The 91,872-nt window shown below is 59.8% G+C and carries 73 protein-coding genes, 1 tRNA gene and 1 riboswitch (1 of these 75 cut by a window edge); of the genes, 24 read left to right on the top strand and 50 right to left on the bottom strand.

The window, feature by feature from the left end:
- Positions 1–240: 240 nt before the first annotated feature.
- The 3 genes from AC1RQB_RS07320 to AC1RQB_RS07310 all read left to right on the top strand — a co-directional run bounded on the left by AC1RQB_RS07320 (position 241) and on the right by AC1RQB_RS07310 (position 3,237).
- Positions 241–327 (top strand) — tRNA-Leu (locus AC1RQB_RS07320).
- Between the two features lie 334 nt (positions 328–661).
- On the top strand, positions 662–1,672 hold the full coding sequence (locus AC1RQB_RS07315; protein WP_063341740.1) for an iron ABC transporter substrate-binding protein: 1,011 nt from the start codon (positions 662–664) through the stop codon (positions 1,670–1,672).
- Positions 1,672–3,237 (top strand): ABC transporter permease, encoded by a 1,566-nt coding sequence (locus tag AC1RQB_RS07310; protein ID WP_063341741.1) that lies wholly within the window; start codon positions 1,672–1,674, stop codon positions 3,235–3,237. Before AC1RQB_RS07315 ends, AC1RQB_RS07310 begins: the two co-directional genes overlap by 1 nt.
- A gap of 123 nt (positions 3,238–3,360) precedes the next feature.
- On the opposite strand, the gene AC1RQB_RS07305 is transcribed toward AC1RQB_RS07310, so the two are convergent.
- The 12 genes from AC1RQB_RS07305 to AC1RQB_RS07250 form a co-directional block, all read right to left on the bottom strand.
- Positions 3,361–5,295 (bottom strand): methyl-accepting chemotaxis protein, encoded by a 1,935-nt coding sequence (locus AC1RQB_RS07305; protein ID WP_008068880.1) that lies wholly within the window; start codon positions 5,293–5,295, stop codon positions 3,361–3,363.
- Between the two features lie 149 nt (positions 5,296–5,444).
- A complete protein-coding gene (locus tag AC1RQB_RS07300) occupies positions 5,445–6,737 on the bottom strand; it encodes an adenylosuccinate synthase (protein ID WP_008068879.1) in 1,293 nt (430 codons plus the stop codon).
- Positions 6,738–6,791: 54 nt separating this feature from the next.
- Positions 6,792–7,979 carry an ATP phosphoribosyltransferase regulatory subunit gene (locus AC1RQB_RS07295; protein WP_008068877.1) on the bottom strand — a complete coding sequence of 396 codons (1,188 nt, stop codon included), beginning with the start codon at positions 7,977–7,979 and terminating at the stop codon, positions 6,792–6,794.
- 317 nt (positions 7,980–8,296) lie between these two features.
- Complete coding sequence (hflC, locus tag AC1RQB_RS07290) at positions 8,297–9,166, bottom strand: protease modulator HflC (protein WP_008068875.1); 870 nt, start codon at positions 9,164–9,166, stop codon at positions 8,297–8,299.
- A complete protein-coding gene (hflK, locus tag AC1RQB_RS07285) occupies positions 9,166–10,338 on the bottom strand; it encodes an FtsH protease activity modulator HflK (protein WP_007902662.1) in 1,173 nt (390 codons plus the stop codon). Before hflK ends, hflC begins: the two co-directional genes overlap by 1 nt.
- 96 nt (positions 10,339–10,434) lie before the next feature.
- Positions 10,435–11,736 carry a ribosome rescue GTPase HflX gene (gene hflX, locus AC1RQB_RS07280; RefSeq protein WP_063341742.1) on the bottom strand — a complete coding sequence of 434 codons (1,302 nt, stop codon included), beginning with the start codon at positions 11,734–11,736 and terminating at the stop codon, positions 10,435–10,437.
- 12 nt (positions 11,737–11,748) lie between these two features.
- Positions 11,749–12,009, bottom strand: coding sequence for an RNA chaperone Hfq (gene hfq, locus AC1RQB_RS07275; protein ID WP_007902656.1), 261 nt, complete (start codon positions 12,007–12,009; stop codon positions 11,749–11,751).
- 94 nt (positions 12,010–12,103) lie between these two features.
- Positions 12,104–13,075 carry a tRNA (adenosine(37)-N6)-dimethylallyltransferase MiaA gene (miaA, locus tag AC1RQB_RS07270; RefSeq protein ID WP_063341743.1) on the bottom strand — a complete coding sequence of 324 codons (972 nt, stop codon included), beginning with the start codon at positions 13,073–13,075 and terminating at the stop codon, positions 12,104–12,106.
- Complete coding sequence (mutL, locus tag AC1RQB_RS07265; RefSeq protein WP_177319481.1) at positions 13,075–14,973, bottom strand: DNA mismatch repair endonuclease MutL; 1,899 nt, start codon at positions 14,971–14,973, stop codon at positions 13,075–13,077. The genes miaA and mutL overlap by 1 nt, the downstream gene beginning before the upstream one ends.
- Positions 14,974–14,981: 8 nt before the next feature.
- Positions 14,982–16,412 carry an N-acetylmuramoyl-L-alanine amidase gene (locus AC1RQB_RS07260; protein WP_063341744.1) on the bottom strand — a complete coding sequence of 477 codons (1,431 nt, stop codon included), beginning with the start codon at positions 16,410–16,412 and terminating at the stop codon, positions 14,982–14,984.
- Positions 16,413–16,883: a tRNA (adenosine(37)-N6)-threonylcarbamoyltransferase complex ATPase subunit type 1 TsaE gene (tsaE, locus tag AC1RQB_RS07255; RefSeq protein ID WP_007902643.1), complete on the bottom strand. Its 471-nt coding sequence runs from the start codon at positions 16,881–16,883 to the stop codon at positions 16,413–16,415. It lies immediately after the preceding gene.
- A complete protein-coding gene (locus tag AC1RQB_RS07250; protein WP_063341745.1) occupies positions 16,871–18,370 on the bottom strand; it encodes a bifunctional ADP-dependent NAD(P)H-hydrate dehydratase/NAD(P)H-hydrate epimerase in 1,500 nt (499 codons plus the stop codon). Before AC1RQB_RS07250 ends, tsaE begins: the two co-directional genes overlap by 13 nt.
- 63 nt (positions 18,371–18,433) lie before the next feature.
- On the opposite strand from AC1RQB_RS07250, the gene queG reads away from it, so the two are divergent.
- Positions 18,434–19,498, top strand: a complete 1,065-nt coding sequence (gene queG / locus AC1RQB_RS07245; protein WP_063341746.1) for a tRNA epoxyqueuosine(34) reductase QueG — start codon at positions 18,434–18,436, stop codon at positions 19,496–19,498.
- A gap of 101 nt (positions 19,499–19,599) precedes the next feature.
- Here the strand turns inward: queG and AC1RQB_RS07240 are convergent, their stop codons facing one another.
- The gene (locus AC1RQB_RS07240; protein ID WP_007902638.1) at positions 19,600–20,211 is read right to left on the bottom strand and encodes a trimeric intracellular cation channel family protein; all 612 of its coding nucleotides are present in this window, start codon (positions 20,209–20,211) and stop codon (positions 19,600–19,602) included.
- Positions 20,212–20,393: 182 nt separating this feature from the next.
- Positions 20,394–20,936, bottom strand: a complete 543-nt coding sequence (gene orn / locus AC1RQB_RS07235) for an oligoribonuclease (RefSeq protein WP_008068863.1) — start codon at positions 20,934–20,936, stop codon at positions 20,394–20,396.
- 107 nt (positions 20,937–21,043) lie between these two features.
- Here orn and rsgA point away from each other — a divergent pair, with 107 nt between their 5' ends.
- The 4 genes from rsgA to AC1RQB_RS07215 all read left to right on the top strand — a co-directional run bounded on the left by rsgA (position 21,044) and on the right by AC1RQB_RS07215 (position 24,143).
- Complete coding sequence (gene rsgA / locus AC1RQB_RS07230) at positions 21,044–22,075, top strand: small ribosomal subunit biogenesis GTPase RsgA (protein ID WP_008068855.1); 1,032 nt, start codon at positions 21,044–21,046, stop codon at positions 22,073–22,075.
- Positions 22,076–22,287: 212 nt separating this feature from the next.
- Positions 22,288–22,695, top strand: a complete 408-nt coding sequence (locus AC1RQB_RS07225; protein WP_008068853.1) for a TIR domain-containing protein — start codon at positions 22,288–22,290, stop codon at positions 22,693–22,695.
- Positions 22,696–22,698: 3 nt separating this feature from the next.
- Positions 22,699–23,658 (top strand): caspase family protein, encoded by a 960-nt coding sequence (locus tag AC1RQB_RS07220; protein WP_063341747.1) that lies wholly within the window; start codon positions 22,699–22,701, stop codon positions 23,656–23,658.
- Complete coding sequence (locus AC1RQB_RS07215) at positions 23,658–24,143, top strand: toll/interleukin-1 receptor domain-containing protein (protein WP_007902631.1); 486 nt, start codon at positions 23,658–23,660, stop codon at positions 24,141–24,143. Before AC1RQB_RS07220 ends, AC1RQB_RS07215 begins: the two co-directional genes overlap by 1 nt.
- Positions 24,144–24,443: 300 nt before the next feature.
- Here AC1RQB_RS07215 and AC1RQB_RS07210 read toward each other — a convergent pair whose 3' ends face one another.
- The 5 genes from AC1RQB_RS07210 to motA form a co-directional block, all read right to left on the bottom strand.
- Positions 24,444–25,205, bottom strand: a complete 762-nt coding sequence (locus AC1RQB_RS07210) for a hypothetical protein (RefSeq protein ID WP_063341748.1) — start codon at positions 25,203–25,205, stop codon at positions 24,444–24,446.
- A complete protein-coding gene (locus tag AC1RQB_RS07205) occupies positions 25,199–26,347 on the bottom strand; it encodes a hypothetical protein (protein ID WP_063343902.1) in 1,149 nt (382 codons plus the stop codon). Before AC1RQB_RS07205 ends, AC1RQB_RS07210 begins: the two co-directional genes overlap by 7 nt.
- Before the next feature lie 267 nt (positions 26,348–26,614).
- On the bottom strand, positions 26,615–26,884 hold the full coding sequence (locus tag AC1RQB_RS07200) for a hypothetical protein (RefSeq protein WP_063341749.1): 270 nt from the start codon (positions 26,882–26,884) through the stop codon (positions 26,615–26,617).
- A 254-nt stretch (positions 26,885–27,138) separates the two neighbouring features.
- Entirely contained in the window at positions 27,139–28,167 is a 1,029-nt protein-coding gene (gene motB, locus AC1RQB_RS07195; protein ID WP_063341750.1) for a flagellar motor protein MotB, read from the bottom strand.
- Positions 28,168–28,170: 3 nt separating this feature from the next.
- Positions 28,171–29,022, bottom strand: a complete 852-nt coding sequence (gene motA / locus AC1RQB_RS07190; RefSeq protein ID WP_008009851.1) for a flagellar motor stator protein MotA — start codon at positions 29,020–29,022, stop codon at positions 28,171–28,173.
- A gap of 155 nt (positions 29,023–29,177) precedes the next feature.
- Between motA and AC1RQB_RS07185 the strand changes: the two genes are divergently transcribed.
- The 4 genes from AC1RQB_RS07185 to AC1RQB_RS07170 all read left to right on the top strand — a co-directional run bounded on the left by AC1RQB_RS07185 (position 29,178) and on the right by AC1RQB_RS07170 (position 34,649).
- Positions 29,178–30,710 (top strand): HDOD domain-containing protein, encoded by a 1,533-nt coding sequence (locus AC1RQB_RS07185; RefSeq protein WP_063341751.1) that lies wholly within the window; start codon positions 29,178–29,180, stop codon positions 30,708–30,710.
- A 304-nt stretch (positions 30,711–31,014) separates the two neighbouring features.
- Positions 31,015–31,830 carry a rhodanese-like domain-containing protein gene (locus tag AC1RQB_RS07180; protein WP_063341752.1) on the top strand — a complete coding sequence of 272 codons (816 nt, stop codon included), beginning with the start codon at positions 31,015–31,017 and terminating at the stop codon, positions 31,828–31,830.
- An 18-nt stretch (positions 31,831–31,848) separates the two neighbouring features.
- Positions 31,849–32,709: an archaetidylserine decarboxylase gene (gene asd / locus AC1RQB_RS07175; RefSeq protein ID WP_008074674.1), complete on the top strand. Its 861-nt coding sequence runs from the start codon at positions 31,849–31,851 to the stop codon at positions 32,707–32,709.
- Between the two features lie 149 nt (positions 32,710–32,858).
- The gene (locus tag AC1RQB_RS07170) at positions 32,859–34,649 is read left to right on the top strand and encodes a cyclic-di-GMP receptor FimW-related protein (RefSeq protein ID WP_063341753.1); all 1,791 of its coding nucleotides are present in this window, start codon (positions 32,859–32,861) and stop codon (positions 34,647–34,649) included.
- A gap of 129 nt (positions 34,650–34,778) precedes the next feature.
- Here AC1RQB_RS07170 and serB read toward each other — a convergent pair whose 3' ends face one another.
- The gene (gene serB / locus AC1RQB_RS07165; RefSeq protein ID WP_007939616.1) at positions 34,779–35,993 is read right to left on the bottom strand and encodes a phosphoserine phosphatase SerB; all 1,215 of its coding nucleotides are present in this window, start codon (positions 35,991–35,993) and stop codon (positions 34,779–34,781) included.
- A 135-nt stretch (positions 35,994–36,128) separates the two neighbouring features.
- Between serB and AC1RQB_RS07160 the strand changes: the two genes are divergently transcribed.
- Positions 36,129–37,655, top strand: a complete 1,527-nt coding sequence (locus AC1RQB_RS07160) for an AhpA/YtjB family protein (RefSeq protein WP_063341754.1) — start codon at positions 36,129–36,131, stop codon at positions 37,653–37,655.
- 249 nt (positions 37,656–37,904) lie between these two features.
- Here AC1RQB_RS07160 and AC1RQB_RS07155 read toward each other — a convergent pair whose 3' ends face one another.
- The 9 genes from AC1RQB_RS07155 to AC1RQB_RS07115 form a co-directional block, all read right to left on the bottom strand.
- Positions 37,905–38,618, bottom strand: coding sequence for a PqiC family protein (locus AC1RQB_RS07155; RefSeq protein WP_063341755.1), 714 nt, complete (start codon positions 38,616–38,618; stop codon positions 37,905–37,907).
- A gap of 176 nt (positions 38,619–38,794) precedes the next feature.
- Positions 38,795–41,062 (bottom strand): DNA topoisomerase IV subunit A, encoded by a 2,268-nt coding sequence (gene parC, locus AC1RQB_RS07150; protein ID WP_008074670.1) that lies wholly within the window; start codon positions 41,060–41,062, stop codon positions 38,795–38,797.
- Positions 41,063–41,072: 10 nt separating this feature from the next.
- The gene (locus tag AC1RQB_RS07145) at positions 41,073–41,594 is read right to left on the bottom strand and encodes a retropepsin-like aspartic protease family protein (RefSeq protein ID WP_008074669.1); all 522 of its coding nucleotides are present in this window, start codon (positions 41,592–41,594) and stop codon (positions 41,073–41,075) included.
- Positions 41,591–42,580 (bottom strand): esterase-like activity of phytase family protein, encoded by a 990-nt coding sequence (locus AC1RQB_RS07140; protein WP_063341756.1) that lies wholly within the window; start codon positions 42,578–42,580, stop codon positions 41,591–41,593. The genes AC1RQB_RS07145 and AC1RQB_RS07140 overlap by 4 nt, the downstream gene beginning before the upstream one ends.
- Positions 42,580–44,484 (bottom strand): DNA topoisomerase IV subunit B, encoded by a 1,905-nt coding sequence (gene parE / locus AC1RQB_RS07135; protein ID WP_008074667.1) that lies wholly within the window; start codon positions 44,482–44,484, stop codon positions 42,580–42,582. Before parE ends, AC1RQB_RS07140 begins: the two co-directional genes overlap by 1 nt.
- A gap of 52 nt (positions 44,485–44,536) precedes the next feature.
- Positions 44,537–45,145 carry a YqiA/YcfP family alpha/beta fold hydrolase gene (locus AC1RQB_RS07130; RefSeq protein WP_063341757.1) on the bottom strand — a complete coding sequence of 203 codons (609 nt, stop codon included), beginning with the start codon at positions 45,143–45,145 and terminating at the stop codon, positions 44,537–44,539.
- 85 nt (positions 45,146–45,230) lie between these two features.
- Positions 45,231–46,046 carry a 3',5'-cyclic-AMP phosphodiesterase gene (gene cpdA / locus AC1RQB_RS07125; protein WP_063341758.1) on the bottom strand — a complete coding sequence of 272 codons (816 nt, stop codon included), beginning with the start codon at positions 46,044–46,046 and terminating at the stop codon, positions 45,231–45,233.
- Between the two features lie 111 nt (positions 46,047–46,157).
- Entirely contained in the window at positions 46,158–46,610 is a 453-nt protein-coding gene (locus AC1RQB_RS07120) for a DUF1249 domain-containing protein (RefSeq protein ID WP_007902592.1), read from the bottom strand.
- On the bottom strand, positions 46,601–47,218 hold the full coding sequence (locus AC1RQB_RS07115) for an NUDIX domain-containing protein (protein ID WP_063341759.1): 618 nt from the start codon (positions 47,216–47,218) through the stop codon (positions 46,601–46,603). Before AC1RQB_RS07115 ends, AC1RQB_RS07120 begins: the two co-directional genes overlap by 10 nt.
- 228 nt (positions 47,219–47,446) lie before the next feature.
- Between AC1RQB_RS07115 and AC1RQB_RS07110 the strand changes: the two genes are divergently transcribed.
- A complete protein-coding gene (locus AC1RQB_RS07110) occupies positions 47,447–48,193 on the top strand; it encodes an RsiV family protein (RefSeq protein WP_008074663.1) in 747 nt (248 codons plus the stop codon).
- On the opposite strand, the gene cytX is transcribed toward AC1RQB_RS07110, so the two are convergent.
- On the bottom strand, positions 48,162–49,454 hold the full coding sequence (gene cytX / locus AC1RQB_RS07105) for a putative hydroxymethylpyrimidine transporter CytX (protein ID WP_063341760.1): 1,293 nt from the start codon (positions 49,452–49,454) through the stop codon (positions 48,162–48,164). The two genes, AC1RQB_RS07110 and cytX, sit on opposite strands and share 32 nt — an antisense overlap.
- Positions 49,455–49,599: 145 nt before the next feature.
- Positions 49,600–51,489, bottom strand: a complete 1,890-nt coding sequence (gene thiC / locus AC1RQB_RS07100) for a phosphomethylpyrimidine synthase ThiC (protein WP_008074661.1) — start codon at positions 51,487–51,489, stop codon at positions 49,600–49,602.
- 165 nt (positions 51,490–51,654) lie between these two features.
- Positions 51,655–51,760: riboswitch (TPP riboswitch) on the bottom strand.
- Between the two features lie 193 nt (positions 51,761–51,953).
- Here thiC and AC1RQB_RS07095 point away from each other — a divergent pair.
- Entirely contained in the window at positions 51,954–53,393 is a 1,440-nt protein-coding gene (locus tag AC1RQB_RS07095; RefSeq protein WP_063341761.1) for a TolC family outer membrane protein, read from the top strand.
- Between the two features lie 160 nt (positions 53,394–53,553).
- Here the strand turns inward: AC1RQB_RS07095 and waaA are convergent, their stop codons facing one another.
- Both waaA and AC1RQB_RS07085 read right to left on the bottom strand, forming a co-directional pair.
- On the bottom strand, positions 53,554–54,834 hold the full coding sequence (gene waaA / locus AC1RQB_RS07090) for a lipid IV(A) 3-deoxy-D-manno-octulosonic acid transferase (protein WP_063341762.1): 1,281 nt from the start codon (positions 54,832–54,834) through the stop codon (positions 53,554–53,556).
- A gap of 22 nt (positions 54,835–54,856) precedes the next feature.
- Positions 54,857–55,747 (bottom strand): LysR family transcriptional regulator, encoded by an 891-nt coding sequence (locus tag AC1RQB_RS07085; RefSeq protein ID WP_063341763.1) that lies wholly within the window; start codon positions 55,745–55,747, stop codon positions 54,857–54,859.
- Between the two features lie 103 nt (positions 55,748–55,850).
- On the opposite strand from AC1RQB_RS07085, the gene AC1RQB_RS07080 reads away from it, so the two are divergent.
- The 4 genes from AC1RQB_RS07080 to AC1RQB_RS07065 all read left to right on the top strand — a co-directional run bounded on the left by AC1RQB_RS07080 (position 55,851) and on the right by AC1RQB_RS07065 (position 59,439).
- Positions 55,851–56,183: a DMT family transporter gene (locus tag AC1RQB_RS07080; RefSeq protein ID WP_007902582.1), complete on the top strand. Its 333-nt coding sequence runs from the start codon at positions 55,851–55,853 to the stop codon at positions 56,181–56,183.
- Between the two features lie 198 nt (positions 56,184–56,381).
- Complete coding sequence (locus tag AC1RQB_RS07075) at positions 56,382–57,557, top strand: NAD(P)/FAD-dependent oxidoreductase (RefSeq protein WP_008074657.1); 1,176 nt, start codon at positions 56,382–56,384, stop codon at positions 57,555–57,557.
- Positions 57,554–58,369 (top strand): aldo/keto reductase, encoded by an 816-nt coding sequence (locus AC1RQB_RS07070; protein ID WP_063341764.1) that lies wholly within the window; start codon positions 57,554–57,556, stop codon positions 58,367–58,369. Before AC1RQB_RS07075 ends, AC1RQB_RS07070 begins: the two co-directional genes overlap by 4 nt.
- Before the next feature lie 101 nt (positions 58,370–58,470).
- Positions 58,471–59,439: a hypothetical protein gene (locus AC1RQB_RS07065; protein ID WP_063341765.1), complete on the top strand. Its 969-nt coding sequence runs from the start codon at positions 58,471–58,473 to the stop codon at positions 59,437–59,439.
- A gap of 121 nt (positions 59,440–59,560) precedes the next feature.
- Here AC1RQB_RS07065 and hldE read toward each other — a convergent pair whose 3' ends face one another.
- The 6 genes from hldE to AC1RQB_RS07035 all read right to left on the bottom strand — a co-directional run bounded on the left by hldE (position 59,561) and on the right by AC1RQB_RS07035 (position 67,613).
- Entirely contained in the window at positions 59,561–60,982 is a 1,422-nt protein-coding gene (gene hldE, locus AC1RQB_RS07060) for a bifunctional D-glycero-beta-D-manno-heptose-7-phosphate kinase/D-glycero-beta-D-manno-heptose 1-phosphate adenylyltransferase HldE (RefSeq protein WP_052965997.1), read from the bottom strand.
- Between the two features lie 76 nt (positions 60,983–61,058).
- Complete coding sequence (locus tag AC1RQB_RS07055) at positions 61,059–62,480, bottom strand: PIG-L deacetylase family protein (protein ID WP_207267434.1); 1,422 nt, start codon at positions 62,478–62,480, stop codon at positions 61,059–61,061.
- Between the two features lie 16 nt (positions 62,481–62,496).
- On the bottom strand, positions 62,497–63,393 hold the full coding sequence (locus tag AC1RQB_RS07050; RefSeq protein WP_063343903.1) for a GNAT family N-acetyltransferase: 897 nt from the start codon (positions 63,391–63,393) through the stop codon (positions 62,497–62,499).
- A complete protein-coding gene (msbA, locus tag AC1RQB_RS07045; protein WP_063341766.1) occupies positions 63,393–65,183 on the bottom strand; it encodes a lipid A export permease/ATP-binding protein MsbA in 1,791 nt (596 codons plus the stop codon). Before msbA ends, AC1RQB_RS07050 begins: the two co-directional genes overlap by 1 nt.
- 100 nt (positions 65,184–65,283) lie before the next feature.
- Positions 65,284–66,495: an O-antigen ligase family protein gene (locus AC1RQB_RS07040; RefSeq protein WP_063341767.1), complete on the bottom strand. Its 1,212-nt coding sequence runs from the start codon at positions 66,493–66,495 to the stop codon at positions 65,284–65,286.
- A 5-nt stretch (positions 66,496–66,500) separates the two neighbouring features.
- On the bottom strand, positions 66,501–67,613 hold the full coding sequence (locus AC1RQB_RS07035) for a capsular polysaccharide export protein, LipB/KpsS family (RefSeq protein ID WP_063341768.1): 1,113 nt from the start codon (positions 67,611–67,613) through the stop codon (positions 66,501–66,503).
- 282 nt (positions 67,614–67,895) lie between these two features.
- On the opposite strand from AC1RQB_RS07035, the gene AC1RQB_RS07030 reads away from it, so the two are divergent.
- Positions 67,896–68,528 carry a BUD32 family EKC/KEOPS complex subunit gene (locus AC1RQB_RS07030; RefSeq protein ID WP_063341769.1) on the top strand — a complete coding sequence of 211 codons (633 nt, stop codon included), beginning with the start codon at positions 67,896–67,898 and terminating at the stop codon, positions 68,526–68,528.
- Between the two features lie 18 nt (positions 68,529–68,546).
- Here AC1RQB_RS07030 and AC1RQB_RS07025 read toward each other — a convergent pair whose 3' ends face one another.
- The 11 genes from AC1RQB_RS07025 to glnE all read right to left on the bottom strand — a co-directional run bounded on the left by AC1RQB_RS07025 (position 68,547) and on the right by glnE (position 83,108).
- A complete protein-coding gene (locus AC1RQB_RS07025; protein WP_219734687.1) occupies positions 68,547–69,764 on the bottom strand; it encodes a CDP-glycerol glycerophosphotransferase family protein in 1,218 nt (405 codons plus the stop codon).
- A gap of 65 nt (positions 69,765–69,829) precedes the next feature.
- Entirely contained in the window at positions 69,830–70,741 is a 912-nt protein-coding gene (locus AC1RQB_RS07020) for a glycosyltransferase family 2 protein (protein WP_008074637.1), read from the bottom strand.
- The gene (locus AC1RQB_RS07015; RefSeq protein WP_063341770.1) at positions 70,728–72,482 is read right to left on the bottom strand and encodes a carbamoyltransferase family protein; all 1,755 of its coding nucleotides are present in this window, start codon (positions 72,480–72,482) and stop codon (positions 70,728–70,730) included. The genes AC1RQB_RS07020 and AC1RQB_RS07015 overlap by 14 nt, the downstream gene beginning before the upstream one ends.
- Positions 72,483–72,893: 411 nt before the next feature.
- Entirely contained in the window at positions 72,894–74,345 is a 1,452-nt protein-coding gene (locus AC1RQB_RS07010) for a lipopolysaccharide kinase InaA family protein (protein ID WP_063341771.1), read from the bottom strand.
- Positions 74,345–75,097, bottom strand: coding sequence for a lipopolysaccharide kinase InaA family protein (locus tag AC1RQB_RS07005; protein ID WP_063341772.1), 753 nt, complete (start codon positions 75,095–75,097; stop codon positions 74,345–74,347). Before AC1RQB_RS07005 ends, AC1RQB_RS07010 begins: the two co-directional genes overlap by 1 nt.
- A complete protein-coding gene (locus tag AC1RQB_RS07000; protein ID WP_063341773.1) occupies positions 75,094–75,828 on the bottom strand; it encodes a lipopolysaccharide kinase InaA family protein in 735 nt (244 codons plus the stop codon). The genes AC1RQB_RS07005 and AC1RQB_RS07000 overlap by 4 nt, the downstream gene beginning before the upstream one ends.
- Entirely contained in the window at positions 75,828–76,634 is an 807-nt protein-coding gene (gene rfaP / locus AC1RQB_RS06995) for a lipopolysaccharide core heptose(I) kinase RfaP (RefSeq protein ID WP_063341774.1), read from the bottom strand. The genes AC1RQB_RS07000 and rfaP overlap by 1 nt, the downstream gene beginning before the upstream one ends.
- The gene (locus tag AC1RQB_RS06990; protein ID WP_063341775.1) at positions 76,634–77,755 is read right to left on the bottom strand and encodes a glycosyltransferase family 4 protein; all 1,122 of its coding nucleotides are present in this window, start codon (positions 77,753–77,755) and stop codon (positions 76,634–76,636) included. Before AC1RQB_RS06990 ends, rfaP begins: the two co-directional genes overlap by 1 nt.
- Positions 77,755–78,816: a lipopolysaccharide heptosyltransferase I gene (gene waaC / locus AC1RQB_RS06985; protein ID WP_008074629.1), complete on the bottom strand. Its 1,062-nt coding sequence runs from the start codon at positions 78,814–78,816 to the stop codon at positions 77,755–77,757. The genes AC1RQB_RS06990 and waaC overlap by 1 nt, the downstream gene beginning before the upstream one ends.
- 1 nt (position 78,817) lies before the next feature.
- Entirely contained in the window at positions 78,818–79,852 is a 1,035-nt protein-coding gene (gene waaF / locus AC1RQB_RS06980) for a lipopolysaccharide heptosyltransferase II (RefSeq protein ID WP_063341776.1), read from the bottom strand.
- 316 nt (positions 79,853–80,168) lie between these two features.
- Positions 80,169–83,108 carry a bifunctional [glutamate--ammonia ligase]-adenylyl-L-tyrosine phosphorylase/[glutamate--ammonia-ligase] adenylyltransferase gene (glnE, locus tag AC1RQB_RS06975; RefSeq protein ID WP_063341777.1) on the bottom strand — a complete coding sequence of 980 codons (2,940 nt, stop codon included), beginning with the start codon at positions 83,106–83,108 and terminating at the stop codon, positions 80,169–80,171.
- 384 nt (positions 83,109–83,492) lie between these two features.
- Here glnE and aceE point away from each other — a divergent pair, with 384 nt between their 5' ends.
- The 4 genes from aceE to AC1RQB_RS06955 form a co-directional block, all read left to right on the top strand.
- Positions 83,493–86,138 (top strand): pyruvate dehydrogenase (acetyl-transferring), homodimeric type, encoded by a 2,646-nt coding sequence (gene aceE, locus AC1RQB_RS06970; protein WP_008074616.1) that lies wholly within the window; start codon positions 83,493–83,495, stop codon positions 86,136–86,138.
- Positions 86,139–86,149: 11 nt separating this feature from the next.
- Entirely contained in the window at positions 86,150–88,117 is a 1,968-nt protein-coding gene (gene aceF, locus AC1RQB_RS06965) for a dihydrolipoyllysine-residue acetyltransferase (RefSeq protein ID WP_063341778.1), read from the top strand.
- Between the two features lie 283 nt (positions 88,118–88,400).
- A complete protein-coding gene (locus tag AC1RQB_RS06960; RefSeq protein ID WP_063341779.1) occupies positions 88,401–89,795 on the top strand; it encodes an alkaline phosphatase D family protein in 1,395 nt (464 codons plus the stop codon).
- Between the two features lie 236 nt (positions 89,796–90,031).
- Positions 90,032–91,872, top strand: partial view of a sensor domain-containing phosphodiesterase gene (locus AC1RQB_RS06955; RefSeq protein ID WP_063341780.1) — the 5' portion only. It continues 853 nt past the right edge of the window; the window shows 1,841 of its 2,694 coding nt (coding positions 1–1,841); it begins with the start codon at positions 90,032–90,034; its stop codon lies off the right edge, out of view.

The following is a 91,872-nucleotide window of genomic DNA, read 5'->3' as shown; positions in this document are numbered from 1 at the left end:
AAATTGGTAGACACGCCAGCTTCAGGTGCTGGTGACCGCAAGGTCGTGGAAGTTCGAGTCTTCTTCTGGGCACCAATTTCGAGCTTGAGATTAGATCAATTTCAAGGCTCACACAAAAACCCGCGAAAGCGGGTTTTTGCATTTCAGGCTTCCGGTTTATTAAAATTAAATCAGGGGTTTACAGATCAAAATGCTCTCCGTATAGTGCGCCACATCAACAGCGGCAACGCTTGCGATTATGCCCAGATGGTGAAATTGGTAGACACGCCAGCTTCAGGTGCTGGTGACCGCAAGGTCGTGGAAGTTCGAGTCTTCTTCTGGGCACCAATTCAAATTCAAGGTCACGATCTTGAATTTCACAGAAACCCGCGAAAGCGGGTTTTTGCGTTTCTGGCTTTCGAAAACCCCAAGCCAATACTTCCCTGTGGCGAGGGAGCTTGCTCCCGCTGGAGTGCGAAGCGCTCCTCATCATTCCAACAGTTACACCGCACTCTCAGGGTTTACGACTGCTTCGCAGCCGAGCGGGAGCAAGCTCCCTCGCCACAAAACTCGCCCCCGCCCTTCTAGCAAACACTCCTCAGACCCGCAAGACGCACATGAGAAACAATATCGTTTATCATTGTTACAAGTTTTTGCAATGCGACAGTGAGGAACCCTGCGAATGATGTTTCGAAATACCCTGCGCCGCGGCCTGACCATCACCCTGCTCGGCCTGACACTCGCCACTCCCCTCACCCAAGCCGCCGATCCGGTTTCCCTGACACTCTATAACGGCCAACACAAGGAAGTCGGCGATGCCGTCGCCAAAGCCTTCGAAGCCAAGACCGGGATTCACGTCAATGTGCGCAAGGGCAGCAGTAACCAGCTCGCCAGCCAGATCGTCGAAGAAGGCGATCGATCCCCCGCCGACGTGATCTACACCGAAGAATCCCCACCATTGAACAAACTCGGCGAACAAGGCCTGCTGGCTCAGACCGACGCCGCCACCCTCGCCGTTCTGCCAAAGGACTACGTCGCCGGCAACGGCACCTGGATCGGTATCACTGCGCGAGTCCGCGTGGTTGCGTTCAACCCCAAGTTGATCGATGAAAAAGACCTGCCCAAGTCGGTAATGGAGTTCTCCGATCCGAAATGGCAAGGCAAAGTCGGCTTCGTGCCCACCAGCGGCGCATTCCAGGAACAGGCGGTGGCGATCATTAAAGTCCACGGCATGGACGCCGCCGAAGAATGGCTCACCGGCCTGCGTGCATTCGGCAAGACCTACAGCAACAACATGGTCGCGCTGAAGGCTGTGGAAAACGGCGAAGTCGCCACCGTACTGGTGAACAATTACTACTGGTTCGCCTTGCAGCGTGAAAAAGGCCAGCTCGATTCGAAACTGCATTACTTTACCGGCGGCGACGTCGGCGGGTTGATCACTGTTTCCAGCGCCGCCGTACTGAAATCCAGCAAACATCCAGAAGAAGCCCAGCAATTCCTCGCCTACATGGCCAGCGAAGAAGGTCAGCGCGTGATCACCCAGACCACCGCCGAATACCCGCTGCACAAAGGCATGGAATCGGATCGCGGCCTCAAGCCGTTCAGCGAACTGCAAGCACCGAACGTCACGCCCGCCGATCTCGGCAACGCCGAAGAAGCCCTGGACCTGGAACGTGACGTTGGCCTGAACTGATGAGCGCATCGTTATCTGCCCCCGCCTTGCGTGGGGGCTACGTGCCACGGCGCAAGCGGCCGTCGATCTGGTTGTTGCTGCCGGTTTTGCTGCTGGTGGTGCTCAGCCTGTTGCCACTGGCTTATGTTGGCCTCAAGACCTGGCAAGCAGGCTTGGCCGAGGCGCTGCATCTGTTGTGGCGACCTTACGTGCTTGGCCTGCTGCGTAATACGCTGGCGCTGATGGTGGGCGTCACGCTGGCCTGCGGCGTGATTGGCTTGTCGCTCGCCTGGTTGCTGGAACGCAGCACTCTGCCAGGTCGACGGCTATGGGGCGTGATCCTGTGCCTGCCGTTCGCGGTGCCGGCATTTGTCAGCAGCTTCACCTGGGTCTCCCTGAGCGCTCACTTCGAAGGGCTAGGCGGCGCGATTCTGGTGATGACCCTGTCCAAATACCCGCTGATTTTTCTGCCAGTGGCGGCAACCCTGCGCAATCTCGATCCGTCCCTGGAGGAGTCCGCACGAACCCTGGGGCAGAATCGCTGGGGCGTGTTCTTTAAAATCACCCTGCCTTTGCTCTGGCCGTCACTGCTGGCCGGTTCGCTGCTGATTGCGCTGCACATGCTGGTGGAGTTCGGCGCGCTGTCGATCATCGGGCTGCAGACTTTCACGACAGCGATCTACCAACAGTTCGAACTGGAATTCAGCAACGCTAACGCAGCGATGCTCTCGGCGGTGCTGTTGGCGCTGTGTCTGGTGCTGCTATGGCTGGAGTTGCGAGTGCGCGGCAAAGGCCGACATGTGCGCACCGGCCAGGGCGCGGCGAGGCAGGCGCAACAGGTTCGCCTGGGGCCATGGACGACTGTCGGACAGCTTTACTGCCTGCTGCTGGCGATCATCGGCAGCGGCATTCCGCTGGGGATGCTGGCGTACTGGCTGATGGTGGGTTCGTCGGCGGCGTTCCCGGTCGCCGCGATCAGCGAGGCGTTGTTGTCGTCTCTGGCGCTGTCTCTCGGTGGTGCGGCGCTGTGCCTGGTGCTGGCGGTACCGGTGGGATTGTTGGTGGTGCGCCATAAAGGCCGACTGGCAATCTGGGCCGAGCGCCTGCCGTATCTGCTGCATGCGCTGCCGGGATTGGTGATTGCGCTGACTCTGGTGTATTTCGCCCTGCATTATGTGCCGGTGCTGTACCAGACCTCAGCGCTGTTGCTGATTGCTTATGCGCTGTTGTTTCTGCCGCTGGCGCAGGCACCGATTCGTACGGCGCTGAACAAGGCAGCACCGCAACTGGAAGAGGCCGCACGCACGCTGGGAGCGTCGTCCTTCAGCGCGTTTTGTCGAGTGACGCTGCCGATCATCTTCCCCGCCTTGGGGGCAGCCTTTGCACTGGTGTTTCTGGATGCGATGAAGGAGCTGACGGCAACGCTGCTCCTGAGTCCCACCGGGCTCAATACGCTGGCGACGGAAGTCTGGGCGCATACCGCGAATGTGGAGTTTGCGGCGGCGGCGCCTTATGCGGCGTTGTTGATTGTGGTGTCTGGGTTGCCGGTTTATCTCCTAACGACTCGGATGTATTTGAGCCGCTGAGATCGCTATCGCGGGCAAGCCCGCTCCCACAGTGTCTTCTGTTACGCACAAAATTGTGAGTTCACAGAAGTACCTGTGGGAGCGGGCTTGCCCGCGATGGCGTCCGCACAAACAATACAAAACTTATGCCCTGAACTGCCCCAGGCTCGCCTTCAATTGCGCCGCCAAACCATCCAGCACCTTGCCACTGGCCGTGGTTTCCACCACCGCCTGAGCAGCCTTTTCAGCTTGAGCATGAATGGTCTCAACCCGCCCACGCACGGCCTGCGCACCTTGCGCCTGATGCGCCGCAGCCTGTGTCGCCAGACCGATCGCCGCATGCACCTGCTCGACCGACACCTGCACCGACTGCTGCAACCGCGCACTGTCGCGCAACACCAGCAAACCTTCGCTGGCCTGACGTCCGGCCTGTCCGATTGCCGCAACAGCCTCTCGCGCGCCCTGCTGCAACGCAACGATGTGGGCCTGAATGTCGCCGGTTGAGCTCTGAGTCTTGCTCGCCAGTGCCCGCACCTCATCCGCCACCACGGCAAACCCGCGACCGGTCTCACCGGCACGCGCCGCCTCAATGGCCGCGTTCAACGCCAGCAAGTTGGTTTGTTCGGCGATCCCGTGAATCACCGTCAGCACCACTTCAATCTGCTCACTCTGCTGCGCCAGGCGCTCGATGACTTTCGCACCGGTGTCGACTTGTCCGGCCAATGCCTCAATGAGACTGCCAACTTTCGCCGAGGTCCGAGTGTTTTCATCCGTGGCCTGACGAATGCCCACCACCTGCTGCAAAGCGGCCTGCATGGCGTGACTTTCAGACTGGGCTTCATCAGCCATTTGCGACAACGCGCGCAAGCTTTCGGCCACTTCATCGCGCTGCATGCCCGCCGCGGCGTCGGCGCCGGCATTGCGCAGGGTCATGGCGCCGATTTCCACGCCGGTCCGCTGGGCCACATCGCCTGCCTCTCGCACGATCGGCTGCAACTTATCCACAAAGCGATTGACCGCCGAGGCCATGTCGCCAATCTCATCCTGGCTGTTGATCTGCACACGCTTGGTCAGATCGCCCTCACCCGCCGCCAGGTCATCCATGGCAGCGATCAGCAGCTTCAAGCGATTGACCACTCGACGACCCAGCACCACCGCCAGCAACAGCAGCACACCAAAACCTACCAGCGCCAGGCCCATGCCGATGCGCCAGCGTAAAGTCCCCGCAGCTTCCTGCACGGCAGTGGTGGTATTGGCTTTCATTTCAGTGGCGGTAGACTGCGCCGATTGCAGACGCCCGCGCATCGCCGCTGCGCTGTCAGCCGCCGCGCCTTTGAGGCTGTCACCCACCAGTTGATCACTGCTGGCGATCAGCGCCGAGAATCGCTTGTCCAGCGCCGCCACATCGGTTTCCACGGAGGCGGTCGAGACGCCCATCAACACCTTGCCGATCTCCACCCCATTGGGATTGATCGAGGCTTCAAGGTAGTAGACCGACGGATCGTTCTTCGCCGCATCCAGCACCTTGTCCAGCGCCCGCTCGCCCTGGCCTTTTTCCAGAAGCGCCTTGTTGATCGGGTTCTCCCGGTTGAGGTAGCGCGTCAGGTGCTGGCCCGTGGCGTCGTCGTAGACCACGAACAACACATTGGGATTGCGCTGGGCACGGCGAGCGAATTCGGAAAGGGTGGGGATGTCGCTGTCCCACATGGCGCGGGGTGCGACCGAGGCCAGAAGCTGCGCCATGTCGTTGGCCGAATCCTTCAGGTCCTTCTCCAGTGTCGCACGCAGTTGCGCCTGCTCGTCCTTCAGACGCGAAGACAGCCCGGCCGTCAGGCGCTGACGGGTACTGGTGGACAGGCTATCCAGGCTCGACGTGACTTCACGCCCTGCCTGCTCAAGCTCACCAGAGAGCTTTTGGCTATCGGCGTCCAACCGCATACCCAAATCAGCTTCCAGCGCAGTCACTGTGCTCCGGGTCAGAGCGACAGCTACCAGCACCTGCACCAAAAGGGCGATACCCAGGGTAACGAACACGGGCCGCAAGAGACGGCTTTGTAACAGTGAGAGAACGGCCGACACTGAAAATCCCTCTGCTTTGACGCCATCAAATTGATAGCACGTCAGAAACGATGCTTTTTCAATGTTCACAGCAAAGGTCATGCCGTTCGACAGGCATAAACGACAAAGGCCCCAATTAAGGGGCCTTTGTGTTTTACATCAACGACTTATTAAGCGAACGGGTGACGCAGAACGATGGTTTCGTTGCGGTCCGGGCCCGTCGAAATAATGTCGATCGGAGCACCGACCAACTCTTCGACGCGTTTGATGTAGTTGCGTGCAGCCTGAGGCAGCTCTTCCAGGGTCTTGGCACCGACGGTGGATTCGGTCCAGCCTGGCATTTGCTCGTACACCGGCTCCAGGCCAATGTAGCTGTCGGCGTCAGTCGGTGCATCGATCACTGCACCGTCCTGGTTCTTGTAGCCCACGCAGATGTTGATGGTTTCCAGACCGTCCAGCACGTCCAGCTTGGTCAGGCACAGGCCCGAAATGCTGTTGACGTCGATGGCGCGACGCAGGATGACGGCGTCGAACCAGCCGCAACGACGGGCACGGCCGGTAGTAGCGCCGAACTCATGGCCACGCTTGGCCAGGAAAGCACCGACGTCGTCAAACAGTTCAGTCGGGAACGGACCCGAACCCACACGAGTGGTGTAAGCCTTGGTGATGCCGAGGATGTAATCCAGGTACATCGGGCCAAAACCCGAACCGGTGGCGATGCCGCCCGCGGTGGTGTTGGAGCTGGTGACGTACGGGTAAGTACCGTGGTCGATGTCCAGCAGGGAGCCTTGGGCGCCTTCGAACATGATGTCTTTGCCCGCGCGACGCAGCTCGTGCAGTTCAGCGGTGACGTCGACCATCATCGGCTTGAGCAGCTCGGCGTATTCCATGCACTCGTCGAGTGTTTTCTGGAAGTCGATTGCTGGCTCTTTGTAGTAATTGACCAGTACAAAGTTGTGGTAATCCAGCAACTCGCCCAGCTTGGCGGCGAAACGCTCGCGGTGGAACAGGTCACCGATACGCAGACCGCGACGGGCAACCTTGTCTTCGTAAGCCGGACCGATGCCGCGACCGGTAGTACCGATCTTCAGCTCGCCACGGGCCTTTTCACGGGCCTGGTCCAGCGCTACGTGGTAGGACAGGATCAGCGGGCAGGACGGGCTGATACGCAGGCGCTCACGCACCGGTACGCCTTTCTCTTCCAGCTTGATGATTTCCCGCAGCAGGGCGTCGGGTGCAACCACCACGCCGTTACCGATCAGGCACTGCACGCCTTCGCGCAGCACGCCCGACGGGATCAGGTGCAAGACGGTTTTTTCGCCGTCGATCACCAGGGTGTGGCCAGCGTTGTGACCACCTTGGTAGCGCACTACGGCGGCAGCATGTTCGGTCAGCAGATCAACGATCTTGCCTTTGCCCTCATCACCCCATTGGGTGCCCAGGACTACGACATTCTTACCCATAACACTTGTCCTCATTCGCGCAAACTTGGTGCCGGCGGCGGCCGGCAGGAAAACTCAAGAAGCCAGCGGCAATACTTGCCAAAGCCCGTTCTGCTGAATCAATTGCCGGTCGCAGTCCGCTTCACGGGCGGCGGCCAAAAGTTGCCCAGGCAATGCCTGAACGACACGCTGACCCTCACTGCGCAACTGGCAAACCTGCTGCCAGAGTGCTGCATCCGTACTGTCAGGCATCCAGATACCGCCAGACGGTAGCTCGATTTCAGCACGCCCCAGGGTCACCAGGGTTTTCAAATCGGTAGAGAAACCAGTTGCCGGACGGGCACGACCGAAGTCGGCACCAATGTCGTCGTAACGACCGCCCTGAGCAATGGACTGGCCAACCCCCGGTACGAACACGGCGAACACTACACCGGTGTGGTAGTGGTAGCCGCGCAACTCGCCCAGGTCGAAATACAGCGGTAATTCCGGGAAACGCGTGGACAGACGCTCGGCAATTGCCAGCAAATCGTCCAGGGCCGCCAGCACGGGTGCCGGCGCATTGGCCAGACGCTCACGCGCGGCGCTCAACACTTCACGACCGCCACACAGGTCGACCAGCGCTCGCAGCATGCCCGACAGATCCGCAGGCAGGCCTTCGGTCAAGGTAATGACCTCGTCGATGGCTTTACGTTGCAACGCATCGAACAACTGTTGCTCGACTTCACCGGACAAACCGGCGGCACGGGCCAGACCGCGATAGATGCCGACATGGCCGAGGTCCATGTGCACATCCGGTACATCGGCCAGTTGCAGCATGGCCAGCATCAGGCTGATGACTTCCACGTCACTGCTCGGGCTGGCATCGCCGTACAACTCGGCGCCCAGTTGAATCGGGCTGCGCGAGGACGACAAGGCACGCGGCTGAGCATGCAGCACGCTACCGGCATAACACAGACGGCTCGGCCCTTCGCGACGCAGGGTATGCGCATCGATGCGCGCCACTTGCGGCGTGATGTCGGCACGGAAACCCATCTGCCGGCCCGACTGCGGGTCGATGACCTTGAAGGTACGCAGATCGAGGTCTGAGCCCGCACCAGTCAGCAGGGATTCCAGGTACTCGATATGGGGAGTCACGACAAACTCGTAACCCCAGCTCTGGAACAGATCCAACACCTGGCGACGCGCTATTTCGATGCGCGCAGCTTCTGGTGGCAGTACTTCTTCGATGCCATCTGGCAGCAGCCAGCGGTCTACCGTTGCCATTACGCCATTCCCCTATGATCCGGGCGACAAGCCTTTGGGCGAGCCTTGAGTGAAGCAGAAAATGATCGGCCCATGCGCACAAACCGCGCGCATGGACAACGGGGCGAAAAGCCTTAAACCGGCTTCGCCAACCACTTTCCTCGAAAAACCTGTCGAGTCATTCAACTCGGGTGCCTGCATAAAAACAGCAATCAAACGTGCAGACGCAAAAAAGCCGGGAATTTCCCGGCTGCCGCATCATACACACGTTTTCCCAAAGGATCACCCCGCCCGAGGTTTTAGCCGCCAGGCGGGGGATGATTCAGGTCAACGCCGTATCAAGGCTTGGCTTTTTCCAGGTAACGGAAGAAGTCGCTGCCCGGGTCCAGGACCATGACGTCGGATTTGTTCGCGAAGCTTTCACGGTAGGCACGCAGGCTACGGTAGAACGCGTAGAACTCCTGATCCTGACCGTAGGCCTTGGAGTAGATCGCAGCAGCCTGGGCATCACCGTCACCGCGAACCTCTTCAGATTCACGATAGGCTTCAGCCAGCAGCACACGGCGTTGACGGTCGGCGTCGGCACGGATGCCTTCAGCCAGCTCGTTACCCTTGGCGCGGTGCTCGCGAGCTTCACGCTCACGCTCGGTGCTCATACGTTCGAACACGCTGCGGTTCACTTCCTTCGGCAGGTCGATGGTTTTGACCCGGACATCGACAACTTCGATGCCCAGCTCTTTTTCCGCCATCTTGTTCAGCGAGTTGGTGATGTCAGCCATCAGCGCATCACGCTCACCGGACACTACTTCGTGCAGGGTGCGCTTACCGAACTGGTCACGCAGGCCCGATTCCAGACGACGGGAAAGACGCTCGTCGGCAATCTGCTTGAGGCCGGAAGTCGCGGTGTAGAAGCGCTCGGCATCTTTCACGCGCCACTTGGCGTAGGCATCGACCATCACGGCTTTCTTTTCCAGCGTCAGGAAGCGTTGTGTCGGTGCATCCAGTGTCATCAGGCGCGCGTCGAATTTGCGCACCTTGTTCACGTAAGGCACTTTCACATGCAGGCCCGGCTGAACATCGGCCTGGACCACGCGACCGAACTGCAGCAACACCGCACGCTCGGTCTGAGCCACGATGTAGAAGCAGTTCCAGGCAACGATCGCCACGACGACGCCGATAATAAGGGCGATCAGCGATTTATTGCTCATCAGCGACTCTCCCTGGTACGTGCTTGCTGTTGCTGCAGATCAGCTGCCGCACGCGCATTCACTTCATTGCTGCTGGCTGCCGCACCGGTCACCGGAGCGCCGGGGCTGCGACCACTGTCGATCATCTTGTCCAGCGGCAAGTAGAGCAGATTGTTCTGGCCATCCTTGTTGCCGGTCACGAGAACCTTGCTGGTGTTACTGAAGATTTCCTGCATGGTGTCCAGATACAGACGCTGGCGGGTGACTTCAGGGGCCTTGCGATACTCGGCCACCAGCTTGGTGAAGCGATCGGCCTCACCCTTGGCGCGGGAGACGGTCTCGTCGCGGTAACCGTTGGCATCCTCGAGGATGCGCTGGGCCTGACCACGGGCTTCCGGCACGACACCGTTGGCGTAGGTTTCAGCCTGGTTTCGCGAACGCTGCTCGTCTTCACGGGCGCGGATCACGTCATCGAAGGCTTCCTGGACTTCACGCGGTGCAGCTGCGCTCTGTACGTTGACCTGGGTGACGGTGATACCGGTGCGGTAGGTATCGAGGAAGCGTTGCAGACGCTCCTTGATTTCGCTGGCCATCAGCTCACGACCTTCGGTCAGCACCTGATCCATGGCGGTAGAACCCACCACGTGACGCAAGGCACTGTCGGTTGCATGTTGCAGGCTGATTTCCGGCTGATCGACGTTCAGCACGAAGTCTTGCAGGTTGCTGATCTTGTACTGCACGGTCAGCGGCACTTCGACGATGTTTTCGTCTTCAGTCAGCATTTGACCCTGCTTGGTATAGGCACGCTCACGCGTGACGTTTTCCATGTACTTGCGATCGATCGGCGGGAAATAGATGTTCAGGCCCGGGCCGACGGTTTCATAGTATTTGCCGAAGCGCAGCACTACGGCTTGCTCCTGCTCGTCGACCACGTAAACAGCGCTGTACAGCCACACAGCCGCCAGCACGACCAGGCCGATACCGAGCAGGCCGCCGAAGCCGCCACTCTTGCCCGGGCGACCGCCCTCGTCACCGCGTTTTTTACCACCACCGAACAACCCGTTCAGGCTTTCCTGCAGCTTTCGGAAGGCCTCGTCGAGATCCGGTGGTCCCTTGCGGTCGCCGTTATTGCGGCGCTTGCCACCCCAAGGATCCTGATTATTCGAGTTGCCACCCGGCTCATTCCAAGCCATAGCGCTCTCCATCTGATAAAGCAAAGACGCACCCACGGCGCGCCGACCAATGCTACAGAATGCCTGTCACCGCGGCACAACCGCTTTCTCAGGCTTTTATTGCAAAGTGTGTTGCTCGATGAATTCCATCGGTTGCAGACCTTCGCGGCTCACGAGTCGATTCAGTTCGATCCGTGGCAAGCGAACGGCCAGCAAGCTGATGCCTTCTTCGTCGTGTTCTTCTTTTTGCACCGCACCCAGTTCGAAAAACTGCGCACGCAGTCGAGCAAAACGTTGCGGCAAGCGCAAGGTGCCAACAAACAAATCACTGCCTAACAGTTCGGCCACGGCCTGCTTGAGCAGGTCAAGACCGGTACCATCCTTGGCCGATAACCAGACCCGCTGCGGTTTGCCATCGGCATCGCGCTGGATCTGCGGCTCGACACCCTCGAGCAAATCGAGTTTGTTGTATACCTCAAGGATCGGCAAGTCTTGTGCCCCGATCTCCCCGAGCACCACCATGACCTGTTCAATCTGGGCCATACGCTCAGGCTCATGCGCATCGATCACATGCAGCAGCAGGTCGGAGTTGCTCGACTCTTCGAGCGTAGCCCGAAATGCCTCGACCAGTTTGTGCGGCAGGTGGCGAATGAAGCCTACGGTGTCGGCCAGCACGATCGGCCCGAGGTCGTCGAGTTCGAGTCGGCGCAAGGTCGGGTCGAGGGTAGCGAATAACTGGTCGGCGGCGAAGACGTCGGAATCGGTGACCGAGTTGAACAGCGTCGATTTGCCGGCGTTGGTGTAACCCACCAGTGAAACCGTCGGAATGTCAGCACGTTTGCGCCCGCGACGAGATTGCTCGCGTTGGCTGCGGACCTTTTCCAGGCGCCCCTTGATCTGCCGCAGGCGAATCCGCAACAGGCGCCGGTCGGTTTCCAGCTGGGTTTCACCCGGGCCGCGCAGACCGATACCGCCCTTCTGCCGCTCAAGGTGAGTCCAGCCACGAACCAGCCGCGTACTCATGTGTTCAAGCTGAGCCAGTTCAACCTGGAGCTTGCCTTCATGGGTGCGGGCGCGTTGGGCGAAGATATCGAGAATCAAACCCGTGCGGTCAATCACGCGGCACTCGAAAATACGTTCGAGGTTACGTTCCTGACTGGGCGTGAGGATGTGATTGAAAATCACCAGATCGACCTGTTCGGCGCTGACCAGATCGCGTAACTCTTCGACCTTGCCGCTGCTGATCAGGGTTTTGGCGGTTGGCCGATGACGCGGCACGTTAAAAAACGCGACGGTCTCGGCGCCAGCCGAAATTGCCAACTCCTGAAACTCCTGCGGATCTTCGCGCGCCTCAGGGTCCTGACCATCCAAGTGAACGAGAATTGCCCGTTCACCACCACCGTGGCGCTCAAAGAACAAAGGAGACTCCTATCAGGCGTTACCTGGCTCAGCGTCACCTGCTTCGGATTCGGTTGCGCTAGGCAGACGAATTGGACGAACCGGCACCACTGTAGAGATAGCGTGTTTGTAAACCATTTGGCTAACGGTGTTTTTCAGCAGGATTACGAACTGGTCGAAAGACTCGATCGTGCCTTGCAGTTTGATCCCGTTGACCAGGTAGATGGAAACCCCCACTTTCTCTTTACGTAAAGTATTCAAGTAAGGGTCTTGTAGCGAATGCCCTTTTGACATGTGCCGCACTCCTTTAAGGATTCAATATAAAAAATAGGTAAACAGATGGCTTGGGGCCGTCACACCCCCAAGGATAGACGGCAATTGCAAGGACTCAGCTCAATATGGAGATGGTCCCAAGGTATTTCAAGGCGCGCGGCAGATTGTCGCAATCGAGGCTGTCCAACCAGTGTAAATCAGCCCAACTGCGTAGCCAGGTGAACTGGCGCTTTGCCAATTGGCGCGTGGCAATGATTCCACGCTCCTGCATCTCGGCTTGCGTCAGCTTGCCATCCAGGTAATCCCAGACTTGTCGATAACCTACAGCACGTATAGACGGCATCCCCGAATGCAGGTCACCTCTATCTCGCAGGGCTACGACCTCGTCGATGAATCCCTGTTCCAACATATTTGTGAATCTTTGTTTAATACGCTCGTGCAGTACCTGGCGATTTGCCGGGGCGATAGCCAAGTTCGCGACAGTATAGGGCAATTGTTGCAGTCCCGAAGCGGCTGCTTCAGTACTTTGCGCAGATTGTCGCAAGCGTAGCTCAGTCATGCTTTGACCACTGACGCGATAAACTTCCAGCGCGCGACTGAGGCGCTGCGGATCGTTCGGATGAATTCGCGCGGCCGATTGCGGATCGATGACCGCCAATTGATCGTGCAGGGCTTGCCAGCCAAGGCGTGCAGCCTCTTCTTCGATTTGCGCGCGCACCTGCGGATCGGCCGCCGGCATGTCGGCCAGACCTTCGAGCAAAGCCTTGTAGTAGAGCATTGTGCCGCCTACCAGCAGCGGAATTTTGCCCCGAGCGGTGATCTCTGCCATGGCCTCAAGCGCATCACGACGAAAATCCGCAGCGGAATAACTCTCGGCCGGGTCGAGAATATCGATCAACCGATGCGGAAATTCGGCCAACAACTCTTTGGAAGGCTTGGCGGTGCCAATGTCCATGCCACGGTAAACCAGCGCCGAATCGACGCTGATCAGCTCGCAGGGCAAAACTTTGGTGAGTTCGATGGCCAGGTCGGTCTTGCCGGCAGCCGTCGGCCCCATCAGGAAAATCGCAGGAGGGAACTGGCTCATCAACGACCGCGCAAAAACAGTTTGTCCAGATCGTCCAGGCCCAATTGGGTCCAGGTCGGTCGGCCATGGTTGCATTGACCGCTGCGTTCGGTGTTTTCCATGTCCCGCAGCAGACCGTTCATTTCCGGCAAGGCCAGACGCCGATTCGCGCGAATTGCGCCGTGGCAGGCCATGGTGCCGAGCAGTTCGTTCAGGTGTGCCTGAATCCGGTCGCTGGTGCCGTATTCCATCAAATCCGCCAGAACGTCGCTGACCAATCGATTGGCTTCAGCCTGTTTCAGCAACGCGGGGATTTGCCGGATCGCCAGCGACTCCGGGCCAAGACGCTGCAACTCAAAGCCCAACCGCTGGAACCACGCGACGTGTTCTTCGGCGCAATCGGCTTCGCGCTGACTGACCGCCAGGGACTCCGGCACCAACAGCGGCTGACCACTCAGGCCTTCGCTGGCCATGGCGATTTTCAGGCGTTCGTACATGATCCGCTCGTGGGCGGCGTGCATGTCCACCAGCACCAGGCCTTGGGCGTTTTCCGAAAGAATATAGATGCCCTTGAGCTGCGCCAACGCATAACCCAGCGGTGGAATGTCGTCCTGCCCGGCTGGCAGCGCGACCGCGTTGGCTTCGGGCAGTGGCGCGAAGAACTCACGGTAGGCCGCTTGAGCTTCGGCGACGGGCACGCCGGATTGAGGCCGCGGCGTGTATTGATACTGATAACCGGCGCCAGCGCCCGAGCCAGCCGGCGTGTTGAACGACGGTTGGGCCTGAGGCTGTTCCAGCAGCGCATTGGCCGCCAGACGCATTTCGCCCTGCGGACCGAACTCACCGGCGTCGAGCCCGGTGGGCCGAACAATGGCGGTCGCGACAGGTGCGGCCAGATGATCCTCCGGCCGCACATCGCCGAGGGCGCGGTGCAAAGTGCCATAGAGGAAATCGTGAACCATGCGCCCGTCACGGAAGCGTACTTCGTGCTTGGTCGGGTGCACGTTGACGTCGACGCCCGCCGGATCGACTTCGAAAAACAGCACGAACGTCGGGTGCCGACCGTTGAACAGCACGTCGCGATAAGCCTGGCGCACCGCGTGGGCCACCAGTTTGTCGCGCACGGCACGGCCGTTCACAAAGAAATACTGCAAGTCCGCCTGGCTGCGGTTAAAGGTCGGCAACCCGACCCAACCCCACAAATGCAGGCCATTGCGCTCGATTTCGATCGGCAGCGCCTGCTCCAGGAAACCCGCCCCGCAGATCGCCGCCACACGCCGGGCGCGGGCCGCGTCATCGTGGGCTTCGTGCAGGCTGAGGATGGTTTTGCCGTTGTGGCGCAGGTGGAACGCCACGTCGAACCGCGCCAGCGCCAGACGCTTGATCACTTCTTGCAGGTGATCGAATTCGGTTTTTTCGGTCTTGAGAAACTTGCGGCGCGCCGGCGTATTGAAGAACAAATCACGCACTTCCACCGAAGTGCCCACCGGATGGGCGGCCGGCTGCACCCGCGGCGCCATGTCCCGGCCTTCGGTTTCCACTTGCCAGGCCTGATCGGCATCGCGAGTGCGGGACGTCAGGGTCAGACGCGCCACGGAGCTGATGGACGCCAGCGCCTCACCACGAAACCCCAGGCTCATCACCTGTTCAAGGTCTTCCAGGTTACGAATCTTGCTGGTGGCGTGACGGGCCAAGGCCAAGGGCAGGTCATCGGCAGAAATGCCGCTGCCATCGTCGCGCACCCGCAGCAACTTGACGCCGCCCTGCTCCACATCGACGTCAATGCGTTTGGCACCGGAGTCGAGGCTGTTTTCCAGCAACTCCTTGATCACCGAGGCCGGGCGCTCAACCACTTCACCGGCGGCAATCTGGTTCGCCAGCCGCGGGCTGAGCAGTTCGATGCGCGCAGCGTTGGTCAGCACCTGGTTCATTCTTTGGCCGCCAGTTCAGTGCCAGGGATGGTCAGAGTCTGACCAATCTTCAGCTCGTCACTTTTCAAGTTGTTTGCGTTACGCAAGGTGGCCGGGGACACCTGATAACGCACGGCGATCATCGCCAGGGTTTCGCCAGGATTCACGCGATGGTCACGTGGGCCCTGGGCGATTTTGCCGGAATCGCGCAGCCAGGCAATGTAGGTACCCGGCGGTGGATTCTGCTGAAAGAATTGCCGCACGCCGCTGCTGATAGAACGCGCCAGCGCCTGCTGGTGGTTCGCTGCGGCAAGCTTGGAAGCTTCATTGGCGTTGGAGATAAACCCGGTTTCCACCAGAATCGACGGGATGTCCGGCGACTTCAGCACCATGAACCCGGCTTGCTCTACCCGCTGTTTGTGCAGCGGCGTGACGCGGCCGATGTTGCTCAAGACTTTCTGGCCAACGTTGAGGCTGGACGTCAGGGAAGCGGTCATCGACAAATCGAGCAGCACGCCGGCCAGCATGCGGTCCTTGTCGTCGAGGCTGACGTTGCCGGCACCGCCGATCAAGTCGGAACGGTTTTCGCTGTCGGCCAGCCAACGGGCAGTCTCCGACGTCGCACCACGGTCAGACAAGGCGAACACCGAGGCACCAAACGCAGCAGCCGAAGGTGCGGCGTCAGCGTGGATCGAAACGAACAGGTCAGCCCCCTTCTTACGAGCGATTTCGGTACGACCGCGCAACGGAATGAAGTAGTCGCCGGTGCGAGTCAGTTCGGCGCGGAAGCCTTTCATGCCATTGACCTGACGCTGCAGTTCACGGGCGATGGCCAGTACCACGTCTTTTTCCCGCTGACCGCGAGAGCCCGAGGCGCCCGGGTCTTCACCACCGTGGCCGGCATCGATCACCACAATGATGTCGCGCTTGCCGGCTGGGGCGGGCGGCAATTTGATCGAAGGCTCGGAGGGTGCGACAGGGACCGCAGGCAACGTCGCCACGGACGGCGTTGGCGCAGGCGGTGGCGCGGCATCGGCCGCATTGTCGAACAGGTCGACGACCAGGCGATTGCCATATTGGGCGTTTGGCGCCAGGGTGAAGCTTTTTGGCGTGACGGCTTTTTTCAGGTCGATGACCACCCGCAGGTCGGTCGGCGTGCGCTGAGCCGAGCGCATCGCGGTAATCGGGGTGTTCGAGGTATTAACGTTCAGTGGTGCGCCGAGAGTTGCACCATTAATGTCGATCACCAGCCGATCCGGGGAGGTCAGGGTAAAAACGCTGTGCTGGACAGCCCCTGTCAGGTCAAACACCAGCCGCGTGTTGTCCGGCGCCCGCCACAGGCGAACACTGTTGACCTTCGTCTCGGCCACAGCGTCGACGGTCACCGCCAGAAACAACAATCCTACGGCAGCAACCAACGCGCGAAAGCGCATACCTAACCCCATCATTTATTTGGATTCCAATGCCAAAGCGGCACACCACGACTCGCCACGCGAGCCTTGTGGCGAAATTTTCAGCGAACGCCCGCTGTCTTGCGGGCTAATGGTAATGGTCAGGTCGGGCTTTGGCAAAAAGCCTGCACCGTTACGGGGCCATTCGATCAGGCACAACGCGTCGTCTTCGAAATAGTCGCGGATGCCGAGGTACTCCAGCTCCTCTGGATCGACCAATCGATACAGGTCGAAATGGAAGGCGCGGACCTCCCCGATCTCGTAGGGCTCGACCAGGGTGAAGGTCGGACTTTTTACCGCCCCCGTATGCCCCAGGCCACGAATGATGCCCCGGGACAGCGTGGTTTTCCCGGCGCCCAGATCTCCCTCGAGAAAAATCAGACCGTGCCCTTCAGTGGTTTGTGCAATGCGCGCACCAAACGCGGTCATCGCCTCTTCATCAGCCAGGTACAGGGTTACTTCAGACACGGTGCTTGCTCCTCCAACAACTGACGAATGGCTGGAATCAGATCACTGGCCGCCAGCCCGCGGCCGAATTTACCTTGTTGCTCGCCGGCATTGGCGTGCAACCAGACCGCCAGGCATGCCGCGTCGTACGCATCCATACCCTGAGCGAGCAAGGCGCCGACCAGCCCGGCCAGCACATCGCCCAAACCGGCAGATGCCATGGCCGGATGGCCTTGATGACACAACGCCAGGCGCCCGTCGGGGCTGGCGACCAGGCTGCCGGCGCCTTTGAGCACCACTACCGCTGTATATTTTTTGCTCAATGCATGGGCAGCGGCCGGGCGGTCGGCCTGAACTTCGGCCGTCGACAGCCCCAGCAATCGCGCCGCCTCGCCAGGGTGCGGCGTGATAACACAATGGGCGGGCAAGCTCACGCCACCTTCGGCCAACAGGTTCAACGCATCGGCGTCCCAGACTTGCGGCAACGGCGCATTGGCCGCGGCCGACAGCAGACTGCGCCCCCAAGCGGCCTGCCCCAGCCCTGGGCCGACGACCAGCACCGTGACCTTCTCAAGCAGCCCCATCAATTGATTGGCCGACGAAGTGCCTAGCACCATAGCTTCTGGCAAACGTGCCAAGGCGGCTGGAACATGTTCGTTGCGGGTGGCCACAGACACCATGCCGGCGCCGCTGCGCAAAGCACTTTGTGCACCGAGCAGGATGGCTCCACCAAAACCGCGATCACCGCCGATCAGCAATACGTGGCCAAATTTGCCTTTGTGGGCAGTTGGAGCGCGACCGGTCAGACGCGGCACGTTATCGGCCGTCAGGCGACGAGCGCTGACCGTGGCCCCGATAAACGTCTCGGGGGCGGCTAACAGATCATTGAAGACCAAATCGCCAACCACATCCGCAGCGTCACCGGTGAACAGGCCCAGCTTCAAGCCAATGAACGTCACCGTGAGGTCCGCTCGAACCGCAATGCCGAGCTGGCGCCCCGTATCGGCGCACAGCCCCGAGGGGATATCCACCGCCGCAACCGGTAGCCCACTGGCGTTGATCGCGGCGATGACGCTGGCGTATGGCTCGCGCACTTCACCGGTCAGGCCGGTGCCGAGCAAGGCATCCAGCACAATGCCACGCAATTCTGAATGCGCATTCCAGTCTTGAATGGCGACGCCTTCGGTTACTGCCTCGGCATGGGCCGACGCGGCATCGCCCTGCAAACGCCCGGGATCCCCGGCGGCCAGCACCCGCACGTGCCAACCGGCACGTCGGGCCAGCACGGCCACCAGGTAACCGTCGCCGGCATTATTGCCGTGGCCGGCCACCACGCTCAATTCATGCGCCGTGGGCCAATGACGGACCAGCGCGCGCCAGGTCGCCCGCGCCGCACGTTGCATCAATTCGAAGCCCGGTGTACCGGCCGCAATCAGGCTCGCATCGAGCCCTCGGACTTGCGCGGCGCTATACAGCGCGTCGGGTAATTCATCTTTAGTGTGCGGCATGCGTCTTCAGGCTCCGATGTCTGGCAGAATTATACGCACCTCAGCTCCGGTTTCTCTCGTCTCATGCCCGCTATTACCACAGACCTGCCCGCCCTCGCCCAATCCATCAAGGACTGGGGCCGCGAGCTGGGCTTTCAGCAAGTCGGCATCAGCGGCCTCGACCTGGCCGAGCATGAGCAGCACCTGGAGCGCTGGCTCGAAGCCGGCTACCACGGCGAAATGGAGTATATGGGCGCCCACGGCAGCAAACGTTCGCATCCGGAAGAACTGGTGCCGGGCACCTTGCGAGTCGTTTCCCTGCGCATGGACTACCTGCCGGGCGACACCGAAATGGCCAAACGCCTGGCCCAACCGGAAAAAGCCTACGTGTCGCGTTATGCCTTGGGCCGCGATTACCACAAATTAATCCGTAAACGCGTGCAACAACTGGCGGAAAAAATTCAGGCGGTAATCGGCCCGTTCGGCTACCGCGCCTTTGTCGACAGCGCCCCGGTACTGGAAAAAGCCATCGCAGAACAGGCTGGCCTTGGCTGGATCGGCAAAAACACCCTGGTCTTGAATCGCAAGGCCGGCAGCTACTTCTTCCTCAGCGAACTGTTCGTCGACCTGCCGCTGCCGGTCGACCCGCCTCACGCCACCGAACACTGCGGTCGCTGCACCGCCTGTCTGGACATCTGCCCGACCAACGCCTTTGTCGGCCCGTATGTACTGGACGCCCGACGCTGCATTTCGTACCTGACCATCGAACTGAAAAGTGCGATCCCCGAAGATTTGCGGCCACTGATCGGTAACCGGGTGTTCGGTTGCGATGACTGCCAGATCGTCTGCCCGTGGAACCGCTTCGCCCGACCTTCCGGCGAAAGCGATTTCAAACCCCGGCATAACCTGGACAACGCCGAACTGGCCGAACTGTTCATGTGGGACGAAGAGAAGTTCCTCAGCAGCACCGAAGGCTCACCGCTCAGACGCGCGGGTTACGAGCGCTGGTTGCGCAATCTGGCGGTCGGCCTGGGTAATGCGCCGTCAAGCATTCCGGTGCTGGAAGCGCTCAAGGCTCGCCGGGACTATCCGTCGGAACTGGTGCGCGAACACGTCGAATGGGCCTTGAAACAACACGGACTCCTGTAGCAGCTGCCGAAGGCTGCGTTCGGCTGCGCAGCAGTCGTCATTCCGCAAAGCGAGTCCTGCGGCCTCGAACGCAGCCTTCGGCAGCTGCTACAGAGACCGTGTCAAGCTTCGTCGTTGTAAACGAACTTCGGCATTTCCCAGTGGAAGCGGATCGCCAGCAAGCGCAGCAGGAAGCCGCCGAACAGGGTGATCAGGATCGACTGTTCGCCGGGTAATTGCAGGTAGATGCAGAGCAGGTAGCACCACGCCGCGGCAAACGAGACGCTGGCGTAGAGCTCGCGGCGGAATATCAGTGGGATGTCGTTGCAGAAGATGTCCCGCAGGATGCCGCCGAACACCCCTGTGATCACGCCGCTGACCGAGGCCACTAGCATGCCGTGGCCCATTTCCAGGGCAGTCATGCAGCCGATCAGGGTGAACGCCACCAGGCCCACCGCGTCGAGCACCAGAAACAGCGAACGCAAATGACGCATCCAGCGGGCGATGAAGATCGTCAACATCGCCGCGACGGAGGTCAGCACCAGGTATTCCGGGTGTTTGACCCAAGTCAGCGGGTAGTGGCCGAGCAGCACGTCGCGTACCGAACCGCCGCCCAACGCCGTGACGCACGCGATCAACACCACACCAAACCAGTCCATGCCGCGACGGCCCGCCGACAGGGCGCCCGTCATGGCTTCGGCAGTGATGGCGATCAGATAGAGCATCAGCAACATGGTGGCGGTCCTGGCAGAAAGGCGCGCAGTCTAGCCATTTAGGGCCGGCACCAAAAGGGGGCACTCATTCAAATAGACCGCGTCGCCTTCTTCGCGGGCAAGCCTCGCTCCTACAGGTACAACGCAGGCCCCGTAGGAGCGAGGCTTGCCCGCGAAGGCGTCAGAACAGACACACCACCCAATCAGAACTTGATGAAATTCTTGCGGTAGTGCTGCAGCTCGGCGATCGATTCGCGGATGTCGTCCAGGGCCAGGTGGGTGCTGCCCTTCTTGAAGCTGTCGCGTACGTCCGGTGCCCAGCGCGCGGCCAGCTCTTTGAGGGTCGACACGTCAAGGTTGCGGTAATGGAAGTAGCTTTCCAGCGACTTCATGTGGGTATAAAGGAAGCGACGGTCCTGGCAAATGCTGTTGCCACAGATCGGCGACTTGCCCTTCGGCACCCATTTTTCCAGGAAAGCGATGGTCTCGGCTTCGGCTTCGGCCATGCTGATGCGGCTGTCGCGAACCCGTTGGGTCAGCCCGGAGCCGCCGTGCTGACGGGTATTCCACTCATCCATGCCGGCGAGGATCTCGTCGCTGTGATGAATGGCGATCACCGGACCTTCGGCCAAGGTGTTCAAATTACTGTCGGTGACGATGGTGGCCATCTCGATGATGACGTCGGTATCAGGGTTCAGACCGGTCATTTCCAGGTCGATCCAGATCAGGTTCAGCGGGTTTTGCATGAGTCGGCTCCTCGGCGTAGGTGCGCAGTTTAGCCTAGGGAGGCCACCGGGCGTGCTAAACTCGCGGCCGTTTTACCTAATCGCTGCATTCTCGATACGGAACACCCATGGCCAAACGCCAACTCAATCGTCGTCAAAACTGGCGCATCGAAAAGATTCAGGGCGAGCGCGCTGCCCGCGCCGCCAAACGCGAGTCCTCGGCTGTCGAGGCACTTGAAGGCGGCGACCTGGGTCCGGAACAGACGGGCCTGGTGATCGCGCACTTCGGTGTGCAGGTCGAAGTCGAGGCCCTCGATGGCGAATTGGCCGGCCAGGTGTTCCGCTGCCATTTGCGCGCCAACCTGCCAGCGCTGGTGACCGGCGATCAGGTGGTATGGCGTGCCGGCAACCAGGGCATCGGCGTGATCGTGGCGCAACTGCCGCGCAAAACCGAGCTCTGCCGTCCCGACAGCCGTGGCCAGCTCAAGCCGGTGGCGGCCAACGTCGACTTGATCGTGATCGTCTTCGCGCCGCTGCCCGAGCCTCACGCCAACCTGATCGACCGTTATCTGGTCGCTGCGGAACACGCCGGTATTCGGCCGTTACTGCTGCTGAACAAATTCGACCTGATCGACGAGCAGAACGCCCCGGCGCTGAATGCCTTGCTGGCGGTTTACCGCACGCTGGGTTACCCGGTGCTGGAAGTGTCGGCCCACCACGGCAATGGCATGGAACAGTTGCAAAAGCAGCTGGACGGGCACATCAGCGTATTCGTCGGCCAATCCGGCGTCGGCAAGTCGTCGCTGGTCAACAGCCTGCTGCCGGAAGTCGACACCCGCGTCGGCCCACTGTCCGAGCTGTCGGGCCAAGGCACCCACACCACCACCACCGCGCGGTTGTTCCACTTCCCCGGTGGCGGTGAGTTGATCGACTCCCCGGGTATTCGGGAATTCGGCCTGGGTCACGTCAGCCGTGCCGACGTCGAAGCCGGTTTCATCGAGTTCAACGACCTGATCGGCACCTGCCGCTTCCGCGATTGCAAGCACGACCGCGAACCGGGTTGCGCCCTGCTCAAGGCCCTGGAAGAGGGTCGCGTGCAGCAGCAACGGATGAACAGCTACCGCTCGATCATCGCCAGCTTGCCCGAAACCAGCTACTAAACAGACGCGCCCGCTGCCTCGACACTGACGGGGCGGCGCGCCGCTTGTAGCATCCTACAAATATCCTCACCCTTTAAACGTCAGAAACTTCTGTAAGGCTTCTGCGCGCCTGTTTGTAGGCAAATTCTCTTTATCAGCGCAGGTCTTGTTGCGACCACACAAGTGCATACATTCGAGCCCTCTTCGCATTTTGGCGATACCGAGGGATACCCATGCAAACCTATCATCTGTTCATCAGCCATTCGTGGAACTACCCCCACGCCCATGACAACCTCGTGCGGTTGCTCAACGCCAAACCCGGCTTCACGTTCAAGAATTTTTCGGTGCCACCGGACAACCCGATCATCGGCGCGCAAACAGACAAACAACTTGAAGAAGCCATCGAAAACAAGATTCGGCTCTGCTCGGCAGTGCTGATCATGGCGGGGATGTATTCGACCTACAGCAAGTGGATCAACAAGGAAATCGAGATCGCCAGGCGAATGGGCAAGGTCATCATTGCGATAAAGCCGTTTGGCGCCGAACGGATTTCCACGGTGGTACGCCGGGCGGCGCACGCGGAGTGTGCGTGGAACACCAACAGCATCATCGATGCCATTCGCACTCACGCGGCGGGCTGAACCATGCGCAAGGGATTGTTCATCGGCATTAATAACTACAGCCATGTTTCGCAATTGAGTGGTTGCAACAACGATGCGATGGCCATGGCTTCGGTGCTGAAAACCGACGCCAATGGCGATCCGAATTTCAAGAACCTGGTCCTGACCTCCGCCGAAGATTACCTGAGCCGTGAAAAGCTCGAAGGGCATATCCAGGAATTGTTTTCAGGCGATTGCAGCGTTGCACTGCTGTACTTCGCCGGTCACGGCAACTTCGACGTCGATACGGACGAAGGCATGCTGATCCCCCAGGACTACAAATCCGCCAAGGATGGAATTCGCATCAGCGACATCCTGAACTGGGCGACCAAAGCGGTAAAAATCAAAAACAAAGTGATTATTCTCGACTGCTGCCAGGCGGGCTCGGCGGGCGAAGTGCGGGCGCTACGCAGCGAAAGCAGCATGGTGTGCGAAGGCATGACCATCCTCACCGCGTGCAAAAAGGCAGAGCCGGCTATGGAAGGCGTCAACCACGGCGTTTTCACGGGACTGCTACTGCAAGCACTGCACGGCGGCGCCGCGAACATATTGGGGAAAATCACCCCCGGCAGCCTCTATTCATTCGTCGACAACGCTCTCGACGCGTGGGAACAGCGCCCCGTGTTCAAGACCAATGTGTCGCAGTTCATTTCATTGCGAGAAGTCTCGCCGCTAATACCCAAAGAGATCCTGCGCAAACTGCCTGATTGGTTCGAAGAGGCGGAGTCAATGTTTGCCCTCGATCCGAGCTACGAACCTACCGAAGCCACGTTCGACCCGGAACACGGCGAAGTCTTCGCCCAACTGCAAAAGTGCAATCGCCACAGCCTGATCGAACCGGTGGACGCCGAGCACATGTACTACGCCGCCATCCACTCCACCGGATGCCGTCTTACCGCCCTCGGCGCCTATTACCGCGAACTCGCGATCAAGGGACATTTCTGATGCCTGTGTTTATCAGTTACCGCCATACCGATCGGTCCCACGCCATCGCCATCAGCACCCGTCTGATTCGGGCCAACATCAAGACCTACTTCGACGTGCTGGATCCGGAATCACAGACCACTGACGACATCACCGGGGTCATCACCCGCAACATCACCGAGTGCACGCATCTGCTGGCGATAGTCTCGGACAAGACCGCGCTGTCGTGGTGGGTGCCGTTCGAAATCGGTGAAGCGACCATCAGCAACCGGCGGATATGCTCATTCAAGACCGGACCGGCGGAACTGCCGCTGTATCTCGATAAATGGCCAAAGCTCAGCACCGACAAGGATCTGGAGTTTTTCATTGATGCCTATCGTGAAGAAGTGGCGACCAAGCGCTCAATGACGCTGGGTTCGATCAATGAATCCCTTTACCGCACCTACAGAGGCAACGCCGAGTTGTTCCACGACCAACTCAAGAGCCGCATCCGACGCGGTTTCTGACAGGCGCAAAAAAGCCGCGATGATTGCAATGCTGTTCACCTAAGCGAGACTCTTCAGTCAAGCCTACCTTTGTGGCGAGCGAACTTGCTCCGGGCGGCGTCCCGACGCAGGGCTGCGTAGCAGCCCCAAAATCCGATAACCATCGCCGAATTTTGTGAGTGCTCCGCATTCAAGCGGGAGCAAGCTCCCTCGCCACAGGTTTCTCACTGACTAAAGCCCCTCTTAAGTGCCCTTTTAACGGCCAGGAAACAGGATTTACGCACGCTATCAGTACTAGTGATACCGTGCGAAAAAAATGAATCAACTGAGGCTGAAGGCTTCTTGAATGGTCTTGATCAAGCGGTCTCCATCCACCCTTTTGTAACCTTGAGGGTTTGACGCAAGCTCAGCGGGCACCTGGCTGAGAAACAACGTCAAATCGAGAGCCATTCGCTCAGGAAGCTTGACCATTCCTTCCGTAAGACCGACAGACAGTAAGATCACATCCCTGAAGTGCTTGTTGATATCACGACTGTCCACTCGTACGCCGCTCTCGACCTGTGCCTTCTTGTTAAGCCAAGCATGGGCCTTGAGCGGAACGAGCCTGTCAGCCCCGATGTGACTGATTTCCTGAGTGTGATCGACGCCGGCCAGGAGAAAGTTGTAATACTCATCATCAAGGATGATCGCAGAAAGGCTTGCGGCTTGCTCTTCTACGGGGACTTTGGTCATTCGTGCCGCTTCTTCGTGCTCCAGGCCATCTGGAACCCGAGAAAAAAGCTCGATCTGAACTGGAAAGGATTTGTCCTGAGGATCCTGGAAGCGATAGAAAACAGGGGAGTCCCCTCCGCTGTCGCCATTTTGGCGAATGGCGTATCCGCCGTCCTTGATGAACTTCCAGAACTGCCCTACGAACTCACGATTGAGGGCCTCAACGACCAGCACGACATCCAGATCCTTGGTGGCTCGAAATGGCTCATCCAGAAGCTCCATGGTAATGGATGCTGCCACCCCGCCAATCAGAACGTAGCTACCTTGGTAGTCTTTGAAATACTCTCTAAACCGGTCGATACCCACTACCATTTCACGTTCTCCATCATTTCATCCAAACACATTTGCACTCGGTCATCATGCTCATCCTTGAGACTCAGGTAGAGAGAAAAGGGGTCTACAGCCCCAGTAGCTGTGTTGCTATACAGAGGGTCATAGCTCCAAAACTGGATGCAACACGCTGCATGGTTTTGCGGCACCTCATAATAGGGAGATGTGGTTTCGAATTTCGATTTGGCCGTCTTTGAGGTTGAGCCCCAAAAGCCGATCTCTACCCCATATGCCGTATTCACTTTTTGATGGGGATCAGACTGAGCTAGCCCTCGAATGTTATCGAACTGCGCAGTCGTCATTGCAAAGCAAGGCACTTTTGGACTGGCGAGAAGGCTCATTTCTGCCAGGGCCGCCTCCCCCGCCAGCAGCATTGGGGTGTCAAACGCCTCAGGAATTGCATTTAACCAAAGCGTTTTTTTGACCGGCGTACGCATATAGTTTTTCGCCATTTCCCAAGTCGCCCTGGGAGACAAGTGAAAAAAGATCGCGGCTTCACTCATTTCCTTTCCAGGCCGAACGATGTCCAAGTCGGTCAGCTCTTTAATGGCTCTGGTGACGGTCATTTTCGCGTAGGTAAAGGATTTTTCGAAAGTGGAGCGAGTGATCAGTAGCTGGTGCTGCCATCCTTTAATCAAGAATTGAATAAGCATGGATTGGGTGGCGGGACTCAGAACCTGAGGTTTTTCCAGACGCTGCCTGTAGTACTCACGCAAATCCATTCCAAACGCAGGAAGGTAAAGCTGGTTTCCTGGCACGATGAATTGGACGCCTTTCTCGACCAGTCGCTTTCTGTCATAGCTCGGAAGCGTGTCTGTGACGAAGATCATGAGGTCGCCGGTTTCGGGCGACTTCTTCGCCAGCAGGTTGTTGATTGCCTGCATATGCTTGGCGACATCTGCAACGCTAGCTTCCCGCTGCGGACGTTCCTTGAGGATGAGGCACTCGGCGCCCAAGATTTGCGTGACGAAAAACTCGTATCGATCACGCAGCGCATACGGAAGGATTTTGATGTGTTCCCACGGTTTTAAGCGCAGCTTTAGGCCAAGCACGCTCTCTACATAGACCTTGAGCTCGATCAGGTCACGCCTCTCATGGAGGTCGTCGCTGGTAAAATCAACCATGGTCATTCTTCCGCATCACGATTTCATCACGATATCAGAGGGTCTGATAGCGTGCAAAATTCTTGATATTCCTCCGTGAATTTTGATGCAGAGTCTCTGCGAAGCAAGATAAAAGGTAATGGCCGGGGAGCGAGTGACAGTCGCGGCAGGGATGTAGTTATCTACAACCCCTACCGCGATCAGATTTTTTGGGCCCCTACACCGCCCGGAGCAATCACTCGCCACAAATTAGTGAACTGCATTGCACGACGATCGCCGCTTCTGGTTTCAGCGTGCAGCTTTTTCCAGCTTCCAGCCCAGCGCATCCAAGGCGTCACAGCCGTCCTGAATCAACACGTGTGCAGCATTGGCGAAATGCTCCAGGTCGTGACCTTCGGCGTCCTTGATGCACAGGCAGGTAATGCTGTTGAGCAAATTGCGCGCGGCTTTGATTCGGTGAGTGGCGGTTTCGAGGAGATCCGAGACTTTAGCTTCGGTGTCGATGTACAGAGTAGGGCCGACGCTGAAATTGCCTTGCAGAGGATGATACTTAGCCATTGGTCTAACTCCGGTCACTTGGGTGAAATTCCATCCTTGTTTCGACCGGCTAAGATCGATCGCCGATTCGTCGGCGACGGGCAAACTATAGGCGAGCAACCTAGGGAAGTAAAACCCGGCCAATACGCCTCAGAACGGTCCTACGCCAATCTCGGAAGAAAGCCATTTTCTTTATTTTTGCTGCTGGCAGCGTCAGTCCCGTGCCCGGTGAATAGAGACAAAAAAGCCGCGATCATTCGCGGCTTTTTCATGGGTCACTGCTTAGGCGACTCACCCGGTTTCGGCACCGGATCATCAAACAGATTCAACCGCTCACGAAGCTCATGTGCCGGCAACGGCTCCTTATCCGCCGGCAATGCGTTCGGATCGGCTGTCGGCGCGGGCACTTCGCCGGGGCCGCCCTGCCCTTGCGTCGGCACTGGCGCAGGTTCGGCACCTTGCGAACCTTCGATGGCACGCTGGGCTTTCTTGGTCAGCACGATGATATCGATGCGGCGGTTGACCGGGTTGAACGGGTTTTCCCGGTCGAACAGCGCCGACGAGGCATAACCCACGACTCGCGCTACTTGAGCGTCCGGATAGCTGCCGGCGATCAATGCACGGCGAGCCGCGTTCGCACGGTTGGCCGAGAGTTCCCAGTTGCCGAAGTCGCCGGTGCCCGAGTACGGCTTGGCATCGGTGTGGCCGCTGATGCTGATCTTGTTCGGCACCGCTTTGATGGTGTCGGCCATGGCCAGCAGAATGTCTTCGAAATACGGCTTCAGACGCGCACTGCCGGAGTCGAACATCGGGCGGTTTTCCGCGTCCACAATCTGGATACGCAAACCGTCCTGGGTGATCTCGAAGAGGATCTGATCCTTGAACTTCTGCAGTTGCGGGTTTTCTTCGACCTTGTTCTGCAACTCTTGCAGCAGCAATTCCAGGCGCTCTTTCTCAACCTGCTCGGCCATGCCTTCGACCTGTTCGGAATCGATAGTCACCTTGTCCGGCTGAGGCTGGGATTTCACCTCGGGGTTGAGGGTGTTCTCCGGTGCCAGGGTCGGCGAGCCGCCCAGATCGATGATGTATGGCGTGCCGCTTTCGCTGAAACCGACCGGGTCCTTGAAGTAACCGGCAATGGCGATCTTCTGTTCCGGCGTTGCCGTGGACAACAGCCACAACACCAGGAAGAACGCCATCATCGCCGTCGCGAAGTCCGCGAAGGCGATTTTCCAGGAGCCCCCGTGATGCCCGCCCGCGTATTTCTTTACGCGCTTGATGATTATCGGCTGGTTATTTTCCATGACTTAGCGACCGCGAACCGCTTGTTCCAGCTCAGCGAAGCTAGGACGGTGCGCCGGGTACAGAACCTTGCGACCGAATTCCACTGCCAGCGATGGCGGCATGCCGGAAGCCGAAGCCACCAGCGAGGCCTTGATGGCTTCGTAGACGTTCAGTTCTTCCTTGGCATCGTGGCCCAGAGCGTGGGCCAGCGGGCCAAAGAAACCATAGGCCGCGAGAATACCGAAGAAGGTACCTACCAGAGCCGCACCTACGTGCAAGCCAATCATTTTCTGGTCGCTTTCACCCAGCGAAGCCATCGTCACTACGATACCCAATACCGCCGCAACGATACCGAAACCCGGCATGGCATCGGCGATGCCGTTGACTGCGTGGGAGGGGTGATCCAGGTCTTCCTTGAGGCTGGTCAGTTCCATGTCGAACAAGCCTTCAAGCTCATGGGGAGCCATGTTGCCGGAGGACATGATGCGCAGGTAATCGCAGATGTACGCAGTCATGCGGTCATCTTTCAGGACTGCCGGGTACTTGGCGAAAATCGGGCTCGCGGCGGCATCTTCGATGTCGCCTTCGATTGCCATCATGCCTTCGCGACGGCTCTTGTTAAGAATCTCGTAAATCAGCCCCAACACTTCAAGGTAGAAGGTGTGGTTGAAACGCGAACTGAACATGCCCAAAGACTTCTTGAGCACGTGCATCGTCATATGACCGGGGTTGGCCTGCAGGAATGCACCAAGGGCCGCGCCACCGATAATCATCACCTCGAAAGGCTGAATGAGGGCGGCAATCTTGCCGTGGGAAAGCACGTATCCGCCGAGCACGCTCGCGAATACGACGATGATGCCGATAATTTTAGCCATAGGTAGGAGAGCACTTACTGAGTCGGGTTCAAGGTCATATTCGGAAGTTAAAAAATCTCTTCTTCTCCTTATCGGCAAAACTGCGCCAGACTATAGCCAGTTAAGGCGAAAAGCCAATTTGGCCCACGCAGGGATAGGTAAAGCAGCGTCCAGACATGGCTAACGAAACGAACGTCCCAACGCCAAAACCGACCACGCTCGAAGGCTGGGTCAAGCTGCTCGATGGTGTGCGCCTGCCGGTTCCGCAAGCCAGTCACGACCGCGTCTGCAAAGCCATCCGCGATAGCCGCAGCTCGCTGCGCGACATTGCCGAAATGATGCAGGACAGCCCGGCCCTGGCCTTGAGTGTGATTCGCGAAGCCAATCGCCACACTCATGGCAGCATGGCCACGCCTGCTGAAAATCTTGAAGTGGCAATTAATCGCCTCGGTTTGAAACGCACCGAAGAATTGCTCGAGCGCTTGCACGCCGAACCCCAATCGCAGATCCCCGTTGCCCTGCGCCAGCTTCAGCTGATCAGTCAGCACGCCACTCAACAGGCCAATGGTTTTTTTGCCAGTCGCCTGGCGCGGTTGTGGCAGGACATCCACTGGGGCAGCCTGCTGTTTCTTTCGCCACTGTGGCCCATGGCGTTGACCCATCCGCAGATGCTTGAAGAATGGGAACTGCGGGTCATCCATAAAGGCGAGTCGGCGCGCAAAGTCGAAAAGCAATTGTTCGGCGTGCGCCTGCTGGAAATCTGTCTGGCGCTGGTGGATATCTGGCGTTTGCCGATCTGGGTCCAGCAGGGTTATCGGCTGCTGCTCAATGAACAACGCGAACTGGTGAAAGTCCTGCGCATTGCACGGGACGATGATCACCCGCTACGTCAGCAGAATCGTCTTGATGACGACCCGACGTTGCGGCGTTGGCTCAACCAGCCCGCCAACACCGTGCTGCTGGCCAATGGTCTGGCGTTGTCGGCACAACAGGCCTGGGACAGTCCTCACTGTGAACGCTGGCAGTACCTGACCAGCCTTTATCTGCAAATGCCGATGGATGAAGTGCAGCAACAGTTGCACCAACAAGCCGCCAACAGCGCCCGGCAACATGCCATGCCGGACCTCTGGCACCCGGCCGAATCGCTGATCTGGCCGCAGGGCATGAACCGCGTTCACGCTGGTTTGCTGCCGGCCCCGGCGCCGACCGCCGAAGACCTGGCGAAGTGGCGTAAACAATGTGCCGAGTTGCTGCTGGAGCCGAGCCGGTTTACCAATGCCATGCACTTGACCACATCGGCCCGGGATGCCTTGGTGGCGTGTGGCATGCGGCGAGTGATGATCCTGATGGCCGATCGCACACACGCCAGTCTGCGTGTGCACCAGATTGCCGGGCTGCCCAAAGAAGTGGCCGGCCTGAACCTGGTGGTCAGCCAGAGTGCTGTGCTGCAGCGTCTGCTCGCACAACAGGCTCAGGTGCGCCTGACGCCGGCCAACAACGCCCAATTCTCGGCCCTGTTGCCGGCCAGCCTGCGATCGCAGTTCAGCGGTGAACACCTGCTGCTGCGCTCCCTGGTCAACAATGGTCGGGTGATCATGATCGTGGTGGCGGATCAGGGCGGCGGGCCGTTCTCGGAAATCACCGTGCAGGCGTTCGGCAAAACCGCGCAATGCATCGAAAAAGCCCTGCACAGTTTTAGCCACCGCTAGCCAGTTAAGCCGCGACGCACTCTTTGTAGCAGCTGTCGAGCTCCAGCGAGGCTGCGTTCGGCTTGTAGCAGCTGTCGAGCTCCGGCGAGGCTGCGTTCGGCTGCGCAGCAGTCGTGAACCTGGCGAATTCGCTCTACCTGATATACCGCAATCTCTGATTTTACGACTGCTTCGCAGCCGAACGCAGCCTCGCCGGGGCTCGACAGCTGCTACAAGCCACGTTGTTTCCTGCGCCGAAATAACTGATAACAGACCCTCATGACGCTGCGCTACAATCCTCCCCTTTGTGCTCTGGAGACCTCACATGTCTGACTTCTCTGGCTTGGCGCTGGTGATCGAGCCGAGCGACCTGCTCCCGCGTCTCGACTCCCGCGAACTGATTCTGGTGGACCTGACCAGCAGCGCCCGCTATGCCGCAGGGCATATCCCCGGGGCACGCTTTGTCGATCCAAAACGCACTCAACTGGGTCAGGCGCCTGCGCCAGGCCTGCTGCCGACCCAAGCCGCGCTTGAAGCATTGTTCGGCGAACTGGGCCACAACCCCGATGCGGTCTATGTCGTCTATGACGACGAAGGCGGCGGTTGGGCCGGGCGCTTTATCTGGCTGCTGGATGTCATCGGCCACAGCAAGTATCACTATATCGATGGTGGCCTGAAGGCCTGGCTGGCGGAAGGCATGCCCATGTCGATCCAGATCCCGGCTGCGGTCGGTGGACCGGTCGCCCTGACGCTGCACGACGAACCCACCGCCACCCGCGAATACCTGCAAAGCCGTCTCGGTGCCGCTGACCTGGCGATCTGGGACGCACGCGGACCGCAGGAATACTCCGGCGAGAAAGTGCTGGCGGCCAAGGGCGGGCACATTCCGGGCGCTGTCAATTTCGAATGGACAGCCGGCATGGATCAGGCACGCAACCTGCGCATCCGCACCGACATGCCAAAAATCCTGGAACAACTCGGTATCACCAAAGACAAAGAAGTCATTACCCACTGCCAGACTCACCATCGTTCTGGCTTCACGTATCTAGTAGCCAAGTCGCTCGGTTATCCGCGAGTCAAAGGCTACGCCGGCTCCTGGGGCGAATGGGGCAACCATCCCGACACGCCCATAGAGATTTAAGGTTTTTAAGGACAGTTAATGAATAAGCGTTTGTTTATCCTCAGCCAATACCTGTTGCCTCATCACTTGCTCTCGCGACTGGCCGGCTGCATTGCCGAATGCCGCGTGCGCTGGTTCAAGAACGCCCTTACCGCCTGGTTCGCCAAGCGTTATCAAGTGGACATGTCCCAAGCGCTGGTCGAAGACCTGACGGCTTACGAGCACTTCAATGCATTCTTCACTCGTGCCTTGAAAGACGGCGCTCGCCCGCTGGACGAAACCCCAGGCGCGATCCTCAGCCCGGCCGATGGTGCCGTCAGCCAGCTTGGCCCGATCGAACACGGTCGCGTTTTCCAGGCCAAGGGCCACAGCTTCAGCGTGCTGGAACTGCTCGGTGGTGACGCGGCCAACGCAGCGCCATTCATGGGCGGTGATTTCGCCACCATTTACCTGTCGCCCAAGGATTACCACCGCGTGCATATGCCACTGGCTGGCACTCTGCGCGAGATGGTCTACATCCCCGGCCGCATCTTCTCGGTCAACCAGACCACCGCTGAAAACGTACCGGAACTGTTCGCGCGCAACGAGCGTGTGGCGTGCATTTTCGACACCGAACGCGGCCCGATGGCCGTAGTGCTGGTGGGTGCGATGATTGTGGCGTCGATCGAAACTGTCTGGGCCGGGCTGATCACGCCGCCAAAACGCGAGCTGAAAACCTTCCGTTACGATGAAGCCGCCCGTGCGCCGATCCATCTGGAAAAAGGCGCGGAGCTGGGTCGCTTCAAACTCGGCTCTACGGCTGTCGTGCTGTTTGGGCCGGATCAAGTGAAATGGGCTGAAGGGCTGGGCGCTCTTTCGCCAGTGCAGATGGGTCAGAGCATCGGCTTGCCAAGCGCCTGATCCCGGGCCCGCCGCCCCGAATTTCTTCCGGGCGGCACATCCCCCTGTAAGGCAAGCGTGACGTAAAAATCGCGACACCCCCTCCGCGTTCATAGCTGCTACAGTCAAGTCATTCACTGCCCATTTCCCGGTCGGAGTTTGTCTACGGCATGAATGAGACCAATCCTGTCTTGCTGCTACGCGCACCAATCCCGACGCAGTCGCGTTTGTCTTTCTGCGAAGCCACGCCTCGCGACCTCAAGCGCTGGATCGCCAACCTGCCCAAAGCCAACATCGGCGAAACCGCTCGCCAGTTGTATCAAGGCTTGAGCGAACTTAATCAACTGCTCACACCCAGCGATAATCGCCTGCAATTGCTCGAACTGCTGCGGCCCGAGGTGTATTACGTCTGCAAGCACCTGGAGCGGCATTTCCTGCATCAGGCCATTGTGCTCGACGAGCGCTCGCGCAAGATCGCCAACCTTTGCCAGGTGCTGCAGAGCCACTTGGCGATCGGCTACAAGCAAATCGTCATTCGCGTCACGCCGCGCTTCAGTAAGGATCGCGCGCCGCTGCTGACCCAGGCTTTGCAGCGGGCAATCCATTGCCTGAACGGCGCATTGATCCGCGCCACTGAACTCTATTGCCCGGTACCCGAAAATCTGTGGCTGGAACTGCATCAGCTGTATCGGATTGGCTGTCAGTTCCAACTGCAAAATCTGAGTGTGCGCGATGAACTGGCCAGCCAGACGCAAAAGCTGAGCATCGAGCAAACCTACGTCGTCGCCCTTCTGCTGGGTGCTTCACGCTGCAATCAACTGCGCCAGAACCAGATCGCCCGGCTCGCCGAGGTGCTCGAACCCTGGAGCCAGTGGATCAAGCTGCAACCGGCCAAACCGGACAACGGGCTGTTTGCCATCGCCCCGGATCTCGACACCGGGCCGCGCTACCGCTCCAAATTCCTCGCAGAACAACAGGAGAGTTTGCTGGGGATCGACCCGCAACCCTTGGTCATGGCCATCGAGAACCATCTGCAGCAGTCGGCCGACAAGGCATCGCCGCTGCCCGTTCCGACGGGGCTGAGCCTGGATACGCTGCAACACCTGCATGCCGCCTGGGGTCAGGCCGCCGAGCGCAGTTTCCAGCGCACTGTCGGCCACGGCACGTTGACCCTGTGCGTGGGCATGAGTGCATTGCACTTTTATCTCAGCGGGCAACGCTCGTTCAACGACATCCTGAAGAAACCCGGCGCCCGCCCCGCGCAGTTCTCGGCGACCAACCCGACACGTCGAGCCAAAGACCAATGGAACCAGGCCTTCGACGCCGCCCCCCATGGCACCGCAGACACGCTGCTGCCCTACGAAGAGATCGAATACCCGCACCTTCAAAACGATGACAGCCACGAGGCATCCGACCGCCAGCAGCATTTCCCGACCTATGCGCTGCCGGTGATCAATCACAGTCCTGGCGGCTATTGCCTGGCCTGGCCCGGCGCGGTGCCCGCCGAGCTACAGGCTGGCGAAATGGTCGGTATCGAGGATGCCGCCGGTCAAGGCTGGAGCATTGCAGTGGTGCGCTGGATCCGCCAGGTGCGGCGCGGCGGCACGCAGATGGGTATCGAGCAAGTCGCGCCTTGCGCCGAACCCTGCGGCCTGCAACTGATGCGTGCCCACGACGAGCACAGCCAGTACTTGCGCGGGCTGTTACTGCCCGCCATCAGCGCCATCGACCTGCCGGCCACCCTGCTCACGCCGCGCCTGCCGTTCCAGGAAGGCAATAAGGTGTTGATCAATACCAACGGCGAGGAACGCCGGGCCGGGCTGGAGCGTCGGGTGGCGAGTACCAACAGCTTTAATCAGTTTGCCTACCGTTCGCTTGAGACAGCCAGAAACGAAAACGCCGCGGGGAGCGGCGTGGTCGGGGTAGCGGAAGAATTTGATTCGTTGTGGAAGTCGCTTTGAGCGTAAGTCTGTAAAACCGCGGCGCGCCCTTCGCGAGCAAGCCCGCTCCCACATTGGATCTATGTCGATCACACGATCAATGTGGGAGCGGGCTTGCTCGCGAAGGCGCCCTGCCAGTCAATACAAAACTCAGAGCTGCCCGTCGCGATCCCGAAAGCCCAGCAGATACAGCACACCATCCAGCCCAAGGGTGGAAATCGCCTGTTTCGCCGATTGCTTGACCAGCGGCTTGGCACGGAACGCTACACCCAGCCCGGCAATCGCCAGCATCGGCAGGTCGTTGGCACCGTCACCGACGGCAATTGTCTGCTCCAGACGCAAACCTTCCTTATGCGCCAGCTCACGCAGCAGATCCGCCTTGCGTTGCGCATCGACAATCGGCTCGACCGCCACACCCGTCACCTTGCCGTCGACCACTTCCAGTTCGTTGGCAAATACATAGTCGATGCCCAGCTTGGCCTGCAGTTGCTTGGCGAAGTAGGTGAAGCCGCCCGACAGAATCGCCGTCTTGTAGCCCAGACGCTTGAGTTCGGCGAACAGGGTTTCGGCGCCTTCGGTCAGGCGCAGCGAGGCGCCGATGGAATCCAGCACGCTGACGTCCAGCCCTTGCAGCAAGGCCAGGCGCTCTTTGAAGCTGGCGCGGAAGTCCAGCTCGCCGGCCATCGCCCGCTCGGTAATCGCAGACACCTGGTCGCCCACACCGGCGGCCTTGGCCAGTTCGTCGATGACTTCGGCTTCGATCAGCGTCGAGTCCATGTCGAACACCGCCAGACGGCGGTTACGGCGGAACAGCGAATCTTCCTGGAAGGCGATGTCGACGTTCAATTCTTGAGCGACGCTGAGGAATTCGGCCCGCAGCGCTTGCGGGTCCGCCGCCTCGCCGCGCACGGAAAACTCGATGCAGCCTTTGCCTTTGTCGGCCGGAGTGTCCAGCGGCATGCGCCCGGACAGGCGATCGATATGATCGATATTCAGCCCATATTTGGCGGTGATCGAGCTCACGCGCTGCAATTGCTCGGCGGTCACTTTGCGGGTCAGCAGGGTAACAATGTGGCGTTTCTTGCCCTGATTGCCGACCCACTGCTGGTAATCCTCTTCGGACACCGGCGTGAAACGCACCTGCTGCTCAAGCTCATAGCCTTTGAACAGGATGTCTTTGAGCACCGAATTACCTTGTTCGGTGTCGGGAATTTCAACCAGGATGCCAAACGACAGGGTGTCGTGGATAACCGCCTGACCGATGTCGAGAATGTTCACACCACCCTGGGCCAGAACACCGGTAATGGCCGCAGTCAGACCCGGACGGTCGACTCCCGTGATGTTTATCAGGACGATTTCGCGCAAGGCGCACCCCCGCAGGTGGAAAAAAACCGCATTCTACCCATTTTCAGTGACCATCGGGCACCGCGAGCGCTTTGACGGTCTATGGCCTGTCGCTATACTGCGCGTCAACTTCACGGACTAAAGAGCCGAGCTCAAGTGAACCGGCCCACGCCAGTAAAAACCGATAACTTCTTTCTGCTGATCTTCCGGGCACTGCGTCATCGCCGTGTACCGATCGCATTGCGCATTGCCAGCCATAACGTGATCCTGGTCGCTCTGGCCCTGGTGATCTATGCCTGCGTGATGGGTTTGCAGTTCAAGCAGGCCATGCACGAGCAGGCGGATGCCTTGGGCGAAAGCCTGACCACCCAGACCGCGACCTCGGCCACGGAGCTGTTGGTGTCCAATGACATCCTCAGCCTGAATGTGCTGCTCAACAACCTGACCAAGAACAAACTGGTGGCTCACGCGGCCATTTACAGCGTGGATAACCGTATCCTCGCCGAAGCCGGTCAGCGCCCCAAGCACGGCCTGTTGGGCGAAGCCGAAGGCATGTACCAGAGCAAAATCACTTTCCAGGACGTGACTGCCGGGCAACTGCGCATCAGCCTGGACATGGATCAGTTCCAGCAGCCGATGACCATCAGCCTGCAAAGCATGGGCATTCTGAGTGCGATTCTGCTGGCGCTGTCCCTGGCCTTGAGCCTGCGCCTGGGGCGCAATATCTCCACGCCGCTGCTGCAGCTGCGGGTATGGCTGCGCAATATCGACGAATACACCCCGGCCACCGAGCGCCAGGATGAGGTCGGCGACCTCGCTCGTCAGTTGCACGCCAATTTCGCACCGGAGCCTGCCGAGCCCGAGCCCGTGCCAGAACCTGAGTTCGACGACAGCGATTACGACGACGAAACCGATCCGGCCTTCGAAGTGCGCAACCTGCGTGATCCAAGTTTCGATGAAACCAAGCCTGTAGCCGGCCTCAAGCCTGCGCCGCGGCGCATTGTCAGCACCGTTGAAGACGATGATGACGAAGATCCGTTTGCCGATCTGCGTGACGACGCGACAGGCAGCGCACCGAAACCAGTCGTAAAGCCGCAGTTATCGAATCTGCCGCAGCACAGCGCAGTACTGGCCGTGCAACTGGGCGCACAAGATCAGCTGCGCCGCCTGCCCCGCGCACGCCTGGAAGAACTGCTGAAACGCTACCGCGATTGCCTCGATCAGGCTGCGTCGCTCTACCAGAGCGAACTGCACACATTGAATGATGGCAGCACGCTGATGCTGTTCCACACCGAAGACAGCGGCGACGATTACCTGACCAACGCCATCTGCTGCGGCGAGTTGCTGCGCGCCCTGGGTCATCAGTTGCAGATCGAAGTCGCCGACAGCGGCATCACCCTGCAATTGCAGCTGGGTCTGACGCTGGGTGACGAGTTGTTCGGCTTGAGCCAGATCGACTTGCTGCTGACTGAAACCGCTCAGGATGCACTGGCCCTGTCGCAACACAGCCGCAACCTGCTGCTGGTTGAGCGCAAGATCAGTGACGACGCGCTGATTCGCCAGCGTGCGCGGATCCGCCCGATCGCAAGCCCTGAAGGTGCATGTTGCGTAGAGCGCTTGATGGAGCCTTATCCGTCGATGCTGGAACGGCAACTGGCGCGGATGCACGAGCGCCGGGCGTAAGCCTTAGCCCTGCTGTAAAGAAGCCCGCAGATGAGTGATCGTCTGCGGGCTGATCGTTCCCATGCTCCGCGTGGGAATGCCTCCAGGGACGCTCCGCGTTCCAGCCCCACCTCATACCCAGAACCTGGCACCGATGTGACGCAGAGCGTCACGGGCTGCATTCCCACGCAGAGCGTGGGAATGATCAGTACGCGCCAGAAACAACAAAGCCCGCATCAATGGCGGGCTTTGCTTTGGATCAATCCAGGCTTAGAACCTGAACACTTCCATATCCGTGCGAATCGGCGAAGCCATCGGGATTTTCGGCTGCTTCTCCGGTTCTGCTGCCGGTGTCACAGGTTTGGCAGCTGGTTTGCGAGGTACTTCGGCGATCGGCGGCTGGTTCGCCAGTGGCTTGAGCGCCGTCGACAGCTGCTCGGCCAGACGCTGCAGCAACACACCCTGAGCCTGAACCTGAGCCGCAGTCCCGCCGGTGTGCTGTTCCTGCAGATGAATGATGCGGTTATCACGCACCTGACCACGACGGTCAATCAGCCGCCATTGGGCATCAAGGATCGCCGGTTGCGATGCACCCGAGTCCAGACGTGTGATCGTCAGCAGCACCTGAACATCCGGCGTGAAGCCTAATGTCGCCGGTGCCAGGACAACGCGCTGGCTGTCCAGATGGCCGGCGACCTGACGCAGCAACAGCTGATCGATGTCGGAAGACAGGCTACCCGCCCAACGACCATCAGCCGAAGCTTGCAGGCTGCCATCGGGCTGACGCTGCAACAAGGTTTCGCGTTGCAGGTAGTCGGCAACCGTTACCGGGCCCAGCAATACCGCCATGCCAGCGCTTTGCGCAGGCTGAGCCGGACTTCCGCTGTCCAGCTGATACAGCGACACCGGTTGGTGAACGCTGCAACCCGCCAGGCCAAGTACGCCGGCGAGCATCAAAATAAAAGGAAGGCGCAGAGCAGTCATCGTCCCATCCAGGTGGCTGCCACAAGGCTAACCACAGTGAAAATACTCAAAAAATATGAAGAACGCTCGGCTACGCCGGCGCTTGAAAGGCCATATCATCCGTGAATATGCGTTCCGACTCCAGCGGCAAAGCGTCGATCTACGCTTTAAATCGTAGATCGAGCGCTCTAGGACGCCTAATTGAGGTTTTCGACGAACAGCGCATCAACCCTCTGAAAGCCACGTGGCAGTTTGTTACCGCGACGTCCACGCTCACCTTTGTAGTGTTCGAGGTCGTCCGCCTTCAGTGACAAGGTACGTTTTCCGGCCTGCAGCACCAAAGTGGCACCCTCCGGCAAAACGGCAATGTCCGTGACATATTCTTCGCGACTGGCAACACGTTCACCGGAAATCCCGATGATCTTATTCCCTTTTCCTTTACCTAATTGTGGCAAATCGCTGATTTTGAAAATCAGCAGCCGACCTTCGGTGGTCACCGAGGCCAGCCAGTTGTGCTCACGATCGGCTACCGGACGCGGCAGAATCACTTTGGCGTTGTTCGGCAAACTCAACAGGGCCTTGCCCGCCTTGTTCTTGGCTTGCAGGTCTTCACCCTTGACCACGAATCCGTAACCGGCGTCGGAGGCGATCACGTACAGCGAATCGTCTTCAGGCATCAGCACGCATTCGAAACTCGCCCCTGGCGGCGGCGTCAGGCGGCCGGTCAGCGGTTCGCCCTGGCCGCGGGCCGAGGGCAGCGTATGTGCAGCCACCGAATAGCTGCGACCCGTGGAGTCGATAAACACTGCAAACTGGTTGGAGCGACCGGGCGCTAAGGCCTTGAAACCATCCCCGGCTTTGTAGGAAAGCCCGGTGGCGTCGATTTCGTGCCCCTTGGCAGAGCGAACCCAGCCTTTTTCCGACAGAACTACGGTCACTTTCTCGTTCGGCAGCAGATCGTGCTCAGTCAAGGCCTTGGCTTCTGCACGCTCGACGATTGGCGAGCGACGGTCGTCGCCATACGTTTCGGCGTCCTTGATCAGCTCGGTGCGTACCAGCTTTTTCAGCTTGGCTTCGCTGCCCAGCAGGGCTTGCAGCTTGGCTTGCTCCTTGAGCAGTTCATCCTGCTCGGCACGCAGCTTCATTTCTTCCAGTCGCGCCAACTGACGCAAACGGGTGTCGAGGATGTAATCGGCCTGGATTTCGCTCAGGGCGAAACGCTCGATCAGTGCGGCTTTCGGGTGTTCCTCGGTGCGGATGATGTGAATCACTTCATCCAGATTGAGGTAAGCGATCAACAAACCGTCCAACAGGTGCAGGCGACGCTCAACCTTGTCCAGGCGGAATTGCAGACGACGACGCACGGTCTGCACCCGGAACTCCAGCCACTCGACCAGCAAGGCCCGCAGGTTTTTCAACTGCGGCTTGCCATCCAGACCGATGATGTTGATGTTGACCCGGTAGCTCGACTCCAGCTCTGTGCTGGCGAACAGGTGCTGCATCAGCGCGTCGTGATCGAAGTTTTTGCGCGCACCGGGAATGATCACGATCCGGCACGGGTTTTCGTGGTCGGACTCGTCGCGCAGGTCAGCGATCTGCGGGGCCTTGGACGGCTTGGCCTGCATCATGGCCGCGATCTGTTCCAGCACCTTGGCACCGGAGACCTGGTGCGGCAGCGCGGTGACAATGATGTCGCCGTCTTCGATGTGGTACACGGCGCGCATGCGCACCGAGCCCTTGCCAGTTTCGTAGATTTTCAGCAGGTCGGCGCGCGGCGTGATGATTTCCGCTTCGGTCGGGTAATCCGGGCCCTGGATGTGTTCGCAGAGCTGCTCGACCGTGGCTTTCGGCTCGTCCAGCAAGCGCACGCAAGCGGTCGCGACTTCGCGCAGGTTATGCGGCGGTACGTCGGTGGCCATGCCCACGGCGATACCGGTGGTGCCGTTGAGCAGGATGTTCGGCAAACGGGCCGGCAACACCAAAGGCTCTTCCAGCGTGCCGTCGAAGTTCGGGCCCCAATCCGCAGTGCCCTGGCCCAGTTCGCTGAGCAGCACTTCGGAATAACGTGATAGCCGCGCCTCGGTGTAACGCATGGCGGCGAAGGACTTCGGATCGTCCGGCGCACCCCAGTTACCCTGGCCGTCGACCAGCGTGTAGCGGTAGCTGAACGGCTGGGCCATCAGGACCATGGCTTCGTAGCATGCCGAGTCGCCGTGCGGGTGGAACTTACCGAGCACGTCACCGACGGTACGCGCCGATTTCTTGTGCTTGGAATCGGCGTCCAGCCCCAACTCGCTCATCGCATAGATGATGCGCCGTTGTACCGGTTTCAGGCCGTCGCCGATATGCGGCAGGGCACGGTCCATGATCACGTACATGGAGTAGTTGAGGTAGGCATTTTCGGTGAAGTCAGCCAGTGACCGGCGTTCTACACCGTCCAGGCTGAGATCAAGGGAGTCGCTCATGCGGGCCTCATCAGTTCGTTGTCTGGCGCAGCAGCATGGTGCCACCGCGCTGGGTAAATTCAAGTTTGTTCAGTGCGCTCATACCGAGCAGCACCTGATTGCCGTGCAAACCGGGCGCCACCAGCGCGCGAACGTCACGCAGCACGATGTCGCCCAATTGCAGCCGGTCGAGGCGGGTTCGATAGCCCTCGCTCAAGCCATTGGCCGTGCTCAGGGTCACCCCAAAGCCTTTTTCCAGTTTCAGTCGCTCGGCCATTTCGGCCGGGATCGCCACGTCGGTCGCACCGGTATCGAGCATGAACTCCACCGGCTGGCCGTTGATCTGGCCAGTGGCGATAAAATGCCCCTGGCTGTTGCTGATCAGCTTCACTTCGATAAAACCTTGGCCCTGCTCGGAGCTGACGACAGTATTGGGATTTTGCTGGCGCGCCTCCCACTGAGCGAAAAACCGCGTTGCCAGAAACAGCGCGGCGCACCAGGCCAACACCATCAACACCCGACCGGCGCGTTTGCCCGGCGGCTGTTGACTCATGGCTTGGCACTCCAGCCACCTTCAGGCGCGGCAAAGCGCCAGACAATCGGGCGTTTCTCGCCGTCGACGCGCGCACCATTATTGTTGTCGATACCGATCCAGGCGCCATCGGCGTCCACGATCAACGCTTCCGCCAGCCCAAAGGGCTGCGAATAACGACGGTTTTCCTGCAAGGCCTCGGCGGCAAACGACCAGCAGCGCTCGACTTCGCCCGTCGCCGCATCGCGACGGCAAACCTGAAAGGCATTGCGCTCAAGGGTAAACAATTTGCCGTCGAACAATGACAGATCGGCAAAATCCCGGGAGCGCGCTTTGGCCTTGGGAAATTGCGCTGGCTGCATTTCCACCCCAGCCTCACTCAGCAACACACATCTACCGTTGCAGTCCCAGACCGTTTGCTGACGCTTGATCATCAGCAAACCGCGGCGCTCACGTTCGGCGGCCAGCCACAGCGTGTCACCGGCCGGATTGATCGCCAGCCCTTCAAACAATGCATTGAAGTGCAGTAACATACCGCTGGCCCGTGCTTCGCGTACCAGCATCGGCGAGATTTTCAGCCAGGACGCAGGCCCGATTGGCGGAACTTGCAACACCGCGGCGTGTGCTTCGCTGACGATGTAACGATTGCCAGCGCTGTCGCAGGTGATGCCTTCGAAATCCAGGTCCCCGCCCCGCACGAACGATGCCGCCCAAGTCCGCGAACGCAAGCCCCAGGGTAAACCGCTGTCGGGCACCAGGGGTGCGTCGATGCGCACGGTTTCGGCTTGCCAGGTAGTGTTGCGGGTGTCGAGGCGATAGATTTGATCATCGTCACGATCCGAAACGGTCCACAGATCCTTGCCGCACTGGGCCAGCCCCGACAGATTGCCGCCGCGCATGCCGTCGACGGCATGCTCGGATAACAAGCGCAGCTCGGGTGCAGGCTCCGCCGAAACCGTTATCGAGGTCAGCAGCAACGCACACGCCAGGGCCCAGCCAAATCGCATCAGCCCAGAACCTCGGCCAGGTTACCCTTGGACTCCAGCCAGGACTTGCGATCGCCAGCGCGTTTTTTCGCCAGCAGCATGTCCATCATTTCCGAGGTCGCGTCGAAATCTTCCAGCGTCAACTGCACCAGACGCCGCGTGTTCGGGTCCATGGTGGTTTCGCGCAACTGCGGCGGGTTCATTTCACCCAGACCTTTGAATCGGGTGACCTGTGGTTTGCCGCGTTTCTTCTCGGCTACCAGGCGATCGAGGATGCCATCGCGCTCGGCTTCGTCCAGGGCATAGTAAATTTCTTTGCCCAGGTCGATACGGTACAGCGGCGGCATGGCGACGTAGACGTGACCGGCATCCACCAGCGGACGGAAATGCTGGACGAACAAGGCGCACAGCAACGTGGCAATGTGCAGACCGTCGGAGTCGGCGTCGGCGAGGATGCAGATCTTGCCGTAACGCAGCTGAGCGATGTCCGTCGAGCCCGGATCGACACCGATGGCCACGGCGATGTTGTGCACTTCCTGGCTGGCCAGCACTTCGCTGCCGTCGACTTCCCAGGTGTTCAGAATCTTGCCGCGCAATGGCAGGATCGCTTGAAATTCTTTGTCCCGCGCCTGCTTGGCCGAACCGCCGGCGGAATCACCTTCCACCAGGAACAGCTCGGAACGCATCGGGTCCTGCCCGGCGCAGTCGGCGAGTTTGCCCGGTAATGCCGGACCTTGGGTAATGCGCTTACGCTCGACCTTCTTGCTGGCCTTCAGACGACGGCCGGCGTTGTTGATAGCCAGTTCCGCCAGCAACATGCCGGTTTCCGGGTGGGCGTTGAGCCACAGGCTGAAGGCGTCCTTGACCACACCGGAAACAAAGGCCGCCGCTTCACGGGATGACAGGCGCTCCTTGGTCTGACCGGAGAATTGCGGTTCCTGCATTTTCATCGATAGAACGAACGCGATGCGCTCCCAGACATCTTCCGGCGCCAGCTTCACACCGCGCGGCAACAGGCTGCGGAACTCGCAGAACTCGCGCATCGCATCGAGCAAGCCCTGACGCAGACCGTTGACGTGCGTACCGCCCTGGGCTGTCGGGATCAGGTTGACGTAGCTTTCCTGAACGCTGTCGCCGCCTTCGGGCAACCACAGCAACGCCCAATCGACCGCTTCTTTGTTACCGGCCAGGCTGCCGCAGAACGGCTCGTCCGGCAGGCGTTCGAATTCGCTGACCGCGTCCACCAGGTAGGAGCGCAGGCCGTCTTCGTAATGCCATTCGACTTTCTCGCCGGTGGCCTTGTCTTCAAAACTGACCAGCAGCCCCGGGCACAGAACGGCTTTGGCCTTGAGCACGTGCTTGAGGCGGCTGATGGAGAATTTCGGTGAATCGAAATACTTCGGGTCCGGCGCGAAGAACACGCTGGTGCCGGTGTTGCGCTTGCCGACGGTGCCGATCACTTCCAGCTCGGTTTTCTTGTAACCGTCAGCGAAAGTCATCTGGTATTCGTTGCCGTCGCGTTTTACACGCACCCGGACTTCGGTCGACAAGGCGTTGACCACAGAAATACCCACCCCGTGCAGACCGCCGGAGAACTGGTAGTTCTTGTTGGAAAACTTGCCGCCCGCATGAAGCTTGGTGAGGATCAGCTCGACACCCGACACACCCTCTTCAGGGTGAATGTCCACCGGCATGCCACGGCCGTCATCGCTGACTTCCAGGGAGTGATCGGCATGCAGGATGACCTGTACCGATGTCGCATGCCCGGCCAAGGCTTCGTCGACGCTGTTGTCGATGACTTCCTGGGCGAGGTGGTTCGGCCGACTGGTGTCGGTGTACATGCCGGGGCGTTTGCGCACCGGGTCGAGGCCCGAGAGGACTTCGATGGCGTCTGCGTTATAAGAGCTAGCGCTGGGAGTGGCCATGGGGTCTCGTCGTCCGCCTGTAAAAAGTGTTCTGTGAAAAAGAGGCGACAAATCACAGTGCAGTGAAATCAATCGCCTGATACAAATCTGCGCCGATGCCGGCGAAACTCAGCATTGCCGGCAATTGCTCGGCAAAACCCTGGAAACTATGGTCGCCGCCCGCCTGGATGCGCAAGGCACAGGCCCGGTAATACTGCTGGGCGAGGCGATAATCCAGCGTTTCGTCGCCGGTCTGCAACCATACTTGAAACCGCTGCGGATCCTTGGGCGCCGGCACTTCCAGCTCGGCCAGGGCCGTCACGTGGTCGCGGGTCAACTCCCAAGTCTCATCGGTATACAGATTTTTCTGCGTCCCCAGGAACCCGTCGAACATCCGGTGCGGGCTGACGGCAGGATTGATCAGCAGGGCTTTCAAGCCATGGCGCTCGGCCAAGTGAGTCGCATAGTAGCCGCCGAGTGAGCTGCCGACCAGCAGTGGCCGCCCCAGCTCGACAATCGCCTGCTCCAGCTGAGCAATGGCCTCGCGGGGATGGTGATGCAGGGCCGGCACACGCAATTGGTCGCTCAAGCCCAGCCGTTCCATCACATTAATCAACTGACAGGCCTTTTTCGACGCCGGCGCGCTGTTGAAACCGTGGATATAAAGGATCGAACCAGACATTTGAGCTCCCTGTGCGTCGGGTAAAGAGGCGCAGTTTACTGTAGGAGCTGTCGAGTGCAACGAGGCTGCTCCTACAAGGGCTTTGTCAGTAGCCGTTGGAGCCGTAATCAACCTGAAAATCGAAACCGGTGACGCGTTCAACGCCTGTTTCGAGCTGGCCATCCGGCAACAACCGCAACCATCGATACCCCGGCGCCTGCTCGCTCACCTTGAAATCATCACTGCCCGGCTCGAACTGAATGCAGGTCGAGGGCGATGCGATCAGGCGCACACCGTTGCGTACCTGGTCAATTTCCTGATGCACATGCCCCCACAACACCGCACGCACCTGTGGAAAGCGATCCAGCACCGCGAATAATGCTTCTGGATTGCGTAAGCCAATGGGCTCCATCCATGCACACCCGATCGATACCGGATGATGATGGAAACACACCAGATGATGCCGCTCCGGTGCCTCACTCAACGAGCGAGCGAGTAACTGCAATTGCTCATCCTGCAAATACCCCGGCACCGACCCTGGCACCGCCGAATCGAGCAACGTGACCCGCCAGTTGCCGATATCCACCACCGGCTCCAGCAGCGCACTCTGCACCGCGGCTTCGGCCATGATCTGCGGCTCGTCATGATTACCGGGAATCCAGCGTGCCGGCGCATCGATCTGTCGGCTCAGGTCGCGAAACAGTTGATACGACTCCAGCGTCCCGTCCTGAGACAGATCACCACTGGCAATCATCAGATCGATCTGCGGCTGCTGCTTCAATACCAGCTCAATGACCTGTTGCAGGCTGTCGCGGGTATTCATGCCCAGCAACGTCCCGTCCGCCTCGGCAAACAGATGGCTGTCGGAGAGTTGCACCAGCAACGCCGGATCGGCGGTGGTCAATGTGGATACGCTCGGCAAGGCGTTCTCCCAGGGCGTGATCACGGGATGGATAAGTGCCGCAATTATGCTGGGGGACGATCAAAAGAGGAAATCTGTGAACCGGACGCAGTTCACAACTACACAGGGCTCTTAGCGCACAACGGCGTACTCGTGCCCGCAAGCCAGGCAATGACTCAGCCATTCCCCCAGGAACAGATTGAGCTGAGCTTTTTCATCCGGCTGATGCATCGCGGCGTTCGGGTAAGGATAGATGCCCCGGAAGCGTCGTGCATGTTCGGCGCTGACCACTTCGGCCATGCACGCGTCGTGATACACCTGAACTTCAAGTTGCGGCACCGGCAGCCACGGCAGGCTGTGTTCCTGGCGGACTTGCAGGGTCGTGGTGTACGGACAAACCTGCAGCACTTCGAGGGCCAGCACGCCCAGCATCTGGTCGCCGTGGGTCACGGCAATGCGCCGCGCCTGCGGCTCGCTACGCATATCCGGTAGCAGTCGCATCAGGCGCGCGTAGTTGGCCTCGCAGGAGGCTTGCAGCCCCACGAGGTCGATCCGGTAGCGATCGCGCAGCTTGTTTACGACCATAACCCCCTCACTTCAACGCGGTTCAAAGCCAGCCATTGCAAGGCAATGATGCTTGGCGCGTTGGCAATACGTCCGTCGCGTACGGCTTGCAGGGCATCTTCGAACGCCCAGACCGTGACACGAATATCTTCTGCCTCTTCCTCCAGCCCATGCAGGCCGCCAACCCCGGCACTGTCGCAACGCCCCAGATACAGATGCACAAATTCGTTACTGCCACCCGGCGATGGAAAATATTTGGTTATCGGCCAGAGTGCCCCGAATACAAGCCCAGCTTCCTCCTGCGCTTCGCGGTGAGCAACTTCTTCCGGTACTTCATCCTTGTCGATCAGACCGGCGACCAGTTCGATCAGCCACGGGTTATCGATCTTGCCCATGGCGCCAACGCGAAACTGCTCGATCAGCACCACTTCATCGCGCTGCGGATCGTAAGGAAGCACGCACACCGCATCGTGGCGCACGAACAGTTCACGATTGATCTCGCGACTCATGCCACCGGCGAACAACTCATGACGCAGGTGCACGCGGTCGAGCTTGTAGAAGCCCTCGTAGCACTTTTCGCGCCGAACGATATCAACGGTGGTCGGAATGGCGTTGGCAAAATCAGTCATGACAATCCTCGTTTACTGCAAATCCGTTACGAGGCTCCTTTTTGTACTTGCAACCTCGACTTCGCGCCATCCTAACGCGCCCGCGATGTTTGATGCAGCCCCTTTCCAGTCAGCGGGATAGACGGTGAGGGTGAAACCAACTCTAATTAGCTTAGTGGCGAACTGACTGCTTCGTTGAGAGTCGAAGCGGGTAACTTTTCGCCTTCCCCTGTTTCGTAAAGGACGCCCATGTCGCTTTTCAAGATCGCCTCCGTGGCCGCCATCGCCCTGACCCTGGGTGCGTGCCAGAGTTTGTTCCAGCCCAACTATCGGGCGCCGCTGGAAACTACCCGCGACGCATCGGAACAGTTGAAACCAGGCTGTGCCAACCCTGAATGCCCGTTGGTGAATATCGATACGCTGCGTTTCCCCGATGAGCCTGCACTTGACGGCATCATCGAAAAACGCCTGCTGCAAATGACCCGCACCTCGCCTGACGCCCCTGTAGCACCGACGCTGGCGGCGTATCGCGAGCAGTTTTTGAGCAGCGCAGGCCCGCGCTACAGCAGCTACCTGCAAGCCAAGGTACGTGAGCAGCATGACGGCTTGGTGATCGTTGAATTGTCCAGCTACCTGGACACCGGCGGTGCCCATGGCACGCCGGGCCGCGGTTTCATCAACTATTCACGTCAACAGCATAAAGTGCTGACCCTCTCGGACATGTTGATCCCGGGGCAGGAAGAGGCATTCTGGAAAGCCGCCCAAGTGGCGCACAACAGCTGGCTGATCAGCACCAAGCTTGATCAGGAACCGGAGTTCGTGAAGAGCTGGCCCTTCGTGAAAACCCAGAATGTGGCGCTGACCTACGGCGGGGTGATCCTCAAGTACGAAGTGAGCACCCTTGCGCCTTACGCACTGGGCCACGTCGAACTGAAGATCCCCTACCCGCGCCTGAACGGCATTCTCAAGCCTGAACTGTTTCCCGGCCGTAGCTGAAGGCTCGACCGAGCAGCAGTTGCAGCAGCCCTGCCAGCACCAGCGACGGCAGGGTTGCGCCGATGTCCGGATTGAGATTGGCCAGCAAATGATAGGTGCTCACCCCGCCCAACCAGGCGAGCAATGCCGGCCAGCGCAATGCGGCTGACGCTACCTGGCCACTGCGCTTGCGCAGGATGAAGTGATCCACCAGCACCACGCCGAACAGCGGCGCAAACACCGAGCCGATCAATAGCAGAAAGTTCTGGTACTGGGCCAATGGCGCCAGGCAGGCGATCAGCGTGCAGATGACGCCGATGGCCAAGGCCAGATGCTCGACTTTCAAGCGCAACAGAATCCCGCTGGACACCGCCGCCGAGTGAATATCGGCAAAGGCATTTTCCGACTCATCCAGCAAAATCAGCAGCAATGGAATCCCCAGGCCTGCACCGGCCAATGCCAGCAACAAGGCATTCACTTCGCCGCTCGGCGCGAACGCCAGGGTGTAGGCCACGCCCAGGCTCATCAGCCAGAAGTTACCGAAAAAGAAGCCCAGCGCCGTACCGCCGAAGACGTTTTTCGCACGCTTGCCGAACCGCGAATAATCGGCAATCAGCGGCAGCCAGGACAGCGGCATGGCGATCGCAATGTCGAAGCCCACGGCAAACGGCATCGAACCATCACCGGCCTGCGCCCACAATGCGGCCAGATCGGCTTTGGCGAACAGGTTCCAGGTCAGCCAGATACACGCGGCCAGCAGCAGCCAGATACCCCACTTGCGCAGGATCTTGCGCACGAAGGTCAGTGGCCCGCTGACGGCCAGCAAAGTCGCCAAACCACCGAAGAAAACTGTCCAAAGCAGCGGATTCGACAGCAGGCTGCCTTCGCTGAAAGCGCGGGCGCCGAGCAGGCTGGCAGCGTCGCGCATCACGATGATTTCGAACGAACCCCAACCGATCAGTTGGAACAGGTTCAACACCGCCGGAAGGCTCGCGCCATAACGGCCCAGGCTGAGTTTGAGTGCCGCCATCGACGACAGGCCGGTGTCGCTGCCGATCACACCGACAGCGGCCAGCAACAGAACGCCGACCAGCGTGCCGAGAAAAATCGCCAGCAACGAGCCTGACAGGCCCAAGCCTGGTGCGAGCAAAGCACCGGTCTGCAACACCATCAGGCCGATGCCAAGGGAAAACCACAGGGAACACAGATCACGACCGCCGAAGACACGTTTGTCGGTCGGCACCGCGGTATCCGGGGAGTAAGTGCTGGGTTGAATGCTCAAGGGTGTTATCTCAGAGGGACATTTGTTGTGATCGTTCCCACGCTCTGCGTGGGAATGCAGACCGGGACGCTCCGCGTCCCAAAGCGTGACGCAGAGCGTCACAAGAGGCATTCCCACGCAGAGCGTGGGAACGATCAGTACGGGATCAAACCTTCTTGTACAACTGACTGCCTTCCTGTTTGAACCGCTCGGCCTGTTCGGCCAAGCCCTGGGCGATTTCCGCATCGACGGTTTCGATCCGCTGGTTGGCCGCGTATTCACGGACTTCCTGGGTGATCTTCATCGAACAGAATTTCGGCCCGCACATGGAGCAGAAGTGCGCGACCTTGGCCGAATCCTTCGGCAGGGTTTCGTCGTGATACGAACGCGCGGTGTCCGGGTCCAGGCCCAGGTTGAACTGGTCTTCCCAACGGAATTCGAAACGCGCCTTGCTCAAGGCGTTGTCGCGAATTTGCGCCCCCGGATGCCCCTTCGCAAGGTCGGCAGCGTGGGCCGCGATCTTGTAGGTGATGATCCCGGTCTTCACGTCATCCTTGTTCGGCAGGCCCAAGTGCTCCTTCGGCGTCACGTAGCAAAGCATGGCGCAACCGAACCAGCCGATCATCGCCGCACCGATACCCGAAGTGATGTGGTCGTAGCCTGGGGCGATGTCGGTGGTCAGCGGGCCGAGGGTGTAGAACGGCGCCTCGTCGCAGCATTCCAGCTGCTTGTCCATGTTCTCTTTGATCAACTGCATCGGCACGTGGCCCGGGCCTTCGATCATGGTTTGTACGTCATGCTTCCAGGCGATTTTGGTCAGCTCGCCGAGGGTTTCCAGCTCACCGAATTGTGCGGCGTCGTTGGCGTCGGCAATCGAGCCCGGACGCAGGCCATCGCCCAGGGAGAAGCTGACGTCGTAGGCCTTCATGATTTCGCAAATCTCTTCGAAATGCGTGTAAGCGAAGTTCTCTTTATGGTGCGCCAGGCACCACTTGGCCATGATCGAACCGCCACGGGAAACAATACCGGTCACGCGTTTGGCGGTCAGCGGCACGTAGCGCAGCAACACGCCAGCGTGGATGGTGAAGTAGTCGACACCCTGTTCGGCCTGTTCGATCAGCGTGTCGCGGAACAGCTCCCAGGTCAGGTCTTCAGCGGCGCCGCCGACCTTCTCCAGGGCCTGGTAGATCGGCACGGTACCGATCGGTACCGGCGAGTTACGGATGATCCACTCGCGGGTTTCGTGAATGTGCTTACCGGTGGACAAGTCCATGATGTTGTCCGCGCCCCAGCGAATGCCCCAGGTCAGTTTCGCCACTTCTTCTTCGATGGACGAACCCAGTGCGCTGTTGCCGATGTTGCCGTTGATCTTCACCAGGAAGTTACGGCCGATGATCATCGGTTCCAGTTCGGTGTGGTTGATGTTGGCGGGAATGATCGCGCGACCACGGGCAATCTCTTCACGGACAAATTCGGGGGTGATGATTTTCGGCACGCTGGCGCCGAAGCTGTGACCGGCGTGTTGCTGGTCCAGCAAACCTGCGGCGCGGGCCACTTCCAGCTTCATGTTTTCGCGGATGGCAACGTATTCCATCTCGGGCGTGATGATACCTTTGCGAGCGTAGTGCATCTGGGTGACGTTGCCACCGGCCTTGGCGCGGCGCGGGTTGTTCACGTGAGCGAAGCGCAGCTTGGTCAGCTCCGGATCCGCGAGGCGTTCCCTGCCGAAGTTCGAGCTCAAACCCGGCAGACGCTCAGTGTCGCCACGGGCTTCGATCCAAGGCGAACGCACGTCAGCGAGGCCTTTGCGCACGTCGATGATGACGTTGGGATCGGTATAGGGGCCCGAGGTGTCATACACCACCACCGGCGCGTTGATTTCGCCGCCGAAGTCGGTCGGGGTCACGTCCAGGCTGATTTCGCGCATCGGCACGAGGATGTCGGGGCGAGAGCCCTGGACATAGATTTTTTGCGAGCGGGTAAACGGCTGAACCGATTGCTGATCGACCTTGGCCGAGTCACTCAGATTGGTTTCGATTTTTGATTTTGTAGTCATCACGGGCTCTCCAGACACACATCCAGGCAGTGGATTTTTGTCGGAGCGAACCTGTAAACGAATGGACGCACGTGCGCTGGGAAAACCAGCTGTGCTGTGCTCGGTGCTCGAGGGGTGTTCGATTGTCGAACAACATCCCGGACGAAGCACAAGAGGACTCGCCGGGTGACGAGAAATCTTGTTCCCTACGCAGGCGTTAACCTGATCAGGTTCAACGGGATCCGAAATTATTCGATCTCAGCCTCATAGCAAGGCACCCCGACAAGAACCCGGCCAGTCTAGACACAACCGGCAAAGAACGCCAACTCCGCAGCAAACACCATGATGAATGGCGCAATTGCAGGATTGTTGCCATGCCTGCGTGCAACTACACTCGCTACGCCATGCCGCGCCTTGACGCTGCAGGGCGCCGCGCCGTAGCCTTGGCGCTCAAATTATCAGCGTAATTTTTTAGGGATGGCCTCATGCTGCGCAAACTCTCACTGGCCCTTGCCGTGTCTTGTGCGTCCAATGGAATGGCCTGGGCAGCAGAAGCGCCCTTATCGACCAAGACTGACCTGGTCAGCGTCTATCAGGAAGCGGTGGACAACAACGCCGACCTCGCCGCCGCCCGCGCCCAATACGGCGCCCAGAAGGAAGTCGTGCCCCAGGCTCGCGCTGGCCTGTTGCCCAACCTGTCCGCCGGTGCCGACCTGAACAACACCCGCACCTCGCTCGACCAGCCATCGCTGACCTCGACCCGCAGCGGTACGGTGTATCAGGCGACTCTCGCGCAACCGATTTTCCGCGCCGATCGCTGGTTCCAGTTACAGGCCGCCAAGGACGTTAACGAACAGGCAGCCTTGCAACTTTCGGCCACTGAACAGAACCTGATTCTGCAAAGTGCCGAAAGCTACTTCAACGTGCTGCGCAGCCAGGACACTTTGGCCTCGACCAAGGCCGAAGAAGCGGCGTTCAAGCGTCAACTCGACCAGTCCAACGAGCGCTTCGACGTCGGTCTGTCGGACAAGACAGACGTGCTGCAATCCCAAGCCAGTTACGACACCGCGCGGGCCAACCGGATTCTTGCTCAGCGTCAGGTGGATGACGCGTTCGAAGCGCTGATCACCCTGACCAACCGTCAGTACAACTCGATTCAGGGCATTGTCCACACCTTGCCGATCCTGCCGCCGGCACCGAACGATGCCAAAGCCTGGGTCGACACCGCCGCCAAGCAGAACCTGAATTTGCTGGCCAGCAACTATGCAGTAAGCGCCGCCGAAGAAACCCTCAAGCAGCGCAAGGCCGGGCATGCGCCCACCCTGGATGCGGTCGCGCAATACAAGAAAGGTGACAACGACGCCCTCGGCTTTACCAACCCGAACCCGAACGGCGTGCGTTACGGTGGCGATGTCGAGCAGCGCACGGTTGGCCTGCAATTGAGCATCCCGCTCTACAGCGGCGGGCTGACCAGCTCGCAGGTGCGTGAGTCCAATTCGCTGCTGACTCAGACCGAACAACAACGCGAAGCGCTGCGTCGTCAGGTCGTGGAAAACACCCGCAACCTGCACCGCGCCGTGAACACCGACGTCGAGCAGGTGCAGGCCCGCCGGCAGTCGATCATCTCCAACCAGAGCGCGGTGGAAGCGACCGAAATCGGTTACCAGGTGGGGACGCGCAACATCGTTGACGTGCTCGATGCCCAGCGTCAGCTGTACACCTCGGTGCGCAACTACAACAACACCCGCTACGACTACATCCTCGACAACCTGCGCTTGAAACAGGCTGCCGGCACGTTGAACCCGGGGGATTTGCAGGACCTGACGCGTTACCTCAAACCCGACTACAACCCGGACAAGGACTTCCTGCCACCGGATCTGGCCAAGGCTGCGGCGGAGCAATTACGGGCTAATCCCGCCCAATAAAAGAAAACTCTGTGGCGAGGGAGCTTGCTCCCGCTGGGCTGCGAAGCGGCCCCAAACCCTGAGCATGCGGTCTGTCTGGTAGACCACATCGGCTGATTCCACGACTGCTTCGCAGCCGAGCGGGAGCAAGCTCCCTCGCAACAAAGGAGCAGTGACAAATTCAGGACTTGTCGATCAACCGCCCCAACCCATCCAGCAACCGCTGCAACGCCCCCTGATTGGTGCGCATCACTTTCAGCCCCGCCTCTGCCATCCGCTGCGCATCGCTCGGCAATTCGAACAGTCGCTGCACCGCCAGCGCCAGACCTTCGGCATCATCGACCTCGGCCAACGCCCCGGCGCTGCGCAACTGCGTGGCGATTTCGAGGAAGTTGAACAGGTGCGGTCCGCTGAGCACCGGTTTGGCCAGGGCCGCCGGTTCCAGCAGGTTATGACCGCCGTTGGGCACCAGGCTGCCACCGACGAACGCGCTGTCGGCCAAGGCATAGAGAAACAGCAACTCGCCCATGGTGTCGCCCAAGAGCACCGAAGTGCCTGCGGTGACCGGCTCGCCCGTCGAACGCCGTACCGTGGCAAAACCCTGCTGCCGGCACAACTCGAACACCGGGTTGAAACGCTCCGGATGACGCGGCACCAGAATCAGCAAGGCATCGGGATGATTGGCCAGCAGCCGACGATGGGCAGCCAGCACCACATCGTCTTCGCCTTCATGGGTACTCGCGGCGATCCATACCGGGCGATCCTGCGCCTGCCACTGCGCACGCAACTCAGCGGCACGCTGCAGCAGTCGTGGGTCGATGGTCAGGTCGAACTTGATCGAACCGGTCACTTCGACGGTTTCCGGGCGCGCGCCCAAATCGCGGAAGCGCTGTGCCTCGGCTTCGGTCTGTACCGCGAACAGGCTCATCTCGGCGAGCATCGGCCCAGTCAGTTTATGGAAGCGGCCATAGCCTTTGGCTGAGCGCTCGGACAGTCGCGCATTGGCCAGCGCCACGGGAATGCCGCGTTTGGCGCATTGGTGGATATGGTTGGGCCAGAGCTCGGTTTCCATGATCACCGCCAGTTTCGGCCGGGCCCGATCAAGGAATCGCTTGGCTGCGCAAGGCAAGTCGTAAGGCAGATAGCAGTGCTGAATGCGCGGCTCGTTGGCGAACAGCGCCTGGATCCGTTCGGACCCGGTCGGGGTCATGCAGGTGACGGTGATCGGCAGCGCCGGATACCGTTGCAACAAGGCACGAATCATCGGCGCGGCGGCGATGCTTTCGCCCACCGACACCGCATGCACCCAGATACCACCCGGTTTCATCGCCGGTAGCGCGAGGGAGAACCGTTCGCCAATGCGCTTGGCGTACGCCGGCGCCTTGCGCGCCCGCAGCCAAAGCCGAATCGCTACCAATGGCAGCCCCAGGTAAAACAGCGCGGTGTAGAGAGTTCTATTCATGGCGGCGGAGTTTATCGGTTTTTTAGCCGATCGCCTGCAAGTGCACGGCAAAACGTTCCGCCAGCCAACGGGCCGCCGGGCCGAGGGGCTCATCGCGACGCCAGACCAGCTCGACAATCAAGGCCGGCGGCGTCCATTCGCTGGCCAGTTCGACCATCTGATTCTGATACGCCGGGTACTGCACCACATGTCGCGGCAACCAGGCCCAACCAAGACCGCGCATGACCCATTCAGCCATCACATAGAAACTGTCGGCGCGCCAGACCTGCGGGCTGGCCGGCTCACTACCGGGATAGACGCTGGATTGCGTGGACATCAGCAACTGTCGATGCTGCGCCATTTGCTGGCAATCGACCTGCGCCTGCTTCGCCATGGGATGCCCCACACCGCACACCGTAACCATTTCGACGCTACCCAGCACCCGCCGCTCGAGGGCTTCGGGAATTTGCTCGTGATAAAACAGCAAGCCCAGATCGGCCCGGCGCTCCACCAATTTGCGCGCGACATCGCCCTGGGCGGCGCTGGTCAGCTGCACTTCAAGGCTGGGAAATTTTTCTGCCAGGGCCTCGAAGCTTTCAACCACTGCTTGATAGGGCATCGCCTCATCCTGAGCCACCCGCAGACTCGCTTCCTGGCCACGCATCATCGCCAGTGCCCGACCATTGAGGCGTTCACATTGGCGCAGCACTTCCCGCGCCTCCTCAAGCAGGGCGGTGCCGGCTTCGGTGAGTTTCGGCTGACGACCACTGCTACGATCGAACAGGCTGACGCCCAAGTCCTCTTCCAGCAGCGCAATCGAACTGCTGACCGCCGACTGCGCCTTGCGCTGATCCCGCGCCACCGCGGAAAACGAACGCTGTTCCGCAACACTGACAAACAAGCGCAGCTGTTCCAGATTCCATTGCATGTTCATGGATCAACCCATCTCCAGATCAGATAGGTAATGACTTTACCGCATCTGGCGAATCTCTAGAATGCCGACCTCAGAGAGCAACACTTCATACGAGGATTGACCCATGACCGCTTACTACTACCTGGCCATCGCCATCTGCGCCGAAGTGATCGCCACCGTTTCGATGAAAGCGGTCAAAGGTATCAGCACGCCACTGCCGCTGCTGCTGGTCATCGTCGGTTACGGTATTGCTTTCTGGATGCTGACCCTGGTGGTGCGCAGTGTTCCGGTGGGCGTGGCCTACGCGGTGTGGGCCGGCATGGGCATCGTGATGGTCAGCGTTGCGGCGCTGTTTATCTACGGGCAGAAGCTAGATGTGCCGGCGATGCTGGGGATGGCGCTCATCGTATTGGGTGTCGTAGTCATCCAGCTTTTCTCCAAAACCGCCGGGCATTAAAACCCGAAGTGCGATCCATTGTGGGAGCGGGCTTGCTCGCGAAGAGGGGCTGTCAGTCGACATCTTTGTTGCCTGACACACCGCTTTCGCGAGCAAGCCCGCTCCCACAGGTTTTGCATCCATCCGATTGATCACCAACAATCCCCTTTTCTTCGAGTCTGTATACTGCGCCCTCGTCTTGAACACTGAGGTCGCTGCATGCCATCCGTTATTTCCACCGACGTTCTGATTGTCGGCGCTGGTGTCGCCGGCCTCTGGCTGAATGCGCGTCTGCGCCGTCAGGGTTTTTCGACCGTGCTGGTGGAAAGCGCCAGCCTCGGTGGCGGGCAGAGCGTGAAGTCCCAGGGCATCATCCACGGCGGCGCCAAGTACGCGTTGCACGGCGCCCTGACCGGCGCCTCGGAAGCCATTGCCGACATGCCGCGTCGCTGGCGTGAAGCGTTGGCCGGCGACGGTGAACTGGACCTGTCCGGCGTGCGTCTGCTGTCCGACGCCCATTACCTCTGGTCCCCCGGCACCCTCGCCGGCAACCTCACCAGTTTCTTTGCCAGCAAAGCCGTGCGCGGGCGGGTCGATCAGGTCAAGGGCGAACAATTGCCGCCAGCCCTGCAAGACAAGCGTTTCAAGGGCAAGGTCTATCGCCTGGCGGAATTGGTGGTTGACGTGCCAAGCCTGATCCAGCGCCTGGCCGATTTGGCCGGTGACGGTCTACTGGCCGGCCAGCACATCGAACCGCTGCTGGAAAACGGCGAACTGGTCGGCTTGAAAGTCGACGAACGCGAGATTCGCGCCCAGCGCATCGTTCTCAGCGCCGGTGCCGGCACCGCCGACCTGCTCACGGCGCTGGGCCTGAGCCAACCGGCCATGCAGCGCCGTCCCCTGCACATGATCATCGTCAAAGGCCCGGGCCTCAAACCGCTGTACGCCCATTGCCTGGGCGGCGGGCCGAAGCCGCGCATTACCGTGACTACCCACCCGGCCGTCGATGGTCAATGGGTCTGGTATCTGGGAGGCGACATCGCCGAAGCCGAAGGCGTGGCCCGCGATCCTGCGGCGCAAATCGCCACGGCGAAAAAAGAACTCGGCAACCTGCTGCCGTGGATCGACTTGAGCACCGCGCAGTGGGCGACCTTGCGGGTCGAGCGCGCCGAGCCGCTGCAATCAGGCCTGACCCGCCCGGACAATGCCTTCCTCGCCGAGCAGGATCGTCTGCTGGTGGGTTGGCCGACCAAACTGGCCCTGGCGCCGGACTTCGCTGACCGCGTCCTCGCCGCACTGCAACGCGACGGCATCCAGCCGAGCCATCCGGCGCCGCTGCCGGAACTGCCGAAACCGCCGATGGGCGTCCCTGCCTGGGAGCAACTGCTGCCATGAGCCAACCGACCCTGCACGATCTGCATCGCCCTTTGGGCAGCACCGGCCTGCTGGTTTCGCCCCTGGGCCTGGGCACGGTGAAACTTGGCCGCGATCAAGGAGTGAAGTATCCCAACGGTTTCCAGATCCCCGGCGATGACGAAGCGCGCATGCTGCTAAAACTCGCGCGCGACCTGGGCATCAACCTGATCGACACCGCGCCGGCCTATGGCCGCAGCGAAGAGCGTCTTGGCCCGTTGCTGCGGGGTCAACGTCAGGACTGGGTGATCGTCAGCAAGGTTGGCGAAGAATTTGCCGACGGCCAGTCGCACCACGACTTCAGCGCCGCCCATACGCGCCTCTCGGTGGAACGCAGCCTGCAACGCCTGGAAACGGATGTTATCGATCTGGTACTGGTGCACTCCGACGGCAACGACCTGGCAATCCTCAATGGCAGCGAGGTCTATGCGACCCTCGCCGAGCTCAAGCGCGAAGGCAAGATTCGCGGTTTCGGTTTTTCCGGTAAAACCGTCGAAGGCGGCTTGAAGGCTCTGGAACAAGGTGATTGCGCGATGGTCACCTACAATCTGAACGAACAGAGCGAGAAGCCCGTCATTGACTATGCTGCTGCTCACGGCAAAGCGATCCTGGTCAAAAAAGCCCTGGCCAGCGGCCACGTTTGCTTGAGCCCGGGCGTGGACCCGGTGCGCGCCAGCTTCGAGTTGTTGTTTGAACACCCGGGTGTGGCCAGTGCTATTGTCGGGACCATCAATCCGCTGCACCTCGCCCACAACGTCGCGACCGTTGCCCAGGTCCTTCATAGGGTCTGTTGACGTTTGGTGACGACCGCGACGCCGGCCCTTCGGGTTGCGCGCCAAACGTCAACAGACCCTAGCCATTGATGCCGCCCACGCGGCCTTAAGCAGGAGCCGACATGCCGCGTACGCTGATAAGAAAGAACCCGAGCAACTTCAAGACCCTGCCGTTATTTGTCGAAGCGACACCCGAAGGCCTGAGTTACCAGAGCGTCGGGATGCCGCTGAATTTCTCCCAGACCCTGCAACGTCGCCGCCCGGTGACCGTACCCGACAACGAGCGGTTTGCCCTGGAGCTGGCGAATCTTGGGGTTTCGGTGCGCCTGACCCTGCATTGGCAGAATCGCGATTACTGGGTATTGGTGCGTCAGCGTCGGCAGGACCGAGGCGATGTGGTGCTCAAGCTGATCTCGGGTTATGTGCCGGCCCATGAACTGAACCTGCCGCTGCACACGGCAACCCAGGAAATTGCCGAAGAGTGCCTGCTGGAAACCCCGGAAGGCTGGCTCAGCGGGCGTTTCAACGACACCTGGCTGCCCGCGCCCTACTCGTCCGCCCTGCATTACCGCGAAGCCCTGCCGTTTCGCCTGACACCGCTGTCCGGCTCGGCGCGGCCGGTGCGCTGCGCCAACATGCCGCTGATCGAGCGTCCTCGGGCCTACGTGCATTTGCCGACCGCGTCGCTGCAATTGATCTACGACTTGCGCCTGGATGTGCCCAAGGAAGCCAAGTCCCTAAGCCTGTTTCATGTCGACGAACGACTGGAAGGCGATCAACTGGTGGCCCGGCTCGATCGCAAACGTCCCGATTTGTATCTGATGCCACTGCAGGACGGCCAGCCAATGGCCGAGCTGTATACCCTGAAAAAAGATCAGCTGTACCCGGCGAGTACCCGCGGGCTATATCTGGCGGAGAGTTTTGCCCGACAGGAAGGATGGCTGGTGAAGGATGAGCGGATTCGCTGGAAAGACTGGGTGCGCCAACAGGGTTTGAGCCCGCCGGGGAAGGATTCGGGTTTAGCCCGCCTGCATGGAAAAGCAAAGCAGCTGCTGAAAAGAATCGTGCCGCGCAAGGCAGCACGCCCCTGAGCATTCCCACGCTCTGCGTGGGAATGCAGCCCGAGACGCTCCGCGTCTCAAAGCGGACGCAGAGCGTCGATAGAGGCATCCCCACGCAGAGCGTGGGAACGATCAAGCACTCTCACTGCTATCAGTGATTGCGGATCTTCTCGACAATCGCCGTGGTCGAGCTGTTTTCTACCAGCCCCAGCACTTTCACAGTCCCGCCGTAAGCAGTGACGATGTCTGCGCCAACCACCTGGTCGATCCCGTAATCGCCGCCCTTGACCAACACATCCGGTTTGACCTCGCGCAGCAGGTTTTCCGGGGTGCCTTCAGCGAAGCTGATTACCCAGTCCACTGCGCCCAGACCGGCCAGTACAGCCATGCGACGGTCGACGCTGTTGATCGGCCGACCCGGCCCTTTCAAGCGGCTCACCGACGCATCGTCGTTGACCGCCACGATCAGACGATCGCCTTGGGCACGCGCCTGTTCGAGGTAGGTCACGTGGCCGGCATGCAGGATGTCGAAGCAGCCATTGGTGAACACAATCTTCTCTTTGTGTGCACGTGCGTCGTCGACTGCCAGCAACAGCTGCTCCAGCCCCAACACACCACGCTCGGAACCTTCTTCACGCTGGATCGCACGACGCAATTCCGGGGCACTGATGGCCGCGGTACCGAGCTTGCCGACCACGATGCCTGCCGCCAGATTGGCCAAGGCCACCGCGTGGGGCAGTTCTTCGCCAGCGGCGATCGCTGCCGCCAGGGTAGAAATCACCGTGTCGCCGGCACCGGTCACGTCGAACACTTCACGGGCACGGGCCGGCAGGTGCAGTGCCGGATGATCCGGGCGTAGCAAGGTCATGCCGTGCTCGCCACGGGTCACCAGCAAGGCGCCGAGGTCGAGGTCGTGCATCAGCTGCGCGCCCTTGCTCACCAGCTCGTGTTCATCGGCGCAACCACCGACGATGGTTTCGAATTCGCTGAGGTTCGGGGTGATCAGGCTCGCGCCGCGGTAGATCGAGAAATCCTTGCCCTTGGGATCGGCCAACACCGGAATCCCACGGGCACGGGCAGCCTGGATCAGCACCTGATGGTTTTTCAGCGCGCCTTTGCCGTAGTCGGACAGCACCAGCACCTTGATGCCTTCGAGCAATTCGTCGACTTGCTCGCCCAGCGCCAAGGCGTCGGTAGAGAAAGGCTCTTCGAAGTCGATACGCAGCAATTGCTGGTGACGGCTCATCACCCGCAGCTTGACGATGGTCGGCTGGTGGGCGATGCGCTGGAACAACGCCCGCACACCGGCGCCCTTGAGGCTATTGACCAGACTGTCGGCAGCCTCGTCGTCGCCGGTCACGCCGACCAGCGAGGCCGGCGCACCGAGCGCGGCAATGTTCAGGGCAACGTTGGCGGCACCGCCCGGGCGGTCCTCGATTTGCTCGACTTTGACTACCGGTACCGGTGCCTCAGGGGAAATCCGTGAGGTACCACCATGCCAGTAACGGTCGAGCATGACATCACCGACCACCAGGACAGGGGCCTGATCGAATCGTGGCATGGATAACTTCATGGAAACTCCAGGGGCAATAAAAGCGTCGCGGATAATAACATAGCGAAAGAATGCGGCCGCACGCGAGCAAACAGGCTCAGCGGCGGTCATCCTGTGGAGGGGCATCCAACGGACGCACCCAGAAAAGTTCGTGTCGGCGCACCGCTTTGCGGAAGAACTCGTCTTCACCTGTGCGGGGCCAGCGACGCCCGGCCAACAACCGCTGAATCACTCGGCGCAGACGTTTTTTGAGCGGTGGACGGCCCTGCAAGTCGTGCTGCATGCCCAAGGCCATGGCTTTGTCCATGCGGGTTGGCGCGTCCAGTAACGGGCTCCATAGCCCATCAGCCGGTAACGGCTCGATGGTCGGCGGCAGGGCAATGCCATAACCCGCCGGGCCCATTGGCCAGCGATCGTTGTCGTGCAGGTGATTGGCATAGAGCAGCAGGGTACGCGGGCGCCAGGCACTGAGTTCAATCGCGTCCATCAAGGCGCGCGTGCTGGCGACATGATCGCTGTGAGGATCCAGTTCGGGATGGGGCGTCAGCACCGCGTCGGGACGGTGATGCTCAAGCAGACGCGCCAGATCAGCCACCAGGTTGCGCCAATGGGGCTGACCGTCGACGTCACCCGGCAGGCTCAAGGCATTGTGCCGACGCACGTCGCGTATATCGCTCTCCCCCGACTCCAGGGAACCGAAGCTTTGCTCCGGCTGCTGCGCCATCGCATTCAGTTGTAAGCAGTAATAGCCCAATTGCACACATTGCTGTTGCGCCACCCCGCCCCACAGCGGCACCGCCAGGCTATCCCAACTGCGCAGGCGCCCCTTCAGACGGGCGGCCTGAGCGGCGTCGAGACCCATATCGCGATAGTTTTCGGCCTCAATCTCGCCTTGGGTCAGTGTGACGATAGCCACCTCGGACGCCCGGCTATAGAGACCGAAAGCTGCCAGTTCAGCATCATCGGCATGGGGGGCGATGATGAGCAGGCGCTGCTGAGCAAAATCCGGATTATTCAGGGCGTGCAAAGTTGCCTGTGGCGCCAGGCTGCAAAAGCGTCCACGTAAGGTCAGGGTCCCGGCAGCCAGCGCCGAACCTTGCCCGGACAGATTGAGAAAACGCTCTCCCGCGACACCGCGCTCCAGATCCTGACGGTCGTCACCGATCCATACCTGGGGATCAAGAAAGCGACCCAGCCAATGGCTCTTGACCCGCACCTGCAAAACCAGGGTTTGCGCCACGCCAAAGTCCCCCGCCACCTGCAAGACACCCTTGGCCAGGGTGGCGGGGAATTGCGGCGTACCCGCGGGGAAGTCATAGCGATAATCGTCGCCCGGGGCATAGAAAAGATGATCGGCGAACCAGGCTTCATGGGCGATCCAGCCCAGCAGCAGGAACAGCGGCAACGGCCACCATGCGACAAAAATGCCAAATAGTAATGCAGCCAACAACGCACCGATCAGCACCACACGTTTGCGTTGGCGATGGCGTTTAAGCAATTGTTGCTTGCGTGCGCTCATGACTGCCTGTCCTCGCTCAAACCTGATAGACCGGAACCCGGTGACACCAGCGATCCTTGTATTCGCGATCGGCGCGGCCGAACGAGTAACGCAGCGGCTTGCCCACGGCGCGGGCCTGCTCCCATGCGGCTTGAGTGTTGACGAAACTGAGTACACTGCCAGGGCTGAACTCGCGGTTTTGCGGGTCGACACCGCCGTTAATGTATTCCAGGCTGACCCACTTGGGCGCCTCGACCCGGTACAGAATCTGGATCGCCACCGGTTCGTCGTTCAGGTAGATCAACGACCCGGTCATGAACTCACGCAACAGGCTGAACACTTCAGAAAGACGCGCCTTGCCCGGTGCTTCAAAGTTCCAGCGGCGCTGGAACAGGTCAGCATAGATGGTGGCCTGTTCGCTGGCGCTCAGCTCCAGCATCGGTCGGATGATGCCACCCGCCTCTTCAAGCAAACGCTGGTCACGACGCTGGTTGTAGCGAAACTTCTTGCTGTAGTCCTCGGGCTCACGAGCCAGCGCCAGGCCTTCAGGTTGCTCAGCGAGACCGGTGATGTTCGGGGCATTGAGTTCGGACACATAACGCGCGCGATGCCGCACACGAACCTGGACGTCTTCGGCAACCGGCAGGATGATCTCGGCATTGCCAAGATCGAGCAGGCCACGTTTGCCTTCACGCTTGAGCACTTCCTTGGACAAGGCCACATGACGGCCCCAGGTCGGCATCGCGGCGCACAACTCACCGTCGACGAACCAGCCCAGATAACGCACCGGGATGCCTACCAGCCCTGCCAGACGCTCAACCACTTCGGGATGAGTCGCCACGCTGCCGCCGAACTGTTGCCAGGCCTGGCTATAAGCCGTTGCATCGATGGGCGCCCAGCCGCTTTCTCTCCAGGCTCGCCAGTAACTCAAAATCAAACGTGGGACTCCGTCATCGCCTCGTCGGTGCTTTCGACGAAGTCCTTCTCGTGCAGGCGTGCGTAGTGACCGTTCAACGCCAACAACTCGGCGTGGGTGCCGCGTTCGACGATGCGGCCCTGATCCATCAACAGGATCAGGTCGGCCTTCTCGATGGTCGACAAGCGGTGAGCGATCACCAGCGTGGTACGGCCCTTCATTACTTGTTCCAGAGCCGCCTGAATGTGGCGCTCGGATTCGGTGTCGAGGGCCGAGGTAGCCTCATCGAGAATCAGCAATGGCGCATTCTTGAGCAGTGCCCGGGCAATCGCCAGACGCTGGCGCTGACCGCCGGAAAGCAGCACACCGTTTTCGCCCACAAGGGTGTCGTAGCCTTGAGGCATTTGCTCGATGAACTCGGCGGCGTAGGCATCTTCGGCTGCCTTGCGCACATCTTCGAACGGTGCGCCGGCGAGGTCGCCGTAGGCAATGTTGTTGGTGACGCTGTCGTTGAACAGGGTAACCTGCTGGGTCACCAGGGCAATGTGACGACGCAGGTTGGTCAGCTTGTATTCCTCGACATCCATACCGTCGAGCAGGATCTGGCCCTTGTCGTGGTGATAGAAACGCGGAATCAGGTTGGCCAAGGTCGATTTGCCGCTACCCGAACGCCCCACAAGAGCGACCATCTGGCCCTCTTCAGCGGTAAAGGAAATATCGTTGAGCACGATTTTCTCGGTGCCAGGGTACTGGAAGCTCAGGTTACGCACTTCCAGGCGACCACTGACGCGCGCCATCTCCTTGGTGCCCGTATCGACTTCCGGTTCTTCGTCGAGCTGCTCGAAAATGCTCTCCGCACCGGCCAGCCCTTTCTGGATCGTGGCGCTGACTTCCGACAACTGACGAATCGGCTTGGGCAACAAACCGGCAGCGGTAATGTAAGCAACCAGTTCGCCAGCAGAGGCATCGCCGCGAAGGTAAAGCACCAGATACATCAACACGGCCATGCCGATGTAAATCACCAGTTGCAGCATTGGGGTGTAGATCGATTGGGTGCGGGTCATGCCCAGGCTGCGGTTCATGTTGTCGGCGCTGGCCTTGTGGAAACGCTCGATTTCGTAAGTCTCACCGCCAAAGCTGCGAACCACGCGGTAGCCCTGGATCGTCTCCGAAGCCACATGGGTCACATCGCCCATCGCTACCTGGATTTTCTTGCTTTGCTTGCGAAATTTTTTGCTGGCGCTACTCACCAGAATCGCGATGACCGGCAGGATCGCCAGCAATACCAGGGTCATTTTCCAGTTGCTGTACAGCAGGTAACCGAACAGGAACACCACCGTCAGCCCTTCACGGATCACCACTTTGATCGCATCGGTGGCGGCACCGGTAACCATTGTCACGTTATAGGTAATACGGGAAATCAGGTGACCGGAGTTGTTGTTGTCGAAGTAGCGGTTAGGCAGGGTCAACAGGTTGTCGAACAAGGCGCAACGTAGGTCGTGGACCACGCCACGGGCAACCTTGGCCAGGTAATAGTTACCCAGAAATGAGCCGATACCCTGGTAGACGGCAATCAGCACAATCAATAACGGTACGCCGAGTACCAGCGAGACACCCAGAAACTTGGTGTCATTGGGTTTTTGCAAGGCGTCGAGAAAATGTTTGAGCATATCCGCCAGCATCGGCTGGCTGGATGCGAATAGCACGAAGCCGACAATACTGAGGGCGAAAGCGCCCCAGTACGGGAGCACGTATTTCAGCAACCGCAGGTAAATCTTCATGCTTGATTGCTGGTCGGAATTGGCCATTCGGCACGCCTCGTACGTTTGAAAAAGACAGACAACCTGTGGATTGTAACAGCGAACGAATTACAACATCGGCTCAGCCCGGACGAGGGGCCGAAACGCTTTAGCATTTCGCTACCGGACCACGCGCATCAGGAGTTGCAACACTCCAGACGAAATCCTTGGTTGCATTGCTCCCACGAGCGGCCAGCACGATACTCAAGGCAATCGGCAACCAGGTGATCAACCAGTCGGCATTGGGCTTGAGCCAGAGGCCAATGCCATCAGTCATCAGTGACGCCCCGGAAAATACCCAGAGAGCCAACAATGCCTGCCCCAGTGGCTGCGCGCGCGAAATCCAGCCACGCCAGCCAGTTGCCAGCCACAGCCAGCCGAATAGCAGCAGGCCAGGGACTCCGAGACGCACACCGATATCCAGAAACAGGTTGTGCGGATGCTTGAATGCCTGTCCGATTTCGGGGACAGGAATCAGGTACTCATGGAATCCCAACCCCATCGCCCAATGATCCAGCATCAATTGAACGCCGCCGCTCCATAGCTCGGGACGGAAAGAAACACCGCGCTGCAAGAGAATTTCCGGCTTGAACACAGCAACGGACGCCAACCCCAGCACCACCAGAATGATCAGCCCGCCTGCCAGGCGCGACGGTCGCGCCACTCCCATCACGAAGAGACAGGCCAGCAAGCCAATCCACACACCACGGGTTTGGCTGAAACCCAGGAATAACGCATATCCCAGCGCCGGAATCAGCACCAACACCATTAGCCAGGGATTGAAGCGCTTGGTTTGCAACGTAAATACGCCAAGAATCAGCAAGGCACCCACCGCATGCGCGGCCATGATTGCAGTGTCCCACAAGCCAATGGCAATCAGCCTGCCGCTGAAAGGTTGAGCAGACACTTCATAAAAGTAGACCCAGGAAGCCGCAGCAAAGAAACCGCCCATGATCGATGCGTACAACAACATCGACTCCAACCGCCACTTGCGGTTCTGGGCAGCCAGTAGCACGCCCAACAGGGTAAGGGCTACATAGAGCGTCACCTTGCTTTTGCCCAGGATATTATTGCCACCCTCAACCATCAGCACCAGTAACGTCCAGGCCACGAAGAAAACAAAAAGGACGCACTCCGGTTGCTTGAGCATTACGCGAAAATCCCGATGGAACAGCGCCAACAGGGCGGGCAGCCACAGCAGGAAAATCATCATCTGGTGATATAGCTTGTTGTCCGGCAGTACCCATGCCCCACACAGCAGCACAAGAAAACCGATAGACGCCCACACTTCCAGGACTTCCTTACCGAAAAACTTCTTCATTCCTGTCAGCACTCGGCTTTACCCAGCATTCGATTGGCGACCCGCTGCAACTGGGCCTTGTCGGCGTTCTTCCAGCCACCCTTGATGCAGTAGTGCTCGGAGAGGTAGTGGAGGAAGTTACGCCTCAACCGCTCATCGAGTGGCCATTGCGGGAATGCACGCGCCAGTTCCATCACCTGCTCGGCGTTGTCGGCATGCATTACCAACCCCTCAATATTGAAAAACGCCTGACCCAAGGTCAGCACGGGCTTACCCAAAAGCAGGCTTTCCAGGCCGACCGTCGAGTTCAGCGTGATCACAAACTGGCTGGACTCGATCAACTGCTGAGTGGCATTACCGTTGGCGAACAAAAGGCGGTCGTGAGTACGTTCATGCAACTCAGGATACGTTTCGCGACTGGATGGATGCTCCTTGAACACCACTGTCAATCCAGTCTCTTTGGCCAAGCGCTCGCCCAAGGCGAACATCTCGCGCATGTTCTTGATCCAGGGAGAAAACAGCCGAACCTGGCTATCGCGATCATCCTGGAACGGAATAAAGACGAATTGCTCCGGAAGCACAATCGGGGCCGGGCCGCTGGTGCGAGGCTGGCGTGGAATCAGCACGGGTGCTGCCTGATTTTCAGGAACTGGATAAGGATAGTTGAGATAAAAACCGGCTTCGCGCGGAACGGCATTCAGGTAGTTCACGCCCTGCGGATCAACGGTTGTGGTGTTGGGCAACAAGCCGTTCTCGAAAAAGAACGTCTTGCAACCCGCCGGCGCCAAGGCCGTCAGCAATCGGCAGTAGCGGTGGGAACCATTCCAGAACACCAGCGCATCGGGGCGCTCGCGATCAAGCAACGCCTGAGCGCGTAGCGCCATCCAGATCAGCTCAAGACGTAACAGCAGCCGATACAAGCGACCGTCGTTTTTATTCTTGACGCGCCGCTCCTCGCATTTTTCTTCGATCAGGCTCGGCCAGTCGATTCGCGAAAGCACTCTGGATGCATGCGACAGCTTTGGCCAAGGCATCTGTGGCGGGGTAACGACTTTACCTTGTAGCTCGGTCTCGTTGAGTAACCGATTGAAATAGAGGCCTTGATGCTTGGCCAAGGAAATGAACAGCATTGTCGTCATAGGGTGTCCAGAAAATAGGCCGCATCCACCCGCCAAAGCGCAATATAACCACGTGCGACACGTCCGCAGACATCAACACCCTGTTATTCGCCCGTCCGCGTATAGAAGTATAAAACCAAGAATCAGAAGCAAGCACTCTGTGGTATTGCGCCAGGCAACCCCGTGAACGGGCAACTGCCTCTTAAAAAGTGCGGCGATTGTACCACAGCGGTTTTTTGCAGCATGCGCACTGCGGTAACATAGCCGGCTGACCATCCCATCAGGCCAAGCCTTGGAGCCTTGATGCAAACGCTCGACCATACCGCTTATCTCAACATGCGCGAGGGCGCCGACGTTCTCGAGGCCGATGGTAAAGGGGATAAAGTCTTGTGCCTGGCCGATGGCTCGATGCTCAAGCTGTTCCGCCGTAAACGCCTGCTGACTTCTGCGCTTTGGGCGCCTTACGCCCGGCGCTTCGCCAACAACTGCCGAGCACTGCACGAACGCAATATCGAATGCCCAACGGTTCGCCAGATTTATCGCATCCCCAGCATCGAGCGCGATGCCGTGCATTACGACCCTTTGCCAGGTCGCACCCTGCGTCAGTTGCTGGGCACCGACAATAACGAATCTCTTCGGGCACAGCTGGGTGAGTTCATTGCACGCCTGCATGAGGACGGTATTTACTTTCGCTCCGCGCACTTGGGCAATGTGGTATTGACGCCTGAAAACACGCTGGGGCTGATCGACATCGCCGACCTGCGCGCCTATCGCAAGCCGCTGCGCAAAGGCCTGCGCCTGCGCAATTTCAAGCATATGTTGCGCTATCGCCAGGATCGCGAGTGGCTACTCAAGGACAACCAGTTCCTTGAGCATTACCTGAACCACCAACGTGTGTGCAGTGGACGGGAATTGAGCCTGGCGCTCACCCCTTAAGCCCTGGTGCCGTCAGTGTCAGCCGGCGGCAGACAGCCTGAAGGTCTCGAAGTCACGTGCAGGGTCTGCGCCTCGCAGCAAGTTATCAACCAGTTGAATGGTCTTTGCCAAACCCTGAGAACCGTATACCAGGTGGTAATCGGCAAAACGCCGGGCCTGGGCCACATGCCCCGGATAATCCTGCTCAAGCGCTTGTAGCTGGCGGGAAAACTCATGTTCATCGCGCACTTGAGGCCCAAAAAACAGCGAGTGAGAGAAAATATCCACATCGCTGCCCGCATTCACATGGATTACCGGCCGGCCCGCCAGCCCTGCCTCGATACCAGCATTGGACATGATATTGACGACAACGCTGGCCTGCGCCAGAGCGTCCGCCAGTGAACACTTGCTGTCCAGCAAGTCGATGTTGGCTAACTGCGCAGCGGCATCGTTCCAGAATTGCGCCTTGCTGCGCGGATGACGCTTGAACAGCACGCGATAATGCGGATGCTGCTCGGCCCAGGCCCGCAGTAACTGATAGGTGCGCTGATAGCCCGGTTCTTTTTCCCGATCAGGGCCAACCCCCAGAATCAACAACGTATGGAGAGCAGGATCGGCAACTGGCAGATCATAGGTTTCATCGGCGAGGTAAGAACCGATCAACACCACCGTCGACTCACCGAATCGCAATGTTCTTTCCTGCAAGGCAACCAGCGAACTATGACCAAAGACGCCGTAATAGTCGTAATCGTTCATCCCCAGTCGCCGAGAAGATTCCAGCGTCGTGGCATGGGCCAGTTGCAGCAATCGGGCACCACGCGCAGCCAATGCCAGGCGCAGGAACGGCGCATGAAGACTACCGTTGCGTTCGTTGATCAGTACCTTCGGCGAATACATCGTCACCAGCCACTGGGCATGGGCGGCGTACACCAGATAACGCAGCGGCACAGACTGCGGCGGCGCCAGGAGCATGCGCTGGGCGCAGGCGTCCGATGGAGAACGTAACGCGGCCTCTGTCAGGTGGTGCCCGCGCTTGCGCAAGCCCTCGATCAGAATATTCTTGCGTTGCAGCGCCATGGACTTTGGTGCCGAATGCAACAACAGCACCTCACAGGGTGCAGAGACAACCGAACCACTCAAGCACGCTTTGGCGCGAATCCCGACCGCCACATCCACCAGCACATCACGAACCAGACGCAACAAGCTGCCACAGCGACCATGACGCTCGCGCAGCAGCTTCCAGCGGTAACGGTCCAATTCACGCGCTTTTTGTGCCCAGCATCCCGCAGCCTGGAACACACTTGCCTCAGACGGCGGCACGTTCACTTGAACAACAACCGGATGGCCTTGCGGGTATAGGACCAGCGCGTGAGCGAGCGCAGATCGGCGCGCACGGCGCGGGCGTAAAAAGCCTTGGCGTTGACATAATCGCCGGCACTGTAGCAATCGCGGAACAACGACAGGCAGCGCTGAGCCAGGAAAGCCTGGCGCAGGTCCTGCAGTTCTTGAGGCATGCGTACCGAGGAAAATACCTCGTCAACCATCCCCACGCCTGCCGCCAGGCTTTGCTTGAGGTCATGCCGCATGCTGTCGCCATGCTTGTAGATCAACGCCAGGGGCTGATCGAGCACACTGCACGGGAAACGCGCCAGTACCTGAGCAAACACCGGAATATCCTCAACGTTGCGCAAGTGCTCAGGATAGTTGCCCGGCGCGAACACTTCGCGATGCATCGCGCAGGCGCCGTTGGACAGCGATACCGTCTTGTCCAGCAAGTAGCCACGCACACGCTGGCGCGGGGTAGCTGGCAAGGGTTTGACTGCGTGCTGGACACGACGACCGTCGTCGAACACCGACCAGTGACCGCCAATAATCAAACGGCTGTCAGGGTTGCTGGAGATATGCCGGGTCAACGCAGCCAGCGCACCAGGCGCCATCTCATCATCGGCATCGAGGAAGATCAGGTATTGCCCCCGAGCCTCCTCGATCCCGCGATTACGCACCGAAGACAAACCGCCATTGGGTTTGCGCAGAGCTCTAAAGCGTCCCGCATGTTCAGCCAGGAGCTGCTCCAGAACTTGCGGCGTCGCGTCGGTGGAGCCGTCATCGATCACCAGCAACTCAGCCTGGGCATCCCCTAACTGCGCCAGCACCGATTTCACCGCACGCGGCAGGGTTTTGGCGTAGTTATAAGCGGGAATAACGACACTGATCAGCACGTCAGTCAACGGCATACCCGTCCGCGCCTTCTTTGACCACCAGAATGTCTTCCATGATCAGGTACTGCAGGTCGGAACCGAAGAACATGTTCAAGGCATCGGTCGGCGAACAGATCATCGGCTCGCCACGACGGTTGAGCGAGGTGTTCAGCGACACGCCGTTACCGGTCAGCACTTCCAGCGCCTTCATCATGTCGTAGTAGCGCGGGTTGTATTCGCGCTTGAGCACCTGGGCGCGAGAAGTACCGTCTTCATGGACGACTTCCGGCACGCGGGTTTTCCACTCTTCAGCCACTTCGAAGGTGAAGGTCATGAACGGCGCGGGGTGATCGATCTTGATCATTTGCGGCGCAACGGTGTCGAGCATCGACGGGCAGAAAGGCCTCCAGCGCTCACGGAACTTGATCTGGTGGTTGATGCGATCAGCCACGCCGGTCGCGCTCGGGCAACCGATGATCGAACGACCGCCCAAGGCACGCGGGCCGAACTCCATGCGGCCCTGGAACCAGGCCACCGGGTTGCCGTCGACCATGATCTTGGCGATCTGCTCCGGCATGTTGTCGAGCTTGCGCCACGCAGGCTTGTTCGGGTGACGGGCACAGGCCGCGAGCACGTCTTCGTTGCTGTAGGACGGGCCGAGGTAGACATGTTCCATCTTCTCGACCGGTACACCACGGGCGTGGGACACGTAAGCCGCAGCACCCACCGCGGTACCGGCATCACCGGAGGCAGGCTGAACGAACAGCTCTTTGATGTCGTCGCGGGCAATGATTTTCTGGTTCAGCTTGACGTTCAACGCACAACCGCCGGCGAAGGCCAGCTTGCCGGTTTCCTTGAGTACATCGCCCAAGTAGTGGTCGATCATCTGCAGCGCCAGTTTCTCGAACAGCGCTTGCATGCTCGCGGCGTAGTGGATGTACGGCTCGTCGGCGATGTCGCCTTCGCGCTTGGGCCCCAGCCACTCGATCAGCTTCGGCGAGAAGTAGAAACCTTTGCCCTTCTCTTTATAACGGCGCAGGCCGATGACGTTGGCGTAGTCGGTGTTGATCACCAACTCGCCGTTTTCGAACGAGGCCAGACGCGAGAAATCGTATTTGCTGGCGTCGCCGTACGGCGCCATGCCCATGACCTTGAACTCACCGTCGAGCATCTCGAAACCGAGGAACTCGGTGATCGCGCCGTACAGGCCACCGAGGGAGTCCGGATCGAAGAATTCCTTGATCTTGTGGATCTTGCCGTTTTCGCCGTAACCGAAGAAAGTCGTGGCGTACTCACCCTTGCCATCGATCCCGAGGATCGCGGTTTTCTCTTTGAAACCGGAGCAGTGATAGGCACTGGAGGCGTGGGCAAGGTGGTGCTCGACCGGCTCGATCTTGATTTTCTTCGGATCGAAGCCCAGTTGCTCGAGGCACCAGACAATCTTGTTGCGATAGCGCTTGTAGCGACGGTTGCCCATCAGGATCGCGTCGAGGGCGCGGTCCGGTGCGTACCAGTAACGCTTGGCGTAGTGCCAGCGAGCCTTGCCGAACAGGCTGATCGGCGCGAACGGAATCGCTACCACGTCAACGTCGGACGGCTTGATGCCCGCTTGTTCGAGGCAGAACTTCGCCGATTCGTAAGGCATGCGGTTCTTTGCATGTTTATCGCGCACGAAGCGCTCTTCTTCAGCTGCCGCGACCAGCTTGCCGTCGATATACAAGGCTGCGGAAGGATCATGGCTAAGGGCGCCGGACAGGCCAAGAATCGTCAATGCCACAGGGGTCTAGCCTCTTTAGTCTGCATGCAGGCGCAACGCGCCTCAAAAATTAATGTGCCCTCGCAAGGGGCGAGAGACAGCTAAAGGGCGGGATTATAGCTTAAACGTGTCGGGAATGACCCTGCCCTTATCAGCACCGTGAAGATGACGTCGAGCCCACGCGTTCGCCTTCGCTTATCCGCGACCCGGACGCCCGTAAATCCTGATATTGCCGTCGGTTGCCTGCCGGTAAATCGCATAGGGCAAGGAAACCGTGCCGAGGGTTTCCTCACCGAGTGACTCGGCTGACAGTTCCGGCCTCTTCGCGAGCAAGCCCGCTCCCACATTAGGTTTATGTTGAACACAAACTTTGTGTACGACCGAGAACCACTGTGGGAGCGGGCTTGCTCGCGAAAGGGGCGAAGCCCCGATTCAGGCAGCGCTAGAGATATCTTTGGGCAATCGCTGATCAATCACCCGATACAACGCACTACTCTCGGGCCAATTGCGCATGAACCGCGCCCGATCCCGCGCATACGCCGGGGCAAAGCTACTGACCGAGCTATGCTGACACATCGAATCCAGATCGATCAGCGCCCAGCGATCCTGCTGCCAGAACAGGTTATGGCCCTTGAAATCGCCATGGCTGATGCGCTCGCGAATCAGCTCCGCGAACAGGTGATCCAGGGCCTGAAGCTCGGCTTGCGGCGCTTCGCCGCTTTCCACGTAGGGTGCGAAGCGCTCGATGATGTCCGGCCCCGGCAAATATTCGGTCACCAGGTACGCCCGGCTGCGCAGCCAGAGAAAACGCTTCTCCAACAATGCCAGTGGCTTGGGCGTGGCGATGCCCAGGAATGCCAGGCGATTGCCTTCACGCCATGAGTGCCAGGCGCGGCTCGGGCGCCAGAAACGTTTGAGCCAATGGGCAAAGCCCTTGATGTTGTAGCGTTTGACCAGCAATGTGCGACCCGCCACTTCGACCTTGCCGACGCTCGCGGCGCCGCCGGTCTTGTACAGATGGCCTTGATCGAGCAAGGCATCAGCCTGCTCCAGCACCGGCAACATCGCCGCCTCTTCTTCACGGCGAATCGCCCGCAAGCCGAACGCCCCGCGCTGGACGCAGAACAACGTGCATTCGCGGCCGACCTTGATCAGGAAATCCTTCAAACGCCAGCGACGGACCTTGTCGATCTGCTTCTGCAACGCTTCCATGGGCAAGGCATGCTCGCCGTTTCCCAACAAGTAATACACCAGCAATTCTTCGGTGAAGGGTTCCAGCGATTTGGGCAACTGGGCGAAAAACACCCCGAGGTTTTCCAGGACTTTGTGCTGCGACAGTGGCTTGCCAGCCGTCTCGGCACAGATGCCGGCACCATCGATCAAATACAACTGACCGCCATGGCGCAGCAAGTTGTCCAGATGCAGATCTTCCTGCCACAGGCCTTTGCTGTGCAGATGCGCGATCGCACCCAACGCCTCGGCCAGCACAGCTGATTGTTCATCCGCCAGCACTGGCAAGTGTTCGACCTGTTTCCAGGCGTCTCCCAGGCTCTCAGCGCCCTCAAGGAAATCGAACAACAGCCAGCCGCCCTCGCCGTCCTTCAGGCCATCAGCCAATAACAACGGCGTGGTCAGCCCCTGAGCAGCGAGCAAACGCACGCCGTCCAGCTCACGCTGAAAATGCCGCGCCGCTTTAGCGCCAACCAGCAATTTGGCCAGCACTGGCCGGCCGCGCCAGACGCCGGCGCCCACATAACGCTGCCCTGGCAACACCCGCAGCAGGCTCAGCAGTTGCAACTCTGCAGCCCCTGCGGCATCGGCCAGTGGAATGCTTAGAGGCAGGCCTGGGCTGCGGCCCGCATGTTTCAGTTCGGACAAACGCATCAACGCGCCTCCTTGTGACTGCGCCGCGCACTCAGGCGCGATACCCAACTGTCCACCAGCGAACTGTTCAAGGGTTGATCCAGATAAGCCGCCAACAACTCGCGCAGCTGACTTTCGCTCCATTCCGACGCCCGACGCAGCAACGGCTCCAGGTCCTTGACCCGATCACGTTGGCCAAACAGCAATGGCCGGGTTTTTTCCAGGTCGATCAACTGAGCCTGGTAACCGTCACCGGTGGCCTGGAGAAAAATATGCTTGGGATAGAAGCACCCGTGCAGTTGACGCTCCTCATGCAGGCGTCGCGCCAGTTGCCCACAGGCTTTCAGAATTGCCGTGTGCTGCGCCACGCTCAGGTCGGACCAGCGCTGCAACAGTGAATCCAGATCATCCCAACCGTCCAGCGCACGGGTAAGCAGAATCGCCCGGACTTCGCCGCCGACTTTGCGCTCACCGAAGAACGCCGCCTGCAACGCCGGAATGCCCAGTTTCTGATAACGCCTGATGGTGCGAAACTCACGGGCAAAACTCGGCTCGCCAAAGGGAGAATGCAATGTACGGGTCAGGTAGTTGCACTGGCGCTTGAGGTAGTAACCATGACCTTCCAGCTCTAGCCGAAATACACTGCTCCAGCCACCACCGACGGTATTGGGTTCATCCACCGCCTCGAGCTGTTTGGCCCAGAGTGCGTCGAAGGTGCCGAGGCCATGACGCTCAAGCAGCGCACGGTCTTCAGCAGCCAGAAAATCAGTCATTCGCGTCCCTCGAAAAATCTCACCACGTGCCGAATCCGTTTCTTGTCGGCGGCATCGAGCCGGGTGCTTTGGCGGTATTGCAGATAGAAGCGCAGGCGCTGGGTGGCCGACAGATGATATTTGGCCACTTTGTCCAGACACGCCAGGTCCTTGGTGATCCGGTACTTGAGCCAGAAGCCGCGCCAGAAATCACCGTTGGGGCAGTCGATCAGAAACAGCCGCGCCTCATCGTCGATCAGCAGGTTGCGCCATTTCAAATCATTGTGGGTAAAACGATGATGGTGCATGGTCCGGGTATAGCCCGCCAGCTGCCGACTGATGTTGTCGACCCAGGCGCGGTCCGCCAGTTTCGGATCATGCCGACCTGCCAGGGCCGACAAGTCTTCGGTATTGGGCAGCTCGCGCGTGATCATCGCCCCACGATTGTATGCCGCGCCGCGCCGTTCCAGCCCCCAGGCCACTACTTCGGCGGTGGGAATGCCCCATTTGGCGAAACGCTTGAGGTTCTGCCATTCGGCTTTCACCCGCGGCTTGCCCAGGTAACGGCGCAGGCCTTTACCTGCGCCGGTGTAGCGCTTGACGTAATAATTGACGCCATTGCGCTGGACGCGAATGACCTCGGACAGTGGATCACGGGTCAGTCGCTCGCCTTCGAGCGCGAACACCGCGTCAAGACTGCCGAAGTCTTCTGCCAGATCGCTGTAAGCAGGTTCCAGTGTCCAACCCGACATCAGAGCGCATCCCCGTATCGCTGCTTACGCTCATAGAGCTTGTTGGCCTTGCCTTCGAGCCATGCCAACAGTCGCGCTTCTTCAGCCAGAATCTGGCGCAGGGGCTGTTGGAAGTACCCCTTGAGGAAACGCAGTTTGTCGCGACGGGTCAGGCCAATGTCGAGCGCCGAAAAATACAGCGCCGCCAAATCCTTGTTACGCCAGCGTTGGGTAATCGTCGGACGCGTCTGGGCACGGTGCAGATCGATCACCGACAGCTTGAAGTCGTCGGCTGTCACTGGTTTATCAGTGTGCAGCAGGAAGTGGCAGATGTAGCAGTCGCGGTGGTTGACCCCGGCGCGGTGCATCATGCCGGTCATGCGCGCGACCTCGGCGATCAAGGCGCGCTTGAGTTTTGGCTCGGGCGGTTGCTTGACCCAGTCGATGCTGAAATCTTCGAGGCTGACGGTGGGCGCCAGCTCTTGCGTGACGATGAACGAATGCTGGTCCGCCGGGTTGCTGCCCTTTTCGCCGTAAGCGACAGCGGTCATGGTCGGCACGCCGACTTCTTGCAGGCGCTGAATGGCCTTCCACTCCTGGCCCGCGCCAAGCACTGGCAGCTTGGCGGTCAGCAGGTTTTTGAAAATCTCGCCCCAGCCGATGCCACGGTGGATTTTCACGAAGAACCCGTGACCGTCCACTTCAGTTCGCAGTGTCCGGCGCGCTTCAAGCTCGCGGTACACCTCGCCCTTGAGGCCCTCGACTTCGGCGAACGGATCGCGCCCGGCCCAGAGGCTCTTGAACGGTTCAGCCAGCATCAACTTCATTAAGCGTGCTCCGCCAGAATCACATCGGCCGCGTGCTGCGGCATGCTGTAGAGGTCGGCCGTCTCGGCGAAAGCCAGACCGTTGCGGCTCCACGCCGCCCGTGCATTTGCGTCATTCAACATGCCGGTCAGGTATTGCGTCAGTTGCGCCTGATCGAAGGGTTCGTCCAGCACCAGGCCTGCATCGGCCTCGGCGATGTAATGGGCATAGCCGCACACTGCGCTCACCAGCACCGGCAAGCCGGCCACCACCGCTTCAAGCAGCACCGTCCCGGTGTTTTCGTTGTACGCCGGGTGGATCAACAGATCGGCACCGAGCAGGAAACGCGGGATATCGCTGCGGCCCTTGAGGAACGTCACGTTGTCGCCCAGGCCCAAAGTGGCGCTCTGCAGCTGGAATACTTTGGGGTCGTCCTGGCCAATTACAAACAGCCGGGTGCGTTTTTTCAGCTCGGCGGGCAGCGCGGCCAGCGCCTTGAGGCTGCGGTCCACGCCTTTGGTCTTGAACCCGGAGCCGATCTGCACCAGCAGCAAATCGTCATCCTTGAGATTGAACTCTTGACGAAATTCAGCCCGAATCTGGGCCGCATTGGCCGGCGCGCGACGGTCCTGGGAGATACCCGGCGGCAGTAAATGGAAACGCGCAAGCGGCGTGTCGTAATGCTTGATGAACAGCGGCTGCTGGACTTCGGAAATCATCAGCACTTCGGTTTTGGCGTCCTTGGCGAACACCGCGCGCTCGTACTCGGCGAAGTGCCGGTAGCGGCCCCAACGACGGTACAGCGAGTTGCGCAGGTTTTGCGCCTTGTCTTCGAAGCAGCCGTCGGCAGCGTAGTAAACGTCCAGGCCCGGCATCTTGTTGAAACCGATCAGGCGGTCCACCGGACGCTTGGCCAGATCGGCCTCCATCCACTCAGTGAGCTTCTCGTTGCGTCGATGATTGAAGAACGCCTTGACCGGTGCCACCAGTACTTCGAAACCCGGCGGAACGTCGCCTTCCCAGATCAGCGTATAGACACGAATCTGATGACCGCGTTGCTGACACTCCAGGGCGATGCGCATGAAGTCGCGCTGTAAGCCCCCAAAGGGAAAGTACTTGTACAGGACAAATGCCAATTGCATCAGCGCAGCTCCTCAGCCAGTAACAACGTGCTCAGTCGGCTCGCGACACGCTCGGGATTCAGACGCGTGAAGCACAGGGGCCACTCGCGTTTCAGGTCGAACCGACGGGCATCGTCGGCCGTCGGTTGATAGGTGCATTTCTTTTGCAGGCACGGTGCGCAAGGGAAGTCGCTGGCCATGTGAATCTGCGACTTGCCGTACGCCCCGGTCAGGCCCGGGTTGGTCGGGCCGAACAGCGACAGGGTCGGCACGTCCAGCGCCGCAGCCAGGTGACCGAGACCGGTGTCCACCGCTACGCAGGCTTGCGCTCCGGCCAGGACTTTGCCGACACCCGCCAGGTTCAGTTTGGGCAGCACCTCGACATGCCTCATATCTTTGGCGATGCGCTCGGCGCGGGCCTTTTCGACCGGATTACCCCACGGCAGCTTGACCGCTACGCCAAGGTAACCCACACGCTCGGCCAACTCGCGCCAATAGGCTTCGGGCCAGTGCTTGGTGTCCCACGTGGTGCCATGGAGAAACACCACGTACGGATTCTTGCGCGGCAATTCCACCAGTCGTTCGACGTTCAGGCCATAGTCGCCCAGCCCCTTAGGCAGGTCGTAACCAAGTGCCACTGCGAACAGCTGGCGCACTCGCTCTACCGCGTGCTGCCCACGGGCCACGGCCAGACGTCGGGAATAGAAGCGCGCAGCGATGGGTTCGCGGGCCGAGTTTTTGTCCAGCCCGGCCACTGGTGCTTTGGCGTAGCGAGTCAGCAACGCGCTTTTCAGCAAGCCCTGGGCATCGATCACCAAGTCATATTTGGTCGCGCGAATGCTTTGCTTGAAGCGCTTCCACTCGCCACTCTTGATGGTCTGCCAGATGTTCTTGCGCCAGCGACGGATCGCCACCGGAATCACCTTGCCCACGGCCGGGTGCCAGGTCGGAATCTCGGCGAAGCCTTCTTCCACCACCCAGTCGAACGTGATGCCGGGGATCGCCCGCGCCGCGTCGGTCAACGCTGGCAACGCGTGAATTACATCGCCCAGCGAAGAAGTCTTGATCAACAGTACCCGCAAACTATTTGACCTCGACCACAGTGCCCAGCAACCGCTGCAAGGCTTCGTTCACCGCTTTGGGCATGAGTTGGCGCAAGCAATTGTAATGACCGAAACGGCAGGTGCGATCGAAGCACGGACTGCATTCGATGCCCAGGCGCACGATCTCGACGTGCTCGGCCAACGGTGGTGTGAAACCCGGCGACGTCGAGCCGTACACCGCCACCAACGGGCGGTTCAGCGCGGCAGCCACGTGCATCAGGCCGGAGTCGTTGGAGACCACCGCATCGGCGCAAGACAACAGATCGATGGCCTCGGCCAGGGACGTGTCGCCACTGAGGTTCACTGACTCTTCACGCAACCCCGGAATCAGCCGCGCACGAATGTCTTCGCCCACCGCATGATCGTTTTTCGAGCCGAACAGCCAGACCTGCCAGCCTTCACGGATCTTCGCTTCGGCGACCTTGGCGTAGTGCTCGGACGGCCAGCGCTTGGACTCGCCGAACTCGGCACCAGGGCACAGCGCCAACACCGGACGGTCGAGGGCCAGACCGAACTTGGCCAGCGCGCCGTCGCGGGTCACCGGGTCGATCTGCAGGCTCGGCCGTGGATACGGCTTCGGCAACTCGACGCCGGGCTCAATGGCCAGGGCCATGAAGCGTTCGATCATCAGCGGGTAACGTTCTTTGTCGAGCGTGCGCACGTCATTGAGCAGACCGTAGCGGAATTCGCCACGCCAGCCGGTGCGTTTCGGGATGCCAGCGAAAAATGGCACCAGCGCCGACTTCAGGGAATTGGGCAGCAGGATGGCCTGGTCGTACTGACCGGCCAGGGATTTACCGATGCGCCGACGCGTCGCCAGTTCCAGCACGCCGTGGCCGAGCGGGAAGCTCAAGGCCTGGCGTACTTCGGGCATGCGCTCGAGAATCGGCCGGCTCCACTCGGGGGCCAGCACGTCGATTTCGCACTGCGGGTGGCGCTGCTTGAGACACTGAAAAAGTGTCTGCGCCATCACCATGTCACCGACCCAACTGGGCCCAACGATCAGAATTTTCATGTGGTTTCCAAAAACGAGCCGGGGAGGCATACGCCTCCCCGCCTCGAGAATCCAGCACCTTCGGGGTGAACCGTCAGGTCATTTGGACGAGCCGATTGGGGCTCGTCGGATCAATTTAATACACATTCATGTCAGTCAGCATAACCCCCTGTGGCGAGGGAGCTTGCTCCCGCTGGGCTGCGCAGCAGCCCCAAAACTTGCCACCGCATTCTCACTGACAGACCGCACAAGCTGGTTCGGGAGCGCTTCGCACTCCAGCGGGAGCAAGCTCCCTCGCCACAAAAGCCCGCTCCCACATTTGAATCTCGTTGCCTGTTCAGCTTAACCCCAGTTCGCGCCAGATCCGCATGACCTGCTGTCGTTCATCCACGAACTGGTCGCCCGGTATTACACCGGCGTCCTTCTGCAAGGCCTCCCGGTGAGCGGCGGAGCGGAAGGCCTTATAGGCTTCACGCAACAGGCTGGCGTCTTCGGCGGGCATCAGCCCGACCTCCTCCAACCCTTCTAGAATGCGGATATTGTCGGTGTAGCGCAGCAATGACGGATGCGCTTCAGACCATGCCAGAGCCGCGTATTGCACCATAAATTCAATATCGACGATACCTCCGGCGTCCTGCTTGAGATCGAACGGCGCCGTGGCCTCGAAGGCATTTGCCGCGGTGCCCGCCGCAGTGCTCTTGCTGCCCAGATTATCGCGCATCTTGGCGCGCATTTCGCTGACCTCCTGGCGCAAGGTCGGCAGGTCCCGCGGCTTGGCCAATACTGCGGCGCGAACCTTCTCGAAGGCCTGGCCGACATCCTGACTGCCCACCAGCACCCGCGCCCGCACCAGCGCCTGGTGTTCCCAGGTCCACGCTTCGTTTTCCTGATACCGGGCAAACGCCCCCAGGGAACTCACCAGCAAACCAGACGCACCGGACGGCCGCAGGCGCATGTCCACTTCATACAGCTGGCCGGAGTTGGTCTGCGCCGTCAGCAAATGAATGATGCGCTGCCCGAGCCGGGTAAAGAACTGTGCGCCGTCGATGGGCTTCGGCCCGTCGGTTTCCGCCTGCGGATCGCCGTCGTGGATGAACACCAGATCCAGGTCCGAACTATGCCCCAGCTCCAGACCGCCGACTTTCCCATAACCGACAATGATGAAACCAGGGTCGCACAAGCTGCCGTCGGTGCGCAGCGGCGCGCCGTACTTGGCCACGGTCTGGCGCCAGGCCAGGGCCAGCACTTGTTCGAGGATCGCCTCGGCAAGCCAGGTCAGGTAATCACTGACCTTCATCAAGGGCAGGCTGCCGGCGATTTCCGAGGCAGCGACGCGCAAGCGGTGCGCCAGTTTGAAATGCCGCAGGGCTTCCATTTGTTGTTCGAGGTCATCTTCGGGAATCCGCGTCAGACGCTCGCGCAATTCAGCGGCCAATTCCGGCGCCAGCGGCGGCTTGAACAACCGGCCTTCGTTGAGCAATTCGTCGAGCAGCAGCGGAAAGCGCGTGATCTGCTCGGCAATCCATGGGCTCGCGGCGCACAGCGTCAGCAGGCGGCGCAGGGCCCCGGGGTTCTCGGTCAACAACACCAGATAGGCGGAACGACGCGCGACAGCTTCCACCAGCGGCAGCACCCGCTCCAGCACCAGATCGGGATTGGCATGTTCCACAGCCTGAGCCAGCAAGCGCGGAATAAAAGCATCGAGGCGTTCCCGCCCCAGGCGCTGCATGGCGCGCAATTGGGGGCTGCCGCGCAGACTGGCCAAGGCTTTCAGCGCCTTGGAGGCGTCGGCGAAACCACCCTCTTCCAACTGCCGGCACGCGGCCTCCTCGTCCTGCGCCTCCTCCCACAGCGGCAGCCATTCCCCGCCGACCACCACTTCGCTCTCGGCGCCGTCCTCTTCATCAGGATCTGCAATCACCTGAGCAAAGTGCCAAGCCACCCGGCCACGCCAGTACATCAGCTGTTCGTGGAATGCCGTCCAGTTGGCAAACCCGAGCATAAAGGCAATGCGCGCCTGATCCTGTTCGCCATCCGGCAGCATCTGGGTCTGACGGTCGGCAATCGCCTGGATCGCGTGCTCGGTGTAACGCAGAAATTCGTAGGCTTCGCGCAATTCGCTGACCACCGCCGCTGGCAGGTAACCCTGACCTTCGAGGGTGCTCAGTACTTTTAATAGAGGACGCTGCTGCAGGCTCAGGTCGCGGCCACCGTGAATCAGCTGGAAGGCCTGGGCGATAAATTCGACTTCACGAATGCCGCCGGAACCCAGCTTGATATTGTCGGCCATACCCTTGCGCCGGACTTCCTGCTGGATCAGCTGCTTCATGGTGCGCAGCGCTTCGATGGCCGAGAAGTCCAGGTAACGCCGGTAAACGAACGGGCGCAGCATTTCTTGCAATTGCGCCCCCGCCACTTGATCGCCGGCCACCACGCGCGATTTGATCATCGCGTAGCGTTCCCAGTCGCGGCCCTGATCCTGGTAATACTGCTCCAGCGCATTGAAGCTCAGCACCAGCGCACCGGACGAACCGTAAGGCCGCAAGCGCATGTCGACGCGGAACACGAAACCGTCGACGGTCATCGGGTCCAGGGCCTTGATCAGACGCTGACCGAGGCGAATGAAAAATTCCTGGTTATCCAGCGACCGCTTCACACCCACGGTTTCGCCGCCCTCGGGGTAGGCGAAGATCAGGTCGATGTCCGACGACAGATTCAGTTCCACGGCGCCGAGCTTGCCCATACCGAGAATGACCATCTCTTGCGGTTCGCCGCTGCGCCGCCCGGTAGGCGTGCCGAATTGCTGGCAATGGCGCTGATACAACCACTGATAGGCCTGATCGATGCTGGCATCGGCCATGTCCGAGAGGTCGCGGCAGGTCTGGATCAGATCAGCCTGGCGGGTCAGGTCGCGCCAGATGATCCGCACTTGCTGGCGTGCGCGCTGGCGACGCAGGGCGCGGCCAAGTTGGTCGTCGGTTTCGGCACTGCTCACCGCCGTCGCAATCTGTGCGCACAACTCGCCCGGGGCAAAGGCGCGATCCAGCTCGCCGGACTGCACCAGTTCCAGCAACATCAAAGGGTCACGCACACTCTGTTCAATGACAAAGTCGCTGGCCGCGGTGACGCGGGCAAATTGCGCCCAGCGCTCAGGCGTCCAGGCAGACAGGCCATGATCATCGGCAAGCGCCGCGACGGCCGCACGGAACGACTGCTCGGCACGGGTGACAAAGGGCAGGAGTACGCCGGGCAGTTCGGCAAGCGAAGGGAGGCTCATGGTCTATCCTTGATCGGCGTGTGAAGGGCTGCATGTAGTGATTCGTGAAAATGCGCTACCTGACCGACTGTCGAACAAAGGTTAGAAATAGCTGAAATTTGTTTATTTTTGGCAGCGTTCATCAAGCCTTCACCTTTTTTGGTTGGCAAAAGACCAACCTTAACGATTATTCTCACAACGCAGCCGGAGGCTACAAGCCGATCTTCTGTAGTTTTACTACTCGTCTATACATTCGAAAGGCTGAAATGCCCGATGATTTGTAGTAAAACTACACGCCGCCGGAACATACCTCTCGGCAATCCAAGAATTTATATCGTCTGCCCACAAGGCCAGTCGCAAACTCAGGCAACCGATTCTGGAAGCCTTTCCGCCCTGGAGCAAGCCATGCAAGACCTCGATCCCGTCGAAACCCAGGAATGGCTGGACGCCCTGGAATCGGTTCTCGACAAAGAAGGCGAAGACCGTGCTCACTATCTGATGACCCGTATGGGTGAACTCGCGACCCGTAGCGGCTCGCAGCTCCCTTACGCCATCACTACGCCGTACCGCAACACGATCCCCGTTACCCACGAAGCACGCATGCCTGGCGACCTGTTCATGGAACGCCGCATTCGCTCGTTGGTACGCTGGAACGCGATGGCCATGGTAATGCGTACGAACCTGAAAGATTCTGACCTGGGTGGTCACATCTCCAGCTTCGCCTCCAGTGCGACCCTGTATGACATCGGCTTCAACTACTTCTTCCAGGCTCCGAGCGACGAACACGGCGGCGACCTGATCTACTTCCAGGGCCACACCTCGCCAGGCGTCTACGCCCGTGCATTCATGGAAGGCCGCATCACCGAAGACCAGATGAACAACTTCCGCCAGGAAGTCGACGGTCAGGGCCTGTCGTCCTACCCGCACCCTTGGCTGATGCCTGACTTCTGGCAGTTCCCGACCGTATCCATGGGTCTGGGTCCGATCCAGGCGATCTACCAGGCTCGCTTCATGAAGTACCTGGAACACCGTGGCTTCATCCAGCCGGGCAAACAGAAAGTCTGGTGCTTCCTGGGCGACGGCGAGTGCGACGAGCCGGAATCCCTGGGCGCGATCTCCCTGGCCGGCCGCGAGAAGCTGGACAACCTGATCTTCGTCATCAACTGCAACCTGCAGCGCCTCGACGGCCCGGTTCGCGGCAACGGCAAAATCATCCAGGAACTCGAAGGCGTGTTCCGCGGTGCTCAGTGGAACGTGACCAAAGTCATCTGGGGCCGTTTCTGGGACCCACTGCTGGCCAAAGACGTCGACGGTATCCTGCAACGCCGCATGGACGAAGTCATCGACGGCGAGTACCAGAACTACAAAGCCAAAGACGGCGCGTTCGTGCGTGAACACTTCTTCAACACGCCAGAACTCAAGGCGATGGTTGCAGACTTGTCCGACGACGAGATCTGGAAGCTCAACCGTGGCGGCCACGACCCGTACAAGGTCTACGCGGCGTACCACGAAGCGGTCAACCACAAAGAACAACCGACCGTCATCCTGGCCAAAACCATCAAGGGTTATGGCACCGGTGCCGGCGAAGCGAAAAACACTGCGCACAACACCAAGAAAGTCGATGTCGACAGCCTGAAGTTGTTCCGCGATCGTTTCGATATCCCGGTCAAAGACGACGAACTCGAAAACCTGCCGTTCTTCAAACCGGAAGAAGGCAGCGCCGAAGCCCGCTACCTGAGCGAGCGCCGTACCGCACTGGGCGGTTTCGTGCCTCAGCGTCGCGCCAAGAGCTTCAACATTCCAACCCCGCCACTGGACACCCTCAAGGCTATCCTGGACGGCTCGGGCGACCGTGAAATTTCCACCACCATGGCCTTCGTGCGGATCCTCGCGCAACTGGTCAAGGACAAGGAAATCGGTCCGCGCATCGTACCGATCATCCCGGACGAAGCCCGTACCTTCGGTATGGAAGGCATGTTCCGTCAGTTGGGCATCTACTCGTCCGTCGGCCAGCTCTACGAGCCAGTCGATAAAGACCAGGTGATGTTCTACAAGGAAGACCAGAAAGGTCAGATCCTCGAAGAAGGCATCAACGAAGCGGGCGCCATGAGCTCCTTCATCGCTGCCGGTACTTCGTACTCCAGCCACAACCAGCCAATGCTGCCGTTCTACATCTTCTACTCGATGTTCGGCTTCCAGCGTATCGGCGACCTGGCCTGGGCCGCTGGCGACAGCCGCACCCGTGGCTTCCTGATCGGTGGCACCGCCGGCCGGACCACGCTGAACGGCGAAGGCCTGCAACACGAAGACGGTCACAGCCACATCCTGGCTGCCACCATCCCGAACTGCCGCACCTACGATCCAACCTACGGCTACGAGCTGGCGGTGATCATTCAGGACGGCATGAAGAAGATGACCGAAGAGCAACAGGACGTCTTCTACTACATCACCGTAATGAACGAGTCCTACCAGCAGCCAGCCATGCCGGCCGGTGCCGAAGAAGGCATCAAGAAAGGCATGTACCTGCTCGAGGAAGACACCCGCGAAGCGGCGCATCACGTTCAGCTGATGGGCTCCGGCACCATCCTGCGTGAAGTCCGTGAAGCGGCGAAGATCCTGCGTGAAGAGTTCAACGTCGGCGCCGACGTGTGGAGCGTTACCAGCTTCAACGAACTGCGTCGCGACGGCCTGGCCGTTGAGCGCACCAACCGTCTGCACCCGGGCCAGAAGCCTAAGCTGAGCTATGTGGAAGAGTGCCTGAACGGCCGTAAAGGTCCGGTCATCGCCTCTACCGACTACATGAAGCTGTTCGCTGAGCAAATTCGTCAGTGGGTCCCGTCCAAGGAATTCAAAGTCCTGGGCACCGATGGTTTCGGCCGCAGTGACAGCCGCAAGAAGCTGCGTCACTTCTTCGAAGTCGACCGTCATTTCGTGGTGTTGGCAGCCCTGGAAGCCTTGGCTGACCGTGGTGACATCGAACCTAAAGTGGTGGCTGAAGCCATCGCCAAGTTCGGCATCAACCCGGAAAAACGCAACCCACTGGACTGCTGAGGAGACACTCTGTGAGCGAACTCATTCGCGTACCTGACATCGGCAGCGGTGAAGGTGAAGTAATTGAACTGTTTGTGAAGGTCGGCGACCGTATCGAAGCCGACCAGAGCATCCTGACACTTGAGTCGGACAAGGCGAGCATGGAAGTGCCTGCGCCAAAGGCCGGTATCATCAAGAGCCTGAAAGTGAAGCTGGGCGATCGCCTGAAAGAAGGCGACGAGCTGCTGGAACTGGAAGTCGAAGGTGCCGCTGCGCCGGCTCCTGCGGCTGCCGCAGCCGCAGCGCCAGCTGCCAAGGCTGAAGCTGCGCCGGCTGCCGCCAAAGCGCCGGCCGCTCCAGCCGCAGCGCCTGCTGCTGCCAGCGTTCAGCAAGTACACGTGCCGGACATCGGTTCGTCGGGCAAGGCCCAGATCATCGAGATCCAGGTCAAGGTCGGCGACACCGTCGAGGCTGATCAGTCTCTGATCACCCTGGAATCCGACAAGGCCAGCATGGAAATTCCATCGCCTGCCGCTGGCGTGGTCAAGGCCATCAGCGTCAAGCTCAACGACGAAGTCGGCACCGGCGACCTGATTCTGGACCTGGAAGTGGCGGGTGCTGCTGCACCGGCCGCGGCCGCTCCAGCCCAGGCTGCTGCGCCTGCTGCCGCGGCTCCAGCGCCAGCCGCTGCGGCTCCGGCGGCTCCGGTTGCCGACACTGTCCAGGACATTCACGTCCCGGACATCGGTTCGGCGGGCAAGGCCAAGATCATCGAAGTGCTGGTCAAGGCTGGCGACACCGTCGTCGCCGACCAGTCGCTGATCACTCTGGAATCCGACAAGGCGAGCATGGAAATTCCATCGCCTGCCGCCGGCGTGGTGGAAAGCGTTTCCATCAAGCTGGATGACGAAGTCGGTACCGGCGACCTGATCCTGAAGCTGAAAGTCAAAGGCGCGGCACCTGCTGCGGCTCCGGCTCCAGCCGCTGCTGCTCCGAGCGCTCCTGCTCCTGCTCCAGCCGCTGCTGCACCTGCTGCTCCGGCACCGGCCGCACCTGTTGCTGCCCCGGCCAAGCCAGGCGCCAAGGTTCACGCAGGCCCGGCTGTTCGCCAACTGGCCCGCGAATTCGGCGTCGAGCTGAGCGCCGTTGGCGCCAGCGGTCCGCACGGTCGCATCCTGAAAGAAGACGTGCAGGTTTACGTCAAAGCCATGATGCAGAAGGCCAAGGAAGCACCGACCGCTGCAGCTGGTGCAACCGGCGGCGCGGGCATCCCGCCGATTCCGGTCGTGGACTTCAGCCGCTTCGGTGAAATCGAAGAAGTGCCGATGACTCGCCTGATGCAAATCGGCGCGTCGAGCCTGCATCGCAGCTGGCTGAACATTCCTCACGTGACTCAGTTCGATTCGGCTGATATCACCGAGCTGGAAGCGTTCCGTATTGCTCAGAAAGCTGTTGCAGAGAAGGCTGGCGTCAAGCTGACCATCCTGCCGCTGCTGCTCAAATCCTGCGCGCACCTGCTCAAGGAACTGCCGGACTTCAACAGTTCGCTGGCGCCAAGCGGCAAGGCGATCATCCGCAAGAAGTACGTGAACATCGGCTTCGCGGTCGACACCCCTGAAGGCCTGCTGGTACCGGTCATCAAGAACGTCGACCAGAAGAGCCTGTTGCAACTGGCAGCCGAAGCCGCTGCGCTGGCCGCCAAAGCCCGCGACAAAAAGCTCACCGCTGACGACATGCAAGGCGCCTGCTTCACCATTTCCAGCCTCGGCCACATTGGCGGCACCGGCTTCACGCCGATCGTCAACGCGCCGGAAGTGGCGATCCTCGGTGTTTCCAAGGCAACCATCCAGCCAGTCTGGGACGGCAAAGCCTTCCAGCCGAAACTGATGCTGCCGCTGTCGCTGTCCTACGATCACCGTGTGATCAACGGCGCCGCTGCTGCACGCTTCACCAAGCGTCTGAGCGACCTGCTGGCGGACATCCGCACCATCCTGCTGTAACACTGGCCGGCCCTCCCTCACCGGAGGGCCTGTCGTGTTCCATGTTTTCCGAGCGCCACGCTCGTACCTCAACCCCGCCAATTTGGCGGGGCTTTTTTTGCCCTGAAGAAAGCCCTCCTCTGCACCTTATTCCTACACTCATGGCTTACACCGCCTACAACTCGAGTCCACTTCCGCCCGATATTTTTTGCGCGCCAATAACTAGGCTTAGTTAGGAGAATCTCCAATAGAAACTTCGACCCCCCAATCTGCTTAGTTAGCATTACTTCGAATGGATTCGAACATGTTCAAACCGACTGTCGGCCCGATTATTGGCCACACCACAACTAATCACACCCGTATTTTCTTGCGCGGTAATTCACAGAACAACGCCTTGGTATTTGCAGGTATCCGTTATCGACGCGCCGGCGAGGAGCACTGGTCCAAAGGCGTATTTGCAAAACTGACCATCTTGCGCGACATGTCCGACGTGATTGCCCTCAACGATCTGGCTACCGATACCGCCTATGAATATCAGGCGGGCTGGTTCAGCCCCATGAGCCCGGTGCATACCGTGGAGACGATCCAGGAACTGCCGCTGCAATGGCCTCGGGAGATCTACCGCTTTCGCACGCAGCCCAGCAAAACCACCACGCCACGGGCCTATATCGCAGGCTCATGTCGTTACCTGCGAATTACCGCCGGCATTGCGTTCGCTCCACATTTGGGCGATCGGATCTTTGCCTCGATCACAAGCCTGGCGGAACGCGCCGAGCCGCCGATCAGCGCCATGCTGATGACTGGCGACCAAATCTACGTCGATGACCTGAACCTCGTGGCTCCCGACCGGGAATACAAAGACATCCTCAGCAAATACCGCACCGCTTTTTCTCAGCCGCATATCTCGAAGTTAATGTCCGGCGTGCCGACTTACATGATCCTCGATGACCATGAAATTGAAGACAACTGGCCTGCCAATGAAAACAAGGCCGATGCTTACTTATACGAAAACGCCATGGCGGCGTATGAGTTATATCAAGCCAGCCACAGCCCTGCTTATGAGTTGCTTGCCAACGGGCAAGTAAGCAAGAAACTGCAACAGTATTGGTATCAATTCTCCGATGGCGATATCGAATGGTTTATCACCGACAGCCGAACCCGACGCAATCTGTCGACCAACGACCGGCGCATCCTTGATGAAGAACAGGAACAGGCGCTGCTCAAATGGCTAATCAACAGTACGGCCCGGGTCAAATTCGTGGTCACCAGCGTCATGTTCTACCCCGACCGCAAACTTAACGGCGATGACGCCTGGAAAGCCTTCCCGGAACAACGACTACGGCTGCTGGAGACGATTCGTACGCACGGCATCAAAAACGTCTTGTTCATTTCCGGCGATGTCCACGGCTCACTGACCAGTCGTCTGACTCACAGCGCCGACCCGGATTTTGAAGTTCACACCATCGTGTCTTCACCGCTGTACAACAGCAAACTGCTGCCGTATGCCAAGGCATCGACCTTCATCCTCGACCAGGCGTTGGCCCGAACGGCCGCGGGGGATTATCGGCATGAGCTGAGCAGTGAAGTGATCAGCCAGGATAACTTCGCGCATCTGGTCGTCGATGCTGAACAGGTCCGCGTCAATTATCACGATCGGGATGGCAAGCAACTGCAGTCGATAACCATAAAATTGCGTTGATTGCGGAAAAGATCGCAGCCTGCAGGAGCTGCCGAAGGCTGCGATCTTTTGACTCACAACATTACTTTCAGGCCCCTCGCTGGAGAAATCTTCGCGCCTGCCGACATATTCTTATAGCACTTGGCCTTCATGTCTCTTGTCAGTCGGTGTCGCAATGATGCAACCTTGCCGCAGACAACAGTAAAGAGGGCGAGAGCCCGGCGCGATCAGCATATTCGAAGCGAGTTTCCCTCCATATGAAGAGCCAACCCGATGCCGCCAGCCGTATGGTGGCCGAGGTAGTGACGCAGTTGCCAGTGCCCTCGCGGCTCGGCATGCTGCGTTTCGAACGGCTGAATGAACCAAGCTGGGCGCTGCTGTTTCTCGACCCCAATTGCGAACGACAGTTCGGCTTGCCGGCAGTGGAGCTCTGCGCCCTGGTCGGCTCGCCTTACGCCAGCCTGATGGAGCCCGAAGCGCGCTATCAACTGCATGACACGATCCAGCAGCAACTCACCGAAAGCCCGCATTACCTGATCCGCTACACTTTGCACACCGCCGCAGGCGTACTGAGCCTGCTGGAACTGGGCGAAGCTTACAAACAACACAATCGACACCTGCTGCGCGGCTATCTGATGGTAGTGGACGGCCTGTTCATCGATGAGCCGCTGCTGCCGGTACTGGATCTGGAAACCCAGAACTCACGCCTGCAAATCGCCCTTGAACTCAATCAACGCGCCCAGCAGGAACAACTGCAGCACCTGGACCGGGTGCGCGCCCAGCAAGATCTGATTCTGCTGCTGACCCGCCAGCGCTACAGCACCAACAATTCCTTGCAAGAAGCCGCCGAGCTGATCACCCGCAGTGCCTGCGATATCTATGAAATCGACTGCGCCAGCCTGTGGAACCTCGACGGCTCACTACTGACGCCGATCTCGGCCTATCACCGCGCCACCCGCAATCACCGACTGCCGGAGCCGATCGATGCCAGTGGTTTCCCCGATTACCTCGAAGCCTTGCACACCGGCCGTGCCATCGACGCCCACAACGCCATGCGCGACCCGCGCACCCGGGAAATAGCCGAGAGCCTGCGCCCGCGCGATGTCAACGCCATGCTCGATGCCAGCATCCGCGTCGACGGCCAAGTGGTCGGCGTGCTCTGCCTGGAGCAGATCGGTGCGACCCGCGCCTGGCAGTCGGACGAAATCGCCTTTGCCGGCGAGCTGGCCGATCAGTTCGCCCAGGTCATCAACAACCACAACCGCCGCACCGCCACCAGCGCCCTGCACCTGTTCCAACGTGCGGTAGAGCAAAGCGCCAACGCCTTTCTGCTGGTCAATTGCGACGGCGTGGTGGAGTACGTCAACCCGAGCTTCACGGCGATCACCCAGTACTCCACCGAGGAAGTCCACGGCCAGCGGCTGTCGGAACTGCCGGCACTGGAAAACCTCAGCGAACTGTTGTTCGACGCGCCGTCGGCGCTGGCCAAGAGCAACAGCTGGCAGGGCGAGTTCAAGAGCCGGCGCAAAAACCTCGAACCCTACTGGGGCCAGCTGTCGATTTCCAAGGTCTACGGCGACAACCGTGAGCTGACGCACTACATCGGCATCTACGAAGACATCACCCAGACCAAGCTCGCCCAGCAGCGCATCGAGCGCCTGGCTTACACCGACAATCTGACCAACCTCGGCAACCGCCCGGCGTTCATCCGCAACCTCGACGAACGCTTCGCCCGAGACAGCGACACGCCGATCAGCCTGCTGCTGGTGGACATCGACAACTTCAAGCGGATCAACGACAGCCTCGGCCACCAGACCGGCGACAAACTGCTGATCAGCCTGGCCCGGCGCTTGCGCAACAGCCTGAGCCCGAGCGGCAGTCTGGCGCGCTTCGCCAGTAACGAATTCGCCGTGCTGCTGGACGATACTGACCTCTCGACTGGCCAACAGGTCGCCAACCAATTGCTGGCAACCCTCGACAAGCCGATGTTCGTCGACAACCAGTTGATCAGCGTCACCGGCTCCGTGGGCCTGGCCTGCGCGCCGCTGCATGGTCGCGACCCTCAGACGCTGATGCGCAACGCCGGCCTGGCACTGCA

It is taken from the genome of Pseudomonas sp. GW822-FHT02E03, assembly GCF_058802325.1.
Note: the sequence above shows the minus strand (reverse complement) of the source record. Positions and strands in the feature narration are given on the sequence as shown.

Coding starts and splice junctions, on each gene's coding strand:
- AC1RQB_RS07315 (WP_063341740.1), top strand. CDS start 662: ATGATGTTTCGAAATACCCTGCGCCGCGGCCTGACCATCACCCTGCTC.
- AC1RQB_RS07310 (WP_063341741.1), top strand. CDS start 1,672: ATGAGCGCATCGTTATCTGCCCCCGCCTTGCGTGGGGGCTACGTGCCA.
- AC1RQB_RS07300 (WP_008068879.1), bottom strand. CDS start 6,737: ATGGGTAAGAATGTCGTAGTCCTGGGCACCCAATGGGGTGATGAGGGC.
- AC1RQB_RS07295 (WP_008068877.1), bottom strand. CDS start 7,979: ATGGCAACGGTAGACCGCTGGCTGCTGCCAGATGGCATCGAAGAAGTA.
- hflC (WP_008068875.1), bottom strand. CDS start 9,166: ATGAGCAATAAATCGCTGATCGCCCTTATTATCGGCGTCGTCGTGGCG.
- hflK (WP_007902662.1), bottom strand. CDS start 10,338: ATGGCTTGGAATGAGCCGGGTGGCAACTCGAATAATCAGGATCCTTGG.
- hfq (WP_007902656.1), bottom strand. CDS start 12,009: ATGTCAAAAGGGCATTCGCTACAAGACCCTTACTTGAATACTTTACGT.
- miaA (WP_063341743.1), bottom strand. CDS start 13,075: ATGAGCCAGTTCCCTCCTGCGATTTTCCTGATGGGGCCGACGGCTGCC.
- AC1RQB_RS07260 (WP_063341744.1), bottom strand. CDS start 16,412: ATGATGGGGTTAGGTATGCGCTTTCGCGCGTTGGTTGCTGCCGTAGGA.
- AC1RQB_RS07250 (WP_063341745.1), bottom strand. CDS start 18,370: ATGCCGCACACTAAAGATGAATTACCCGACGCGCTGTATAGCGCCGCG.
- queG (WP_063341746.1), top strand. CDS start 18,434: ATGCCCGCTATTACCACAGACCTGCCCGCCCTCGCCCAATCCATCAAG.
- AC1RQB_RS07240 (WP_007902638.1), bottom strand. CDS start 20,211: ATGTTGCTGATGCTCTATCTGATCGCCATCACTGCCGAAGCCATGACG.
- orn (WP_008068863.1), bottom strand. CDS start 20,936: ATGCAAAACCCGCTGAACCTGATCTGGATCGACCTGGAAATGACCGGT.
- rsgA (WP_008068855.1), top strand. CDS start 21,044: ATGGCCAAACGCCAACTCAATCGTCGTCAAAACTGGCGCATCGAAAAG.
- AC1RQB_RS07225 (WP_008068853.1), top strand. CDS start 22,288: ATGCAAACCTATCATCTGTTCATCAGCCATTCGTGGAACTACCCCCAC.
- AC1RQB_RS07220 (WP_063341747.1), top strand. CDS start 22,699: ATGCGCAAGGGATTGTTCATCGGCATTAATAACTACAGCCATGTTTCG.
- AC1RQB_RS07215 (WP_007902631.1), top strand. CDS start 23,658: ATGCCTGTGTTTATCAGTTACCGCCATACCGATCGGTCCCACGCCATC.
- AC1RQB_RS07210 (WP_063341748.1), bottom strand. CDS start 25,205: ATGGTAGTGGGTATCGACCGGTTTAGAGAGTATTTCAAAGACTACCAA.
- AC1RQB_RS07205 (WP_063343902.1), bottom strand. CDS start 26,347: ATGGTTGATTTTACCAGCGACGACCTCCATGAGAGGCGTGACCTGATC.
- AC1RQB_RS07200 (WP_063341749.1), bottom strand. CDS start 26,884: ATGGCTAAGTATCATCCTCTGCAAGGCAATTTCAGCGTCGGCCCTACT.
- motB (WP_063341750.1), bottom strand. CDS start 28,167: ATGGAAAATAACCAGCCGATAATCATCAAGCGCGTAAAGAAATACGCG.
- motA (WP_008009851.1), bottom strand. CDS start 29,022: ATGGCTAAAATTATCGGCATCATCGTCGTATTCGCGAGCGTGCTCGGC.
- AC1RQB_RS07185 (WP_063341751.1), top strand. CDS start 29,178: ATGGCTAACGAAACGAACGTCCCAACGCCAAAACCGACCACGCTCGAA.
- AC1RQB_RS07180 (WP_063341752.1), top strand. CDS start 31,015: ATGTCTGACTTCTCTGGCTTGGCGCTGGTGATCGAGCCGAGCGACCTG.
- asd (WP_008074674.1), top strand. CDS start 31,849: ATGAATAAGCGTTTGTTTATCCTCAGCCAATACCTGTTGCCTCATCAC.
- AC1RQB_RS07170 (WP_063341753.1), top strand. CDS start 32,859: ATGAATGAGACCAATCCTGTCTTGCTGCTACGCGCACCAATCCCGACG.
- AC1RQB_RS07155 (WP_063341755.1), bottom strand. CDS start 38,618: ATGACTGCTCTGCGCCTTCCTTTTATTTTGATGCTCGCCGGCGTACTT.
- parC (WP_008074670.1), bottom strand. CDS start 41,062: ATGAGCGACTCCCTTGATCTCAGCCTGGACGGTGTAGAACGCCGGTCA.
- AC1RQB_RS07145 (WP_008074669.1), bottom strand. CDS start 41,594: ATGAGTCAACAGCCGCCGGGCAAACGCGCCGGTCGGGTGTTGATGGTG.
- AC1RQB_RS07140 (WP_063341756.1), bottom strand. CDS start 42,580: ATGCGATTTGGCTGGGCCCTGGCGTGTGCGTTGCTGCTGACCTCGATA.
- parE (WP_008074667.1), bottom strand. CDS start 44,484: ATGGCCACTCCCAGCGCTAGCTCTTATAACGCAGACGCCATCGAAGTC.
- AC1RQB_RS07130 (WP_063341757.1), bottom strand. CDS start 45,145: ATGTCTGGTTCGATCCTTTATATCCACGGTTTCAACAGCGCGCCGGCG.
- AC1RQB_RS07120 (WP_007902592.1), bottom strand. CDS start 46,610: ATGGTCGTAAACAAGCTGCGCGATCGCTACCGGATCGACCTCGTGGGG.
- AC1RQB_RS07115 (WP_063341759.1), bottom strand. CDS start 47,218: ATGACTGATTTTGCCAACGCCATTCCGACCACCGTTGATATCGTTCGG.
- AC1RQB_RS07110 (WP_008074663.1), top strand. CDS start 47,447: ATGTCGCTTTTCAAGATCGCCTCCGTGGCCGCCATCGCCCTGACCCTG.
- thiC (WP_008074661.1), bottom strand. CDS start 51,489: ATGACTACAAAATCAAAAATCGAAACCAATCTGAGTGACTCGGCCAAG.
- AC1RQB_RS07095 (WP_063341761.1), top strand. CDS start 51,954: ATGCTGCGCAAACTCTCACTGGCCCTTGCCGTGTCTTGTGCGTCCAAT.
- waaA (WP_063341762.1), bottom strand. CDS start 54,834: ATGAATAGAACTCTCTACACCGCGCTGTTTTACCTGGGGCTGCCATTG.
- AC1RQB_RS07085 (WP_063341763.1), bottom strand. CDS start 55,747: ATGAACATGCAATGGAATCTGGAACAGCTGCGCTTGTTTGTCAGTGTT.
- AC1RQB_RS07080 (WP_007902582.1), top strand. CDS start 55,851: ATGACCGCTTACTACTACCTGGCCATCGCCATCTGCGCCGAAGTGATC.
- AC1RQB_RS07075 (WP_008074657.1), top strand. CDS start 56,382: ATGCCATCCGTTATTTCCACCGACGTTCTGATTGTCGGCGCTGGTGTC.
- AC1RQB_RS07070 (WP_063341764.1), top strand. CDS start 57,554: ATGAGCCAACCGACCCTGCACGATCTGCATCGCCCTTTGGGCAGCACC.
- AC1RQB_RS07065 (WP_063341765.1), top strand. CDS start 58,471: ATGCCGCGTACGCTGATAAGAAAGAACCCGAGCAACTTCAAGACCCTG.
- hldE (WP_052965997.1), bottom strand. CDS start 60,982: ATGAAGTTATCCATGCCACGATTCGATCAGGCCCCTGTCCTGGTGGTC.
- AC1RQB_RS07055 (WP_207267434.1), bottom strand. CDS start 62,480: ATGAGCGCACGCAAGCAACAATTGCTTAAACGCCATCGCCAACGCAAA.
- msbA (WP_063341766.1), bottom strand. CDS start 65,183: ATGGCCAATTCCGACCAGCAATCAAGCATGAAGATTTACCTGCGGTTG.
- AC1RQB_RS07040 (WP_063341767.1), bottom strand. CDS start 66,495: ATGAAGAAGTTTTTCGGTAAGGAAGTCCTGGAAGTGTGGGCGTCTATC.
- AC1RQB_RS07035 (WP_063341768.1), bottom strand. CDS start 67,613: ATGACGACAATGCTGTTCATTTCCTTGGCCAAGCATCAAGGCCTCTAT.
- AC1RQB_RS07030 (WP_063341769.1), top strand. CDS start 67,896: ATGCAAACGCTCGACCATACCGCTTATCTCAACATGCGCGAGGGCGCC.
- AC1RQB_RS07020 (WP_008074637.1), bottom strand. CDS start 70,741: ATGCCGTTGACTGACGTGCTGATCAGTGTCGTTATTCCCGCTTATAAC.
- AC1RQB_RS07010 (WP_063341771.1), bottom strand. CDS start 74,345: ATGCGTTTGTCCGAACTGAAACATGCGGGCCGCAGCCCAGGCCTGCCT.
- AC1RQB_RS07005 (WP_063341772.1), bottom strand. CDS start 75,097: ATGACTGATTTTCTGGCTGCTGAAGACCGTGCGCTGCTTGAGCGTCAT.
- AC1RQB_RS07000 (WP_063341773.1), bottom strand. CDS start 75,828: ATGTCGGGTTGGACACTGGAACCTGCTTACAGCGATCTGGCAGAAGAC.
- rfaP (WP_063341774.1), bottom strand. CDS start 76,634: ATGAAGTTGATGCTGGCTGAACCGTTCAAGAGCCTCTGGGCCGGGCGC.
- AC1RQB_RS06990 (WP_063341775.1), bottom strand. CDS start 77,755: ATGCAATTGGCATTTGTCCTGTACAAGTACTTTCCCTTTGGGGGCTTA.
- waaF (WP_063341776.1), bottom strand. CDS start 79,852: ATGAAAATTCTGATCGTTGGGCCCAGTTGGGTCGGTGACATGGTGATG.
- glnE (WP_063341777.1), bottom strand. CDS start 83,108: ATGAGCCTCCCTTCGCTTGCCGAACTGCCCGGCGTACTCCTGCCCTTT.
- aceE (WP_008074616.1), top strand. CDS start 83,493: ATGCAAGACCTCGATCCCGTCGAAACCCAGGAATGGCTGGACGCCCTG.
- AC1RQB_RS06960 (WP_063341779.1), top strand. CDS start 88,401: ATGTTCAAACCGACTGTCGGCCCGATTATTGGCCACACCACAACTAAT.